The organism is Acidovorax sp. 22279, assembly GCF_052045435.1.
Lineage (GTDB): Bacteria > Pseudomonadota > Gammaproteobacteria > Burkholderiales > Burkholderiaceae_C > Acidovorax > Acidovorax delafieldii.
On record NZ_JBQEOV010000007.1, the window covers coordinates 1 to 113048 of the forward strand.

The window sequence follows — 113048 nt, forward strand, 5'->3', positions numbered from 1 at the left end:
GGCCTTCCAAACAGATACCCCTGGAACCCCTCGCACCCATGCAGCCTCAGGAACGACAGCTGCCCCGTCGTCTCCACCCCCTCCGCCACCACCTCCAGGTCCAGGCTCTTGGCCAGCGCCAGGATGGTCCGCACGATCGCCGCGTCGTTCGGGTCCGTCAGCACGTCCCGCACGAAGCTCTGGTCGATCTTCACCTGGTCCAGTGGCAGGCGCTTGAGGTAGGACAGGGACGAGTAGCCGGTGCCAAAGTCATCGAGCGCAAACCCCACGCCTTCGCTTTTGAGCTGCACCATGCGCGCGATGGTGTCTTCGATGTCTCCCAGCAGCAGGCTTTCGGTGAGTTCGAGCTTGAGTTGCCGGGGGTCTGCGTTGTGGTTCTTCAAGGTTTGCAGCACTTCGGCCACGAAGCCGGGTTGGCGGAACTGGCGGGCGCTGACGTTGACGGAGATGGACAGGTGAGCGGTGTCTGGGTGCTGGCTCCAGCGCTGCAGTTGTTCGCAGGCGGTCTGGAGCACGTATTGGCCCAGCGGGAGGATGAGGCCGGTCTGTTCTGCCAGGGGGATGAAGTCGCCGGGGCTGATCATGCCGCGCTGGGGGTGGCGCCAGCGCACGAGGGCTTCTGCGCCCAGCAGGCGGGCGTGGTGGTCCACGACGGGCTGGTAGTGCACGAGCAATTCGCCCCGGGCCAGGCCCTGGCGCAGGTCGGCTTCGAGGTTGGAGCGGGCGTTGACGGCCGCCTGCATGTCGGGGTCGAAGAAGCGCTGGGTGTTGCGTCCTGCGGCTTTGGCCTGGTACATGGCCAGGTCGGCGCGCTTGAGGAGTTCGTCCACGGTGAGGCGTTCGTCGCCAAAGAGGGTGATGCCGATGCTGGGGGTGCTGTAGTGCTGGGCGCCGTCCAGGTCAAAGGGCTGGTTCAGGCTGGCCAGGAGTTTTTCGGCGACGGTTTCTGCCTGGGTGGCGGCGTTTTGCAGGTCAGGGGCCAGGGCTTCGAGCATGACGACGAATTCGTCGCCGCCGAAGCGGGCCACGGTGTCGGCTTCGCGCACGCTGCCCACCAGGCGGGCGGCGACCTGGGCCAGGAGCTGGTCGCCCATGTCGTGGCCCAGGGTGTCGTTGAGGTCTTTGAAGTTATCGAGGTCGATGAACAGCAGGGCCCCGAGGTTCCTGGTGCGCTGGCAGGCGGCGATGGAGCGTTGCAGGCGGTCCAGCAGCAGGCGGCGGTTGGGCAGGCCCGTGAGCGCGTCGTAGAACGCCAGGCGTTCGATCTCCTGTTCGGCGCGTTTGCGGTCAGTGATGTCGCGGCACACGCCCAGAATGCCCGTCACGCGGCCATGCAGATCGCGGATGGGCGTCTTGATGGTCTCGAACTGGCCCTGGTAGCCGTCTTCGGCGAAGGTGAGCGTTTCCTCATACACCAGCGGCTGCCAGGCCTGCATGGCGCGCTGGTCGTACTTGCGAAAGCGCTCGGCCTCGGCCGCGTTGGTCAGGTCGTAGTCGTTTCGGCCCACCACATCGCGTTCGGGCCGGCCCGCAAAACGCTCGAATACCGGGTTGACCGACAAGTACACCCCGTTGGTGTCCTTCATGAACACCATGTCCGGCATGGCATTGACCACGCTGGCCAGATGCGCCTTCTGCTGGGCCAATTCTTGTTCGATGCGCTTGAGCGCCGTCAAGTCGTAGGCAAACAGCACCACGGCTGCCACCCCTTGCGCCGTCACGCTCTCTGGGGCGATGGTGGTGTGGCGAAACTGTGTGCCGTCAGGGCCGTCAATGCGGTTTTCGAACACCGCGGTCTCGCCCGCAAAGGCTTTTTCAAGATGCGGGTGGATGCGCGCGAACACTTCGGGCGGGATCACATCCTGCAGCCGCTGCCCTTCCAGCGCCTGGGGCGTGGTGTAGAGCCAGCGTGCCTGCTGTTCATTGACGTACAGCACGCGCAAGTCCCGATCAATCCGCGACACACCACCCGGCACATGGCGCAGCGTGTTGGCCATGAGCGCCTGCTGGGCGTGCGCGGCCTCTTCGGCTTGGTGGTGGGCGGTGATGTCGGTCTGCACGCCATCCCACAGCACCCGGCCATCCTGCAGCCGGCGCGGCGACGAACTCAGGTGCATCCAGCGCACCTGGCCGTCGGTGCGGCGCACCCGAAACACCGCCTCCAGACTGGTCATGGACAGGTAGGACTGGCGCTCTGCCTGCCGCAGGCGATCTATGTCTTCCGGGAGGATCTGCCGGTAAAGCACGCGTGGGTCCTGCAACACGTCTTCGACGCGTACCCCGTTCAGCCGTTCGATGGCGTCGCCCATGTGCACAAAATGCACCCGGCCATCCAGCTCGCGCACGATCTGGAACAACACGCTGTGCGGCAGGTTGCGCCCCAGCAATGACAGACGCCCCTCGCTCTCGCGCAACCGGCTCTCAGCCTCCTGGATGCGCGCAAACGGGCGGCGGATGCCTGCATCAAACACCGCCTGGTACAGCAGCGCATACGCCACCACCCGAAAGCCATGGGACAGCACTCCACCCAGCATCGAATGCCCGCCCAGCGCGCCCACCGTGACCTCGCCGCACACGAACGCTCCGGCCGCCCAGGCAAACAGGCGTTCACGCGGTGCATCTTCGCTGCGGCTGCGGCGATGCAGCACCACCGCGCTGGCGGCCAAGGCCAGGGCGAGCCCCACGGCCACCACCTGGCGCAGGGCACCTTCTGCAGCATGGGCAAACCACTGGGGCAGCGGCCCCAGCGACGACCCTGCCAGCACCAGCGTGACACCCCCCGCCGCTGCCAGCCAGGCGCGGGCCGGCCCGGGGGCCGACAAGCGCGTGGCGGTGAGCCCCAAGGTCAGGGCCTCGGCCACACGCGCCCAACTGCTCAGCCACAACGACATGTCGGCACTGCCCGGCGGCATGTGCACAGGGCCGGAGTGCACCAGCACCCCGTGCAGAAAATTGCAGGCCGCCGCTACGCCAAAACCCACCACCAGGACATTGGCGCGCGCCTGCTCCTGCGCCTCCAGGGCGTGCAGGGACACCGACACCACCAGCAGTCCCAGCAGCACCGCCACCAGCTCCAGCAACGGTTCCAGCCCGTGCTGGGCGCCCGCCCCATCCCCCAGCATCTGCGCCAGCGGCACCACGACCAGCGCCAGCACTGCCACCACCAGCACCACGGTGATGGCGGGCGCATCCGACCAGGGCATGCGCGCTGTCGGAGAGCTGTTGGGAGGTGGCATGGACGAAGGGGTGAATGGCAGTGCCAGCGAAATGGCCGCACAACGTCACAAGTGTATCTACGCGTAAGGAAATGACCAGAGCGCTCGCACCATGAAAAACGGGGCCAAAGCCCCGTCCAAGACAACCCGGGACGGCGCTGCGCCCAGGCGTTGCGTGCACGCATCAGCGCAGGGCGCGATGCGGCAAGGAAGAAGGATGCAGCGGGCCCTCAACCCTCCAGCAGCTGGCGCAGCACAAACGGCAAGATGCCGCCGGCCTGGTAGTAGTCCACCTCGATGGGGGTGTCGATGCGCAGGGTCACCGTCACTTCCTGGCGCGTGCCGTCGGCACGGTGGATGACCAGCCTCGCATCGCTCTGTGGCGTGAGTGCGGCATCAGGCACCACATCAATCACCTCATTGCCCGTCAGGCCCAGCGTTTCCCAAGAATCGCCCGCCTTGAACTGCAGCGGCAACACGCCCATGCCCACGAGGTTGGAGCGGTGAATGCGCTCAAAGCTGCGCGCCACCACCGCCTTGATGCCGAGCAGTTGCGTGCCCTTGGCGGCCCAGTCGCGGCTGGAGCCGGTGCCGTACTCTTCGCCCGCAAAAATCACGGTGGGCGTGCCCTGCGCCATGTACTGCATGGCGGCATCAAAGATGAACATCTTCTCGCCCTGCAGCGGACCATCGTTCTGGAACAACGTGACGCCGCCCTCTTCACGCGAGCCATCGGCGGTGGGCGGAATCATCAGGTTCTTGATGCGCACGTTGGCAAAGGTGCCGCGCATCATCACGTCATGGTTGCCCCGGCGGGCGCCGTAGCTGTTGAAGTCTGCCTTTTGCACGCCATGCTGCAGCAGCCACTGGCCTGCGGGTGAGCTTTCCTTGATGGAGCCTGCGGGCGAGATGTGGTCGGTGGTGATGGAGTCGCCGAACAGCGCCATGATGCGCGCGCCGTGCACCGCCGACGCGGCCGCAGCGCCTTTGTCCAGTGCGAACTGGGCAAAAAACGGCGGCTCTGCAATGTATGTGCTGGCGGGCCAGGTGTAGGCCGTGCCACTGACTCCCTTGATCTTCTCCCACAGCTTTCCAGGGTCGGTCGCCACCTTGGCGTAGTTTTCGCGGAAGGCCTTGCCGTTCATGGCGAACTTGAGCAGGGCATGGACTTCATCGCTGGTGGGCCAGATGTCGCCCAGGTAGATGTCCTTGCCACCCTTGCCCTTACCCACGGGTTCGGTCATCAGGTCTTTGAGCACCGTGCCCGCGATGGCATACGCCACCACCAGTGGCGGGCTGGCCAGAAAGTTGGCCTTGAGGTTGGGGTGGATGCGCGCCTCGAAGTTGCGGTTGCCCGACAGCACGGCTGCGCAGACCAGATCGTTGCTGGTGATGACCTCGTTCAATTCGGGGGTGAGGTCGCCCGCGTTGCCGATGCAGGTGGTGCAGCCATAGCCCGCCAGCGCAAAGCCCAGCTTTTCCAGGTACGGCAGCAGCCCGGTCTGCGTGAGGTATTCGGTGACGATGCGCGAGCCGGGGGCCAGCGAGGTCTTGATGTGCGGCTGCACCTTGAGGCCTGCCTCCACCGCTTTCTTGGCCAAGAGGCCTGCAGCCAGCAGCACGCTGGGGTTGCTGGTGTTGGTGCAGCTGGTGATGGCGGCAATCAGCACGTCGCCATTGCCCACTGTGGGGTCAGCCCCCTTGGCGGGCAGCGTGGCTGCGCGGGCCTCGCCGTGCGCAGTGGCCAGTGCAGGTTTGTTGGCCTCCATCTCGACCACCGAGCGCGGTGCGCCGGCCGGCGTGGGCTTGCCGTCTGGCGTAGCCTCTTCGCCGACAGCTTCGCCATGGCGGTGGATGTGATGGCGCGTGTGCAGCAGCTCTGCCGGGCGGTTGAAGCCGTTTTGCGCGTTGGGCTTGCTGAACAGCTCAGCGAACTGGCTGCTGACCTTGCCCAGCTCGATGCGGTCTTGCGGGCGCTTGGGGCCCGCCAGGCTGGGGGTGACGCTGCCAAGGTCGAGCTTGACGACCTGCGAATAGTCGACCTCGCCGGCCAGCGGCACACCAAACAGCCCCTGGGCCTTGAAGTAGGCCTCGAAGGCTTCGATCTCGCCCTTGGTACGGCCCGTGCCCTTGAAGTAGTCGATGGTCTTTTCGTCCACCGGGAAGAAGCCCATGGTGGCGCCGTACTCCGGCGCCATGTTGCCGATGGTGGCGCGGTCGGGCAGCGCCAGGGTGCGCGTGCCTTCGCCAAAGAACTCCACGAACTTGCCCACCACCTTGTGCTGGCGCAGCAGCTCGGTCACCGTGAGCACCAGGTCGGTGGCGGTCACGCCCTCGCGCAGCTGGCCGGTCATCTCAAAGCCCACCACATCGGGCGTGAGGAAGTACACCGGCTGGCCCAGCATGGCGGCCTCGGCCTCGATGCCGCCCACGCCCCAACCCACCACGCCGATGCCGTTGATCATGGTGGTGTGGCTGTCGGTGCCCACCAGGGTGTCGGGGTAGTACACGCCATCCTTGCGCTTGTGCACGCCGCGCGCCAGGTATTCGAGGTTGACCTGGTGCACGATGCCAAAGCCCGGGGGCACCACACCAAAGGTGTCAAAGGCCTGCATGCCCCACTTCATGAACTCATAGCGCTCTTTGTTGCGCTGGAATTCGAGCTTCATGTTCAGGTCGAGCGAATTCTTCTTGCCGTAGTGGTCGACCATGATCGAGTGGTCCACCACCAGGTCCACCGGCACCAGGGGCTCGATCTTCTTGGGGTTCTTGCCCAGCTTGGCGGCCACGCTGCGCATGGCGGCCAGATCGGCCAGCAAAGGCACACCGGTGAAGTCCTGCAGCACCACGCGCGAGACGACAAAAGGGATCTCGTCGGTGCGCGCGGCATTGGGCGCCCAGTGCGCAAGCTGTTGCACATGCTCGGCCGTCACCTTGCGGCCGTCGCAATTGCGCAGCACCGACTCGAGCACGATGCGGATCGACACCGGCAGACGCTGGATCTGCGGAAACTGCTTGGCCAGCGCGGGCAGAGAGTAGAACTTGCCCTCCTTGCCCGACGCCGTTTTGAAGCCCTTGAGCGTGTTGGCAAAGGCGTGGCGTGCGGGTCGGGACGACGGTTTGGCTAGCGGCTTGGACGATGAGGCCATGGCGAACTCCTTGATAAGGCAACAGCGTCTATTCTGGCAGTCCCCCATGACGGCGCAATCGTTGGGGGTATGCCGCTGTGCCACGCCGCCCTGGCGCAGAGGCTCATACGACGCTCTTTTCACCATTTTTGCGGAGAAAATCGGCCAAGCGCTACATCCTTATGGCTCAATAGCTATCAAATATATAGCAAAACAGAGCTAAGCAGCGGCCCATGCAGGCAGGCGGCGCACACCCATCCACTGCAGCTCAGCAATGAGCGCCACCGAGACCACGTGCACCACCAGGTACGCCTGGCCCAGCAACGTGGGTGCCACGGCGTTACCGAGCAGCAGCACCAGGCTGGCCAACGCCCATCCAAAGTTGGCGGCGATCAGCGCCCACAGCCCTCCGCGCGGCATGGTGCGCGCGCGGGCAATGCGGGTGGCCAGTGCTGCGTAGCCCAGCAGCAAAACGCCGGACACCACCAGCAGTCCGTGCGGCAGCCCCAGCCATTCGGCCAGCGACGCCGTCAGCAGCAGATGCAAGGCGCCCAACAGCAGCCCGGTGGACGCATCGAACCAGACCACGGCACGCAAAAGGGAGGGGGAAGACAACAGGTTCAACATGGCAAGCTCCTTGGGGGGTTGAAGAAGGCTGCATCGTTGCCGCTGCGGTGCATGGCGTCGATGACATGGCAGGTAATGGCCTGCGGCCTGGTTGGGCCTAGGATGCGAGGCATGACGTCCGCACCCTCCACCCCCTCTCGCCGCACCCCGCGCCATCCGCTGCCGCACCGCAGCACAGCGGCGGGGCCTGCCAGTTTTGGCGACCACCTGCGCACCTGGCGCCAGCAGCGGCACCTGAGTCAGCTGGAGCTGGCCGACGAGGCAGACATCTCCACGCGGCACGTGAGCTTCATGGAAACCGGCCGCACCAATCCCAGCCGCGACATGGTGCTGCGCCTGTGCGAGCGCCTGGCCATCCCGCTGCGCGAACGCAATGCACTGCTGGTGGCAGCCGGCTACGCCCCCATGTACCGAGAACGCGCGCTGGACGACCCGGCACTGACCGCAGCGCGCCAAGCCGTCGAGCTGGTGCTCAAGGGCCATGAGCCCTGCCCCGCCATCGCACTCGACCGCTGCTGGAACGTGGTGGCAGCCAACCGCGCAGCGCAGGCCTTGTTGGCCGCGCATGTGAGCCCTGAACTGCTCGCGCCCCCCATCAACGTGTTCCGCCTGAGCCTGCACCCCGACGGCCTGGCGTCACGCATCGCCAATCTGGCGCAATGGCGCCACCACCTCTTTGAGCGCCTGCGCCAGCAAATTCATGCCACGGGGGACCCGGCATTGCTGGCCCTGCAGGCCGAACTGCTGGAATACCCCGCGCCCGATGAATCCACACCACTCGTCATGGCGGGAGAAATGCTGGGTGTGGTGATGCCGTTTTGTTTCAATAGCATGCACGGCATGCTGTCGCTCATCAGCACCACGACGATATTCGGCACGCCAGTGGATGTGACGCTGCAGGAGCTGGCGGTGGAATCGTTTTTCCCGGCCGACGCATTTACTGCCCAGGTACTGCGGGAGATGGCGCAGCAATATGCTGCGGACTGATCGCCTGGGGTGGTTTGAACCACAACACGCAGACCGAATTTTTGGGTTCCGTGGGCAGTGGCTGGTTGGGATAGCGTGATTTTGCGGTATCCACCCAGTGAATGCAGGGCGCAGATTTTGTGCCGCCAGCGAGGTATGAAGGCTCCAGATGCTGGGCCAGGCTGGGTAGTTCGGCGCCCCATGCCAGGCCACCCAAAAAAATAGCCCGCAGTTGCGGGCTATTTTTTTGAGTGCAGCGAATGCCGGTTCTCAGATGGCGAACTTTTCGCGGTTTTCGTTCTGAATCCACTTGGGCGCCTTGCCACGGCCGGTCCATGTCTGGCCAGTCGCCGGGTCGCGGTATTTGGGGGCCACTTTGGTGCCTGCGGTAGAGCTGCGGCCGGTTTTCCCTGCGGCCTTGCCCGCAGGGAACACATCCTGCGCGGTCAGACCATATTCGGCCACCAAGGCGCGCACTTGGGAAACAGCGTCCGACAATTCTCGGCGACGGGCTTCGCTGATTTGTTGCTCAAGCGCTTCACGCTGCTTCAAAAGTTCTTTGTAGCTGGTCATGGTGTCTGAATAAGAAAATGGGGTTGGTGACAGCACTATTATATGGATAACCGCTGCAAGCACACGCCGGGGTAAAGATTTTGCATTAAGAAACTACAAAAATACTGCCTGGCATATTCAGCACCTGGACAGCAGGTGGTCCAAGAAGCCACAAAGGCTTCAAAGTGCGCCGTCAGGCAGTGCCAATACGCGGTCAATGCGTTTGCCCTCCAGGGCCAGCACCTCGAATATCCAGCCCACGCACACAATCTGTTCGCCTACGGCAGGTAAATGCCCCGTTTCTGCCATCAAAAACCCCGCCAGGGTGTTATACCGCCCACGGTCTTCCTGCGGCAGATCTCGAATATCCAGGCGCGCCTTGAGTTCGGACACAGGCATCAGCCCATCCAGCAGCCATGCGCCATCATCACGCGGGGTAGCCCAGGCATCGGCGGCAGCGCCGGGCTGCAATTCACCGGTAATGGCTTCGAGCAGATCGTGCGGGGTCATGATGCCCTGCACCACGCCATATTCGTCCACCACAAACACCATGCGCCCCGAGCGCGCTCGAAACTGCTCCAGCAGCTCCATGCCGCTCAAGGTCTCGGGCAAAAAGGCGGCGGGCTTCACATACTGTTCCAGCGTGCCGGGCGCACTAGGCCCCAGCTCCAGCAACCGGGCCACGCTCACAATACCCACCACCTCGTCCAGAGAGTTGCGACACACGGGGTACCACGAATGCGCGGCATGCTCACCGCCACGGCCCGCCTGCTGCAAGCCCTGCAATACCGACCACCCTGCATCGAGCCAGCCCACATCACTGCGCGGCACCATCAGCGAAGTCAATGGCCGATCATCCAGGCGAAAGACGTTTTGCACCATCTGGTGCTCATGGTGCTCGATCACACCGGCCTCGCGCCCTTCTTCCAGGCTGGCAACGATTTCTTCTTCCGTGACCGAACGCCCTGCTGTGTTGTCCACCTGCACCAGGCGCAGCACTCCTTGGGTGGAGAGCGACAACAGGCGCACAAAAGGCTTGGCCACCCGGGCCACCCAGGCCATGGGTCGCGCCACCAGGCGGGACACCGCCTCGGGATAGAGCTGTCCGATGCGTTTGGGCACCAGTTCGCCAAACACGATGGTGACGAAGGTGATGACGGTTACCACCAGCGCGGTGGCGGTGATGCTGGCGGCCCGCACAGGCATCCCGAGCTGCTGCAGCCACAGCCCCAGGTCATCGCTGAAAGCAGCCTCTCCGAGGATCCCGTTGAGCATGCCAATGGAGGTGATGCCCACTTGCACCGAGGACAAAAACTGCGTGGGGTTCTCAAGCAGCGCCAGAGCGGCCTGTGCGCCCTTGTCTCCCGCCTCGGCCATGGCGGTCAGGCGCGACCTGCGACTTGACGCCAGCGCCAGCTCGGACATCGCGAACACGCCGTTGAGCAGGGTCAGCAGCGCGATCAGCAGAAAATCCATGCTTCACTCAATCAGGTTTGCAACCGAAGACCATCATGGCACTTTACTGTATCGGCGACATTCAGGGCTGCGACGACGCCCTGGGGCGCCTGCTGGACACCATCGGCTTTTCTGCCAGCCGTGACACGGTGTACCTGCTGGGGGACCTCGTCAACCGTGGCCCCGACTCCGCCGCCGTGCTACGCCGCTGCCTGCAGCAGGGCGAGGCCATCCGCTGCCTGCTGGGCAACCACGACCTGCACTTGCTCGCTGCCGCACACGGCGCGCGCAAACCCTCACGCCGCGACACCCTGGCCTCGGTGCTCGACGCCCCGGACCGCAGCGCTTTGCTCGAGTGGCTGCGCCACCAGCCATTGGCGCGGGCCCACGAGCATGCCGGCCAGACCCTGCTGATGGTGCATGCGGGCGTGGTACCTGCCTGGACCCCCACGGACACCCTGGAACGCGCGCAGGAGGTCCATGCCGTGCTGGGTAGTCCGGACCTGCCCGCCTTCTTGCACAGCATGTATGGCAACACGCCGGACCACTGGAGCGATACCCTCACAGGCACCGACCGGCTGCGTGTGATCGTGAACGCGCTGACGCGCATGCGCTTTTGCTCATCCGACGGTGTGATGGATTTTGAAAGCACCGAAAGCGCCAGCGCTGCCCCAGAGGGCCTGATGCCCTGGTTTGATGTGCCGGGCCGGCGCACCGCTGGCACGCTGATGGCCTTTGGCCACTGGTCCACCTTGGGGTGGCTCAACCGCAGCGACCTGCTGGGCCTGGACACTGGCTGTGTATGGGGGGGGTGCCTGAGCGCCGTGCGTTTTGGCGCGACGCTGGCAGAGCGGGAGCTGCTGCAGGTGCACTGCGAACAGGCGCAGCAGCCGGGCTAGAGCTGGGGAACTGGGGATTGACCCGGGCAGTCAACGCGCCCGGGACGCACACCACGGCAGCCAGCGCAACGAGCGGCAGCCGTTACTGCGTGGAGGTCTCGGGTTGAACCGCCTTGAACAAGGCTGCCACCTTGCGCTTGGGCTTGATGTTGGCCGAAATGCTGCTGCGCGCAGGCGATTTGGCGGCGGCCTCCCAGGCGGGGGCGGTATCCGCACTGCTGGGTTCGTAAGGCTTTTCGAAGAAGGGATCGCGCGAGGCCACGGCAGGGCGGAAACCCCGGTGGTGTTCACGCGGCTCGCGGGGTTCACGGCGCTCGTTGCGCTCACGCACGGCAGCTGGAATCACATCGCGCGGATCACCGGTCTCGCCTGCTTCACGCCATGCGCGGCGGCCGTCGTTGATGCGGCCGCGGGGGCGGTCTTCTTCGTATTCGATGGCTTCGAGATCGATCTTTTTCTTGATCAGCTTCTCAATGTCGGCCACCAGGCGGGCATCGCTGCCCGACACCAGTGTGACGGCCAGACCGGACGCGCCCGCACGGCCCGTGCGGCCAATGCGGTGCACATAGTCTTCCGCATTGAAAGGCACGTCGAAGTTGAACACCGCAGGCACGTCCTTGATGTCCAGGCCGCGCGCAGCCACATCGGTACACACCAGCAGATCAACCTCGCCGCTCTTGAAGGCTTCCAGCGCCTTCAGTCGCTCGTCCTGGCTCTTGTCGCCGTGCAAGGCTGCGGTCTTGAGGCCCTCACGCTCCAGGCTGCGCGCCAAACGGGCGCATCCGAGCTTGCTGTTCACGAAGATAAAAGCCTGCTTGATGCCGCGCGTCTTGAGCACCTGGTGGATGGCTCGGCGCTTGTCGTCATCATTGGCGCTGTAAAAGCGCTGCTCCACCGTGGAGGCCGTTTCGTTCGGGCGGGCCACCTCAATGGTGATGGGGTTCTGCAGGTAGCTGCTGGCCAGGCGCTTGATCTCGGGCGAGAAGGTGGCGCTGAACAGAAGCGTGGTGCGCTGCTTGGGCAGGTAACTCAGGATGCGCTGCAGGTCGGGCAGAAAACCGATGTCGAGCATGCGGTCGGCCTCGTCGAGCACCACGTACTCCACCTGGTTGAGCACCGCATTCTTGGCCTCGATATGGTCGAGCAGGCGGCCCGGCGTAGCCACCAGCACTTCGACGCCTTTTTTCAGCTCGATGGTCTGGGGCTTCATGTCCATGCCGCCAAACACCACCGTGCTGCGCAGTTTGGTGTACTTGGCGTACAGCGCAATCTGCTGGGCCACCTGGTCGGCCAGCTCACGGGTGGGCAACAGCACCAGAGCGCGCACAGGGTGACGAGCGGGGGATGTGGAACTGCTCTCGTGCTTGAGCAGGCGCTGCAGCAAAGGCAGCGAGAACGCGGCGGTTTTGCCGGTGCCGGTCTGGGCCGCGCCCATCACGTCCTGGCCGGTGAGCACCACCGGGATGGCCTGCGCCTGGATGGGCGTCATGGACTCGTAGCCCATTTCGGCTACGGCGCGCGCCAGCGGCTCAGCCAGCGATAGATTGGAAAAGGAACTTGTCATTTAGCCCTCTATTGTCGCACCGGTGGCCCAAAAAGCGATTTTTCGGGCCCGGAGCAGCAAAAATGCAGTAAGCGCAGCCAGCGCATTGGCGAGTATTTACTATCTATTTGATAGCTATCAGCGCATATGAATTCGGCGCTATCGTCTGTTTTTATTCAAACTCTGGCCCGGCGAGGCCAATGGCCGCAACACCTTGCGCCGCGTGCGGTCGTTGCATCGCGGGGCGAGCAATGTCCCGCAGCTGCCACGACAACCCCCCTCGGAAAGCGCTCGGCACCGGCCAAAGGCAGAGGACGCTCATGCGGACTCTCACCCTTTCCGGACGCAGTGCAGTGCGCCTGCTGCTGTCCCGTTACTCGGCAGACCGCCTGAGCGTGTCCACCACCGGGCGCAGCAGCACCTCGCGCAGCCCCCACCAGCCTGCGGCCAGCGCCAGCACCGCGCCCGCGAGCGCACCGGCCAGCGGCACCCAGGGGGCGGCGGTCCAGGTGAAATCAAACACATAACGCGCCAATGCCCAGCCCACGCCCACCGCCACCGCGCTGGCCAGAAAGCCCGCCAGCAGGCCCACCCCCACCAGCTCGGCCCGCTGCACCTGGCGCAGCAGGCTGGCACGGGCCCCCACGGCACGCATGATGGCGTACTCGCGTGCGCGCTCTTCGCGGGTGGCCGTGACGGCGGCAAACAGCACCACCAGCCCAGCTGCGAGCGTGAAGGCAAACAAGAACTCAACCGCCCGGATCACCTGCTCCAGCACCCGCTGCACCTGGGCAATGGTGGCGCCCATGTCCACGTTGGTGATGTTGGGAAACTGGCGCACCAGCGCGTTGTCGAAACCGTGGGTTTCTGGAGCGCGGTAGGCGGCCAGGTAGGTGACCGGGACATCCTTGACCTCCGCCACCGGGTACATCACAAAGAAGTTGGCGCGCATGGAGCCCCAGTCCACCTTGCGCAGGCTGGTGATGCGGGCCTCGTCCTGCACGCCGCCCATATCGAACTGCAAACGGTCACCCAGCTGCAGGCCCAGCGTCTGGGCGATACCTTCTTCCACGCTGATGGCGCCCTCCTCGCCGGGCGTCCAGCGTCCTGCTACCACCTGGTTGTGGGGCGGTGCCTCCACAGCGTTGGACAGGTTGAATTCTCGGTCCACCAGGCGCTTGGCGCGGTCGTCGGTGTAATTGTCGGGGCCCACTGGTTTGCCGTTCACGGCCACCAGCCGGCCGCGGATCATGGGGTACCAGTCGTAGCGACCCACTCCGCTGTCCTTGAGCGTCTGCTGAAAGGCCTCCGACTGGTCAGGCATCACGTTGATGACAAAACGGTTGGGGGCATCGGGCGGGGTCGCCTTGCGCCAGCTGCTGATGAGGTCGGTGCGCAGCAGCACCAGCAGCACCAGGGCCAGCAGACCCACCGCCAGACTGCTGACCTGCACCACGGCATAGGCCGGGCGCGCAGAAATCTGCCGCGTGGCCAGTACAAGCCAGCGCGGGGCCGTGCTTTCGTTCACGCTCTTGCGCAGAAGCTTGACCGCCACCCATGACAGGCCTGCAAACAGCGCCACGGCGCCGGCAAAACCGCCCACGGCAATCAGACCCAGCTTGATGTCACTGCTGACGGCCAGCAACAGCGCAGCGAAGCCCGCAATGCCGATACCCAGCACTGCCAGCGATGCGGGCTTGAGCCCCCCCACATCACGCCGGATCACCCGCAATGGCGGCACCTGCGCCAGCTGCAGCACCGGCGGCAAGCCAAACGCAAACAGCAGCGTGAGCCCCATGCCCAGGCCAAACACCACCGGCCACAGACTGGGCGAAGGCAAGGCCGATTCCACCAATCCCGCCAGCAGCAGCACAAACGCGTAGTGCACCACATAGCCCAGCGCCACACCCAAGGAGCTGGCAAACAGGCCGATCAACGCGAACTCCGTGGTGTAGGCCCCAGCAATGGTGCGCTGGCTCTGCCCCAGCACACGCAGCATGGCCGAAGCGTCGAGGTGCTCCGCCGCAAACCCGCGCGCGGCCAGCGCCACGGCCACGGCTGACAACAGCGCAGCCAGCAGCGCTACCAGGCTCAGGAATTTCTGCGCACGGTCCAGCGTCTGGCGCATCTCGGGGCGGCCGCTTTCCAGCGACTCCACGCGCACGCCATGCACTTCGGGCTTCTTGGCCTCGACCACCGCCCAATCGTTGAACGCCTTGATGGCCGACGCCGGGCCGACCACGGCAAAGCGGTAGGTCAGGCGGCTGGCAGGCTGCACGAGCCCCGTGGCAGGCAGGTCGCGTTCGTTCACCATCACACGTGGTGCAAAGCTCATGAAGCCCGCCCCCCGGTCAGGCTCGATGACGATGATGCGCGCGATGCGCAGTTGCGCATCGCCCAGCAACAGCTTGTCGCCCATGGCGAGGTTGAGCGATTCGAGCAGTGGCGCGTCCACCCACACCTCGCCGGGCGCCGGGATGTCACGCGTCGGCTGCTCCAGCGCGCCGGGGGCATCTGCCACCGTGAGGCTACCGCGCAGCGGGTAACCCTGCTGCACGCTCTTGAGTGCCACCAGCTTGCTGGCGCCGCCCTGCGCATCGTTCGCGCGGCCCATGGTCGGAAAGCCCAGCGTGGTCACCGATTGCAACCCCAGCGCCTTGGCGCGCTCCACGAATGCAGCGGGCGTTGGGTTGTCGCTGGCCACGACTGCATCCCCCCCCAGCAGCTGCAGAGCGTCGCGCTGCAGTCCGCCTTGCAGGCGATCGGCAAAAAAACCCACAGATGTGAGCGCGGCCACTGCCAGGGTGACCGCCACAATCAACAGGCGCAACTCGCCCGCGCGCAGGTCCCGGGCCAGGGTGCGCCAGCCAAGGCGCAGGAAAGACAGGTTCATGGGCAGACCTTAGCGCAAAGCGAACGGGCTGGCGGGCCGTGGGGTGTTAGAACGTGTTCAACGCATCAGGGCCGCGGGGATGGCGCTGTGGCGGTGTCGGTCGCCGCAGCTGTCGCCGGCACCGGACTCGGCGCTTCGGCCGCCGGCGCCGGGGCTGCGCTGGAGGCATTTGGTGCCTCCGTCTGCAGCCGCTGTTCCAGCGCCTGCAACACCGGGGCGATCTGTTGGCCCACGCGGATCTGCGGGTTCGAAAATCCGTCGGCCTTGCCGGCCTCGACCTCACGCTGCTGAATCAGCGGCACAGCCTTGGCAAAGGCCTCGGTGAAGGAATGGGTCTGGCGCAGTTGTTCATGAAACACCGCGCGGCCGAAGAAGGTCAGCTCAGACAGCCTGCCGCAGCCATACGAGGTGTGGGTGGCGTCGGCCGCCGTCATGATCAGGGTGCTGTCGGTGGCCAGCGGTTCGATCCAGCCTCCCGAAAAGCAGGCAGACACTGCGATCACGCGGTTGCGGATGCCCGATTCGTCCAGCGCTGCGCGCAGCATCTCCGGCGTCACCGGGGGCACCTGCAGCGGCCAGTGTGCGGCGGCCAGTTCATGGTTGCGTGCGCCATGCGAGGTCATGTAAATCACCAGCACATCATGCTCGCGATCCATGCGCGCGGCCAGCGCGGCAATGGCGCGTTGCAGATTCTCGGACGTCGCCCAGGGGTGGGTCTCGGCAGTTTCAGCATGGTTAAGCAGGTGCAGAACCCGGCCCTGGGCGTCAAACCGCTCCTGCAGCAGGGTGTTGACCATCGTGCTTTCGCGGCGGAACACGTTTTCATCCGCATAGGGCGCGAACACCAACCCATAGACATCCACAACGCCGGGACGCTGAGGCAACAAAGCATCCACCTGCTGTTGCCACAGCAGCTGCTGGTTCTCAAAAAGGCCTTGCGATAGCGCCAGTTGCGCAGGCTCGGGACGCTGTGCTCCGTCGGCGGAATCGGCAGATGCATCGGCCACCGCCAGGGCGTCTTCCTCCCAGGGCTGGTCCTGAAACTGCCACATGCCCACCCCGACCACCACAGCCATCGCCACGCCAAAGACCGCAGTGCGCACCCGCGATCGGATGAAGCGGGCACTCACCACCACCAACGTGGCCAGCACCCATACCGTGAGCACGCCGTACGCCACCCAGAAAAGGATGCTTGCCACCGTCCCATTCCACAGTGCAGGCTGGTGAACCGCCCATCCCATCAGGACATAGAGCACCAGCAAAGGGGCCAAGGGCGCCCACGCCGACAGCACATACCAAGCGGCCAGCCCGCCCGAGGGGCCGGGCACACCCAGCTCGGGCGCAGGGGTAGGAGCACGCTGTGCTGGCGCCATGGCCCACCAAGCCAGCCACAGCAGCACCAGGCTGCTCCACATGGGGGTGAGCCAGCCACGCATGCTGAACTGGGCCGGGCCCACGACCTGTAACCGTGCAGCGCCCAACAGCAACGCGCCGCTGATCAACGACAACACCAGCAACTGCCAGGGCGTGGGTGCCGCAGCCCCTGTACGCGGTGCCAGAAACAGTGCAGCGCGCAGTCCTTCGCGCATCCAGCCCCACAGTGAAAGGCGCTCCGTGGCGGAAACGGCCCTGATGGCAGACGATGTGGGCAGGTCTTGCGGCGACCGGATCAAAGGAACTTCAATTTCTGTGTGGGCCAGTTCTGGTCCCCACTGGCTGGGCAACGTGTCGGCCCAGGTGCTGCTGCTGGCGTTCAGGTCTTTCATGCGCGCATCATGCCATCGTGGGGTGACGCCTTCTGAGGCCATGGAATCCTTCGAAGGTAGGACGCAAGAGGCTGCGGGAACGGGCCAAAAGACGATGGAGAGCGATGGTCGAGCTCCCCATTGCGCCAGCGCCCATCGGCCTTCGCAGGAGGAAATCGAGGCACGGGCGCCGTCTTTTTAAAACCAAAAATGATATTAAATAAAAATTAAATAACAAATCACATATACTTCACTTCGTTGCAGTCACGGCTCTTGACGCCAGCAGTCACCGCAACGCCTGCCTCCCAGCGGTCTAACGCGCCGCGGCAGGCCGCCTTTTGCGACCTTGTCGCCCAGTGGGTCTGAAGAGCTGCAGCCCACCGAGTCCCTCGATGCTCACGCAGGTCGATGACGGCCTGCGGTCCCGAATGCACCAGATTTCAAATAACGCCATTTCCATGGGCCAGTACGTCGTTTCGCCCGCGACACACCCGACCGACTGCGGCCGCTTCCGCGCCTCCTTCTCGGTCCATCGTTCAAGTGGCAACGGCAGCTACTGCCGAGTGTTCCGTTTTGACAAAGCCTTTGCCTCGCGCGAAGCTGCCAGGCTGTTTGCCGTCACCCAGGGCTGGCTCCAAGCGTGCATGTCCCATCCCCCTGTGTGCTGAAGCTCTGCTGACCGCAGGCTCCATGTCCTCATCCCAGTTGCCGTGGGCTCCCGCCCACAGTGCTGTACCCCAACGGTGCGCCCTTCGTTGCGTGCCATCCTTCAGAAAGGCTCTTCCATGAGCACCAAGATCTACGTGGGCAACCTGCCCTATTCCGTGACCGATTCCAGCCTGCAAAGCAACTTTGCCGAGTTCGGCAATGTGTCCTCCGCCAAGGTCATGATGGACCGCGAAACCGGTCGCTCCAAGGGCTTCGGCTTTGTCGAAATGGCGTCGGCCGAAGTGGCCCAAGCCGCCATCAGCGCGCTGCACGGCATGTCCGTCGATGGGCGCTCGATTGTGGTGAATCTGGCCCGCCCCCGTGAAGAAGGTGGCGGCGCAGGGGGCTACAGCGCCAATGGCTACAGTGCGAGCAAACGCTCGGACGTTGGCTATGGCACGGGCGGCTACGGCGGCGGCCGCTATTGAGCCCTGTGGCTCATGAAAAAAGCCGGCTTGCTGTAGCCGGCTTTTTTTTCGTGTCGCCCCATGCCTTTGCATGGGTCGCAGGCCAAGGCGGGCCGAAGGTGCTCGACGCCGCTGCGGTGGCCGACTCAAGGACTATTGAGCGGCAACGGCCCCAGCACCACCCTGTCTGCACGGACGCTAACTATGGAGCGCTGACGCCTCACACTTCATCAGCAGCCCGGGCGGGGGGTACCACCGGTGCCTGGGCCAGTATAGGCTGCAATACCAAGCGGTGCGTAGCGCTGTAGCACACAAACCGGCGGTTGGTGGCGCGCCCGATGGCGCACAGGCCCAGCTGCTGGGCCACGGCATGGCCCATTTGCGTCATGCCGCTGCGAGACACCACAATGGGCACCCCCATCTGCGCGGACTTGATGACCATCTCGCTGGTGAGGCGGCCGGTGGTGTAGAACACCTTGTCTGCCCCCGACATGGGAGAGGTTGCGGGGTCTCCTGCACAGTCGCTGGATGAGCACGACTCAGGATTCATCCACATCCAACCTGCGATGGTGTCGATCGCATTGTGGCGGCCGACGTCTTCCACAAAAATCAGCAAGTCCTCCCCCTTGAACAGGGCACAGCCGTGCACCGAACCGGACGACTTGTAGGTGGTCTCTTTGAGGCGAATCGCGTTGACGATGCCGTACAGCTGGCCCTGGGTCAGGCGGGCGTCGGGCAACTGGATGCGGTCCACCTCGTCCATGAGCCCGCCAAACACGCTGCCCTGTCCGCAGCCCGTGGTGACGACCTTGCTGGCCATGCGCTCTTCGATCCGTGCAATGCCATGGCGCGTGCGCACAGCGGCGGCGTGGACCTCCCAATCGACCGTGATCGATTCGATGTCGAGCACCGATTCGACCAGCCGCTGGTTGCGCAGATAACCCAGCACCAGCAGCTCTGGTTGCGCGCCCAATGTCATCAGCGTCACGAGCTCGCGCTTGTCCACATAAATCGTGAGCGGACGCTCGGCGGGGATCTGTACCTGCTCCCGTGCGCCCAGTTCGTTGACGACCTCCACTGCATGGGTCAGCGGGGCGTGGGCCTGCGTCAGGCGCGGCAGAGAGGGCGAAGACAAAACTGAAGGAGTGGACAAAGAACTGGAACTCATGGGGCAAATATACGCAGTGTGGTGCTACAGCGGTTAGCGCAGGGGAATGAACCGCTGTGTGGCCCGGTCCACTGCACCAAGGGGGCAGGCTGGTGCCGTATCGCTCTGCGAGTGCTGGCTCGGCGATGCACCTGGCACATCGCGCCCAGAAAAAAAGCCGCGCCCCACCAGGGAACGCGGCTTCGAGCCCGGCGCGGCAGGGCGCGTGTCAGGACTTGGAGGCCGGTGCAGCTGCAGCGGCAGGTACCTGCGTGCTGGGAGGGCTGCTGGCTGTGCCAGGTGGCGAGTGTGCACCAGCAGCCTCTGCAGGCTTGGCCGCTGGCGGCGTATAGGCGAAGGGACCAGGGTCCGTGCAAGCAGCACCAGTAGCAGCCGCGGGCTTGGCCGAAGGCGTGGTCTTGCGGTAGTGCGCGGCCACCTTGTCTTGCGACAGGCACAACTTGTAGTTGTCCACCTTGCCAGCCCATGCAGCCTTGGCTGCCGCTTCGGCGGCCTTGGCGGCCGCCTCGGGGGACGGGGCCGGCAGCTTGGCGGATGCCACAGTGCATGCGGCTGCCGCGCACAGCGCCAGCAAAGAGGTGCGGATGCTTGATCTCGTCATGGAGTGGACCCTCATACCTGGGCGGGCTGCTGGCCCGCAGATGCTGTTACGTCGGTCGCTGACTGGCTGGCGCTGCGCTGGCGCGGGATCTTGCCGGCCTGCACATCGTCGTACCACAGCTCATGGTGTTCCTTGGCCCAGCCATCGCTCACATAGCCGGTGCGCATGGCCTTGTAGGCACCCTTCATGCCCACTGTGCCCATGTAGATATGACCACAGATCAGCGCCATCATCCAGATGGCCAGAGTGGCATGGATCATGTGGGCGATCTGCATGTCGCCACGCACGTCGCCAAAGCCGGGGATGAGTTTGTCGAGCACCAGGCCAGTGGCCACCACAAAGATGCCGGGGATGGTGATGCCCCACCAGAACAGGCCCTTCTCGCCCGCATTGAAGCGGTGTGAGGGCACCTCGTGATTGCCCTTGCCCAGCATGCCGCCGCCCTTGGCCAACCAGACAAAGTCAGCGCGGTTGGCGATGTTGTCCTTGATGAACGTAAGAATGATCACCAGCAGCGACACGGCAAACAACGGACCCACAAAGTTGTGCACGTTCTTGAGCGCATAGGTCAACCAGCCAAAAAGCGTGGTCCCCAGGATGGGCAACAGGAAGAACTTGCCAAACGCCATCACGATGCCGGAGATGGCCAGCGCGATGAATGCAAACGCATTGGCCCAGTGGGCCGCGCGCTCGAACGGGGTGAAACGCTCGATACGGCGGGGGCCGGTGCCGTCGGGATGCTCATGCCCCAGCGGGCCTTTCACAAAGTAGAAGATGCCCAAAGCCAGCAACACGATGGCAAACAGCGCCGCACCGTAGGGGATGATCCAGTGGTTGCGCACTTGCCGCCACGCCTCGCCCGCATTGGTGTAGCGCGAGCCGGGGTACTGCACAAAGCGCTGGATCAGGTTGCCCGCCTCGGGCGCCTGGGTCACAGGCAAGCTGCTGTAGCCTGTCACGCCCTGCCCCACCTGGCGCCACATGGGCGCGTTGTTGCCGGGCTGCACCTTCATGCGCTCGCCATTGGTCTGTTCCGAGTATTTGGGATCAGCGCTGGCGTCGGGTTTGACCTGAAAGATATTCTGGCTTTGTACGCCCCCCACCGCAGCCGGTGCAGCCGTGGCTGCAGGAGCTGCCGCCGATGCGTCGGGCGCAGCAGGCGGCGTCTGGGCGCCAGCCAGCCCACAGGCCAGGCTGGCCGCCAAGGCCATGGACCACACGATGTATTTCATGGTGGACCTCACTTCGCCTGGGTGCGGGTGTATTCGTTCTGGCCGTACTGCTGGCGCGCTTTCAACTGCGCTTCCCAGCTGGTTTTGTCGCCGGCTTTCCAGCCAGGCTGCGTGAAGTTGCTGCCGGTGCCGGCGTAAGACGGGGCATCGCTGCGGATGCCCGCGCCGGTCTGCGGTTTCTCGCCGCAGCCCGTCAATGCCAGGGCGGCCACCGCAGCGACCAAGGTCATGTGTATGGTGCGCTGCATCATGACTTGCCTCCTGCAGGCTGACCTGCCTGTTGTGAGCCGTAGGCCGTGCCCCAGCCCCACACTTCGGCGCCCTTGCCACGCTGCACCACGCGGTTGCGGAAGATATCCGCCACCACATCGCCGTCACCGGCCAGCAGGGCTTTGGTAGAACACATTTCTGCGCAGGCGGGCAGCTTGCCTTCGGCCAGGCGATTGCGGCCGTATTTTTCAAACTCGGCCTGGCTGCCATGGGTTTCAGGACCACCGGCGCAGAAGGTGCACTTGTCCATCTTGCCGCGCACACCAAAGGTGCCGGACGATGGGAACTGCGGCGCGCCAAACGGGCAGGCATAACTGCAGTAGCCGCAGCCAATGCACACGTCCTTGTCGTGCAACACCACACCCTCTTCGGTGCGGTAGAAGCAGTTGACGGGGCAGACCGCCATGCAAGGTGCGTCGCTGCAGTGCATGCAGGCCACCGAGATGGACTTTTCACCCGGCACACCGTCGTTCAGGGTGACCACGCGGCGGCGGTTCACGCCCCACGGTACTTCGTGTTCGTTCTTGCAGGCGGTCACGCAGCCGTTGCATTCGATGCAGCGCTCTGCGTCACAGATGAATTTCATTCGTGCCATGTGTGTCTCCTTGCGTGGCGCGATCAGGCGCGTTCCACGTTGCAGATCGTGGTCTTGGTTTCTTGCATCATGGTCACGCTGTCGTAGCCATAGGTGGTGGCCGTGTTGACGGCTTCACCGCGCACCACAGGTGCCGCACCCTTGGGGTAGTACGCCAGCATGTCCGCCCCTTGCCAGCGGCCCGAGAAGTGGAACGGCATCCACACAGTATCGGGTGCCACGCGCTCGGTAACGAGTGCTTGCACGTTGATGCGGGCACCGGTGGGAGAACTGAGCCATACGCGCTCGCCGTTGCGGATGCCCCGGTCGGCGGCCGTCTTGGGGTTGATCTCGACGAACGACTCCTGCTGCAGCTCCGCCAGCCAGGGGTTGGAGCGGGTTTCCTCGCCGCCGCCTTCGTACTCCACGAGACGACCCGAGCTCATGATGAGCGGGAATTTCTCGTGCACCTTGTCGGCCACGTTTTTCTCCTGCACGCTCTTGTACAGGGTAGGCAGGCGCCAGAAGGCCTTCTTGTCGTCGTGGGTCGGATACTTGGCCATGAGGTCAGGACGCGTGCCATACAGAGGCTCACGGTGCTGCGGAATGGCGTCCGGGAAGTTCCACACCACAGCGCGCGCCTTGGCATTGCCGAATGGATGGCAACCGTGCTTGAGGGCCACCCGAATGATCGCGCCCGTGGGGTCGGTCTTCCAGTTCTTGCCCTCGGCCTTGGCCTTTTCGGCATCGCTCAGATCGTCCCACCAGCCCAGCTTCTTGAGCAGCACGTGGTCGAACTCGGGGTAGCCCGTGGTGATCTCGCTGCCCACCGAATGGGAGCCGTCCTCTGCCAGCAGGTTGACGCCATCCTTTTCCACGCCGAAGTTGGCGCGGAAGTTGCCGCCGCCTTCCATCACATGCTTGGAGGTGTCGTACAGATTGGGCGAGCCTGGGTGCTTGAGCTCCGGCGTGCCATAGCAGGGCCATGGCAGGCCAAAATAGTCGCCGCCAAAGTCGTAACCAGTCTCCTTGTCCTTGCCCCCCTTGGCCTTCAGGGTCTTCACATCGAACAGGTGCATGTTCTTCATGTGGGCCTTCAGGCGCTCAGGGCTCTGGCCGGTGTAGCCAATGGTCCAGACCGACTTGTTGATCTCGCGCAGGATGTCCTCGGGCACGGGCTCGTCCATGCCCTTGACCTTCTGCATCTTGTAGTTCTTGGAGAGCTCGGCGGCAAAGCCCAGCTTTTCGGCGAACTGGTGCATGATCATGTGATCGGAGCGGCTCTCCCACAGCGGCTCGATCACTTTTTCGCGCCACTGCAGCGACCGGTTGGATGCCGTGCACGAACCACTGGTCTCGAACTGCGTGGCGGCGGGCAGCAGATACACCGCACGGTTGGGATTCAAATCTTCGGCCTTGCCTGGCATGGCAGCCATCGCGGCGGTGGCGGACGGATAAGGATCCACCACCACCAGCAGGTCCAGCTTGTCCATGGCGCGCTTCATCTCCAGACCACGGGTCTGCGAGTTGGGCGCATGGCCCCAGAAGAACACGCCGCGCAAATTGGAGTCCTGGTCGATCAGCTCGTTGTTCTCTAGCACACCATCAATCCAGCGCGACACGGTGATGCCGTTCTTGGTCATCATCGCGGGCGACGCATACTGCTTCTTGATCCACTCGAAGTCCACTCCCCACACAGCGGCGAAGTGCTTCCACGAGCCTTCGGCCAGGCCGTAGTAGCCAGGCAGCGAGTCTGGGTTGGGACCCACGTCGGTTGCGCCCTGCACGTTGTCGTGGCCGCGGAAGATGTTGGTGCCGCCACCGCTCTTGCCCACGTTGCCCAAAGCCAGCTGCAAGATGCACGATGCACGCACGATGGCATTGCCGATGGTGTGCTGCGTCTGGCCCATGCACCACACGATGGTGCCAGGGTTGTTCTCGTGCAGCATCTTGGCGACCTTGAAAACCTGGTCTTCCTTGACGCCACAAGCCTCTTCCACCTTGTCGGGCGTCCACTTGGCCAGCACTTCGTCGCGCACCTTGTCCATGCCATAGACACGGTCGTTGATGTACTTCTTGTCTTCCCAGCCGTTCTTGAAGATGTGGTACAGCACACCAAACAGGAAGGGAATGTCGGTACCGGAGCGGATGCGCACGTATTCGTCCGCCTTGGCGGCCGTGCGGGTGAAGCGCGGATCCACCACGATCATCTTGCAGCCGGTTTCCTTGGCGTGCAGCATGTGCAGCATGGACACCGGATGCGCTTCGGCCGCGTTGGAGCCGATGTACAGAGCGACCTTGCTGTTTTGCATGTCGTTGTACGAATTGGTCATGGCGCCATAGCCCCATGTATTGGCCACACCCGCCACCGTGGTGGAGTGGCAGATACGCGCCTGGTGGTCACAGTTGTTGGTACCCCAGAAGCTCACGAACTTGCGCAGCAGATAGGCCTGCTCGTTGTTGTGCTTAGACGAACCCACAAAGTACACGCTGTCAGGACCGCTGGCCTTGCGCAGCTCCTGCATCTTGGCCGTGATTTCGTTCAGGGCCGTGTCCCAGCTGATGCGCTCGTATTTGCCGTTGACCAGCTTCATGGGATAACGCAGGCGGTACTCGCCATGGCCGTGCTCGCGCAGGGCTGCGCCCTTGGCACAGTGGGCACCCAGGTTGATGGGCGAGTCGAACACCGCCTCCTGGCGCACCCACACGCCGTTCTCGACCACCGCATCGACCGCGCAGCCCACTGAGCAGTGGGTGCACACCGTGCGGCGCACTTCGATCTTGCTGTCGCCGATGCCGACCTTGGCACCTTCGGCAGCGTTGGATTTCTTGACCAGCGTGAGCTGCGAGGCCGCGATGCCCACGCCCACTCCCAGGCCAGAGCGGCGCAGGAACGAGCGACGGTCCATGGTGGGCAGGGCCTGCGACAGGCCACGGCGCAGGCTGTGCACAAAAGGCGATGCAGAGCCGTTGCCCTGCACAGAATGGGAAGACTTCTTGGTTAGCAACATGGCGTGCCCCGATGTCAAAGTTGGGTGGTCTTGTAGTACTGCTTCACGCGGGCAGACAGGTGGTAGCCACCGCCCTTTTCGGGTGCGACGCGCGCGGGCTCGGACACCACGGCATCGGACGGCGCGACATGGGGGAGTGCCACCACGGCTGCTGCGGCAGCCCCTACAGTGGCGGCGCCGGAAAAGAAGCTCCGGCGGGAGGAATTTGGCTGGCTGTTCTGCATGCTTGTCTCCAGAAAGGCTGGCAGCTATGAAACGGAATTCATACAGTCTATGTCAGTGTGTAAAAACCCGCCATCGGGCTTTACAACTCCCAGTAACACACTCATCTTTTGTAGCGGCATATCGAGGGTTTACGAGCATCTGGAGGGATCAATCCAACATGTCGAAGCCCTGGGTCTCCACCGACACAAAGGCCCGCGTGAAGTGCGCCACAGCCGCATAAAACCGTGCTTGCGGCTGTGCGGCCAAGGCATCGCAGAGCTGAAGAACCCAGGGCTGCAGATGCGTTGAAAAAAATTCACGCTGCGATGTCAGGTTGCAGACAGCTACATCGTCTCCGGCGATCAGGTAGCGCATGACCTCCAGCAGGTAGGCCACATGGTCCTCGGTCTCGGGCATGGTCTCGTCCCGCGCCAGGCCCAGCTGCTGCAGATCGGTACGCAGACGCGCCAGCGGCTTCTCGTTGAGAAACCCGCTGAGGTAGTGCGAGCCATACAAAAACACCTCGGGCTTGCCCACACCACCAAAGAGCCGGTCAAACTCCTGCGCAATGGCAGCATCGCTGAGCGCACGCGACGCCGCCACCAGTTGCTGCCAGGGCTCCTGCAAAAAGCCGCCATCGGCAGGCGCCTCCGTCACTGCCACCCGCAAGGCCGACAGCAGCTCCGGGTCGGGCGCTGCGTAGTACAGCTGCGACAACAAGCCATACAGCTCGGCGCGGGCGGTTTCTTCATCGAGCGCAGAGCTGCCGCCCAGGGGGGTCAAGGTGGATGGGGCACTCACAGGTCGGTCACTTTCGTCTCGTTTTGTGCGGAATACAGGTCAATCACGCGGCAGTCACTGCACATCTTCAGCCGCTCCAGCGCCTCGCCCTGGAACATGGGGTGGCCCGACAGTTTGCCCAGCATGGCCTCGATGGCTTTCACCGTGCCAAAGGGTTTGCTGCAGCGCACACAGGCCCAGGGCTTGGCCTCGTTGAGCACACGCAGCTGTGCACGCTCGGGCGTGAGCAGCAGGCGCGGCTGCAGGGTGATGGCGTCTTCGGGGCAGGTGGTGGCGCACAGGCCACACTGCACGCAGTTCTTTTCGATGAAGCGCAGCTGCGGCATCTGCGGGTTGTCCTGCAGCGCACTGGCGGGGCAGGCGCTCACGCAGCTCAGGCACAGGGTGCAGCGATCTTTGTTGACTTCGATCGTGCCCAGCGGCGACCCCACGGCAGGCAGAGCAATGGCCGCAAGCCGCTCGTCTACGGGCATCGGGGCCTGCTCGATCAGGTGGTCGAGTGCCATCTCCAGCGTGCTGCGCTTCTCTTGGGCCACCGCAAAGCGTGCAGCCACGGCCGGGGTCTTCTGGCGCGTCTGGCCCAGGGTCTGCAGTGCAGCATCCAGCGCGGTGGGGTGGTTGGCACGCAGCAACTGCACATGGGTGCCGGTGTAGCCCAGGCCGCGCAGGATGGCCTGCGCCACGTCCATTTGCGCCTGCAGGCCTTCGAGGTACTGCGGGGCTTCTTCATCGGTACTCAAAACCACCACCTGCGACGCACCATAGGCCATGGCACTCAGCCACAGGTCCACCCCCGTGCTCGCCGTGTGCCACAGCGCCACCGGGATCACGTTGGCAGGCACGCCATGCGCCAGCTTCAGCTGAGCAGCACGGCCCAGTTCTTCCACCAGCGCCTGGCCGCGCTCCTGGCTGTGCAGCAGCAATACCGCGTCCTTGCCGCCGGCGGCGGTGTAGGTGGACAGCAGCGTCTTGAGCTTGGTGCCCTGCTCCGTCGCACTGGGGTAGGCATAGGTCAGTGCGCCCGTGGGGCACACGGTGGTGCAGGCGCCACAGCCCACACACAGGTTGGGGTTCACCTTGATTTGCTGGCGGCCCTTGTCGCTGCTGATGGCCTCGGCCGAGCAAATGTCCACGCAGGCATTGCAGCCCACGGTTTCGTTGCGGCTGTGGGCGCAGAGCTTTTGTTTGTAGACAAAAAACTTGGGTTTCTCGAACTCGCCCACCAGCTCGCGCAGCTTGAGCAGCGTGCCCAGGTCCCGCCCGTCCCAGCGCAGGTAACCCTGCGGCAGCGCGTGCTGCAGGAAGGTGGGCGTGGCAGTGGATGAACGCAGGTCCAGCACCAGGTCAAAACGCTCGGTCTGCGCCGTGGCATCTCGGGTGAAGTCGATGGCGCCCGCCACCTGGCACACCTTCACGCAGGCGCGGTGCGACTGGCAGGCGGTCAGGTCGATCTGGTAATCCAGACCAATGGCGTTTTCAGGACAGGCCGCCACGCAAGCGTTGCAGCGCGTGCACAGGTCCAGGTCGATGGGGTTGTCGGCCGCCCATTGCAGCTCAAACGCACCCAGCCAGCCGGTGAGGCCCGTGATGCGGCCACCCAGCACCGGATAGCGCCGCGCCTGCGCGCCACCGGCATTGCCAGGGCCTTGGGTGAACAGCGTCACATCCAGCACATCCGACACCAGGGCGGCCGCCTGCTCGGCCTGGTCGAGCGGTCCGATGATCAGCAAGCGGCCCGTGCTCTTGTAGGTGACCGTGGGTACGGGCGGAGGGTCGGGCAAACGCGCTGCTGCCAGCAGCGCGGCGATCTTGGGGCTGGCCTTGGCAGCATCGCGGCTCCAGCCCCCGGTTTCGCGGATGTTCACAAACCGGATGGGCGACACCGCGCCCTCGGTCTGCTGGCCCAGGTCGCCAAACAGGCGCTGCTCCTGCGTGCAGGCCACCACCACGTCCTGCCCGGACTGGATGGCCTTTTGGAACGCCCCCGCGTCGCGCCGGCACAGGGTGGAGTGAAGGGTCAGGTCTTCATGCAGTGCCTCGCCCAACGCCTTGGCGTTGAGGGGCATCGTCTGGTTGCAGTCGCAGATGAGCGTCGTGGTCATTGTGGGTATGGCTGGCTGGCGTGACCACCGCATCCTGGGCAGAGCGTGGGGCCACCTCAGGCTCGCTAGAGGGAACGCTAGGAACAGCGTTGCATACCTGGGACTGTGCCACGTCTGCGGGGCTTTGCGCCTCCGCATCATCCCGAGGCTGACTGCCCGGCGGGGATATTGCGGCCGCAGGGGCCGCGTCCGGCGCAGCATCACCTGGCAAACCCTGCGCAGCGGTCGCGGCCTTTTTCTCGTGGTCAAAAAAGCCCAGTGCATGCGCACTGACCATCTTGCGCAGCATGCCTGCAGGCAGCGGGTCGGGCTGGGTGTAGTCGCCGATGTAGATGTCCAGGCCATCCATCACATTGAAGTGCGGGTCGGCAAACAGCTTTTTCATGGCCAGATTGCGCACCTCAGGCGACACGGCACGGGCCACAAACGGCTTGAAGTCGGACGCTGGCGTGAGTGCCTCAGCATCCGCCAACGTGGGCGGCGGTGGCACCTCCGGGGCCGGGGCAGCAGGGGCAGCAGGTGCGACGGGCGCTGCCACAGCGGCCACCGGCGCGGGGGTTGCCACCTGGGGGGCAGGCGGCGGCGGGTCCTGCACGGGCTTGCCTGCCAGCACATCCTGCTTGCGCCGCGACCAGCGGCCGAGGAATCCGTCAGCCATGGTCGCCACCTCCTCGCGCGCCACCCGCATGGCCACCGCCACCACCGCCGCCACGCGGCTTGTCGGTGGACACGGACGCGGGGTTGCCAAAGCGGTCCTGCAGCGTGCGAAAGCTCTCGGGGCGCTTGCGGCGCTTGGGCTCGGGCTGGTAATGCTCGGCCACAAAGGCGCGCAGTGCCTCCACCACCTCGGCATCGGCGGGCACTTGCTCCACGGTTTCCTGTGCGTCCAGCCAGCGGCCAGCGTCGTGGTAGCTCAGGCTCACCGCCACCGGGCGGGCCATGGGGACCTCGCCCGCGCCCGTGTCTTCATCCTGGCGCCACATCACAAACCAGCAGGGCGCGGGCGAAGTGAGGTTCAGGTGATAACCCTCGGCGTCGTCGCGGAACAGCTCCACGCGAAAGCCCGGGAACAGCCAGCGCTGCTCGCGCTCGTCCTGGATCAGCGGGCGGAGTTCGGTCCCAAAGGCGGGCTCGTGGATCACCACCTCGGCCAGCGACCACCGCCAGGGCTGCCAGCGGTTGTCGATGTGCTCGCGCCGCATGATCACGGCAACGTCGGTATAGGGGCGCTCTGTCATGGGCTGCGACTGTACCCCGGAGTAACCCCTTGCCCGCAGCGCGCGGCGCAAAGCCCCACAGCCAGCGTACGGATCGCGCGGTGTCAGCCCGGCACGCCAGTGGCCTGCATGACCTCCACCGCCACTGCGCAATATTTGAATTCGGGGATCTTGCCGAACGGGTCCAGCGCCGCGTTGGTGAGCAGATTGGCCGCCGCCTCCACATAGGCAAATGGCATGAACACCGTGCCGCGCGGCGTGCCGTCGTCGCGGCGCACGCGCACCTGCACCATGCCGCGCCGCGAGCGGATGCCCACCAGCGCGCCGGGCGCCACGCCCAGCCGCGCCAGTTCGTCGCCATGCAGCGACGCGGTGGCCATGGGCTCGATCGCGTCCAGCACGGTGCTGCGCCGCGTCATGCTACCGGTGTGCCAGTGCTCCAGCTGGCGACCGGTGATGAGTACCAGGGGGTAGTCGGCATCGGGCTTCTCTGCCGCCGGGATCACGCTGGCGGGCACCAACTGCAGGCGGCCCGTGGGCGTTGGGAATTTTTCGGTGAAGACGATGGGCTGGCCCGGGCCGTCAGGCGTGAGGCAGGGGTAGGTCACACTGGAATCGCGTGCGAGGCGGTCCCAGGTGATGCCCTCGATGCTGGCGTGCATGGCCTGGCGCATTTCGTCGTAGACAGCGGCCACGCCAGACTCCTCGCCTTCGTAGTTCCAGCCAAGCCCCATGCGCGCGGCGATCTGCTGGATGATCCACAGGTCCGGCTGCGCATCGCCCGGCGGATTGAGCGCGCGGCGGCCCATCTGCACCATGCGGTCGGTGTTGCTGGCGGTGCCGGTCTTTTCGGGCCAGGCGCTGGCGGGCAGCACCACGTCGGCCAGCCAGGCGGTCTCGGTCAGGAAGATGTCCTGCACCACCAGGTGCGAGAGGCTGGCCAGTGCGTGGCGCGCGTGGTTCAGGTCGGGGTCGCTCATGGCCGGGTTCTCGCCCATGATGTACATGCCGCGCACCTTGTGCGGGTCGCTGTCAGGCGCCAGGGCCTTGTGCATGATCTCGACCACGGTATAGCCGGGGGTCTCGTCCAGCGGAGTGCCCCAGAACTGTTCAAACCACGCATGCGCCCCGGCGTTGTCCACGCGCTGGTAGTTGGGGAACATCATGGGAATCAGCCCCGCATCGCTCGCGCCCTGCACATTGTTCTGGCCGCGCAGCGGGTGCAGGCCCGAGCCGGGCTTGCCGATCTGGCCCGTGACGGCGCAGAGCGCGATGAGGCAGCGCGCGTTGTCGGTGCCGTGCACATGCTGGCTCACGCCCATGCCCCAGAGAATCATCGACGCCTTCGCCGTGGCAAACGCCCGCGCCACCTCGCGCAGCGTCTCGGCCGGGATGCCGCACACGGGCGCCATGGCCTCGGGGCTGCAACCCATCACGTTGGCCTTGAGTGCCTCGAAGTTGTTGGCGCGATCTTTGATAAAGGCCTCATCCACCAGCCCTTCGTCGATCACCGTGTGGATCAGCGCGTTGAGCATGGCCACATCGGTGTCGGCCTTGAACTGTAGGGTGCGCCAGGCGTGGCGGCCGATGTCCGTGATGCGCGGGTCGGCCAGCACGATCTTCGCGCCACGCTGGGCGGCATTCTTCATCCACGTGGCGGCCACGGGGTGGTTGGCCGTGGGGTTGGAGCCGATCACGAAGATCAGCTCGGCATGTTCCACGTCGTGCACCGGGTTGCTCACCGCGCCGGAGCCCACGCCTTCGAGCAGCGCGGCCACGCTGGAGGCGTGGCACAGCCGCGTGCAGTGGTCCACGTTGTTGCTGCCAAAGCCGGTGCGCACCAGCTTCTGGAACAGGTAGGCCTCTTCGTTGCTGCCCTTGGCCGAGCCGAAGCCCGCCAACGCCTTGGGGCCGTGCGTGTCGCGCAGCGACCTGAGCGTGCCGGCGGCCAGGCCCAGCGCCTCGTCCCAGGTCGCTTCGCGGAAGGTGTCGCGCCAGTCGGCACCGTAGGGGCGCACCTCCTTGGGCACACCGGGTTTGCGGATCAGCGGCACCGTCAGGCGGTCGGGGTGGTGGGCGTAGTCGAAACCAAAGCGCCCTTTCACGCACAGGCGGCCGTGGTTGGCCGGGCCGTCGCGGCCTTCGACGCTGATGATCTTTTCATCGCGTACGTTGTAGGTGATGAGGCAGCCCACGCCGCAGAACGGGCAGACCGAATCGACCTTGCGGTCCACCGCCTGCGGGCCGATGTGCGTCTTGGGGCTGAGCGCGCCCGTGGGGCAGGCCTGCACGCATTCGCCGCAGGCCACGCAGGTGCTCTCTGCCATGGGGTCATCCAGGTCGAAGACGATCTTGCTGTCGGCACCGCGCAGCGCGTAGCCGATCACATCGTTCACCTGTTCCTCGCGGCAGGCGCGCACGCAGCGGTTGCACTGGATGCAGGCATCCAGATTCACGGCCATGGCCGGATGGCTCAGATCGGGCGCGGGTTGCTCGCGGCGCAGGGCTTGGAGCGCGGGGCGCACGGTGACGCCCAGGCGGCTGGCCCAAGCACTCAATTCGCCATGCTGACCTACCGCTGGGGCAGTTTTTGAATCCAATGGGCCTGTAGCGCTAGAAGAATATGCTTCACCAGCTATCAATTCAGGAGTATCTGGTTGATCATCATTCCATTGGTAGCCAACATCCGGCATATCGGACAGCAGCATCTCCACCACCATCTGCTGGCTCTTGCGGGCGCGGGGGCTGGCGGCCTGCACCTTCATGCCTTGCGTCGGTGCGCGGCAGCAGCTGGGGGCCAGCGTGCGCTCGCCCGCGATCTCCACCACACAGGCGCGGCAGTTGCCGTCGGGGCGCAGGCCGTCGCTGTAGCACAGGTGCGGAATCTCCACGCCGTGGCGCTGCGCAGCCTTCAGGATGGTTTCGCCAGGATGGGCGGTGACGGGCTGTCCGTCCAGCTCGAAAGCCACGCCGGGCTGCGCTGCGGCAGAAGTCAACACGGCGCTCATGGCTTCACCCCGGTAGGCAGTTGTTCGGTCAGCGGGCTGTTACGCGGCTTGGGCAAATCGCCCGGCCAGGGCCCCTCGCCCACTTCGTGCGCAAAGTATTTGTGGATGCAGCGGATGGGGTTGGGTGCAGCCTGGCCCAGGCCGCAGATAGAGGCGTCGGCCATTACCTGTGCCAGGTCGTCGAGCAGTTCTTCATCCCACTTCGGCGCTTGCATCAGCGTGGCCGCCTTGGCCGTGCCCACACGGCAGGGCGTGCACTGGCCGCAGCTTTCGTGTTCAAAAAAGCGCATCACGTTCAGCGCCGCGTCGCGCGCGCGGTCGTGTTGGCTGAGCACGATGACGGCGGCCGAGCCGATAAAGCAGCCGTAGGGCTGCAACGTGTCGAAGTCCAGGGGAATCTGGTTGAGGCTGGCGGGCAGGATGCCGCCTGAGGCGCCGCCGGGCAGGTAGGCGTACAGCTCATGGCCATCCAGCATGCCGCCGCAGTATTCGTCGATGAGTTCCTGCACCGTGATGCCCGCAGGCGCGAGCTTGACGCCGGGGTGCTTCACCCGGCCGCTCACGCTGAAACTGCGCAGGCCCTTGCGGCCGTGGCGGCCAAAGCTGGCAAACCACTGCGGCCCGCGCTCCACGATGTCGCGCACCCAGTACAGCGTCTCGAAGTTGTGCTCCAGCGTGGGCCGGCCGAACAGCCCCACCTGCGCGATGTAGGGCGGGCGCATGCGGGGTTCGCCACGCTTGCCTTCGATGCTCTCGATCATGGCCGACTCTTCGCCGCAGATGTAGGCGCCCGCGCCGCGCCGCAGTTCGATGTGGGGCAGCGGGCATGGCGGATCGGCACGCAGACCGTCCAAAGCCCGCTGCAGCAGCGCACGGCAGCCGTGGTATTCGTCGCGCAGGTAGATATAGATGGCCTCGGTGCCCACCACCTGGGCGGCGATGAGCACCCCTTCCAGAAAGCGGTGCGGGTCGCGCTCCAGGTAGGTGCGGTCCTTGAAGGTGCCGGGCTCGCCCTCGTCGATGTTGACGGCCATCACGGCCGTGCCCTCACGCTCCCCCGCTTCGCGTGGTCCGCTGCCCCCCGAGGGGCCCGTCGCCTCGCTTGGGGCGGCCCGGCGCTCGGCGAGCGCGGCCTGCTCGCGCACGATGCGCCACTTGCGCCCGGCCGGAAAGCCTGCGCCCCCCAATCCGCGCAGGCCGGAGTCTTCCATGGCGGCCAGCACCGCCTCGGCGTCCATCTCGCCATTGACCAGCGCAGCGGCGGTCTGGTAGCCACCATGCGCACGGTAGGTGGCCAGGTCGGTGTGCCCGGGGCTGACTCCATCCGGCTGCGCAGGCACGCTCGCCTCCACACACTCAGCAATATCAAAATTGATAGCACCTTGGGCGTATGGATGTAGCGCTACCGACCGATCGGGCTTCAAATCAACGGCTTCCAGCACCCCATCGACCGTGGCGTGGGGCACCGGGCACTGGTGCACCACCGCCACGGGCGCCTGCTCGCACCGGCCCACGCAGGGCACGGCCAACACCTGCACATCGCCCTGCCCGGCCGCGCGCAGGCGCTCGGGCAGCGCGGCCAGCAGGTCGCGGGCGCCCGCCATGCTGCAGCTCAGGCTGTCGCACACCCGCACCACCAGGCGGGGCGCCTGGGCCTCTTCACCACGCACGATCTCGAAGTGGTGGTAGAAGCTCGCCACCTCATACACCTCGGCCATCGGCAGGTTCATCTGCTTGGCGAGTGCCACCAGGTGCCGGTCGTGCAGCACGCCAAAGTAGTCGTTCAGGCGGTGCAGGTATTCGATGAGCAGGTCACGCCGAAAGCCGGTGGCCGGGCGCGGGCCCAGCAGTTGCGCCACCTCGGCCATGGCCGCTTCTTCGGGCTGGCGGCCCTTGAGGCGGCTTTTGCGGCGGATGCGTTCGCGCATGTCGTTGACGGACACGGCGGCGACGGTGGGGGCTTCGGGGGCAAGGTGCATGGACCGGGGGCGTGGGGCGTTGATCTGGTTGTATGCAGGCACCTGCATAGGGTGCCCGGGCCGCCGCAGTGTCGGCCACGGGCGCCTGCGGCGTCAAATTGCCGATGCACATGGGTCGATCACAAAAACAAATGAAACGGCCGTTTTTGCAACTGCCCATGAATCACCCGCCGCAACCCATGCGGTCAGCGCTCAATCGGCGACCAGAAGCCCACTGTGTGCTGCAGCGTGCTGCAGCCAGTCGGGGTCCTGCGCCAGTGCCAGCGCTGCATCGAGGGCGCGGGTGGGCTGCACCTGCCGGTGCGACATGAATCCGATGGGGGTGGTCAGCACCGGGCCCTTGAGCGGCAGGGCCTCCAGCCCCTCATGGCCGCGCACGGCATCGACAAGCGCCCCGGGCAGGACGCTGCACAACTGGCCCGCCACCACGCTCAGCGCCAGGGTCAGCACCGAATCGGTTTCCATGGCGGGCATGACCGTGGCGCCTGCCGCGCGGAAGGCGCCATCGACCAGGCTGCGGTTGTGCATCTCCGGGGTGAGCAGGCACAGCGGCAAGGCCGCTGCATCGGCCCAGGCCATGGACGGGCGGATCTGCAGCCCACGCTCCGGGCCCTGGAGCGGGCGCGGTGCGCGGCGCAGCAGAAAGTAGTGCTCGACATACTGCGGCCAGGCCCGCAGCGGGCCGCCGCGTGCGGGCATGCGCTCGGTGTAGCCCAGCGCCAGATCCAGCGAAATGTTTTCCAGCCCGGCCTCGAGCGCCTGCGAGCTCATCGACAGTGCCACCGGCACGATGCCCGGGTGCCGCGCCTGCAGCTGCGCCGCAAACCGCGCGAGGATGGGCATGGCCGTGGGCACCGCGCCCAGGCGCAGCGTGCCGCGCGGGTGGGCGGCGTCGCCGCTCAGGTCCTGCTGCAGCACTTGGTGCTCGTGCAGCATGCGCTGGGCGGATGCCAGTACACGCTCACCCTCGGGCGTGAAGCCCTCGAAGCTGCGCCCCCGGCGCACCACCACCACGCCAAACTCCTTTTCCAGCGCGCGCAGCGCATTGGAGAGCGCCGGCTGCGTGATGTGGCAAGCCTGCGCCGCCCGGCCAAAGTGCCGGTGCTCGTGCAGCGCCACCAGGTAGCGCAGGGACGCGAGCAGGTTCATGGCGCGGTGGGGTGGCTCAGGAGGATCAGGTGTTCTTGCTGATCGAGATGGTGGGGAACTTGTTCGAGAAGTCCTTGGCCTGCTGGGCGATCTTCACCGCCACATCGCGCGCCACCTTCTTGTAGATCTGTGCGACTTCGCCATCCGGGTCGGCCACCACGGTGGGCTTGCCGCTGTCGGCCTGCAGGCGAATGCTCATGTTCAAAGGCAGCGCACCCAGGTAGTCCATGCCGTAATCGGCCGCCATCTTCTTGCCGCCATCGGCGCCAAAGATGTGCTCCACATGGCCGCAGTTGCTGCAGACGTGGGCGGCCATGTTCTCGACGATGCCCAGGATGGGCACGCCCACCTTCTCGAACATCTTGATGCCCTTCTTGGCGTCCAGCAGGGCGATGTCCTGAGGGGTGGTGACGATGACCGCGCCGGTCATGGGCACACGCTGGCTCAGGGTGAGCTGGATGTCGCCAGTGCCGGGCGGCATGTCGATGATGAGGTAGTCCAGGTCTTTCCAGTTGGTCTGGCGCAAGAGCTGCTCCAGCGCCTGGGTGGCCATGGGGCCGCGCCAGATCATGGCTTCGTCCTGGTCCACCAGGAAGCCGATGGACATGACCTGCACGCCGTAGTTCTCCAGCGGCTCCATGGTCTTGCCGTCTTCACTCTCAGGGCGACGGTTGATGCCCAGCATCATGGGCTGGCTGGGGCCGTAGATGTCGGCATCCAGAACGCCCACGCTGGCACCCTCGGCAGCCAGCGCCAAGGCCAGATTGGCGGCCGTGGTGCTCTTGCCCACGCCGCCCTTGCCAGAGGCCACGGCGATGATGTTCTTGACCTGGGGCAAGAGCTGCACACCGCGCTGCACGGCATGGGCGATGACCTTGGTGGTGATGTTGACCGACACGTTGTCCACGCCCGCCACGCCCTTGGCGGCGGCCACCAGGCTGCGGCGCAGCTCGGGCACCAGGCTTTTGGCGGGGTAGCCCAGTTCCACGTCAAACGCCACGTCGCCACCGGTGATCTGCAGGTTGCGCAGGGCGCGGCTGCTGACAAAATCCTTGCCCGTATGGGGGTCCAGCACGCTGGAAAGTGCGGCCAAAAGGCCCTGTTCGGTGACTGCCATTCAAATAACTCCTGTGGGGCCGGTAGTCTATTCCCAAGCTCCCGCCCCCTGCCGCTGAAGGACAATGCGCACCGCATTGCATCGTCGCTCTCTCCAAAAAGGCCTCCCGTGAAATTCAAGATGTCTGAAAACTCCCTGTTTGCCGTCCTGCTGCGCTCGCCGTGGTGGATCAGCTTTGTGGTGGTGGGCCTCATCACGCTGGCGGCCGGGGCGTTGTTGCCCAAGGAGTACTTTGTCGTGGGCGCGCTGGCAGGGTTCCCCATCTTTGTGGTGGGCTGCATCGCAGCCTGGAAGCAACTGCGCGCGCCCAACCCCGCCAAGGTGGTGGAGATGCTGGAGGCCGTGGGCAGCATGCCCTGGCGCAGCTTCGCCGACACCCTGGCCACCGCCTGGGAACGCGCGGGCTACAGCGTGGAGCGCATGACAGGCAGCAACGCCACCGGGGCCGACATGCGCCTGAGCCAGGGCGGCAAGACCACGCTGGTCAGCGCCAAGCGCTGGAAGGCCGCTACCCACGGTGTGGAGCCCCTGCGGGAGCTGCGCACGGCCATGACCGCTGCCGATGCGTCGGAGGGCGTTTACGTGGCCGCCCTGGGCCAGGTCAGCGAGAACGCCCAGGCGTTTGCCCGGGAGCACGGCATCGTGGTGCTGCAAGGTGACGCGGTGGCGCAACTGCTGCTCAAGCAGCGTTAAGAACCTGTTCACAGTCTTTTTGGAGTTGCACAAGTGCCTTGCCGGGATGGGATGCAAGGCGCGGTGCGCTGCCAATAGCCCGTGCTATTGGCAAGCGCCGCAACGCCGCAGACCGCCCGGCAAGGCACTTGCCCGAAGGGTTGGAGTGAAATCGGGCGATTGGACGCCCCGGCTGCTTGCATGGGCATGAGCCCATGCGGCGCACCCGAAGCATCCACTCCTCCCGATTGCACTCCAATGTAATCTCCAAAAAGACTGTGAACAGGTTCTAAGACCACCTCCTGTGGGGTGGCCCGCACATGCGGGTTTTCCCACATGAGCTGCGCCCGGGCGCCCCTCCACACTGGGAGCCTTACACAGCCCCACCGTCCATGCCCCCCACAACCTCTACCGCAGCCCCTGGCAACGTTCCCGCCACACCCGCCACGGGCCTGCTGCTGACCGGCGGCGGTGCCCGCGCTGCCTACCAGGTGGGCGTGCTGGAAGCCATTGCCGACCTGCGCCAGGCCTGTGGCGAAGGCGGCGGCCCCAACCCCTTTCCCATCATCACCGGCACCTCGGCGGGGGCCATCAACGCAGCCGCCCTGGCCTGCGGAGCCGACCACTTTGACCGTGCGGTACGCCGCATTGCACGCGTGTGGCGGCAGTTCCATGCCAGCCAGGTGTATGGCGCCGACTCGCTCAGCGTGATGCGCAGCGGCGCGCGCTGGCTCACGCTGGTGTCGCTGGGCTGGGCGCTGGCGCGCTGGCGGCGCATGCGGCCCAAGTCGCTGCTGGACAACACCCCGCTCGAAAAACTGCTGGTCAAGATGGTGCCGCTGGTGCGCCTGCCCCGGCTGATCCGCAAAGGGCATCTCACAGCGCTTGCCGTCACAGCGTCGAGCTACAGCTCGGGCGAACACGTCACCTTTTTTGAAGCCGCCGCACCCGTCAAGCCCTGGGTGCGCTCGCAGCGCAAAGCGGCCAGCGACCGCATCACGCACGAGCATCTGCTGGCATCCTCGGCCATTCCGTTCATCTTTCCGGCCAAGGGCATCGAGGTGGATGACCACGTCGAATATTTCGGCGACGGCTCCATGCGCCAGTCGGCGCCCATTGCTCCGGCCATTCACCTGGGGGCCGAGCGCATCCTGGTGATCGGCGCGGGCCGCATGCACGAGCCCAAGGGAGATGCCGCTGCCAACCCCACGGCCACCTACCCCACGCTGGCGCAGATTGCGGGGCATGCGCTGTCCAACATCTTTCTGGATGCGCTGGCCGTGGATGTGGAGCGCGTGCAGCGCATCAACCAGACCCTGTCCCTCATCCCCGAAGAAAAGCGCCTGCACAGCGCACTGCGCCCCATCGAGCTGCTGGTGATTGCGCCATCCCAGCGCCTGGATGCCGTGGCTGCGCGCCACGTGGGCGACCTGCCCACGCCCGTGCGCACCATGCTGGGCGCCCTGGGCGTCACGTCCAACATGGCCGATGTGCGCGGCGCGGCGCTGGCCAGCTACCTGCTGTTCGAGTCCGGCTACACGCAGGAGCTGATGGCCCTGGGCCGGACCGACACCCTGGCCATGCGGGCCGAGGTGTGCCAATTTTTTGGATGGACGGATACCGGTGCCGAGGTGCAGATGCGGCACCACACCTGAGAGGTGCCCGCCGAAGCAACCGCTTACCGGCGGCGAAACCTGCTCGCCCCGCGCCACACGGCCGCCAGCGCCAGCAACGCCGCCAGGACTCCAACACCCTCACCCGACAGTCCGGGCACCGGAGAGGGCGCAGAGGGTGGAGCCGTCACCCGAAACACTTTCAGTTCATCAATGCTGGCAGGGCTGCGGCTATAAAACGCAATACGCTGGAATGCTGGTGACAAACCGGCATAAGACGCCGAGGGAGCTGGCGGATTCAAGTAATCGAATCCCGACAAGCTGGACAGCACCCACATTTGGGTCAGATTGGCTGTGTAGTCAATGCGCAGCACCACGGCGCTGAGGGTATTGAGCGCCACTGCGCTGCACGCGCCGGCCACTGGCTGCAAAGTGTTGTCAAGAATGGCATATACGGGGCTGCCACATGCACCGTTGTTGCCCACTGCACCCGTAGTTACACCTGCATTGATGAAACGAAGGTTCGGCGTGCCGCCGCCAGACTGGGTGCCAAACTGCGAGACGAACTGCACGAAAAGAACACCGGAGTTTTGCAACGGCAAGTCTCGCGCAGCATCATTCAGCTGCGACCCGGCCCGGTACACCACCTTACCCCCTGCGCCTGCCAAACCCGGCACCGACAGCCCCACAGAGTTCGTAAAAAAATCGGTGAACGAAATACTGTCAGAAACCCAGGCTCCAGTCCATCCAGTGCCCCCGTTTTGCCCTACCAGCGATATGTTGTTGGCGTAGGAAAAAGAATCCTCGGCGACGGTGGTAATGACGGGCGCCGCAAGCGACGGCACAGCGCTGAATGACAAGCTCAACAGCCACGTGTACAACGACTTTCGCAAACTCACTCGCGAGACGACCCAACCAGCACACGGACACGACATGTTGAAGACCTGAAAAACCGCAAAGACTGCGCAAGAGTTGGGGAAAGACGCCGCTGGATTTTTCCAGGGCCAGGGGGCGACTCGCGTGCCGCTTGAAATTTTGCCATTGGCGGGGTGGTATCCGTCGCTTGCCCCAAAGCCTCACGCGGCCAGACATACCACAACCCCCTAAAATCGCGGGTTCCGCCTGAGAAAGCCGCATCCCATGACGACCTCCGCCCGCAAACTCTTCGTTACCACCGCCCTGCCGTATGCCAACGGCAACTTCCACATCGGCCACATCATGGAATACATCCAGGCCGACATCTGGGTGCGGTTCCAGCGCATGCAGGGCAACGCGGTCAACTTTGTGGGTGCCGACGACACCCACGGCGCGCCCATCATGATCGCCGCCGAAAAGGCCGGCAAGACGCCCCAGCAGTTCGTGGCCGACATCGCTGCCGGCCGCAAGCAGTACCTGGACGGCTTTCACATCAGTTTTGACAACTGGCACAGCACCGACGCGCCCGAAAACCACGAGCTGGCCCGACAGATCTACCGCGACCTGCGCGACCGCGCCGACGGTGGTCTGATCGAGGTGCGCACCATCGAGCAGTTCTTCGACCCCGAGAAGAACATGTTCCTGCCCGACCGCTACATCAAGGGCGAATGCCCCAAGTGCCACGCCAAGGACCAGTATGGCGACAACTGCGAAGTGTGCGGCACGGTGTACGCCCCCACCGACCTGATCAACCCCTTCTCAGCCCTGTCGGGTGCCAAGCCCGAGCTGAAGAATTCAGAGCACTTCTTCTTCAAGCTGTCGGACCCACGCTGCGTGGAGTTCCTGGAGAACTGGACGCAGGATGGCAAGCTCCAGCCCGAGGTGGCCAACAAGATCAAGGAATGGTTCACCGTCCGCACCAACCCCGACGGCACCACCAGTGAAGGCCTGGGCGACTGGGACATCAGCCGCGACGCGCCCTACTTCGGCATCGAGATCCCCGACGCGCCCGGCAAATACTTCTACGTGTGGCTGGATGCCCCCGTGGGCTACCTCGCGTCACTGAAGAACCTGCTGGAAAAGCGTGGCGAAAGCTACGACGCCTACATGGCCGACCCAGCCATGGAGCAGTACCACTTCATTGGCAAGGACATCGTCACCTTCCACACGCTGTTCTGGCCCGCCATGCTGCACTTCAGCGGCCGCAAGACGCCCAACAACGTGTTCGTGCACGGCTTTTTGACCGTGAACAACGGCGAGAAGATGAGCAAGAGCCGGGGCACGGGCCTGGACCCGCTCAAGTACTTGAGCCTGAACATGAATGCCGAATGGCTGCGTTACTACCTGGCCGCCAAGCTATCGGCCCGCAATGAAGACATCGACTTCAATGCGGAAGACTTCATGCTGCGGGTGAACAGCGACTTGATCGGCAAGTACGTGAACATTGCCAGCCGCGCGGCGGGCTTCTTGACCAAGCGCTTTGACGGCAAGCTGACCGACCAATTTGGCACCACGGGCACAGCCCTGCTGGCCGAGGTGCGCGGCGCCAGTGACGCCATCGCGCAGATGTACGAAACGCGGGAATACAGCAAGGCCACGCGCGAGATCATGCTGCTGGCCGACAAGGTCAACGCCTATGTGGACCAGAACAAGCCCTGGGATCTGGCCAAGGACGCTGCCAACAACGAGGCCCTGCACCAGGTGTGCTCGGTGCTCGTCAACGCCTTTGCCGCGCTCACCCGCTACCTGGCACCTGTGCTCCCGGGCCTGGCCCAGGCCGTGCAAGGCTTTGTGGGCGTAAACATGCAGCAGTGGAACGTGGCGGGCGACGTGCAAGCCATCCAGCCCTACCAGCACCTGATGCAGCGCGTGACCCCCGAACAGCTTGAAGCACTGTTTGAGGCCCCAGCGCAAGCAGAACAAGCGCCAGCAGCTACTGAAACCGTAGCAGCCAACTCCCATCCTGGTGGCGAAGAACTCGCCCCCACCATCACCATCGACGACTTCACCAAGATCGACCTGCGCATTGCGCTGATCGTGAACTGTGAGCCGGTCGAAGGCTCCACCAAGCTGCTGCGCCTGACGCTGGACGTGGGCGAAGGCCGCATGCGCAACGTGTTCAGCGGCATTGCCAGCGCCTACAAGCCCGAAGACCTGGTGGGCAAGCACACCGTGATGGTGGCCAACCTCGCCCCGCGCAAGATGAAGTTTGGCGTGAGCGAAGGCATGGTGCTGGCCGCCAGCCATGGTGACGAAAAGGCCAACCCCGGCATCTACGTGCTCAACCCCTGGCCGGGCGCCACGCCAGGCATGCGGGTGCGGTAAGGCGTGCAACGCTCATAGACAAAGCAACCGACAAGGATACCGAGGGGTGCTGAGCCCCTCGCCATCCGCCGATAGAGGAAGGGGCGGCATGTTGACTGCCTCCCATCATCCAGTTTTCAGTACAGGTACACCGCGCCCGCGTTGGTGCTGCTTTCGTCGGCCTGGTTGCCCCCAACGCCAGTCGATCCACTGTCTTCAGTGGATGCCCCCACGGCCAGGGTAGTGCCGTCACCCGATATCGCCACACGGCCACCAAACCGGTCCCCAGCGCCCGTATTGGGTGCCTTCAGGTAGGCTTGCTGCGCCCAGGCGCCCGCGCTGCGGCGAAACACCAGCACAGCGCCCGCATCCGCAGCGGCGGTGTTAGCCTGGTCGCCATTGAATCCGCGCGCATTGCTGTCGTCCCGGTACGACGGCACCACCAGCGTGTTGCCGTCGCTGGACATGGCCAAGTTGTTGCCAAACCGGTGGGGGGTACGGGTGTTGGAAGCTTTCAAGTACGCCTGCGACTGCCAGACGCCACCTGCGCGAATGAACACAAACACCGCGCCAGAGTTGAGTGCCAGGGTGTTGCGCGGTGGCGGCACGACGAAGGTGCCTGTGTAGTTGCTGCTGTCTCCATCCATGCCAACCGCCAGCGTGTTGCCGTCGCCTGACAGGATGACCGACACACCGAAGCGGTCCTGCGCTTGGGGACTGGGGGCCTTCAGATAGGCCTGCTGCGACCATGCCCCTGCATTGCGCTGGAACACGTAAGCCGCACCGGCATTGGTCAAGGTGTCATCCGCGGGATCACTTGCCAAAGCGCTGCGCTCAAAGAACGCGCCCACCGCCAGGGTGTCGCCCGCGCCAGACAGGCTGAGGTAGATGCCGAAGAAATCTCCCGCGCCTGCGTTGGAGGCCTTGAGGTAACTTTGCTGTGCCCAGCTGGTGCCCGTGCGGGCAAAGACGTAGGCAGCCCCGGACGCAGCATAGGCTGCATTGCCGTGTGTTCCAGTCAGGTCACCATCCTCGTTGTAGGCCCCCACAGCCAGGGTGTTGCCGTCGTTCGAGAGGGCTACGAATGAACCGAAAAGATCGTCGGCATCCGCGTTGTTCGCCTTGATGAAGGCCTGCTGCGACCAGGCTGCACCTGTGCGGGAATAGACATAGACGGCGCCGGAGTTGCTGGCCAGGTTGTTGGTGGCGGGCATCGTCGCAAACGTGCCCTTCTGGTCGCTGCTCTCGCCGTCCGCGCCGATGGCCAGCGTGTTGCCGTCGGCAGACAGCGCCACGGCATTGCCAAAATAATCGTTGGCCTCGCCGTTGGGGGCGGCAATGCGCGCATGCTGCGACCACGTGGCGCCACTCTTCGTGAAGACGTACACCGCTCCGGTGTTGCCACCCTCGCCATAGGCCCCCACGGCCAAGGTGGTGCCGTTGCTGGACAAGGCCACACGGTTGCCAAAGCGGCCTTCGACGGTGGTCGCCGACGCCTTGAAGTACCCAATGGCACGCACCAAGTCGGCCGCTACAGACGTCGACGGGGCGCTGCACCCACCCGCATTGCAGGCCTGCACGGTGTAGGTGGCATTCAGCCGCAGGTGCAGCAGCACCGGTACTGCATAGGTCAGCCCTGTGGTGGCGGTGGACCCGATCTGCACGGGTGTCAGCGGGCCTGCGCCATCCGGGTCCTCGTACACCGTGTAGCTGGTTGCACCCGGCGCCGAAGTCCACGAAAAGATCAGCGCCTTCGTCCCGTAGCCAATGCCCAGGCCACCCGGCGCCGGAGGAGCTGGCGGCGGTGGGGGCGGTGGCGGAGGCGGCGTATAGATCGTGCTGCAAAGCACCCTCACCTGGGTGACCGGCGCCACAGCGACTCCGGTGCCAGCTTCGACCGTACAGGCCTGATCCACAGGCTGCGCATACACCGTGACCGCATAGGCGCTGCCGTGAGAAACCGGCGATGCAAACCGGAAAGCGCCGTTCTCAGTCAACAGCAAATCTGCAGCGCCGTTCAGCCGCAGCCTCAGCCCCCCCGCCAGGCCCGTAATGGTCCCACCCACGGCGTAGGTGTTGGTGGTGCAGGTCACCAGGATGTTGGTGACCGGGCCCGTCACCACGCCCGAGCCGTTTTCCACCACGCAGGTCTGCCCCACCGGCTGGGTGCGCACAACAATGTTGTAAGCCTGCCCCTGCGCAACATTGGTGACGTAACTGCCGCTGGCCGTGATGCTCACTTCCGCACCCGTTCCGTTGGCGAGTACCAGCGTTCCCGTCAGCCCCGTCACCGTGCCCCCCACCGGATGCTGCACCGCGGAGGGCGGTGGTGGGGGAGGCGGTGGCTCGGCAGAGTCCCCACCACCGCCTCCGCAAGCTGCCAGGACGCCTGCCATGACCAGAGGCAACGCCCATGCCGCACCGGCAAGCCTCACACGCAGGGCCTCAGCCATGGCAGAAAAATTTCGATACATCAAGGGTTCTCCGGGTCTGTGAACTGCATGGACACTTCAACCCCTCGGGAGGCACGAACAGGTCCGGCTCCCTCGTGCGCGTGCAGGCGGGGTGCCTGGAACTCTATGGCGGGAGAACGCGCAAGCGCACCCCCCTGAAGCAGGGTTGACGCAGAGAATGGAATGGCCCCATAGCGTTTGGCGGGACTCAGAACCCCGGGGTCGCGCTCAACCGACGGGACTGTCAGCCACCGCGCTGGCGGCTGTCTCGCTCAATGGCCCACGTAGCGCCCTGGCCGGTGGCTGATCCACAAAAACCCGCTCATCACCAGCACCGCCAGCACCGAATACGCCACACGGTCTACCGGCACCACCCACAGTGCGAGCAGCACGACGGTGCCATCGATCATCATCTGCACCTTGCCCGCACGCATGCCGTAGCGGCCTTGCAGGTACAGCGACACCACGGTGGCCCCGCCCAGGCTGGAGCGGTGGCGTGCCAGGAACAGGCAGCCCGTGCCCAGCAGCAGCCCGCCCAGCAACGAGGCGAACAGCGGGTTCAGGTAGTCCACATGCATCACGTGCGGGAACAGCTCGGTCAGCAGCGACAGCAGGCCCACGCAGACAAAGGTCTTGATCGTGAACTCGCGCCCCATGCGCGTCCAGGCAAACCAGTAGAACGGCAGGTTGACCACAAAGAACAGCTTGCCGAACGAGATGCCGGTGACGTAGTGCAGCAAGAACGCCGCGCCCGCCGTGCCGCCCACCAGCAGCCCCGCCTGGTTGAACAGCATGAGCGCCATGGCCACAAACAGGGTGCCCGCAAACAGGGCCTGGGCGTCTTCAAAGGTGCCATGGCGCAGGGCGGATAGCGGCGGTGCGGCGTCGTGGGCGGGGGGCTGGGTATCGGGCATGGGCGTTCAGCGTTGGGGTGCGTGGCAAAGGCGCGGGGGCTTTCCGCCGGTGGAGTGCTGGGCACTTGGGGACAGCCCGGCGCGCGTCCAGCGTTCAGTCTGCAAGATGAGAAGCAAGCAACGCGCCAGTGTGCGCAGGTGCGCGCAGGCGCCGCTACTTGCCGCCCTTGAACTCGGGCGCGTCCGTGTCCGCACCCGTCTGCGTGCGCAGCACAAACTGGTCGGGCCCATAGACCACCGTGAAGACCTTGGACTGGTTGGGAGCCTCCAGGTAGCGCCAGTCGGCCCAGGTCTCCTTTTTCAGCTCGTAGGGCGTGACCTTGGCGGGCTTGCCCAGCAGGCGGCGCACCTCGTCCATGCGCATGCCGGGCGACACACGCGCAAAGGTCTCGGGCGTAAGCACCTGGCGCAGCGCGGTCATGCGGCCGTCGGGGCCGATGGTGATCATGTAGTTGACCTGGCCGGCAGGCTGGCGGTTGTACTCGAAGGTGCGCGCGCCACCGGGCTCGTCCCACACGTTCTCGGGGGCGCCGAAGCGGTCTCGCACGTCGGCTTCGGTCGAAACGCCCTCCTTGAGTTCGCTGATGCGTTGCGGGTCGCAGGCGGCAAGCACCAGCAGGGAAAGGGTGGCGGCCGCCAGGGCAGCGGAGCGATATATCAAGCGCATAAATTCGTCCCGGTAAAATCTTGGACCTTCGGTGCATCACTGTGCCTGACGCGTTCCAAGAAAGAGTTCACAGTCCATGTCTATTTTCCGCCGCCCCGACTACCAATCCGACGCCACCCAGTTCATCAACCAGCTCAAGGCGAGCCGTCCCGAACTGGACCAGCAGCAACAAGCCGGCCGTGCCCTGCTGTGGGACAAGCAGGTGGACCGCAAGATCTGGGGCGAGTACCGCGACGCCCAGGTGGCCCAGAAGCCCTACGTGTACCAGACCAACGCCGATTGAGCATCTTTTGAGCCGCAAGCGCAGGTATTTATTGCGCTGATAGCTCCTGACTCAATAGCAAACCATGACCACCGCGAACGCAGCCGAAGCGGCAGACTCCCCCGGCGCGCCCTCGCTGGACGCGGCGGGCATGCCCGTGGTGGTGGACCAGGTGGCCTTGGCCCGCCTGTACGGCGAACCGCTGTTTGCGCTGCCGCAGGACCTGTACATCCCGCCCGACGCGCTCGAAGTCTTCCTCGAAGCCTTTGAAGGCCCGCTGGATTTGCTGCTGTACCTGATCCGCAAGCAGAATTTCAACATCCTCGACATCCCCATGGTGGGGGTGACCAAGCAGTACCTGGCGTATGTGGACGAGATCCGCAGCCGCAACCTGGAACTGGCGGCCGAGTATTTGCTGATGGCCGCCATGCTGATCGAGATCAAGTCACGCATGCTGCTGCCGCCCAAGAAGCAGGCAGAAGGCGAAGAACCCGAAGACCCACGCGCCGAGCTGGTGCGCCGCCTGCTCGAATACGAGCAGATGAAGATGGCTGCCGCCCGCCTGGGGCAGATGCCGCAATATGGCCGCGACTTCCTCAAAGCCCAGGTCTACATCGAGCAAAGCCTGCAGCCGCGTTTTCCCGACGTGCATGTGGTGGAGCTGCAGGAGGCCTGGCGCGACATCCTGAAGCGCGCCAAGCTGGTACAGCACCACCGGATCACGCGCGAGGAACTGAGCGTGCGCGAATACATGAGCATGGTGCTCAAGACCCTGCAGGGCCGCCGTTTTGTGGAGTTTGAAGAACTCTTCGAGCCCGAAAAAGGCAGCACCGTGCTGGTGGTGACCTTCATTGCGCTGCTGGAGCTGGCCAAAGAGACGCTGATCGAGATCACGCAGGCCGAAGCGTTTGCGCCCATCTACGTGCGCCTGGCCTACACGCCGGCCTAGGGCCGCCTTCCACTGTTCACCGCCCTGGCCGGTGGCCGTGGCACTACCCCCTTCACACGCAAGCCATGGCATCCCACGACTTCGACGTTCTCATCGTAGGCAGCGGCCTCGCCGGCCTCTCGGCCGCCCTGCACCTGGCGCCCACGCACCGCGTGGCCGTCATCACCAAGCGCACGCTGCAAGATGGATCGAGCGGCTGGGCCCAGGGCGGCATTGCCGCAGTGCTGGCCGACGACGACAGCTTTGCCGCGCACATCGAAGACACGCTGGTGGCCGGCGCAGGCCTGTGCGACTTGGCCACCACACGCTTTGTGGTGGAAAACGCACCCGCATCAATCGCCTGGCTGCGCCAGCTGGGCGTGCCCTTCACGCTCGAAGGCGACCAGTTGCACCTCACGCGCGAAGGCGGCCACAGCGCGCGCCGCATTGCCCACGTGACCGACGCCACCGGCGCGGCCGTGCAGCGCACGCTGATCGACGTGGTGCGCGCCACGCCCGGCATCACGCTGTTCGAGCAGCACACGCTGGTGGACCTGATCACCACGCGCAAGCTGGGCTTGCCGGGTAACCGCTGCCTGGGGCTGTATGCGCTGGACAGCGACACCGACGAGGTCGTCACCTTCCGCGCACCGCAGACCATTCTGGCCACGGGCGGCGCAGGCAAGGTGTACCTGTACACCACAAACCCCGACACCGCCACGGGCGACGGCATTGCCGCAGCCTGGCGCGCGGGCTGCCGCGTGGCGAACATGGAATTCATCCAGTTCCACCCCACGGGCCTGTACCACCCGCACGAAAAATCCTTCCTCATCAGCGAGGCGGTGCGCGGTGAAGGTGGACAACTCAAGCTGCCCCCCTCTGCCGGCGGCACGCGCTTCATGCTCGACCACGACCCACGCGCCGAACTGGCCCCGCGCGACGTGGTGGCCCGCGCCATCGACTTCGAGATGAAGAAACACGGCCTCGATTGTGTGCACCTCGACATCTCGCACCAGAGCCCCGCGTTTTTGCAGGAACATTTCCCCAACATCCTGGCCCACTGCGCGTCGCTGGGCATCGACATCACGAAGGAGCCGATCCCCGTGGTGCCCACCGCCCACTTCACCTGTGGCGGCGTGCTGACCGACCTGGCGGGCCGCACTGACCTGCCCGGCCTGTACGCCGTGGGCGAAGTGGCCTGCACCGGCCTGCACGGCGCCAACCGCCTGGCCAGCAACTCGCTGCTCGAATGCATGGTGTTTGCACGCGCCGCCGCGCAGGCCATCGCCGCAGCGCCGACCACAGAACTGCCCACCGTGCCCGCCTGGGACGACAGCCGCGTGACCGATGCGGATGAATCCGTCGTCATCTCCCACAACTGGGACGAGCTGCGCCGCTTCATGTGGGACTATGTGGGCATCGTGCGCACCAACAAGCGGCTGGAGCGCGCCGCGCACCGCATTGCGATGCTGCAGGGCGAGATCCAGGAGTTCTACGCACACTTCCACGTCACGCGCGACCTGCTGGAGCTGCGCAACCTGGTGCAGGTGGCCGACCTCATCGTGAAAAGCGCCCAGCTGCGCCGCGAAAGCCGGGGCCTACATTTCAGCCGCGACTACCCCGAGGTGGCAGCGCCTGCCGCCCCCACCATCCTTGTTCCGCCGGTGCCGCGATGACCTACAGCGTCAAAGAAATTTTCTACACCCTGCAAGGCGAAGGCGGCCAGGCGGGCACGCCCGCCGTGTTCTGCCGCTTTGCAGGCTGCAACCTCTGGACGGGCCGCGAGCAAGACCGTGCGCAGGCCATCTGCCAATTCTGCGACACCGACTTTGTGGGCACGGACGGCACACTGGGCGGCAAATTCGAGACGGCCACCGCACTGGCCGAATTGATCGCCGCCCAATGGCCTGCGGGCGCGGGCCACCGCCTGGTGGTGCTGACGGGTGGCGAGCCCTTGCTGCAGGTGGATGCGGCGCTGATCGACGCGCTGCACGCCCAGCAGTTCCGCATTGCCGTCGAGAGCAACGGCACCGTGGCCGCTCCCGAAGGCATCGACTGGTTGTGCATCAGCCCCAAGGCGGGTGCACCGTGGGTGCAGCGCAGCGGGCAGGAGCTGAAACTCGTCTGGCCCCAGCCCGGCTTTGACCTGTTGGCGCTGGAGCAGGACACGCAGTTCACCCTCCGCTTTCTGCAGCCCATGGACGGCCTGCTGCAGCGCCAGAACACTGCCGCCTGCATTGACGCCTGCCTGGCCCACCCTGCATGGCGATTGAGCCTGCAAACCCACAAGCTCACCGGCATCCGGTGACGCGGTTTTCTTTTCTGGTTCCCGTATGTTGTTCACCATCTCCCAGCGCTTTTTCTTCGACGCCGCCCACACCCTGCGCCGCGAGATCGAGGCCGAAGGCAGCCGTCGCGTACACGGCCACACCTACCACGCCGAAGTGTTCCTGACCGGCCTGCGCGACCCTGCCACCGGCATGGTGCTGGACCTGGGCCTGCTGCGCCAGGGCCTGGCCGTGGTGCGCGAGCAGCTGGACCACCACATGCTCGACGAAGTGCCCGGCCTGGGCACACCCACGCTGGAGAACCTGTGCCTGTTCATCGCCCAGGCACTGCCCGCCGACCTGCTCGCCAGCCTGAGCCGCGTGCGCGTGTGGCGCGAGGCACTGGGCGACAGCTGCGCGCTGGACTTTCCACAGCCCTGACCGGCCATGGCCCTGCCACCGGCAGGCCACCCCCCAAAAGTTCACAGACTTCACCCAAGGAAGCCCGATGTTCCGCACCCTGCTCAAATCCAAGATCCACCGCGTGGCCGTGACCCAGTGCGAGCTGCACTACGAAGGCTCCTGCGCCATCGACGAAGACCTGCTGGACGCCGCCAACATCGCAGAGAACGAGCAGATCCACATCTGGAACATCAACAACGGCGAGCGCTTTGTCACCTACGCCATCAGGGGCCAGCGCGGCAGCGGCATGATCTCGGTGAACGGCTCAGCCGCACGCCGTGCTGCAGTGGACGATCTCATCATCATTGCGGCCTTCGCCCAGGTGCACGAAGACCAGGTGGCCGCGCACCAGCCGCAACTGGTGTTTGTGGACGACCACAACCGCCAGACGGAACTGCACCACGCAGTGCCCACGCAGGCCCTGTAACGATGGCGCCGAACCATGACGCTCTGGTGGCCCGCAGCCTGGCTGCCGTCTGGCACCCGTGCACCCAGATGAAGCGGCACGAGGCCCAGCCGCCCGTGGCGATTGCCCGCGCGCAGGGCCCGTGGCTCTACGGCACCAATGGCCAGCGTTATCTGGACGGCATCAGCTCCTGGTGGGTCAACCTGTTCGGCCACAGCCACCCACACATCCAGGCCGCGCTGGTGGACCAGCTTGGCCAGCTGGACCATGTGATGCTGGCGGGCTTCACTCACGCGCCCGTGGTGGAGCTGTCCGAGCGACTGGCCGCCCTCACCGGCCTGGGCCATGCGTTCTACGGCAGCGACGGCGCAGCCGCCACCGAGATCGCCCTGAAGATGAGCGCACACTACTGGCGCAACACCGGTCGCCCCGCCAAGAGCCGCTTTGTGGGTCTGGCCGGTGGCTACCACGGCGAAACCGTGGGCGCGCTGGCCGTGACCGACATTGCGATCTTTCGCGAAGCCTATGCCCCGCTGGTGCGCCTGGCCGACACCGTGCCCAGCCCTGACGCACGCGGTGCGGCACCGGGGGAGACCGCACAGGACGTGGCCCGACGTGCCGCTGCGGCGCTGGNTGCAGGAGCACCACGCCACCACCGCCGCGCTGATCGTGGAGCCCCTGGTGCAATGCGCAGCGGGCATGGCGATGCACGACCCCGAATACCTGCGCCTGGCGCGTGCGCTGTGCAGCCGCTACGAAGTGCACTTGGTGGTAGACGAAATCGCCGTGGGCTTTGGCCGCACGGGCACCATGTTCGCCCACCAGCAGGCCGGAATCCGGCCGGATTTCATTTGCCTGTCCAAAGGCCTCACGGGCGGCACACTGCCGCTGTCGGCCGTGCTCACCACCGATGCGGTGTACGCCGCGTTCTACGACGACGATGTGGCGCGGGGCTTTCTGCATTCGCACTCCTACACCGGCAACCCGCTGGCCTGCCGCGCGGCGCTGGCCACGCTGGAGTTGTTTGAACAGTTGGATGCGCTGAAAACCAACCAGACGCTGGCGCAGCGCATCGATGCGGCGTGCGCACCCTTGGCACAGCACCCGCGTGTGCGGCATGCACGCCGCATCGGAATGATCTGGGCCTGGGATGTGAACACCCCGCTGCCCGACTTTGCGCGCCGCTACCACCAGCACGCCATGGCACGCGGATTGGTACTGCGACCCATTGGCAAAACGCTGTACGCCATGCCGCCCTATGCACTCGACGACGAGGCCGTGCAGAGCCTCGCCAGCGGCGCGCTTGATGCGCTGAACGCCACCCTGCAGGAGGAAAGTTGATGATGGGATGTTTTGTGACCGGCACCGACACCGGTGTCGGCAAGACGCTGGTGTCCGCCGGACTGCTACACGCTCTGGCGCGCCACCACCGCCGCGTGGTGGGCATGAAGCCCGTGGCGGCTGGCCTGGTGCCCTGGGGGGACGACTGGGCCAGTGAAGACGCGATTGCGCTGCGCTCGGCCTCTACCCTGGCCGTGCCGCCAGCGCTGGACAACCCCGTGCTGCTGCCCGACCCGCTCTCGCCCCACATCGCCGCAGCGCGGGCGGGTGTGCAGATCGACATCGCTGCCATCGTCGCCAGCTACCAAACGCTGGCCGCACAGGCCGACGCCGTGGTGGTGGAGGGGGCAGGCGGTTTTCATGTGCCGCTCACCGATACGCTGACTGGCGCAGACCTTGCCCAGGCCTTGGCCTTGCCGGTGGTGCTGGTGGTGGGTTTGCGGCTGGGCTGCCTGAACCATGCGTTGCTGACCGCCGAGGCCATCCGTGCGCGGGGCCTCACGCTGGCGGGCTGGGTGGCCAACCGGGTGGACCCCGACATGGAGGCGGTGGAGGACAACATTGCCTACCTGCGTACCCGGCTGGGTGCACCGCTGCTGGCCGATGTGCCGCACCAGGAGCTACCCGAACCCGGCAGCCTGGTGTTTGATTTGCCCAAGGACTGGCGATGACAAGCGCCACGGCACCACAAACGTCGTGGCTCGACGAGATCCCCGCGCGCCTGGCCGACATCGAGCGCGCGCACCTGCTGCGCCGCCGCCGCGTGGTGGTGCCCGCCGAGGGTGCCCGCCTGTTGGTGGACGGCCAGCCCATGCTGGCCTTTTGCAGCAACGACTACCTGGGCTTGGCCAGCCACCCAGCGCTGGCCGAGGCTGCCCGCGACGCCACGCACACCTTTGGCGTGGGCTCCGGCGGCTCGCCCCTGGTGAGCGGGCACAGCGCCGCCAACGATGCGCTCGAGCACGACCTGGCCGCCTTCGTGCAACTGCCCCGTGCGCTGTACTTCTACGCGGGCTATGCCACCAACACCGGCATCATCCCCGCGCTGGTGGGTGACGGCGATGCGCTGTTCTCCGATGCACTCAACCACGCCTGCCTGATCGACGGTGCCCGCCTGTCGCGCGCCACCATCCACCGCTATCCCCACGCCGACCTGGCAGCGCTGGAAGCGCAGCTTGCCGCCAGCCCCGCAAGGCGCAAACTGGTGATCAGCGACGCGGTGTTCAGCATGGACGGCGATCTCATCGACATCCCAGCCCTGCTCGCGCTGTGTGAGCGCTACGACGCACTGTTGTTGCTGGACGATGCCCACGGCTTTGGCGTGCTGGGCCCCCAAGGGCGCGGCAGCCTGGCACGGGCGGGGCTGACGGGCCCCCACGCCTCGCGCCGCGTGCTGTACATGGCCACGCTGGGCAAGGCAGCGGGCGTGGCGGGCGCTTTTGTGGCCGGCGATGCAGCCCTCATCGAATGGCTGCTGCAAAAAACGCGCACCTACATCTTTGCCACCGCCGCGCCACCGCTGCTGGCGAGCGCACTGCGCCAAAGCCTGCAGCTCATGGAGGAAGCCGACGACCGGCGCGCGCACCTGGACGGACTCATCGCGCAACTGCGCCAAGGCCTGTCCACGCTGCCAGCATCGCTGGGCTGGCACCTGCTGCCGTCGCACACCCCCGTGCAGGCCCTGATCATCGGCAGCAACGAAGCGGCGCTGGCGGTGATGGAAGGCCTGCGCGCCAAAGGACTGTGGGTGCCTGCCATCCGCCCGCCCACCGTGCCAGCGGGCACGGCGCGGCTGCGCATTGCACTGTCCGCCGCGCACACCACCGACGATGTGGCGCAACTGCTGGCCGCGCTGCATGCGCTGGCGACACCGTTGGTGAGTCGCTGACAAGCCGCAGTACCATGCACAGCCCAGGCGCCCTGCCAGTGCAGGCCCTCCCCTATCCTTCCAGCGAGACGATTCCATGCCCCACCTGACCATCGAATACTCGGCCAACCTGCCCCACTACCCCGAAGCCGAAACGTTGACGGCCCTGAACGCCGCCCTGTGCGCACATCCCCAGGTGCAGGACGAGGCCGACCTGAAGACGCGCTTCATCGTGGCCGATAGCTTCGAGATCGGCATCGCGCCCGCCAACCGCGCCTTTGTGCACGCACAGCTGCGCCTGCTGTCAGGCCGCACGCCCGAGGCCAAGAAGGAGCTGTCCGACCTCATTGCCGCGGTGCTGCGCGAGCGCACCCCCAAGCCACAGGGCGTGATGGTGCAATTGAGCGTGGAGATCGTCGATATGGACCGGGGCTCGTACGCCAAAGAGCGGCTCTGACGCTGCGCTCCTGCCCCCGTCTCAGGCCCCGTCGCCTGCGTTGCCGGTGATGGGCTGCACGATGCCCGTGATGTAGCTGGAGCAACACGGGGCCGCCAGGAACACGTCGGCGGGCGAGATCTCCTCGGGTTGCGCCGGGCGGTCCAGACGCGTGGTGACGCCAACCTTTTCCAACTCCTCGGCCGGGCGGTCCGCCGGGATCAGCGGTGTCCACACTGGCCCTAGCGCCACCGCTCTCACGCGGATTCCCCGGTCGGCCAGTTGTGCGCCAGCACCTGGGTAAAGGCATGGATCGCGCCCTCAGTGGCCGGGAGCGAAGGGGACGGATGCGGTCATGGGGGAATGTCTTTCTGCCGACAGGGGCTCTATAGGTCAACCGGAGCCAAAAAAGGGGCGCCTGGGCTTCAAGGCCAGTGCGCCCACGGTGGTACGGACGGCGAGTTCAACGACCGGGCCGGGCCAGGCCAGTACACACTGCCCCGGTCCGGCCGCGTCAGTCGCAGCAACGGTCAGCTGGCATCCTTGGACTTGCCGGTGTTGCCCTGGTTGCCGCCAGACGCAGTGCTGGATGCGCTCTGGGAGCCCGCGCCTTTCTGGTTCTGCTGGCCGGGCTGCTGCTGACCCGAACTGCCGCTGGTGCGGCTGGAGCGCCACTGGCTGAAGTCATCCGAGAACTTCTGGTAGCGCTCCTTGCGCCAGCTGTCGTAGTCGTCATCCAGCATGCGCAGTTGCTCGTCGCGCCACTGCTGGTAGTCGGGATCGCGGTGGCCCCGGCTCTGCTGGGCGGGCGGTGCATTGCGGGTGAAGCCATAGACGTTGCCATAGCCAACCTGGCCGCGTGCATCGTCGCGATAGGGCGAGGCAAAGCGCCCTTCGTCATCGCGAAAACCCTGACTCTCGTACGGGGCGCCCCAGGCCTGGTGCTGACGGCCGGGGCCGTTGTCATAGCCCGAGCGGCCCTGAGGCCCATACGCGCCAAAACCTTCGCGCCCCGAGCGCGGGTAGCCCTGCGATTCGCCGCGGCTGCGGTTCAGGCCGTACTGGCCATAACGTTCGTGGCCATAGCGTTCTTGCTCATAGCGGTCGCTGCGGTCATTGCGGTTCTCGAACTCCTGGCGGTAACCGCCAGGGCTGCTGCCGCGATGGTCTTCGCTGCCGTAGCCCTGGTGGTCACCGCGCTCGGTAAAGCGCATGTCGTCGGCATCGCGGCCCATGCCATGGCGGGAAAAGTTGCTGTCGTCGCTGTCTCTGTAGCCCATGGTGTTCTCCTTGCGGTCAATGGGAATATCAAAAGTTGAAAGTGAATAGGAATGGAAGGGTGCGGCTGGCCACATGCTGTTGTGGCCCGCCCGGTCTCAGGGCTGGCTCTTGTGCGAATCGCGGCTGCCTTGCTGCTTCTGGTCGCGGCCCTGCGCGTGTGTGTCGGCGTCGTTGCGGGCACCTTGCTGGCGGTGGGTGGTGCCGCCCGTGCTCTGCTCGGCCTGCTGCTGCCCGGCGGGCGACTGGCGCTGAGACGAAGGGGTGTTGGGCTGGTTCTGCGGGTTGTTTTGAGACATGGTGGCTCCTGTCGAAGTGGTTGAACAAAGGTGGCACACAAAGCCTTCAAAGGCGTCTTGTGTGGGTTCATGTTCGAGGGGCACCGCAGCGCTTTTTGTAGGCCGTGTCCTATAGGCCTGTGGGCCAGGTGCGATGCGGTGTAAGCAAGCGCACAGCAGGTAGCGGGATGCAAAAGGGGGCATTTGCCAGACCGCAGCAACCGGCCTTGCCAGGCCGGTGCGGTCAGGCTGGGTGGGCGCCATGCACGCGCCTACAGCCCGGGCAAGCAGCGTCACATCCTGATGCACAGGATGCGCGTTGGAACGCTCGGCCCGCTGCCTGAACGACCACCGAAGGCAACACACCCATGGCCTGATCCATTGCGCTGAACGGCTCCTGCGGCGGCCGCCAAACACCTGGGGCGGCACGCCAACAGGGAGGTTGCGGGAAAAGGGTTGGCTACGCGTCCAGCGTGGCGTCCAGCCAGCCGCGCAGGCTGTTGATGAACGCCCAGCCTTGCACGCGGGGGATGTCGGCCACGCGCAGCACGGCCTCCACCACGTGGCCGTCCTGCAGTGCCACGGCGCGGCCCACGCCGGGCAGCAGGCCGCAGGACAGGGGCGGCGTCACCCAGCGCCCATCGACGAGCGCGGCGATGTTGCCGAAGGTACCTTCGGTGATCTCGCCCGCCTCGTTCCACAGCACCGTGTCGAACACGCCGGGGGTAGTGGGTGCAAACGGCGCGTAGTGCGCGCGCCGCGTGGTCTTGTAGCGCACAAACTCGCTGTGCGCGGCCGCAAAGGGGCGCGGCGCCAGTTGCAGGCGCACGGGCACCGCCGTGGTCTGCAGCGCAAAGGCCTCGGCGCGGGCGCTGCCATCCGCCGCCAGCAGCAGGCGCACCCGCCAGTCGCCATCGCGGTGTTGCAGGGCGGCAATCTGCAGCTCCTGGCGCACCGCATGTGCGTTGAACACAAAGCCGAAATGCGCGGCCGCCTCGCCCATGCGGCGCACATGCTGGTCGGCGTGCACGAATTTGCCGTGGTGCAGGCCCAGGGTTTCGAGCACCTCGAACGGAGCGCTGGCCCGCTCGACAAAGGCGCGCTTGTGGTGCCACTCGGCCCATTCGGCGCCCGCCTCGGCACCCGAGGTGATGCCGCTGCCAATGCCGCAGGTGGCTTTGGCAACGCCGGCGGAGGCCTCCGCACCCGCACCCGTACACACGCCACGCAGCACCACGGTGCGGATGGGCACATTGAACGTGGCCGCCACCGGGTGCAGGCCGTCCGGCCCCGCCGCCCCGCCAGGCCGCACCACACCCACCGCGCCGCAATACACGCCGCGCGGCGCGGGCTCCAGCGCGCGGATCATCTGCATGGCGCGCACCTTGGGCGCCCCCGTGACGGAGCCACAAGGGAACAGCGCCGCGAACACATCCGTCAGCGTGGTGCCGGGCCGCGTGCGCGCCGTCACGTCCGAGGTCATCTGCCACACCGTGGGCAAGGCCTGCGTGGCAAACAGCGCAGGCACCTGCACGCTGTGCGGCAGCGCAATGCGCGACATGTCGTTGCGCAGCAGGTCCACGATCATCACGTTCTCGGCACGCTCCTTGGGCGCCGTGCGCAGGTGCTCGGCCTGCTGCGCGTCCTGCTCGGGGGTGGCGCCACGCGGGGCCGTGCCCTTCATCGGGCGGGCCAGCAGGGTGCCGCCTTCCGGCGCGTCCAGCCAGTCAAAAAACAGCTCGGGCGACACCGACAGCACCTGCTCGTCACCCGCCTGCAGGTAGGCGGCATAGCCCCCGGGCTGCGCGCGCAACAGTGCAGCAAACAGGGCCTGCGGCGAGCCCTGCAGCGTGCCGCGAAAGGGCGCGGTGTAGTTGACCTGGTACAGCTCGCCCGCCGCAATCGCCTGCTGGATCTGCGCCAGTGCGGCGTCAAAGGCCTCGCGCTCGGGGCTGTCGTCCCACACCACCTGCGCTGGGGTTGCCGCTGCGGCCGCATCCGCCGCGTCGTCGGTCCCGGGCTGGGGCGCGTCGTACACGGCGAACCAGGCCAGCGGGCCGTCGGCCGCATGGGTCTGCAATGCGGCATCGAAGGCCGGGGCGGCCTCGTAGCGCACATGGCCCACGCACCAGCGTCCTTGCTGTGCGGCGGCAAACACGGCGTCGAGCACACCGCGCACCTCGTGCAGTGCCTGGGCCACCAGCACCTCGCGCGGGACCTCGAAACGGTGGCGCAGGCGCGCGGCGCCTGCGCTCAGCGGCTGGGTGAAGTCAATGTGGCAACTAGAAGTCAAAGCAGGCGGAGGCGCTAGTGGATCATGCGCCTGTAGCTATCAAAACATGAGCAAACATCAACACGTCGTGCGCACTCAGGCAGCGCCCAGGTGGGGCAACAGTGCGCCGGTGGGCTGACCGTTCTTGAGCGCCGCCGTGAAGGCCAGCATGCGGTCAATCGGCTGGCGCGCACGCGGGATGAGTGCAGAGTCCACGTGCACAGCGTTCGCACCGGTCTCCAGCACGCGGGCCACATCGGCCAGGCCGTTCATCGCCATCCAGGGGCAGTGCGCGCAGCTCTTGCAGGTGGCGCTGTTGCCCGCCGTGGGGGCTTCGTAAAACATCTTGCCGGGGTTGAGCGTGCGCAGCTTGTGCATCATGCCGTTGTCGGTGGCCACGATGAACTCGGTGGCGTCCATCTCGCGCGCGGCCTTGAGGATGGCGCTGGTGGAGCCCACGGCGTCGGCCAGGGCCACCACGTCGGCGGGGCTCTCGGGGTGGACCAGCACCTTGGCATGCGGGTGCTGCTGCTTGAGCAGCTCCAGCTCCAGCGCCTTGAACTCGTCATGCACGATGCAGGCACCGTTCCAGAACACCATGTCGGCGCCCGTCTCACGCTGGATGTAGGCGCCCAGGTGGCGGTCGGGCGCCCACAGGATCTTCTGGCCTGCGGCCTTGAGCGCGCTCACGATGTCGAGCGCACAGCTCGATGTGACCAGCCAGTCCGCACGCGCCTTCACGGCCGCGCTGGTGTTGGCGTAGACCACCACGGTGCGGTCGGGGTGCTGGTCGCAGAACGCGCTGAATTCGTCGATGGGGCAGCCCAGGTCCAGCGAGCAGGTGGCGTCCAGGTCGGGCATGAGCACGGTCTTTTCCGGGCTCAGGATCTTGGCCGTCTCGCCCATGAACCGCACGCCACTCACCACCAGGGTCTGCGCCGCGTGGTCGCGGCCAAAGCGGGCCATCTCCAGCGAATCGCTCACCAGGCCGCCGGTTTCCTCGGCCAGGTCTTGCAGGTCCGGGTGCACGTAGTAGTGCGAGACCATGACCGCGTTCTTTTCCTTGAGCAGGCGCCGGATCTTGTCCTTGAGCGCGACACGCTCAGCCTGGGTGGGCTCGGGCGGCACGCGGGCCCAGGCGTGTTTGGTGGAGCAGACGGCGCCTTCCTCGGTATCGAGCGGCTGCTCGTACTCCACGTCGATGCGGTTCAGTACAGCGGTGGTCATGACAGCTCCTGCAGGCGCATCGAAAAGTCCGTGGCCTTCACGTCCTTGGTCAGCGTGCCGATGGAGATGCGGTCCACGCCGGTCTCGGCCAGTTCGCGCAGACCATCGAGCGTGACGCCGCCGGAAATTTCGAGGATGGCGCGGCCGGCATTGATGCGCACGGCCTCGCGCAGTTGGGCCAAGGGCATGTTGTCCAGCAGCACCATCCTGGCGCCCGCATCCAAGGCCTCGGTCAGTTGCTCCAGGGTTTCGACTTCGATCTCGATGAACTTTGCCTGTGACGCCACCTTGTCGGCGGCGCGCAGCACCGCCGTCACGCCTCCCGCAGCGGCAATGTGGTTCTCTTTGATCAGCACCGCATCGTGCAGGCCAATGCGGTGGTTGGTGCCGCCGCCCACGCGCACGGCGTATTTCTGCGCCAGGCGCAGGCCGGGAATGGTCTTGCGCGTATCCACGATCTGGGCGCGGGTGCCGGCCACCACATCCACATAGGTACGGGTTTTGGTGGCCACCGCCGACAGCAGTTGCAGGAAGTTGAGTGCCGTGCGCTCGGCGCTCAGCAGCGCGCGGGCATTGCCTTCAATCTCCAGCACCACCTGGTCGGGCGCGCAGCGCTGGCCCTCGGCCACATGCCAGGTGATCTGCACCGTGGGGTCGAGTGCGCGCAGCGCGGCATCGGCCCAGGGGGCGCCGCAGATCACGGCAGCTTCGCGCGCCAGGATGCGCGCGCGGGCGCGGCGGGCGGGGTCGATCAGGCCGGCGGTGAGGTCGCCGGTGCCCACGTCTTCGGCCAGGGCGCGGGCCACATCGGCCTGGGCCAGGGCCTTCACTTCGTCGTTGTCTCTCATGGTGCTTTTCGCGGGGGGTAACGCTGCTGTCATGGGCCGCGAGCATACCGGGAACGCAAAGGCCACTGCGCCGACACGGGCCGCTGACCTGGGGGCCGGAAACCAATAAGTACACCCAGTATTGGTCGCATAGACTCGCGGCAATTTTTTGGCCTCACCACGCTACATGACCGCCACCAGCCCTGTTTCTGCCACGCCCTACGGCACGCTGCCGCCCGCATCACCCCTGCCCCAGCGCAAGCCCGTGAGCCTGCCGCGCCTGGCGCAGATGCGTGCCGCAGGCGAGAAGATCACCATGCTCACCGCCTACGACGCCACCTTTGCGGCCATGGCCGATGCGGCGGGGGTGGAATGCATCCTGGTGGGCGACTCGCTGGGCATGGTGTGTCAGGGCCTGCCCAGCACGGTGGGTGTGCTGCTCGACACCATGGCCTACCACACGGCCAGCGTGGCGCGGGGCCTGCACCGCGTGCAGGGCACGGCCTGGCTCGTGGCCGACCTGCCCTATGGCACCTACGCCGAAAGCCGCGAGCAGGCGCTGCGCAGCGCCTGCTTGCTGATGCAGGCGGGTGCACACATGGTCAAGCTCGAAGGCGGCGGCTGGACGGCGCCCACGGTGGAGTTTTTGGTGCAGCGCGGCGTGCCGGTGTGCGCCCACCTGGGCCTCACGCCGCAAACGGTGCACGCGCTAGGTGGCTACCGCGTGCAGGGCAAAACCGACGACGCGGCCCGCACGCTGCGCAAGGAGGCCCATGAGCTGCAGGACGCAGGCGCCGCCATGCTGGTGCTGGAGATGGTGCCCGCCGCGCTGGCCGCCGACATCACGGCCGAGCTGCCGCACTGCCACACCATCGGCATCGGCGCGGGCAACGGCACGGCCGGCCAGGTGCTGGTGTTGCACGACATGCTGGGCATGAACCTCGGGAAGATGCCGAAGTTCGTCCACAACTTCATGCAGGACGCGGGCAGCGTGCGCGGCGCCATGGAGGCGTATGTGCAGTCCGTGAAGCAAGGCCGTTTCCCGGACAACGCTGTGCACGCCTGGTGAGCCCTTTTCCTCTCTCCTTCTGACCCCTCCGACCCCATGCTGATTGCCCGCTCCGTTGCCGACCTGCGCCAGGCCCTGGCCCCCTACCGCCGCCCTGCGTTTGTGCCCACCATGGGCAACCTGCATGAGGGGCACATTGCCCTGGTGCGCCAGGCCAAGCCTCTGGGCGATGTGACCGTGGCCAGCATCTTCGTGAACCGCCTGCAGTTTCTGCCGCACGAGGACTTTGACAGCTACCCGCGCACCTGGGAGGCCGACTGCGCCCAGTTGCAGGCCGCCGGTTGCGATGTGCTGTTTGCCCCGCGCGAGACGGACCTGTACCCCGAGCCCCAGACCTTCAAGGTGCACCCTGACCCGGTGCTGGCCGACATGCTGGAAGGGCACTTTCGCCCCGGCTTTTTTGTGGGCGTGAGCACGGTGGTGATGAAGCTGTTTGCCAGCGTGCTGGGCCAGACCGGCGGCACGGCCGTGTTTGGCAAGAAGGACTACCAGCAGCTCATGGTGATCCGCCACATGGTGCGGCAGTTTGCGCTGCCCATTGACGTCGTGGCGGGCGAAACCTGCCGCGCAGCGGACGGGCTGGCGCTGAGCTCGCGCAATGGCTACCTGGGACTGGAAGAACGGCAGGAGGCCGTGGCCCTGTCGCAGGCCCTGAAGCGACTGGCGCAGCAGTGGCTGGACGCCAGCGACCGCAGCACGCTGGAGGCCCAGGCGCAAGATGCCTTGCGCGCGCGGGGCTGGGCGCCCGACTACCTCACGGTGCGCCGCCGTGCCGACCTGCTGCCCGCCACGGCCGCCGATGCCGCGGGCACGCTGGTGGCGCTGGGTGCAGCGCGGCTGGGCAGCACGCGGCTGATTGACAACCTGGAGTTCTGATTAGCTACTATTTTCATAGCTTCTCAGGCAAATTCCACTGGCGCTTGCAGCCAAAAACTCTTCAATTTATTCAAATCCACCCGTTGCGGGCCAGCCACTGCACCAGCAAGCGGGTCACCACCTCGGGCTGCTCCATGGTCAGCATGTGGCCGCTGTCGGGCAGCAGGTGGTGTTCGGCGCCGGGCACCAGCGCCGCAATCTCTGCCGAGCATTCCGGCGGCGTGAGCTGGTCGGCCGCGCCACACACCACCAGCACGGGGCAGGCCACCTGCGGCAGATGCACCCGCGCATCGGGCCGATGGATCACGGCGCGGTTCTGGCGCACCAGGTGGTCGGGGCCCGCATCCAGCACAAAGTCCAGGTAGGCCTGCACCAGGTCCGCTTTGGCGGCGTTCACGGGGTGGAAGGCCAGGGCCACGTTGGGCTCGATGACTTCGCGCATGCGGCCCTGTTCAAACAGCGCGATGGCGCCTTCGCGCAGGGCGCGCATGTCGGGCGTCTCGGGCCGCGCGGTGGTACCCAGCAGCGCCAGCCCTGCCACACGCTGCGGCGCCTGGCGCGCGGCCTCCATGGCGATCATGCCGCCCATCGACGCACCCGCCAGCACCAGCGGCCCCGCGTGCTGTGCCAGCAGGCGTGCGGCAAAGTCTTCGATGCGGTGCAGGTTCACATCCTGGTGGGCGGTGGCGACCTCGGGGCGCAGCGCGGCGGGCAGCAGCGGCAGCACGCCGCGCCACATGCGTTCATCGGCCGCGAGGCCGGGCAGGAGCAGAAGTTGGGGGGAATGGGACATGGGTGAATCAGGGCATCACCAAGTTGGTGCGCGATAAGCTAAAGAGAGACAGCCCCAGCAGCGGGGCACGGACCGCACATTGTGAACAGCCGATGACCGCTTGTCACCGCCCCCGGAATAGTTGCCCGCGATGGCTCGGGACTTGCTAGCATGGCCTGCATATGCCTATCCACGCCGCGCTCCACCACGTCACGCATTACCAATACGACCGGCTGGTAGGCCTCGGGCCACAGACCATCCGATTGCGGCCCGCGCCCCACTGCCGCAGCAACGTCATTTCGTATTCGCTCAAGGTCGAGCCTGCGCAGCACTTCATCAACTGGCAGCAGGACCCGTTTGCCAACTACCAGGCGCGGCTGGTCTTCCCCGAGAAGACGCGCGAGTTCAAGGTCACGGTGGACCTGGTGGTGGAAATGGCGGTGTACAACCCCTTCGACTTCTTCCTGGAGCCCGAGGCCGAGAACATCCCTTTCAAGTACAGCAGCGATGTGCAGCAGGAGCTGGCGCCCTACCTGGCCACCGACCCGATGACACCGCTGGTGCAGGCCTATCTGGACAAGGTGGACCGCAGCAAGCAGCGCACCATCGATTTCCTGGTCAAGCTCAACCAGCAGGTATCGCAGGACATCCGCTACCTGATCCGCCTGGAGCCCGGCGTGCAGACACCCGAGGAGACGCTGCAAAAAGCCAGCGGCTCGTGCCGCGACTCCGGCTGGCTGCTGGTGCAGCTGCTGCGCCACCTGGGGCTGGCGGCGCGGTTTGTGTCGGGCTACCTGATCCAGCTCACGCCCGATGTGAAGGCGCTCGATGGCCCCAGCGGCACCGACCACGACTTCACCGACCTGCACGCCTGGTGCGAGGTCTACCTGCCCGGCGCAGGCTGGATCGGCCTCGATGCCACCAGCGGCCTGATGGCGGGCGAGGGCCACATCCCGCTCGCTTGCACACCCCAGCCCTCGGGCGCCGCGCCGATTGAAGGCGGCGTGGACAAAGCCGAGGTGGAGTTCAGCCATGAGATGCGCGTGACGCGCATTTTTGAATCGCCCCGCGTGACCAAGCCCTACACCGAAGACCAGTGGCAGGCTGTGCTGGCGCTGGGCGAGCAGGTGGACGCAGACCTGGTGGCGGGCGACGTGCGGCTGACGATGGGCGGCGAGCCCACCTTTGTGGCCGTGGGCGACCGCGACGCGCCCGAGTGGAACACCGACGCGCTGGGCCCCACCAAACGCGGCTTTGCCACCGAACTCACGCACAAGCTGCGTGCCGAATATGGACAGGGCGGCTTTCTGCACTTTGGCCAGGGCAAGTGGTACCCGGGCGAACAGCTGCCGCGCTGGGCGCTGTCGATCTGCTGGCGCGCCGACGGCCAGCCCGCGTGGCAGAACCCCGCGCTGTTTGCCGACGAGCGCAACCCCTCGCACTACACCAGCGCCGACGCCGAGCGTTTTGTGCGCCACCTCACGCGCAAGCTGGGCGTGACGGACCGCTACATCCAGCCCGGTTATGAAGACACCTTCTACTACCTGTGGCGCGAGCGGCGCCTGCCGGTCAACGTGGACCCGTTTGACGCGCGCCTGGACGATGAGCTGGAGCGCGCGCGCCTGCGCCGCGTGTTCGAGCAAAAACTCGACAGCGTGGTGGGCTACGTGCTGCCGCTGCAGGCAGGCGAAGGCGCTGGCACGCTGGCGGGCAGCGTGTGGAGCACGGGGCCGTGGTTCTTCCGCGACGACCGCATGCTGCTCATCCCCGGCGATTCGCCCATGGGCTACCGCCTGCCGCTGGACGCCCTGCCCTGGGTGAAGGCATCAGACACCGAGCACCTGATCCCGCAAGACCCGACCGCGCCCCAGAGCCCGCTGGCCGCTGCCAGCACGCTGCGGGCGCGGTATTCCGTGCCATCCGGCCCGGTCACCGGCGACCGCGACCTGCCCTACCTGGCAGGCGCCACCGCCCCGGGCGAGGCACGGCGCGTAACGCAGAGCACTGCGGGTGGTGATAACGCGCGCCTGTCCGGTCAGCCCGACCCGCATGCGGGCGTGCAGCCCCCGGGCAAGTTCCAGTCGGCCGCAGGCCTGTCGCGCACGGCGCTGTGTGTGGAAGTGCGCGACCCGCGCCGCTCCAGCGGCCCCAAGGCCGAGAAGGTGGGCGAAAAGTACGGCGTGCTCTATGTCTTCATGCCGCCGCTGTCGCGCCTCCATGATTACCTGGACCTGCTGGCCGCCATCGAAGCCACGGCCGAAGAGCTGGGCATGAAGATCGTGCTGGAAGGCTACCCGCCGCCGCGCGATGCGCGCCTGAAGGTGCTGGCAGTCACGCCCGACCCGGGCGTGATCGAAGTGAACATCCACCCCGCCAGCCACTGGAAGGAGCTGGTGCAGCACACCGAATTTCTGTACCAGGCCGCGTGGGAGACGCGCCTGTCGGCCGAGAAGTTCATGACCGATGGCCGCCACACCGGCACCGGTGGCGGCAACCACTTTGTGATGGGCGGCGCCACACCGGCCGACTCGCCGTTCTTGCGCAAGCCCGAGCTGCTGGCCAGCCTGCTGCTGTACTGGCACAACCACCCCAGCCTGAGCTATCTGTTCAGCGGCCTGTTCATCGGCCCCACCAGCCAGTCGCCGCGCGTGGACGAGGCGCGCAACGACCAGCTGTATGAGCTGGAGATTGCGCTGCGCGAGATCGAGGCCAACCGCGCAACCTATGGCCAGGACATGCCGCCCTGGCTGGTGGACCGCACACTGCGCAACATCCTGGTGGACGTGACGGGCAACACGCACCGTAGCGAGTTTTCCATCGACAAGATGTTCTCGCCCGACAGCAGCACCGGCCGCCTGGGCCTTCTGGAGCTGCGCGCTTTCGAGATGCCGCCCCACGCCCACATGAGCGTGGTGCAGCAGCTGCTGCTGCGCGCCCTGATCGCCCGCTTCTGGAAGACGCCCTACCGCGCGCCCGCCGCCCGCTGGGGCACCGAGCTGCACGACCGCTGGATGCTGCCCACGTTCATCCAGCAGGACATGCACGACGTGGTGGCAGAGATGAACGCCGCAGGCTACGCGTTTGACGCGGCCTGGTTTGCACCGCAGTTCGAGTTCCGCTTCCCCATGGTCGGCACCGTCCAATCGATGGGTGTGGAGCTGACCCTGCGCAACGCGCTGGAGCCCTGGCATGTGATGGGCGAAGAAGGCTCCGCCGGGGGCACCGTGCGCTATGTGGACTCGTCGCTGGAGCGCATCGAGGTGCGCGTGACGGGCATGAACGAAAGCCGCCATGTGGTCACAGTCAACGGCCAGCCGCTGCCGCTGCAAAGCACCGGCACCACCGGCGAGTTTGTGGCCGGTGTGCGCTACAAGGCCTGGAACCCGCCCTCGGCCCTGCACCCGACCATTGGCGCCCACGCACCGCTCACGTTCGACATCGTGGACACCTGGATGAACCGCTCGCTCGGCGGCTGCCAGTACCACGTGGCGCACCCGGGCGGGCGCAACTACGACACCTTCCCGGTCAACGCGTATGAGGCCGAAAGTCGCCGCCTGGCGCGCTTCTCGCGCATGGGCCACACGCCGGGCAGGCTGGCGGTGCCGCCTGCGACCATTGAACTGCCGGGCAGCCGGGAGTTTCCGTTCACGCTGGATCTGCGGCGCAAGATGCGGAGGTAGAGAAGCCCCCCTGAGTCGCTGCGCGCCTTCCCCCCAGGGGGACGACGCCCTTGCTGCGGGGCGGCCCTTGCTTGGCGTCTCTGGCATCGGCCCCGCCAGTTTCGACGGTGCGGGTTACCCGCAGAGTGTTGTCGACCAAATGCCCGAAAATTGAGCGCAGTGAACCACCTCAACGACAGCCTCCCCACCCCCGCCCCCTCTGACAGCGCAGCACAGTTGGCGGCTGCACTGGCGCCTGCTGCGGCGGCCGGGCATTTTGACGAGCTGCGGGGTGCCAGCGTGGCGGACGCCCCCGGCGCTGCCACTGCATCAGCCACTCCCAAATCAATAGCAAACAAGCCAGATATCACTAGCGCCTGGGGCCAATTCTTTGATCAATTGGGGCCCGAGGGCTTCCAGGACCTGGACCGGCGCATGCAGAGCCTGCAGCGCCAGGTGCGCGACAACGGCATCACCTACAACGTCTATGCCGACGCCGACGGCCCGCAGCGGCCCTGGTCGGTGGACCTGTTCCCGCTGATCCTTTCGCAGGGGGACTGGGCACACATCGAGCGCGGCGTGCTGCAACGCGCACGCCTGCTCAACCGCGTGATGGCCGACGTGTATGGCCCGCAGGAGCTGCTGCGCAAAGGCCTGCTGCCCAGCGCGCTGGTGCAGGGCCACCCGGGCTACCTGCGCGCCATGCATGGCGTGCAGCCCGTGGGCGGCACCCATTTGCACATCGCGGCGTTCGACATGGCGCGCGATGCGCAGGGCGACTGGTGGGTGGTGACGCAGCGCACGCAGGCGCCCTCAGGCCTGGGGTATTTGCTGGAGAACCGGCTGCTCATCTCGCGCCTGTTCCCCGAGGCGTTCAGCCAGATGCATGTGCAGCGCCTGGCCGCCACCTACCGCGCACTGCTCGACGGGCTGCGGCAGATGAGCCCAGCGGGGGCAGATGCGCGCATCGTGCTGCTCACGCCCGGCCCGTACAACGAGACCTACTTTGAGCACGCGTACCTGGCGCGCTACCTGGGTCTGACGCTGGTGGAGGGCAACGACCTCACGGTGCGCGACGCGCGCCTGTACCTCAAGACGCTGCACGGCCTGCAGCCGGTGCACGGCATCCTCAAGCGCCTGGACGACGAGTTTCTGGACCCACTGGAGCTGCGCAGCGACTCGCGCCTGGGCGTGCCAGGCCTGCTGCAGGCCATCCGCGCGGGCAATGTGCTCGTGGCCAATGCGCCGGGCTCGGCGTTTCTCGAATCGTCGGCGCTGCTGGGCTTCATGCCCGCGCTGTCGCGCCACCTGCTGGGCGAAGAGCTGGCCCTGCCGTCTCTGCCCACCTGGTGGTGTGGCGAGCGCTCGGCCATGCAGGCGGTGCTGCCGCAGCTCGCGCACAGCGTGATCCGCCCCACCTGGCCCATGGCGCAGCGCGTGCCCGTGCTGGGCGGTGCGCTGTCGGCGCAAGACCTGGCGCAGTGGTCCGCACGCATCGAAGCCCAGGGCGACGAATACACCGTGCAGGCCCACCTGCCGCTGTCGCAAATGCCCACCTGGCGCAGTGACGCCGCAGAGGGTGCGGGCCAGGACAGTGGCCCCATCGCCCCCCGCTCGGTGATGCTGCGCGTGTTTGCGGTGTGCCACGGCCCAGGCTCGTGGCGCGTGCTGCCGGGCGGGCTGGCCCGCCTGGCCCAGGGCGACAGCGGCATCACGTCGATGCAGCGCGGCGGCAGCAGCGCCGATGTGTGGGTGCAGACCGATGGCCCCGTGGACACCACCACGCTGCTGGCCCACAACCAGGCCGCGCCCGCCGTGGTGCACCGCAGCCGCCAGGTGACCAGCCGCGCGGCCGAAAACCTGTTCTGGCTGGGCCGCTACACCGAACGCACTGAGAACGTCACGCGCCTGGCGCGCATCACGCTGCAATGCCTCAATGGCGAGGACCAGACCTCGCAGCCGCTGCTGACCTGGCTGAGCGCCATGGGCGTGAGCCAGGGGCTGGTGCTGCCGACCGTGCCTGCGGCCGGGCAGGCACGGCGCGTGTTCGAGCGCTCGCTGATCGCCGGGCTGACGCAGCCCGCGCAGGTGACCAGCGTGGGCTACAACCTGCGCGGCATCCTGGGTGCGGCCTCGGCCGTGCGCGACCGTTTGTCGCAGGAACACTGGAACCTCATCGTGCGCGCCGAGGCGGAGTTTTTTGCGCCTCGCACAGGGGCCGAAGACGACGGTGACTACTCGCCACTGGACGCGCTGCGCCAGCTGGAAGGGCTGAGCGGCCACACCGCCGCCATGACGGGCCAGCAGACCGACCGCATGACCCGCGACGACGGCTGGCGCCTGCTGTCCATCGGGCGCCATCTGGAGCGCCTGGGCTTTCTGGCCTCGGCGCTGGAAAGTGGCCTGCAGACCGGCGCCGTGCACGATGAAGGCGGCTTCGAGGCCATGGTGGCGCTGTTTGACAGCACCATCACCTTCCACGCGCAGTACCAGCAGCGGCGCGACATGCCCGCCCTGCTGGACCTGCTGGTGATCGACCGAGACAACCCCCGCTCGCTGGCCTGGGTCGCGCAGACGCTGCGCGGGCGCATTGCCAAGATCGAAGCGGCCGCGGGTACGCCCTGCGAATCCGCCGCCACGGGCATCCCCGAAGCGTCCGACCTATCGCTGGTGGCCCTGTGCGCACAGGACGCCGAAGGCCGCCATGCCACTCTGGAGGAATATCTGGGCCGGTGTGTGCGGGGCGTGATGGGCTTGTCGGATGTGCTGGCCACGCGCTACTTCACCCACTCCATCGATGCGTTGCGGCACAGCGTAGGAGCTTGATATGGGACACCCCCCTGAGGCGCTGCGCGCCTTCCCCCCGCTCTCGCATCGCTGCGCGATGCGGGCAGGGGAACGCAGCCTTTGCTGCGGGGCGGCCCATGCTCGGCCGCCCTCGCCTCTGGCGTGCCAGTTTCGCACACTGCGTCCGACTTCAAGGCCTGGATTTTTATGAAGCTGCGCGTCATCCACGAAACGGTGTACCACTACAGCCCGGCGGTGCAAAACGCCCAGCACATGGCCCATCTGCGTCCGCGCACCGGCGTGGTGCAGCGCGTGCTGACCCACAGCCTGCAGGTGGACCCCGCCCCAACACAGTGCAACATGGTGCAGGACGTGTTTGGCAACACCCGCGCGTTCTTCAGCCTGCCGTTCACCCACGAGCAACTGCGGGTGCGCGCCGAAAGCCTGCTGGAGACCCTGCCCGTGCCCGCCGCACCGCCCGGCGAGCCCTGGGAGGCCGTGCGCGAGCGCCTGGGTTATCGGCGCGGCCAGCCCTACCACGCGGCCACCGAGTTCAGCTTTGCGTCGCCCTATATTCCCCGGCATGCCGACTTTGTGGCTTATGCCGCCGAGAGCTTTGTACCCGGCCGACCGCTGATGCAGGCCGCCCGCCACCTGATGTCGCGCATCCATGCCGACTTTGCCTACACATCCAACGCCACCGACGCGGGCACGCCCGCGCTCGAATCGCTGCGGCTGCGCCGGGGCGTGTGCCAGGACTTTGCCCACGTGATGATCGGCTGCCTGCGCAGCCTGGGCCTGGCGGCGCGGTATGTGAGCGGCTACCTGCTGACCGAGCCCCCGCCCGGGCAACCCCGGCTGGTGGGGGCCGATGCCTCGCACGCCTGGGTGTCGGTGTGGTCACCGGCAGCCGAGGAAAGTGATGGCGCATCAGACGACAACACCTGGTTTGACCTGGACCCCACCAACGACCGCGCGGCGGGCGAGGACTATGTGACCCTGGCCATCGGCCGCGATTTTTCGGATGTGTCGCCGCTGCGCGGCGTGATCCACGGCGGCGACCACCATGTGCTGCAGGTGGGCGTGACGGTGGAGCCGGTGCCCGCCGCTACGGCCGCTACGGCCGCTATGGCCGCTGCGCCAGACGCGCCAGCTACACCCCTCACACCGCCGCAGGCACCAGAAAATCCCGGCTGATCCGCGCACCCAGGTCGTTCACCCGCTCCAGGAACTGGGTGAGGTAGGCGTGCAGTCCATGGGTCAGGATTTCATCGATGCGTGCGAACTTGAGGTGCGCCAGCAGCCGCCCCGCGTGCCGCTGGGTCTCGGCCGACTGGCCGCTGCCCAGCATGTCGAGGTTGCCCAGCACCTCTTTCATGCAAGCGTGCAGTGAGCGGGGCATGTCGGCCCGCAGGATCAGCAGCTCGGCCACACGTTCGGGCGTGATCACGTCGCGGTACACCTTGCGGTAGGTCTCGAAGCCCGACACGCTGAGCAGGATGGCGCTCCAGTGGTAGAAGTCGTAGTCCTGGTCCTGCGCCGTGGCCGCGCCCATGAAGTCGCTCTGCACCGCGTGAAACTTCACATCCAGCAGCCGCGCCGTGTTGTCGGCCCGCTCCAGAAAGGTGCCCAGGCGCATGAAGTGCAGCGCCTCGTCCTGCAGCATGGTGCCCACCGTCACACCCCGCGAGAGGTGCGAGCGGAACTTCACCCATTCGAAGAATCGCGCCGGGTCCTGCTCCAGAGCACCGCTGGCGATCAGGCGGTTCACTTCGAGCCAGGTCTGGTTCTGGATCTCCCAGGCCTCGGTGTTGAGCGCACCGCGCACGGCCCGCGCGTTCTCGCGTGCAGCCTGCAGGCAGGCCACGATGGACGACGGGTTGGACGGGTTCTTGACCATGAAGTCGAGCACCTTGGCGGGCGTCACCTCGCCATGCTGGGCGATGTAGGCAGGCAGCAGCTCGCTGATGGACAGCAAGCCCTGCCAGCCCAGGGTAGCCACCTCGGTCGATTGGGGTAGCAACGCACTCTGGTAGTTGACGTCGAGCATGCGTGCGGTGTTCTCTGCCCTTTCGGTGTACCGGGCCATCCAGAACAAATGATCGGCGGTGCGGCTCAGCATGTGATCTCCTTCTTGGACGAGGGCAGAAAACCCCGAGCGTGTTGCACACGCTTGCGGTATTTTTTCGAAAGCCCCGCTGCACAGGGCTTTTCTGCCCGTTCGGTGTAACGGGCCATCCAGAACAAATGATCGGCGGTACGGCTCAGCATGGTCATTCCCTCCCTTGGCGTTGTGTTTGCATTGGTGATGACGGTATGTGTGCTGCAGCGGGCTGATCGCCCAGCACCCAGGTGTCCTTGGTGCCCCCGCCCTGCGACGAATTGACCACCAGCGACCCCTCCTTGAGCGCCACGCGCGTGAGGCCGCCCGCCACCATCTGCACCTTCTGGCCGCTGAGCACAAAGGGCCGCAGGTCGATGTGGCGGGGCGCAATGCCGCTGTCCACATAGGTGGGGCAGCTGGAGAGGCTCAGCGTGGGCTGGGCGATGTAGCCGTCGGGCTTGGCGATGACTGCGGCGCGGAAGGCCTCGATCTCGGCCCGGGTGGCCGCAGGGCCAATCAGCATGCCGTAGCCACCCGCGCCATGCACCTCCTTCACCACCAGTTCATGCAGGTGGTCCAGCACGTACCGCAGGTCGTCCGGCTTGCGGCACATCCAGGTGGGCACGTTCTGCAGGATGGGCTCCTCACCTAGGTAGAAGCGGATCATGTCCGGCACATAGGGGTAGATGGACTTGTCGTCCGCCACGCCTGTGCCCACGGCGTTGCAGATGGCGACATTGCCGGCCCGGTAGGCGGACATGAGCCCCGCACAACCCAGGGTGGAGGTGGGGCGGAAGACATCGGGATCGAGGAAGTCGTCATCCACCCGGCGGTAAATCACGTCCACCCGCTGCAGCCCGCGCGTGGTGCGCATGTACACAAACTGGTCCTTGACCACGAGGTCCTGCCCCTCGACCAGCTCCACGCCCATCTGCTGCGCGAGGAAGGCGTGCTCGAAATAGGCGCTGTTGTACATGCCGGGGGTCAGCACCACCACGGTCGGGTCGGCCGCGCTGGCCGGGGCGCTGGCGCGCAGGGTGTCCAGCAGCAAGTCCGGGTAATGCGCCACCGGTGCCACCTGGTGCTGAGCGAACAGTTCGGGGAACAGCCGCATCATCATCTTGCGGTCTTCGAGCATGTAGCTCACGCCGCTGGGCACGCGCAGGTTGTCTTCCAGCACGTAGTACACGCCCTCGCCTGCCGCATCCGGTGCCCGCACGATGTCGATGCCGCTGATGTGGGAGTAGATATCGAGCGGCACATGAACGCCGACCATCTCCGGCCGGAACTGGGCGTTGCGCAGGATCTGCTCGGCAGGCACGATGCCTGCGCGCAGGATGTCCTGGCCGTGGTACACGTCGTGGATGAAGCGATTGAGCGCCGTGACCCGCTGCACCAGGCCCCGCTGCATGTGCGCCCATTCCTGCTGCGGAATGATGCGGGGGATCAGGTCGAAGGGGATGAGCCGCTCGGTGCCCGCGCCGTCCTCGTCCTTGGCGCCGTAGACGGCGAAGGTGATGCCCACGCGCCGGAAGATGACCTCGGCCTCGGCGCGCCGCGCCTGCATGGATTCGGCACTCTGGCGCGCCAGCCACTGGGCAAACCGCGCATAGTGGGGCCGTACATCACTGCCCGCCCAGCCTGCCGCACCGCCCAGGCCGGCCAGGGGCAGCCGGGTAACCATCTCGTCGAACTTCTGCATGAGAGCCAATCTCCTGCAAGCCCTCAAGCAAGTTCCAGGCCGTTTTCATGCCCGGCCGACAGCCACCGTCAATATTTCGGCCGAATCGCTCTCTAGCGCCGGTCTTTATTGGCTGTTTTGCTATTCTTTTTGATACCTTGATTCGCAGCCGGCGAGGGTGGCGGCATGGGTGCCATGGTGGCCACAGGGGCAGGACGCGCGGCCGCTGCACGCACCATGTCGTGCACAAAGCGCAGCTTGGCCAGCACCTCACCCGCCAGCGCGAACGGGTAGGCATCAGGTTGACCCAGGCTGCGCGTAAGGCTGTTGAGCAGCAGCGTCAGCGGCACCAAGTGTTGCACCATGGACTGAAAGTCGGGCGCCGGGCTGGCAAACGGATCGATGGCGCTGCTGCGCTGCGCGCCATAGATACCGGGAATGGTGACCTCGGTGGCATAGCTGGCCGAGGTTTCCAGCAGGTCGATCATGTGCAGGTAATGGGCCCAGGTTTCAGCCCAGTCTTCCCAGGGGTGGGCGGCGGCATAGGCACTCACATGGTGGTTGGCCCAGTCACTGCCTTCGTTGCCCTTGGCGTAGTGCGCCTCCAGCGCCGCTGCGTAGTCCTGGCGCTCGTCACCAAACATCTGTCTGAAGTCGTCCAGCCGCCCGCCGTCGCGCACCAGCTGGTCCCAATAGAAGTGGCCGGACTCATGGCGCAGGTGACCGATCAGAGTGCGGTAGGGCTCACCCAGCGCGATGCGGCGGCGCGCGCGTTCGTCGTCGTCCGCCTCGGCCACGTTGAGCGTGATGGTCCCACTGTGGTGGCCCGTCAGCACAGGCGGTCCGCCCGGCACCTCGGCCAAAAACTCGAACACCGGACCGGTACGCCCGGGCGCCGGCTCCAGGCCCAGGCGGGCCAGGCTGTAGAACAGCCGCCGCTTGGCCGCTTCGATCTGCATCCAGCGCCCCATGTTGGCAGGCTCGGACAGGTCGGGCATCACCCGGGTCTGGCGGCACGACACACACAGCTCCGCAAAGTCGTTGGCGGGTATCGCGAAGTTGCAGGCTTGATGGTCCGTGTGGTTGCGGCACATGCGGTACAGGCGCCCGCTGTAGTGCGCACTGCCCTGCCCCCCTTGGCGGCGCCACAGGTCGGCACCGTCCTGCGGTGCAGGGGCCAGGGCAGCCATGGTCAGCACATCGGGCAAGAAGGCCAGCGCACTGCCGCAATGCAGGCACTGCACGCTATCGAAAAACACCAGATGACCGCAATGGTCGCAATTGAATACCCGCATGGTGTGGAGCTTATACCCCGTGGAACGGAGCAGTGAGGAGAAACAACGCACGGCCCCCTTTTGCAGCGCCAGGGTGGGCCCATGAAAAAAGCAGGCCCCGGGACATGCCCGGAGCCTGCTTCAGGATCGAAGCCACTGCGCCAGGGGCGTGGGGCCTCGGGTGCAGGGCGTCAGCCCTACCGGTCAGGGCCGCACAACGATGCTGTTGCGCACTTCGCGCACATGCTTGGTGTTGCGCGCAATATTTTCGGCCTGGTTCTTTTCAGCCTGCGACTTGGCAAAGCCCGACAGCTGCACCGTGCCATTGAGCGTTTCCACGCTGATGGAGGTGGCAGACACGTTCTTGTCTTCGGCCATCTTGGCCTTCACGGCGGTGGTGATGCCGGCGTCATCCACATAGGAGCCAACTGTTTGCTGTTCGCGGGCCACCGAGCAACCGGTGGCTGTGACGATGGTGATACCGGCAACTGCGGCAAAAGCGAGGGCACGTGCGTATTTCATGGTGTTTTCCTTGTTCAAGAATGGTTGGGAACGCGGGTGCTGGGACATGTTCAGTCCACCGGTCTGTTGCACCCTCCGCGACCGGCGGACTGTGGGAAAAAGGACAGCGCTGGCGCATAGCCAGGCGCTGTGGGCAAGGCACCAGCGTGTAAACACCGGTGTGCTAGCCCTCAGTATGCATTGCGCCGGCGGGACATCCACATCGCCACGGTGGCCAGCAAAGCCCCCGATGCGGCGGCGATGACCAGCGACTTGCCGGGCTGCTCGGCCACATACTTGCCGGTGACTTCGGCTGCCTGCTGGATCTGACGGCGTGCACGCGCGCTGGTCTCGGCGCAGTAGTCAATGCTGCGAGCAGCCAGGTCCTGTGCACGGGCGGCCAGGTCATCAATCGCCGGGTCGGTCTGGCGGCGCAGGGCGCGCACGCTTTCTTCGGCCTTGTCCAGCGACTGGTCGGCGGCAGCCCGAGTGGTCTGCACTGCGTCCTGCGCGCTTTGCAGCACGTCGTCGGCCAGGTTGCGAACACCGTGGGTCACTTTGTCGGTAGCGGTCTGAAGGCTCATGGGGAAACTCCTTGGGGTATGGGGTACAGGGGATGCGGGAGGGGGTGAAGGGCAGCAGTCCAGGCATTGCGGCCTGACTCACCCCTTTTTCAGGAGCCCCAGCACAAAGGTGACGACAGCCATGATCACGAACACAAAGAACAGAATCTTCGCAATGCCCACGGCACCGGCAGCAATACCGCCAAAACCGAAGAGGGCTGCAATCAGCGCGATCACCAGAAAAACAACTGCGTAGTGCAACATTTCCATCTCCTTATGGGTGGCCGGCTTGCCGGCAGATCGGGTGGCGCCAAAACCTCAACGCCTGGGACCAACTGTAGGTATCTACTTGTGCCCTGGATGCCGGTGCGCGGCGCGCGCCCATGTCGGCGGCGCAGTGGGGGTCATGTAGGACGGCGCGCACTGGCCGGACCGGGCGCACGGTAGCGCGCACAAGCGGCTGCAGCGCAGGCACGCCACAAAGGAACGCTGGCCCCGGGCATGGCGTGCCCACAGCCCGCAGGTGCCGCACGTGGGCCTGCATGCGCTGCGCCACGCAATGCAGGGAATGAGGGAGACGCGGGAAGAAGGCGGCGTATGCCTCAGGCGTCGTGCGCAGCGGCGTTGCGGCGCGGCTCCGACGAGGTGCGCGGCAGCGGCAGCACGGCCGACAACAAGGTGCCATTGCCAGGCCGCGAAGTGAGCGTGAGGCGCCCGCCCGCTGCCTCGACCCGGTGGCGCATGCCAGCCAAGCCGTGCGAAGTGGGGCGCACGGTGCCAGGGTCGAAACCCACACCATCGTCGCGCACCTGCACCGCCACATGCGTGGGGTAGCCGTGCACCGACACCAGCACCTTGCTGGCCTTGGCGTACTTGCCGATGTTGGTCAGCGCCTCTTGCACCATGCGATACACCGTAAGCTGCGCTGCGTCGGGCAGTTGGACGGCCTCCAGACTGGTCTCAACCTCAATGCCTGCGCGCTCGGCGTATTCACGTGTCAGGATCTCCAGTGCGGCGGTGAGCCCCAGGTTCGACAGCGACGACGGTCGCAGGTCTTCGATGATGCGACGCTTGAGCGCAATGCCGCTGTTGAGCGTTTCGGTGAGGTGCTTGAGGCGCTCGGCAATGTCGGGCGCAGTGGCATCGATCTTGGATTTGAGGCGCGCCACATCCAGCTTGGCAGCCGTCAGCAGCGCGCCCAGCTCGTCGTGCAGTTCCCGCGCCAGATGACCCCGTTCTTCTTCGCGCACCTGCTGCAAGTGGTTAGCCAATTCGGACAGCGTGGCCGTGCGGTCGCGCACCAGCCCTTCCAGGCGGTCGCGCTCACGCTCCAGCACCTCTTGCTCGCGCAGGTTGACGGTCTGAACCGCCTGCGTCTGGCGCAGGTACATGTAGAACGCCAGCAGGCCAATGGCAGTGACCGTGGCAATGCCGATGCGCGACAGCATCAGCGACTGCTCGATCTGCTCGCGCCCCTGTTGCAGGCGCTGGTCGCTGCGGGCAATCAGCTCTTGCGCGTGCTGCCGGATCGCCTCCATGTGCTCCTTGCCCACATCCGTGTTCAGAATGAACTTCCATGCGTCTTCGTTGCCCTGGCGGCGCAGGCGCAGGCTCAGCTCCATCTCAGCCAGCTTGCGCGAGATCTGCCGCGACAGCAACGCAAACTCCTGCATGTCCTCGGGCGACGCCATGAACTGGTTGCGCAGGCGATCCAGGTTGGTCTGCACGGTCGCTACGGCCTTGTCATACGGTTCCAGGTAGGTCTCGTTGCCCGTAAGCAGATAACCCCGCTGGCCGGTTTCGGCATCCAGCATGCTTTGCAGCAGCTTGTTCACATCGGCCCGCGTGGTCAGCCCCTGGGCCAGTTGTTCCACCGCGTCCTGCGAACGCATGTGCCCCGTTTCATTGATGCCCACCAGCACCATGGCCGCCAACAGCGCCATGGGCAGGCTCAAGGCCATCTGTCGGACTTTTGGTAACCAACGCCGGGTGTTTTCTTGGAGATTCATACGCTTATTCTGGATAATGACCCGTTACCTGCCAGGTGCGCCAGCCATGCAACCACATGCCGAGCGCCTGGACTTCAATACACACCGGCAGCACCTTTGCTGCCGCCTCGAAAGAAGCATCAATGATCAAGATTGGCATTGTGGATGACCACGCGATTGTTCGTTCCGGGCTGCGGCAGTTCTTGTCCGAGCACGTGGACTTGCGGGTGGAGGGCGAGGCGGCCAACGGCCGCGAGGCCATCGACCTGGTGCGCAACAAGGAAATCGATGTGCTGCTGATGGACCTGTCGATGCCTGGCCAAAGCGGGCTGGACGCGCTGGCCATGCTGCGCGCCAAGGCGCCCGACATGGGCATCCTGATCCTGAGTGGCTACCCTGAAGAACACTACGCGATCAACCTGATCCGCCAGGGTGCCAGTGGTTACCTGAACAAGGAGTGCGAGCCGTCGGAGATCGTGGAGGCCATTCGCACCATCGCTCTGGGCCGCCGCTACCTGACGCCTGCCGTGGCCGAATTGCTTGCACAGCAACTCAACCGCAAGGACGATGCGCCACCGCACGAGCAGCTGTCTGAGCGAGAGTTCCAGGTGTTCCTGAAGCTGGCCAAGGGAGAGACGGCGGGCGATATCGCCAAGTCGTTGTCGCTGAGCGTGAAAACGGTGAGCACGTACCGCACACGCCTGATGGAAAAGATGAGCCTCTCGTCCAACAGCGACCTGACCTACTACGCACTCAAAAATCGCCTGATCGACTGACATCCAGGATCTGGCCAGAGCCCGGCGCTGCCGGGCGTAGGCAGGTCTTGCTTTTGCGCTGAAAAAGAAGGAAAAAGAAGCACCCCGACTGCCGCATGCACCCACGCACGCGGCGGCGGGTTGTGTCACTGGGATGCGCCCGATGAGGCGGCTGACACACCGCCGCCGCTACCGGCCTCCAGCCCGTGGGCCGGGCTGCTGTGCTGTACGCAGTAGTCCACCAACGCGTCGATCTCGTTGGATTTGTCAAACACTGCATCCACACCCAGCTGCGCACAGCGCATGCGCACATCCGGCGTGGCGTAATTGCTGAGCACCACCATTTTTTGGCCGGGCCGCCGCGTGCGGCAGGCAGCCAGCACACCCAATCCGCTGCCCTGGCGCAAGAACAGATCCACGATGGCCAAGTCCCACTCCTCAGGGTGCGAGGACAACCAGTTCGTACCGTCGTCTTCGGTTTCTGCCACGCCCACCGCTTCTACAGACGCCAACTCCTCCAGAGTTCCGATCAAGTTCTCGCGGATGGTCGCGTTGTCTTCAACAATGTAGGTGCGCAGTTTCACGGGCGGGTCCATGTGTACGGACAGTGCGGGTCACGCTGTCCTAGCCTTGAATTTAAGGCTTCCATGCGCCGGATTCTGCCAGCCACAACACGCTGGCCATGTAGGAAAAATCCTACCGCGCAACACACACCTTGCAATGGGCGTGGCGCTGAACGCGCATGGTGCTCCACTCCATGGCCCGGCCATCGAGCATCAACAGCCGACCCGCCAGCGACTGACCCACGCCCGCTATGAGCTTGAGCGCCTCGGCTGCCTGCATCGCACCCACCACACCCACCAGCGGAGCAAATACACCCATCGTGGAGCAGCGGACTTCTTCAAACTCCGCATCCGGCGGGAAGATGCAGGCATAACAAGGCGACTGCGCATCGCGCGGGTCCACCACCGTGATCTGCCCATCGAACTGGATCACAGCCCCCGCCACCAAGGGTTTGTTGTGACGCACACACGCGGCATTGACCGCCTGGCGGGTCGCATAGTTGTCGCTGCAGTCGAGTACCACTGTGGCATCGCGCACCAGACTGTCGAGAGCCGCCGCATCCACCCGGGCCTGCAGCGCGGTGACCTGCACCTCGGGGTTGATGTCGGCCATGGCCTGCGCCGCCGACTGGACCTTGGGACTGCCCACGCGCGCGGTGGTGTGCGCAATCTGGCGCTGCAGGTTGGTCAGGTCCACCACATCGTCATCGACGAGTGTGATGTGGCCCACACCGGCGGACGCCAAGTACAGCGCAGCGGGCGACCCCAACCCGCCAGCGCCGATGATGAGAGCATGGGCTTCCAACACCCGCTCCTGTCCCTCAATGCCCACCTCGTCGAGCAGGATGTGGCGGGAATAGCGCAGGAGCTGGTCATCGGTCATGGGAAGGCTGGCCTGCAGCGGCCAAAAAATCAACGGTGAAACAGGCGGACATGAAAAAGGCTGGATTCCTCGCGAAATCCAGCCCGGGGTCAGAGCGCGAAAGGCTCAATTCTCTTTCTTTTCTTCCTTGCGCTCTGTCAGCGTCTTGCTGACCAGCACAGGGCGACCCTTGAGCTGGTTGAGGGCCTGCACCAGCTGGAAGTCTTTGTCCGAACCGAATTCGGGCACCTTGCGGTCGGCCGCAGGCTTCTTGGCTTCTTCTTCCATGCGCTTGCGGGCTTCCTCACGGGCCTTTTCACGGGCTTCGTCCTTCTTCTCTTCACCCTGGCCGCTGTTTAAATGCTTGTCCAGATCTGCCTCGCGCATGCGCAAGGCGGCAAAGATGTTGCCCTCTTCCGACTCGTCAATCATCACGTCGGGCACGATGCCCTTGGCCTGGATCGACTTGCCACTCGGCGTGTAATAGCGGGCGGTGGTCAGCTTGATGCCCGTGTCAGGCCCCAGCGGACGCACGGTCTGCACCGAGCCCTTGCCAAAGGTCTGGCTGCCCATGATGGTGGCGCGCTTGTGGTCCTGCAGCGCGCCAGCCACGATCTCGCTGGCGGAGGCAGAGCCTTCGTTGACCAGCACCACCAGCGGCACCGCCTTGAGGGACGCGGGAAGGCGTTTGAGCGGATCACCGCCGCCGCGGCGCTGGTAGTAGTCGGGGGCAGCCTTGTAGGTGGCCTTGCTGTCGGCCAGCTGGCCATTGGTGGTGACCACCGTCACGTTCTCGGGCAGGAAAGCCGCAGAAATTGCCACGGCTGCATCCAGCAGGCCGCCCGGGTCGTTGCGCAGGTCCAGCACCAGGCCCTTGAGGTTGGGCTCCTGCTTGTAGACCTCTTCCACCTTGCGCACAAAGTCATCCACCGTGCGCTCCTGGAATTGCGACAGGCGGATCCAAGCGTAACCGGGCTCGATCACCTTGCCCTTGACGGACTGGGTCTTGATCTCTTCGCGCGTGATGGTGACGGGGAACGTGCGGTTCTCGTCCTTGCGGAAGATGGTGAGGGTGACCTTGGTACTGGGCTCGCCGCGCATGCGCTTGACGGCGTCATTCAGCGCCAGGCCCTTGACGGCGGTTTCGTCGATCTTGGTGATCAGGTCGTTGGTCTTGAGGCCGGCGCGGAAGGCAGGCGAGCCTTCGATGGGCGACACGATCTTGATCAGGCCGTCTTCCTGCGTGATCTCGATGCCCACGCCCACGAAGCGGCCCGAAGTGCCTTCGCGGAATTCCTTGAAGGACTTCTTGTCGAAGTACTGCGAGTGCGGATCCAGGCTGGAGACCATGCCGGAGATGGCGTCGGTGATGAGCTTCTTGTCATCGACCGGCTCGACGTAATCGGTCTTGACCAGGCCGAACACGGCGGACAACTGCTGGATTTCTTCGAGCGGCAACGGCGTCATGGCGCCACGCGCCACCGTTTGCAGTGACACCGTGGTGAGCGCACCCGCCACCACGCCTACCGATACCCATCCTGCAATCTTGAGTTTGTGGCCCATACAACACCTTTTACCGCTTCGAAACCAATATACACCTTGGAAGGGCCAAACCCGCCGCAGTTCCGCATGGATGCTCACTTTGGCGGGGATAAGCGGGGTTTTCCCCGCTCTTTACCTGCGATTTACGCTTTGCCCTGCGATGCCACGGCGGCTGCGGCCTTGGCCGCCGCTTCGGCATCGCCCAGATAGTAGTGACGGATGGGCTTGAGGTCGGCGTCGAGCTCGTATACCAGTGGAATCCCGTTGGGAATGTTCAGACCCACGATGTCGGTCTCGGAGATGTTGTCCAGGTACTTCACCAGCGCGCGGATGGAGTTGCCATGCGCAGCCACCACCACCCGCTTGCCCGAGCGAATGGCGGGCGCCATGGCCTCGTTCCAGAACGGCAGCACGCGGGCCACGGTGTCTTTCAGGCACTCGGTCAGGGGCACATTCTCGGCAGCCACCCCAGCGTAGCGGCGGTCACCACGCTCGCTGCGGGGGTCGGTGGCTTCCAGCGCTGGCGGGGGCGTGTCATAGCTGCGGCGCCATACGAGCACCTGCTCGTCGCCGTACTGTTTGGCCATGTCGGCCTTGTTCAGGCCCTGCAGGGCGCCGTAGTGGCGCTCGTTCAGGCGCCAGTCCTTGACCACGGGCAGCCAGGTGCAGTCCATTTCGTCCAGCGTGTACCAGAGGGTGTGAATGGCGCGCTTGAGCACGCTGGTGAACGCCAGATCGAACTCGTAGCCCTCGGCCTTGAGCAGCTTGCCGGCCGACATGGCCTGGGAGACACCGGTGGGCGTGAGGTCCACATCGGTCCAGCCGGTAAAGCGGTTTTCAAGGTTCCAGGTGGATTCGCCGTGGCGGATCAGAACGAGCTTGTACATGGTTTCCCCAGGAAAGGCAGGTCAAAAAAATGCGGGCCAAAACCCAGCATTCTAGAATTACGCTGTTCGCCAACCCAAGGAAGCTTCGTGAAATTCATTATTGATAACTGGTATCTGTTCCTCGTTGCACTGGCTTCGGGCAGCATGTTGCTGTGGCCGGTCCTCAAGAACGCCAGTGACGGTTCGCTGACGCCCGCACGCGCCGTGCAGCTCATCAACCGCGAAAAAGCGGTGGTCATCGACGTGTGCGAAGTCGAGGAATTCGCCACCGGCCACGTAACTGGCGCCAAGAACGTGCCCGTGTCCCAGCTCGAAGAGCGCCTGCCCACCGTGGTCAAGAACAAGGCCCTGCCCGTGGTGCTGGTGTGCGCCAGCGGCGCACGCGCCAACCGCGCCGTCGCCATTGCCAAAAAACTGGGCTACGACAACGCCCAGGCACTCGCTGGTGGCATGAAGGCCTGGCGCGAAGCCAGCCTGCCTGTGGAAAAAGCCTGATCCGCCCCCAGTTATTCGGTCAGCGCTAGTCTTGCGACTGGTTTTTCAGTCCCACAGGAAGAAAGAGGAAGGTTCGCCATGCAACCCGTGAAGATGTACACCACCGCCGTCTGCCCCTATTGCATCCGGGCCAAGCAGATCCTCAAGTCCAAGGGCGTGGAGCAGATCGAGGAGATCCGCATCGACACCGACCCCGCCGCGCGCAGCCACATGATGGAAATCACCGGCCGCCGCACGGTGCCGCAGATCTACATCGGCGACACCCATGTGGGTGGCCACGACGATCTGGTGGCGCTGGACAGCCGTGGCGAGCTGATGCCCTTGCTCGGCGCCTGACCCCCTGTCTGGGCGCTGCATAATGCAGCCCCATGTGCCCGCTGCGGGAGCTGCTCCCCGGCGGGTTTTGTTTTGCTAGCAATTTCGTAAGAGCAAAGAGACTTCACCATGGCCGACCAAGAAAACCCCGTGTTCCAGATCCAGCGCGTCTACCTCAAGGACCTGTCGCTGGAGCAGCCCAACTCCCCCGCCATCCTGCTCGAACAAGAGCAACCCAGCGTGGACATCCAGCTGGGCGTGGAAGCCACCCCCGTGGCCGAAGGCATCTTTGAAGTGGCTGTGACCGCCACCGTGCAGACCAAGATCAAGGACAAGACTGTGTTCCTGGTCGAAGCCAAGCAAGCCGGCATCTTCGAAATCCGCAACGTGCCCGAAGACCAGATGGGCCCCATCATGGGCATCGCCTGCCCGCAGATCGTGTACCCCTACCTGCGCGGCAATGTGGCCGACGTGATCAACCGCGCTGGCTTCCCGCCCGTGCACCTGGCCGAAATCAACTTCCAGGCCATGTACGAGCAACAGCAAGCCCAGGCCGCAGGCCAGGCCTCGCCCATCATCACGCAGTAAGCATTTACAGGCATTTTTGCCTGTAGTGCTGGATGAATAAGCGCATACAGCTATGAAAATCATAGTATTGGGCGCTGGAGCCTGGGGGACAGCGGTGGCCATGAGTGCCGCCCAGCACCCCGCAGGCCATGCCGTCACCTTGTGGGCGCGCGATGCCGCCCAGGCGGCCCAGATGCAGACGCAGCGGCAGAACGCGCGTTACCTGCCCGGCATCACCCTCCCCCCCTCCCTCACTCTGGCCCATGGCGACTTTGCTGCGCTGTGGACCGGGGCCGACCTCGTCATCGTGGCCACGCCCATGGCGGCTTTGCGCGGCATGCTGCAGGCCTTGCATGGCTGCGCTGCCCCTGTGGCCTGGCTGTGCAAGGGCTTTGAGGCTGCAACCGCTGGCAATTCCACATCTTTTGGGCTGCTGGCGCATGAAGTACAAGCCCTGGTAGCTCCTGAACTGATAGCAGGCGTGTTTAGCGGCCCCAGCTTTGCGCAAGAAGTGGCGCTGGGCCAGCCGACCGCGCTGGTGGCAGCCAGCCCCCATGCGCAGGTGCGCGATGCGCTGGTCAACGCCTTTCACAGCCCGAGCGTGCGCGTGTATGCCAACGAAGACATCGTGGGCGTGGAGGTGGGTGGCGCGGTGAAAAACGTGCTGGCCATTGCCACCGGCCTGTGCGATGGACTGGCGCTGGGATTGAACGCCCGCGCCGCACTCATCACGCGCGGCCTGGCCGAGATGACGCGGCTGGGCTTGGCGCTCGGCGCGCGGCCCGACACCTTCATGGGCCTGTCGGGCCTGGGCGACCTGGTGCTGACCGCCACGGGCGACCTGTCGCGCAACCGGCGCGTGGGCATGTTGCTGGCCGAGGGCAAAACCTTGCCGCAAGCCGTCGAGTCGCTGGGCCATGTGGCCGAGGGCGTTTACAGCGCCCGCACCGTGGCGCAGCGGGCGGCCCAGCTGGGGGTGGACATGCCCATCACCCGCGCGGTGGTGGCGCTGCTCGATGGCCAGCTCACCCCGGCAGATGCGGTCGTCACCCTGATGGGGCGCGGGCCCGCGTCCGAGCTGATGTAACCCCATAGTCCCCACGAAAACAAAAGGCCCCTGCGGAATCCACAGGGGCCTTTTGTTTGGTGGCGCTGATGCCATGCGCGCCGGGGGTGGAGTCAAAACACCCCAAACAGCATCAGCAGCAGCACAACCGACAGCGGTACGCCAAGTAGCCAGGCAATGAGAGGCATGGGGATCTCCTTGAAAGGGTGAGAAGTTCAGGTGGTTTCACTGTATTTCTCACCCCGGTTGGCGCTTGTCCGGCTTTGCACCCCAAACCCGTAGGCCCTCACCTACCCCACCTCGTAGCGCGGGCCATGCCCACAGCGCAGGGGGCCAGCGCGGCAGCCGGGCTTACAGCCCCAGTTCCAGCGCCAGCAGCTCGTCCACCGTCTGGCGGCGGCGGATCAGGCGGGCCTGGCCGCCATCCACGAGCACCTCGGCAATCAAAGGCCGCGTGTTGTAGTTGGAGGACATGCTGGCGCCGTACGCCCCGGTGTCGTGGATCACCAGCAGATCACCCACCTGCGCGGCGGGCAGGTCGCGCGGCAGCACCACGCCGCCGTCGCCCTGGGTGAACACGTCGCCCGACTCGCACAGCGGGCCCGCCACCACCGTGGGCTGCTCGGCTGCGGTGGAACCATCACGGCGCAGCACGCTCATGGCGTGGTAGCTGCCGTACATGGACGGGCGCATGAGTTCGTTGAAGCCGGTATCAACCAGCACAAAGTGGTTGTTGCCCGCGTTCTTGGTGGCGCGCACCTGGCCCAGCAGCACGCCGGATTCGGCCACCAGGAAGCGGCCGGGCTCGATCTCCAGGCCGAGCTTGTGGCCCACGATGGCCTCGGCCTGCTGGCGCGCGGCGTCCCACAGGCCGTTGTAATGCTGCGTGTCGACCACGGGGTCGCCGCTGCGGTAGGGGATGGACAGACCACCACCGGCCGAGATGGCGTGCAGGTCATGCCCCGCCGCATGCGCCGTGCGCACCAGGTTGACCATGGCACCGCACACTTCCTGCAGGTGGCTGTAATCCACACCCGAGCCGATGTGCATGTGCAGGCCCACCAGCTTCAGGCCATGCTGCTTGATCGCATCCAGTGCCGCAGGCAGGTCGGTGTACCAGATGCCGTGCTTGCTGTGCTCGCCACCCGTGTTGGTCTTGTTGCTGTGACCGTGGCCAAAGCCGGGGTTGATGCGCAGCCACACCGCGTGGCCCGGCGAACGCGCGCCCAGCTGGTGCAGCATGTCGATGGAGCCTGCGTTGACCGGCACACCGTGCTCCACCACGCAGTCGAGCGTAGCGGCGTCGAACAGGTCGGCGGTGAAGACGATCTCCGACGGCTCTCCACCCGCCACATAGCCCGCCGCCAGCGCGCGCAGAATCTCGCCACGCGAGACGGCATCCACCTTCACGCCCTGCTCGCGCATCAGCTTCAGGATATGGATGTTGGAGCAGGCCTTTTGCGCAAAACGGATGGTCTCGAAATTGGACACCTGCGCAATGCGCTGGCGTATGGTGGCCGCGTCATACACCCACAGCGGGGTGCCAAACTGGTCAGCCAGGGCCCATAGCTGGGCGGGGGAGAAAGGGTTGGACATGGGCGGCTCCAAAGGCAGAAGGCGTGAACGATGCGCGGATGATGCCGCCATCCATGTATTCAGTCGAATGCTTTGATTTACGCCATCCATTCAATATGGATATGCTCTGCACATGACTGGCATGACCGAGCCCCCCCTGGCCCACCGTATCACCCACCGCCACATCGAGGTCTTCCGCGCCGTGATGACCGCAGGTAGCGCCACCGGGGCAGCCGACCTGCTGCACAGCTCGCAACCCACCGTGAGCCGCGAGCTGGCGCGGCTCGAATCGCTGCTGGGCTATGCCCTGTTCGAGCGCGTGCAAGGCCGACTGCGCCCCAACGCCCGGGCGCTGGCGCTGTGGGACGAGGTGCAGCGCTCGTGGCAGGGGCTGGAGCGTGTGGTGGACCGGGCCGTGGCCCTGGGCCGGTCGGGGGCTGTGCAACTGTCGGTGCTTTGCCTGCCCGCGCTGGCCCATGCACTGCTGCCGCGTGCGGCGGCACGAATGATGCAGGCGCACACCGAGGCACGCTTGTCCGTCACACCGCAGGAATCGCCCCTGCTCGAAGAATGGATGAGTGCCCAGCGGTTTGATCTGGGCCTGTGCGAACAGACCACCGCCCCGCCGGGCACACGGGCCGAGGTGCTGCTGACCCTGGACGAGGTAGCCGTGCTGCCCGCCCAGCACGCTTTGGCACACCAGCCGGTGCTGCAACTTGGCGACTTTGCCGGTGAATTCTTTGTAAGCCTCTCGGCCGACGACCCCTACCGCCGCCTGATCGACGCCCGGTTTTCCGAGGCGGGCGTAGAGCGCACGCTGCGCGTGGAAACCCATAGCGCCGCCGCGGTGTGCGCCATGGTCGAGCAGGGCCTGGGCATCGCCATCGTCAACCCGGTCACCGCCCTGGCCGCCGCCAGCGAGCGGCTGGTGCTGCGGCGGCTGGCGTTTTCTATCCCGTTCAGCGTGACGGCGCTGCTGCCGCTGTACCGCCCGCCCCTGCCCGAGGTGGTGCCCATGCTGGAGGCCCTGCGCGCGCAGGCCCAGGCCATTGCAACGCAGCTGCCGCCCGCCATGGACTGATGTAACAGAATCTGCAAACTATGATTTTGATAGCAGCCAAGGCATATTGCACTAGCGCTATCGGCACAAAGGAGCCACAACCGGGGCTCCTTGTGCGTTCCGGACAGTTTCCTCAGCCGCCCGGCGCCGCCAGGCTGCGCACCTTAACCGCCAGCCGCTCTTCGACGGAGGGCGACACGAACTTGGTCACCTCACCACCCAGCACCGCAATCTCGCGCACAAAGGTGCTGCTGATGAACTGGTACTTGTCGCTGGGGGTCAGGAACACGGTCTCCACCTGCGGCATCAGGCTGCGGTTCATGCCCGCCAGCTGGAACTCGTAGTCAAAATCGGTCACGGCGCGCAGGCCACGCACCATGGCCTTGCCGCCGCGCGACACCACAAAGTCGCGCAGCAGGCCCGAGAAGGGCTCGACCTGCACCTGGGGATACATCTTCACGGCCTCGCGCACCATCTCGATGCGTTCTTCCAGTGAGAACAGGGTCTTCTTGTGGTGGCCCGCCGCCACGGCCACGATCACACGTTCAAACAACTGGGTGGCCCTGCGCACCACGTCTTCATGGCCCAGCGTGATGGGGTCAAAGGTTCCGGGGTACACGGCGAGCACGTTCTGGGCCATGGCTGGTTGTCTCCTGTCTGGCGATTGACGTTGGCCCCGGCCCCCGGGGCGCTCCCCGCAGGGCCCGCCGGGCCGCGTGCGCGCATTATGCAGTGCAGTGCAACATGAACCGGCGTTGGCTCATTCTGTGGTGGCTGCCACGGGGCGCAGCAGGTGCGCATGCACGGCGCCAGCCTTCAGATGCCGGTACACGGCCAGGCCGCTCCCGGCCAGCTCCCCGTCCGTCCAGGCGCGAGGCGCTTCGAGGTAGATAAAGCCCTGGGTGGCCACGGCCTTGGCCGCGGCCTGCAGAGCAGGTGCAAACAGCTCGCCGTCAAAGGGCGGATCGAGCAGCACCAGGTCCACACTGGCGGGCGCGGCCTGCTTGAGGGCGGCCACGCCGTCGCCGCGCTGCACGCGCACGGCGCTGGCTTGCAGCTTCGCCTGCAGCACCTGCAGCTGGGCCACCAGCGCAGCGTCACTCTCCACCAGTTGTACCGACGCGGCGCCGCGCGAAGCGGCCTCGAGCCCCAGCGCACCGGTGCCCGCAAAAGCGTCCAGGCAGCGCCAGCCAGAGAGGTCCTGGCCCAGCCAGTTGAAGAGCGTTTCGCGCACGCGGTCGGGCGTGGGACGCAGGCCGGGGCGCTGGGCCACGGGCAGGCGGGTGCGCTTCCATTGCCCGCCGATGATGCGGATTTCGCCCGCGCCCTTGGGGGTGGCAGCCGCCGCAGCTTTGTCCTTGGCGTTTTTCTTGGTGGCCTTGGGGTCCACAGGGGCCGCAGCGGCTGCGGCCTGGGCCTTGCGGATTTCGGCGGTGATGGCGCTGCCGCGCAGGGTCGATCGGCTCATGGCTGCTTGCCTCCCACCACCACGGTCACCATGCGGCCGGGTTGCAGCTTTTGGGCCATGGCAGTGCGCACATCGGCCACCGTCAGGGCCTCGACCTTTTTGGCCCACTGGTCCAGGTAGTCCAGGGGCAGGTCGTTCCAGGCGATGTTGGCCACGTTGCCCAGCAGCTTCTTGTTGCTGTCGATGCGCAGCGCAAAGCCGCCGATGAGGTTGTCCTTGGCGGCGCGCAGCTCGGCCTCGGTGGGGCCTTCGGCCACAAAGCGGGCGATCACGTCGCGCGAGACCTGCACTGCCTGGGCGGCCTGGTCGGGGCGCGTCTGCAAGCCCACGGTGAAGGCCCCGGCGTGCAGGCCGGGGGCGAAGTAGCTGTAGACGCTGTAGGAGAGGCCGCGCTTTTCGCGCACCTCGTGGGTCAGTCGCGAGACAAAGCCACCGCCGCCAAGGATGTGGTTGCCCACCAGCAGCGCGAGGAAGTCCGGGTCGCGGCGCTGAAAGCCCGGCTGGCCGATAAGCACGTGGGCCTGTGCCGAGGCAAACGGAATGGTCTTCTCGGCAGGTGCCGTCAGCGCCGCCACTTCGCTCACGGGCGGCAGCGGTGCGCAGCCCGCACTGGCAGGCAGGCGCGACAGCAGCGTGGCCACCAGCGTCTGCGCCTGGGCGCGCGATACGGCTCCCACGATGCTGACCTTGGCGCGGCAGGCGGCCACGTACTGTGCGTGAAAGGCCTGCATGTCGGCCACGCTGATGCGGGCCAGCGTCTCTTCGGTGGTACGCACGCCGTAGGGGTGGCTGCCATACACCGCAGCGGCAAACGCATGGTTGGCCACGGTGGCGGGGCGCGTGTTGGCTTCTTTCAGGCTGGCGCTCCAGCGGGCGCGGTCGCGTTGCCAAACGTCGTCAGTCGTCGTGGGCTCGGCAATCTGGCGGGCTGCCAGCCGTGCAGCGCGCTCCAGCAGCGGCGGGTCGGTCAGCGAGCGCAGCACATAGTGCAGCGTGTCGTTGTCGGCATTGGCTTCAAAGCTGGCGCCCAGATCGGCCCAGGCCTCGCCCAGGCCGTTTTCGTCCAGCGCGGGCTCGGCGCTGGCGTCGCGCCCGGCCTTCACGCCCTTGCTGGCCATGGCGGCGACGGCATTGGCCAGGCCGGACTGGCCTGCCGGGTCGCGGCGCGTGCCAGCGTCAAAGTCGATTTGCACGTCCACCATGGGGATGACCGGGCTTTCGACCAGATAGACCTTGGCGCCGCCCGGCTCCGTCCAGTGCTGAATGGGCAGCAGCGCCCAGGCCGAATTGGAGGAAAAAAGGGCGATAGCGCTAGTGCATAAAGCACGGACAGCTATGTTTTTGATAGTAATCATGGGCAGTTTCCGCAGGGCGGGTTCAGCGGATGGCAGCGCCCGGGGGCAGCTGGGGACGGGCGCGGGGGGCGTCCAGGGGCTGGGGCAGCAGCGTGGCCACGGTGAGCTGGTCGTCGCCAAAATACCTGGCAGCCACGGCCTGCACCTGCGCCGGGGTCACGGTGCGCAGCAGGGCCAGCAGGCGCTCGTTGGCGTCCAGCGGAAAGCCCTGCACCCAGTTGCCCCCCAGCTCCTGCGCCTGGCTCATCACCGAGTCGCGCTCGTACACCGTGGAGGCGATCCATTGCGTCTTCACGCGGTTCAGCTCGGCCTCACTCACCCCATCCTTGGCCACACGGGTCACCTCGGCGCGCAGCGCGTCTTCGACCTGCTGGGCGGTCTTGCCCGCAGCGGGCACGCCGCTGAGCATGAACAGGCTGGGGCCGCGCCCGGTAACCATGGCGGAGCTGCTGGCGCTGTCGGCCACGCGGTTGGGCCCCTGGGTCAGTGCGCGATCCAGCCGGGCACCGTCATAGCCATTGAACACGGCCGACAGCACCATCAGCGCGAGGGCGTCGCGGTCTTCGTCGGTGAGGTTGTCCACGCGGTCCAGGCTGGGCGCGCGGAAGGCCAGGGCCACATAGGCCTGCTCTGCCGGGGCCTTGACGGCAATGCGGCGCAGGCCCTTTTGCTCGGGCTCGGTGCGCGGTTTGCGCGCGGGCAGCGCGTGCACGGGCAGGCTGCCGTAATACTTTTCGGCCAGCGCACGCACCTGGGCCACATCCACATCGCCCGCCACCACGACGGCGGCGTTGGTGGGGGTGTACCACTGGCGGTGGAAGGCGCGCACGTCATCGGGCGTCATCGCATCCAGGTCGCTCATCCAGCCCACGATGGGGCGGCGGTAGGGCGACGCATTGAAGGTGGCGGCAAACAATTGTTCGGCCAGCACGGCCCGGGGCTGGTCTTCGGTGCGCAGCCGTCGCTCTTCCTTGACGACCTCGATCTCTTTCTTGAACTCCTCGTCGGGCCAGTGGTTATTGGCAAACCGGTCCGATTCGAGCTTCATCACGTCCTCCAGCCGGTTGGACGGGATCTGCTGGTAGTAGCCCGTGTAGTCGCGGCTGGTGAACGCGTTCTCCCGGCCTCCCAGCGCCGCCACGCGGCGCGAGAACTCGCCTGGCGGCAGGGACTTGGTGCCCTTGAACATCATGTGCTCCAGCGCATGGGCCACGCCCGAGGTGCCGTCCACCTCATCTATCGAGCCCACACGCACCCAGACCATGTGCACCGCCGTCGGGGCGCGGCGGTCGGGCTGCACGATGAGCTGCATGCCGTTTTTGAGCGTGAACTGCTGCGCGCCAGAGGCCGTGGCAGACGGCGTGGTGGAGGGTTGAGACACCGGGGTGGTGGCCGCAAAGGCAGCCCCGGACGAGAGGCAGGCCAGCAGGCCCAGTAGGGTGAAAGCGCGTTTCATAGAATGGGGTGATTCTAAGAACCCGCCAATGTTCAGTTTTTTCAAGAAAAAGCCCGCTCCTTCGCCCGCCCCCACCGATGTGCCCGCCCCGGCCCAGCCGGTAGGCGCACCGGCGCCCACCGTGGTTGCGCCCATAGCGCCCCCCCCCCTGCCCGCCACGCCGCCCGTGGCTACCCTCAACCCGCCAGCGCCCGCTACACCGGCTCCCGTGGCGGCGCCCGCCCCGGCAAGCTTTGGCTGGCTGCGCAACCCGTTTGGCAACAAAGCCCCTGAGCCCGCTGCGCCGCCCCCCGCAGCACCAGCGCCCCTCACTGTGACCCCGCCAGCGCCCGTGGCGATGCCTCCAGTGGCACCGGCCGTCGCACCGACGCCCCCTGCAGCACCGGCAGCACCGGCAGCCACGGCGCCCGCCGCTGCTCCGGTGGTTACAAGCCCTGCATTGCCCCCCGTGGCGCCCCCGATTTCCGTTGCTGCACCTGCGCCGGTTGCACCACCCACACCCGTCACACCACCGCCTGCGCCAGTGGCAGCATCTGCAACCTCGGCTGCGCCCACTGCCCCGGCGCCTGAACGCAAAGGCTGGCTGGACCGCCTCAAGACGGGCCTGCGCAAGACCGGCAGCAGCATTGCCACGGTCTTCACCGGCACCCAGATTGACGACGCGCTGTATGAGGAGCTGGAAGAGGCCCTGCTGATGGCCGACACCGGCGTGAAAGCCACCACACACCTGCTGACGGACCTCAAGCGCCGCGTGAAGGACAGCAAGACCACCGACCCTGCGGCAGTCAAGGGCCTGCTGGCCGACGCGCTGGCCGACCTGCTGCGCCCGCTCGAAAAAGCCCTGGTGATTGGCGAGCACACCCCCACCGTGATCATGGTGGCCGGCGTGAACGGCGCGGGCAAGACCACCTCCATCGGCAAGCTCACCAAGCACCTGGCCGGTGAAGGCGCCGCCGTGCTGCTGGCCGCCGCCGACACCTTCCGCGCCGCTGCCCGCGAGCAGCTGGGCGTGTGGGCCGACCGCAACACGGTCGAGATCGTGAGCCAGGAAGGTGGCGACCCCGCCGCCGTGAGCTTTGATGCCGTGACCGCCGGCAAGGCGCGCGGCAAGGACGTGGTGCTGGTGGACACCGCCGGCCGCCTGCCCACGCAGCTGCACCTGATGGAAGAGCTGAAAAAGATCCGCCGCGTGGTCACCAAGGCCGACGCCACGGCCCCGCACGAGGTGCTGCTGGTGATCGACGGCAACACCGGCCAGAACGCGCTGGCCCAGGTGCGCGCGTTTGACGATGCGCTGCAGCTCACAGGCCTGATCGTCACCAAACTGGACGGCACGGCCAAGGGCGGTGTGCTGGCCGCCATCGCGCAGGAACGCCCCATCCCGGTGTATTTCATCGGTGTGGGCGAAAAGCTCGAAGACCTGGAAACCTTCAACGCCCGCGAATTTGCCCAGGCTTTGCTGAGCTGAGCCTCGCGATCTCCCCTCAACCTTGCGAGCAATGGCCCCATCCGGGGCCATTTACACGTTTACGGATCGCAACGTTTCCTCCATCATGGGCTTTCCCCTCGGAAAGCACGGAGGCCCATGTTCATTGAGCTGGTCAAAGGCGTTGCGCTGCTGCTGGCGCTGTGCTTTCTGCATGGGTTCAACATCCGCGTCTGGCGCCAGCACCCGTGGGTGGGCCAGGCCTTTTCGGGGCTGATCTTCGGCGGGATCTGCGTGGTGGGCATGCTCACCCCGGTGGTGCTGATGCCCGGCGTGATCTTTGACGCACGCTCGGTGGTGCTGAGCATGGCCGGCCTGTTTGGCGGCCCACTGGTAGCGGGCATTGCGGCGCTGATGGCGGCCACCGGGCGCCTGTGGCTGGGGGGCGCGGGTGCCGAGGTGGGGCTGATGGTGATCGTGCTGTGCACGGCCATGGGGCTGGTGTACCGCGAGGGCCGCGCCCGGGGGCGCCTGGGGGTGGAGCCCGTCCCCCTCGCACTGTTCGGGCTGCTGCTGCACACGGCGGTGATCGCGCTGTTTCAGCTGCTGCCCGCCGAGGCCGTGCAGCGCATCAACCAGACGCTGGCCCTGCCCTATCTGCTGACCTTCACCCCCGCCACGGTGGCGCTGGGCCTGCTGCTGCACGATGTGGAGCAACGCATGGCCACCGAGCGTGCGCTCACTGGCACGGCAGCCCGCCTGCATGCCATCACGCAGGCCATCCCCGATGTGCTGCTGGTGCTGGATGCCCAGGGCCGGTATGTGGAGGTGCTGTCCCCCAACGACGCCACCCTGGTCGCCAGCGCCCCCGAGCTGGTAGGTAAACGGCTGCACGATGTGCTGCCCGCCGAGCAGGCAGAACGGTTCATGGGGCTCATCCGGGACACGCTGCAGTCCGGCCAGACCCACAGCGTGGAATACGAGCTGCAGACCCTGTCAGGGCTGCGCCAGTTTGAAGGGCGCACCCAGCCCCTGGGCGTGCAGGTGGGTGGCCAGGCGGCTGTGGTGTTCCTCGCCCGCGACATCACGAAGCGCAAGCAGGCTGAAAGTGCGCTGCGCGAGTCCGAACTGCGCTTTCGCTCGCTGCTGCGCAATATTCCGTCCATCTCGGTGCAAGGCTACCTGCAGGACGGCACCACCAGCTACTGGAACCAGGCGTCCGAGCAGCTGTACGGCTACACGGCCGAAGAAGCCCTGGGCGGCAACCTGCTCGACCTCATCATCCCGCCGCCCATGCGCGACGGCGTGCGGGCACACATGCAGCACATGTTCGCCACCGGCGAGGTGATCCCGGCGGGCGAGCTGCAACTGCAGCGCAAGGACGGCACGCCGGTGCATGTGTTCTCCAGCCATGCCTACATCCAGGTGCCGGGGCACCCGCCCGAGATGTTCTGCATCGACATCGACATCTCGGGCCGCAAGGCCGCCGAGGACGAGGCACGCTACCTGGCGTTCTACGACGCACTCACGCAACTGCCCAACCGCCGCCTGCTGGTGGACCGGCTGCAGCAGGTGCTGGTCAACGGTGCGCGCTCGGGCCTGACCACGGCGGTGCTGTTTGTGGACCTGGACAACTTCAAGACCCTGAACGACACCCGGGGCCATGAGGTGGGCGACCTGCTGCTCAAGGACGTGGCCCAGCGCCTGCGCAGCTGCGTGCGCGAGCAGGACACCGTGGCCCGCCTGGGGGGAGACGAGTTTGTGGTGGTGCTGCAGAACCTGAGCAGCGACGCCCCCGAGGCCGCCGCCCAGGCGCGCACGCTGGGCGAGCTGATCCTGGCGCAGTTGCGCCAGCCGTACGAGCTGGCGGGGCACGAACACCACTTCACCGCCAGCATCGGCGTGACCCTGCTCAATCACCAGCGCGACTCGGTGGACGAGGTGCTCAAGCAGGCCGACATGGCCATGTACCGCGCCAAGGACGCCGGGCGCAACACACTGCGCTTTTTTGACCCCGACATGCAGCAGGCCGTGAACCGCCGCGCCCTGCTGGAAACCGAGCTGCACAACGGCCTGCGGCGCGCGCAATTCCTGCTGCTGTACCAGCCGCAGGTGGACAGCCAGGGGCGCGTGACCGGCGCAGAGGCCCTGGTGCGCTGGCAGCATCCGGTCCAGGGCATGGTGCCGCCGTCGGAGTTCATCCCGCTGGCGGAAGAATCGGGCCTCATCCTGCCACTGGGCCACTGGGTCATGGAAACCGCACTGCGCCAGCAGGCCCGCTGGCAACAAGACCCGCAGTTTGCGCAGCTGAGCCTTGCCATCAACGTGAGCGCGCGCCAGTTCCTGCAAGACGACTTTGTGGCCCAGGTGCTGGCGCTGGTGCAGCAGACCGGCGCCAACCCCGCGCAGATCAAACTGGAGCTGACCGAAAGCCTGCTGCTGGACAACGTGGACAGCGTGATCGCCACCATGCGCGCCCTCAAGGCCCATGGCCTGGGGTTTTCGCTGGACGACTTTGGCACGGGCTACTCGTCGCTCAGCTACCTCAAGCGCCTGCCACTGGACCAGATCAAGATCGACCAGGGCTTTGTGCGCGACGTGCTGCTGGACGCCAGCGACGCGGCCATCGCCCGCTCCATCATCGCGCTGGCAGGCAGCCTGGGCCTGTCCGTGATCGCCGAGGGGGTGGAGACCACCGCCCACTACCAATTTCTTTTGGCCCATGGCTGCCAGGCTTTCCAGGGCTACCTGTTTGGCCGCCCGCTGACGCTCGAAGACTTTGAAAGCCGGGTGCGGCAAGAGGTGTAGCTGGGGGGCGGAGACTGCCACCACGCCAGCCATCGGGTACCCGGTGAAAGGAAACAAGAAAAAGGGCAAGGCAACATTCAAGTTCTCTTTCCGTGGCGTCGATATCTCTGTGTGGAAGCCCTGGAGGTGTCCCATGAAGATTGAATCGTCCGCCCTGCAGATGCAGGCCCAGCACGTTGCCAGCCGCGTGCACACCCAAAGCAGCCGCTTTGAAGCCTGGGTCGGCGAGCGCCGCCCCACCAGCGCCCCTGGCCTTACCCGAGCAAGCCCGGCCGTACAAATTTCCAGCGCTGCACGCGTGGCCAGCGCCGCCCAGGAGGCCATCGACCCCACCAATGCTGCAGATGCCGCGCCCGGCAGCAGCCCCAGCGACGGCCTGACACCCCAGCTGGCCATGATCCGCGACCTGATTGCCCGCATGACGGGCGTGCAGGTGCGGGTGTACACCGGCCAGACGGAACCCGCACCCTCCCCACCCGCCACACCCACCAGCCGCCTCGACACGACGCCGACCGCCGATGCAGGCCGTCCCCGTGCCGGGTGGGGCCTGCTGGTGGAGCAGCGCGAAGTGGTCGTAGAAACCGAAAGCACCCAGTTCGCCGCCCAGGGCACCGTGCGCACCGCCGACGGGCAGGAAATCCGCTTCAGCCTGCAGCTGGATATGCAGCGCAGCTACCGCCAGGAATCATCGTTCAGCCTGCGCCTGGGCGACGCTGTGGCGGTAGACCCGCTGGTCATCAACTTCGACGGCTCGGCCGCGCAGTTGCAGGACCTGCGCTTTGCGTTCGACCTGGACAGCGACGGCCAGACCGACAACGTGCCCCTGCTCTCAGGCAACCGAGGCTACCTGGCCCTGGACCTGAACCACAACAGCCGCATCGACAACGGCCGGGAGCTGTTCGGCCCCGGCACCGGCAACGGCTTTGCCGAACTGGCCGCCTATGACAGCGACGGCAACGGCTGGATTGACGAGGCGGACCCGGTCTTTCAGCAGCTGCAGGTATGGACCCCGTCGGCGGATGGCGCCGAGGGCGCCGGCAGCCTGCGCACCTTGGCCGACGTGGGCGTGGGCGTGGGCGCACTCTCCACCAACGCCATCGCCACCCCTTTTGCCCTGCGCACCGCCGACAACGCCAGCCTGGGCACCGTGCGCTCCACCAGCGTCTACCTGCGAGAAAACGGCAGCGTGGGCACAGTGCAGCAGGTGGATCTGACCGTCTGACGGTATTGCAGCGCCAGCCCGTTACTATAATTTTTATAGCTTCACAGGCATGAAACACTGGCGCTTGATGGCAATTTAACTTAAAAAAAGTCCAACGGTATCAATGAGCAACCCGACGGGAACTCCGGGCTTAGCACTCAATCAGAGAGAGTGCTAATATCATGGCTTAGAGGAAAGGATTCCCGGAATGAACATTCAATCTGGAACCGCGACGATGTCTCTGGCGCCCGCCAATCCCTGGGCGCTGGTGCCCCCCTTGGGCAATCTGGACGCCTACATTTCGGCCGTCAACCGCCTGCCGCTGCTCACGCACGAAGAAGAGCAGACCTACGCACGCCAGCTCAAGGACAACAACGATCTGGACGCCGCCGGCCGGCTGGTGATGTCGCACCTGCGCCTCGTGGTTTCGATTGCACGCCAGTACCTGGGCTACGGACTGCCCCATGGCGACCTGATCCAGGAAGGCAATGTGGGCCTGATGAAGGCCGTCAAGCGCTTCGACCCCGACCAGGGCGTACGCCTGGTGAGCTACGCCATGCACTGGATCAAGGCCGAGATCCACGAATACATCCTGAAGAACTGGCGCATGGTCAAGGTGGCGACCACCAAAGCGCAGCGCAAGCTGTTCTTCAACCTGCGCTCCATGAAGCAGGGCTTCAAGGCCGATGCCTCAGCCGCCGATGCCGCCACGCACCGCGACACCCTGTCGGACCATGAGATCGACGCCGTGGCCGCGCAGCTCAATGTGAAGCGCGAAGAAGTCATCGAAATGGAAACCCGCATGGCGGGTGGCGACGTATTGCTGGACCCGGCCCCCGCCGACGATGGCGAGCAGGCGTTTGGCCCCATTGCCTACCTGGCCGATGCATCGCACGAACCCACGGCCATGATCGAGTCGCGCCAACGCGACGCCCTGGCTACCGACGGCATTGCCAACGCACTGGCCAGCCTGGACGACCGCAGCCGCCGCATCGTGGAAGAGCGCTGGCTCAAAGTCAATGACGACGGCAGCGGCGGCATGACGCTGCACGACCTGGCGGCGGTGTACGGCGTGAGCGCCGAGCGCATTCGCCAGATCGAAGTGGCTGCCATGAAGAAGATGAAAAAGGCCCTGGCCGAATACGCCTGACCGGTCCGGGCAGCGGGGTTAATATCCCCGGCTGCAGAAGTTGCCTCGCGGGGCCCCAGTTCTGGGGCCCCGCGTCGTTTAGGCCCCCGAATATTCTTCAAGGAGATTGCACCCCATGCCCTCACGTCCCGCCTTTCCTGGCCGTGTTTCCCGCCGTGCTTCGCTGTTGATCGCGCTGGCCGCCGCATCCCCCTGGGCCCTGGCGCAAAGCGCCGGCAAGGCTGCTGCCACTGCGCCCGCGCCGCTGGCCTGGCCCACCAAGCCGCTGAAGATCATCGTGGGCTTTCCAGCGGGATCGTCGCCAGACCTGACGGCACGCACGTTCTCGGAACCTCTGTCCAAGGCCCTGGGCCAGCCCGTGATTGTGGACAACAAGGTGGGCGCAGGCGGCAACATTGGCGCCGACGCAGTGGCCAAGGCCCGTGACGATCACACCATCGGGCTGATGATCAACGGCAACATGACGATTGCCAAGCTGCTGAACCCGGCGGTTCCGTATGACCCGATCAAGGACCTGGCACCGCTGAGCCTGATCGGCACCTCACCGCTGATTCTGACTGCACCCGTCAACCAGCCCGGCGTGGCCGCCAACAGCAGTGCCCGCGACTTCTTCGTGGCAGCACGCAATGGTGGTGACAAGTGGAGCTACGGCACGCCGGGCGTGGGCACGGTGGGCCACATCGGCACCGAGCTGCTCAAGGCGCGCAGCAACATCAACCCCGTGCATGTGCCCTACCCTGGCTATCCGCAGGTGGCCAACGCGATGCTGGGCGGCCAGCTGCAGATGGCGCTGCTGCCCCCGGCGCTGGCGCAAGCCCAGGTGCGTGCGGGCAAGCTGCGCGCAATCGGCGTGACCTCCTCCGGGCGCAGCCCGCTGGCACCCGAGGTGCCGAGCCTGGCCGAGGCAGGCATCAGCAACTTTAACCTGGAGATCTGGAACGCCTTCGCAGCGCCTTCCACCATGCCCAAGCCCATCCAGGCCAAGCTGGCCGCGCTGATCAGCGAGATCGCCCGCAGCGAAGACGTGCGCAGCAAGCTATTTCAGCAAGGGTGGCAGACCGTGGGTTCGTCGCCCGAAGGCCTGGCCAACCGCATCAAGGCCGACACCAATCTGCTGGGCGGCGTGATTGCGATGCGGGGCATCAAGGCCGAATAAGGCCCAAGAGCATCAACTCATGCGGGGCTGCACAGTGCCTCGCATAACGGCGACCTGGCACAGGCCCCGGGTCACTCAGGGGCTGGGGGGGCTCAGCCCCCGGCCTCGGCCAACAACACCTTCACATCGGCCGCCAGGGCCTGTGCGCCGCTGCCATAGCGGTTGTAGACCCGCAGGCGCCCTGCGGGGTCGTACACGTAGCTACCTGCAGAGTGGTCCATGGTGTAGCTGGTGGGCGTCTTGCCATCGACTTTCTTGTAATAGATCTTGAAGTCCTTGGCGACGGCGGCCAGCTGCTCGGGTGTGCCATGCAGCGCCAAGAAGCTCGGGTCGAAATTGGCCATGTAGGCCTTGAGCACTTCGGGCGTGTCGCGCTCCGGGTCCACCGTCACAAAAATGCCCTGCAGACGGCCTGCGTCCTTGCCCAGCATCTGCTTGACCTCGGCCAGCTCCTGCATCGACGTGGGACACACGTCGGGGCACTGGGTGTAGCCGAAGAACACCACCACCACCTTGCCGGCAAAGTCCTTGATGTGGCGTGGCTGGCCATTGTGGTCGGTCAGCGGAATGTCGCGGGCGTACTCAGCGCCGGTGACGTCCACGCCCCGGAATTCGGCCTTTTTCTCGGAACATGCACCCAGGAGGCCTGTAGCGCATATGGATATTGCACCAGCCGCTATCAATTGAAGAGCGTTTCGTTTCTGCATGGAGATCATCACAGCACATAGTGGTCCACCAGCAGTGCAGCAAACAGCACGCTCAGGTGGATAAGGGAGAAGCGGAAGGTCTTGCGGGCCAGAGCGTCCGAATAATTGCGCCACAGCGCGAACGCGTACCCGCAGAAACCCAGACTGAGGAGCACGGCGGCAATCAGATAGATCCAGGAACTCATGCCGTAGATGAAGGGCATCATGCACCCGGCCAGCAGGATCAGCGTGTACAAGAAAACTTGCAACCGCGTGAACTCGTTGCCGTGCGTGACCGGCAGCATGGGCAGGCCAGACTTGCGGTAGTCCTCCACCCGGTACAGGGCCAACGCCCAGAAATGCGGTGGCGTCCACAAAAAGATGATGAGGAAGAGGATAAGTGCCTCGGGCCCCACATCGTTGGTCATGGCCGCCCAACCCAGCACCGGCGGCATGGCCCCCGAGGCGCCGCCAATGACGATGTTCTGGGGCGTCAAGGGCTTGAGGATCACGGTGTAGACCACCGCGTAACCCACAAAGGTGGCAAAGGTGAGCCACATGGTCAGCGGGTTGATCCAGACGTACAGCAGCACGGAGCCTGCGGCACAGAGTACAGCCGAGAACAGCAGGGTCTGCGCGTTGGACAGCTCGCCCTTGGCCGTGGGCCGCCAGGCGGTACGCTTCATCTTGGCGTCAATGCCTTGCTCGACGATGCAATTGAACGCGGCTGCAGCACCCGCCACCAGCCACACGCCCAGGCAGGCCAGCGCCATGTGGCCCAGTTGTGCAGCGTTGGGCAGGCCGGGCACGGCCAGCACCATGCCGATCAGTGCACAAAAGACGATGAGCTGTACCACGCGGGGCTTGGTCAGCGCATAAAACTGCTGGAACCGCGAGGGCGGCGCAGCAACGGCGGAGGGGGCAACACTCATGCAGATACTCTCGATGCGCCCGTGGGCGCGGAAAACTCTCGGGGCGCGGGCGCTGCGCGGCTGGACACCAGGGCCCAGGTCAATACCACCACCAAAGCTGCGGCACCGCCGGTATGCAGCACCGCCGCCACCAGGGGCCAGTCCAGCACCACGTTGGACAAACCCGTCACCAGTTGCAGCAAGGCCAGCCCGCCGATCCACCGCGCCTGCGTGGGCAACACGCCACTGCGGTGAAAGCGCCAGGCCACCAGGCCCAGCGCCAGCAGCACCACATAGGCCATCAGGCGGTGCACGTAGTGAATGGCGGTGAGCGCTGCAAAGCTGATGTGACTGCCGTCTTGCAACAGGCCCAGCTTGCGCCAGATCTGGAAGCCTTGCGCAAAGTCCATGGCGGGCCACCAGCTGCCCTGGCAGGTGGGGAAGGTAGTGCATGCCAGCACCGCGTAGTTGGTGCTGACCCAGCCCCCCAGCACCACCTGCAGGGCCAGCAGCAGCGCGGTCACCGCCAGCCCCCAGCGCAGCGCGGGGGACAGGGCCACCGGTGAGCGCCCCTGGGCACTGTGGGTGTGTCGTACCGCCTGCACACACAACAGGGCCAGCAGCACCAGGCCACCGATCAGGTGCAGGGTGACGATGGCGGGAAAGAGCTTCATGGTCACCGTGAGCGCGCCAAACGCACCCTGCAGGCACACCCACAACAAGGTCACTGTAGGCCACCAGGGACTGAGCGGAGGCGCCTGCCCGCCATCGCGCTGGGCGCGCCGCAGCTGCACCCACGAGGAGACAGTGATGACAATGATCAGCACCCCCACCCCCGTGGCGAGATACCGGTGGATCATCTCGATCCAGGCCTTGCCGTGGGTCACCGGGCCGGTGGGCATGGCCTGCTGGGCGGCTGAAATCTCAGCGCGGGCGCCCACCGGGCTGGCACTGCCATAGCAGCCGGGCCAGTCGGGACAACCGAGGCCCGAGTCGGTCAGGCGCGTGAAAGCGCCAAACAGCACCAGATCAAACGTGAGAAACAGCGTGAGCACCGTGAGCGCCTGCAGGCGCCGCATGGGAGAGCTGCGGCGGTTACGCGCCCACACCCAGACCAGCGGCCCCAGGGCGATCACCAGGCCGAGCAGCATCAGCTCGAGCGCTGGAGCCAGGTCGTACAGCGGTTGGGTATCGGTCATGGCTTGACCGGCCGCCCCGGCTCGTCCCACGAAGAAGAAGCGCGCAGCAGACGCTCCAGGTCACGCTTGGCCTTGGCGGCGCCACCGGTGTCCATGGCGGCCGGAAAACGCATCATCCAGTTGCCCATCGGGTCCACCACGTAGAGGTGGTCCGCCAGCTGCTGGCCCGGGGCAGGCTCCAGCCAGGCCTTGAGCGCGCCCGGGTCCACCCGCAACACGGTGGCCTGTTGCAGGGCGGGCGTGAGGGCGACCGGAGGCAAAGCGTTGTCGTTGATCAGCCAGACCCAGTCCACACGGTCCTTTTCCTTGCCCAGGCTCTCGCGCAGCTGGCGCTGCAGGTACAGGTGCTTCTGGCAGGCCGGATCACAGTCGCCCCCCGCCACGCTCACCAGCAACCATTGGCCTTTGAGGGACTCCAGCCGGGCAGGTCCCCCATCGAGCGTGGAGGCTGTGAGCTCAGGCACCGTGCGCTGGGGATTGATCAACTCGCCGTAATTGCGCCGCCCCTCCGGGCGGATCACGTAGTAAGTGAAGTACGAGGCAACCACCGGCGCCGCGCAGATCAGCAGCACGCCCAGCATCTTCCAGCGCCCATGGCGCGCACGCTGCACGGTGGCGACCGCGTCCCCCGCCTCAGGCAAGGTGTGCACGGTCAGCCCCAGCGGGTGCTCCGCGCGGGCACCCGCCTGTGAATCAGGCGGCAGGCTGGCTGCGCGGGCGAATGAACCGTCGGACGATTTGGAACCAGACATAAAGGAGTGCTATCAGGCCGCAGAGCCCGAACCATTGAAATGCGTAACCGTAGTGTTTTTCGACGCCTGCGCCGACCACAGGCCAGTCGCGTTGCAGGCCATCACCCGCGTCGCCTGCCGGGCCTGTCTGCAACACCGTAAGGGGGGCGAGCGCCAGACCGGTTTCGGTACGGAACGCTGCCAAGTCGAGATTTTGCCGGATGCGGGAAGACCCCTGTGCGCTATTGCCCCCTTGGAACTCATACAGCCGCGAGGGCGCCAGGGCCACGCGGCCTTGAACGCGCACCTCGGTATCAGCCGGCGTGGTCACGGAAGGCAGCTGGGTGCGGTCCTGAAAATTGCGCCCCACCCATCCGCGCTGCACCAGCACCACCCCAGCACCCCCGCCAGAAAGCTGCAGTGGCGTGAGCACAAAAAACCCAGGGCGCCCCTGCATCTGCCGATTGTCCAGATATACCGTGTGCTCAGGCCACCAGCGCCCCTGCAGCACCACAGCACGGTGTACGAGGGCCTGTTGCGCCTCGGGTGTCTGGTTAGTCAGGTCTGTCAGCGTGCGTCCATCAATGGCCGGCAAGGTGGCGCGCGCATCCAGCATCGCCTGCAGCGATTCTTTCTGGGCGGCTCGCGACAATTGCCAGCGCCCCAAAGAGGCGGTGACCAGCATGCCCACCACGGCAGCCAGGGTAATGAGCCAAAAACGCAGGTCCACAGGACGGCGAAGGGGGGTCACAGGATAATGCGCTCCATGAAATACCTCGTAGTGCTGGCGTTCCTCGCCATTTTGGCCAGCCTGGCATCGGCCCTGTTCTTCATGATGCGCAATGGGCGCGACGACAAGAGCAAGGGCAACCACATGGCCAAAGCGCTGGCGGTGCGTGTCGGGCTGTCCATCGTTCTGTTTTTGTGCATTCTGGTGGCCTGGCAGCTGGGATATATCCAGCCCACCGGCCTGCCCGCCACCCGTTGACCTGAGGGCTTGGTCCGCAGCCTGGGAGGCTTGGGCCCATCACAGTCCACCACTGGCCAGCACGCAGAGGGTGGAACAAAAAAAGCGCCGCGAGGCGCTTTTTTTGATGGCGTCCGGGTCTGACTTACATCCAGTAGACCAGCACGTACAGGCCCAGCCACACCACGTCCACAAAGTGCCAGTACCAGGCAGCCCCTTCAAAGCCAAAGTGCTTGTCGGCCGTGAAGTGGCCCTTTTGCAGGCGCAGCGTAATCACCAGCAGCATCAGCATGCCCAGGAACACGTGGAAGCCGTGGAACCCGGTAAGCATGAAGAACGTGGAGCCGAACACACCCGAGCTGAGCTTGAGGTTCAGGTCGGTGTACAGGTGGTAGTACTCGTATCCTTGCACCAGCAGGAACACGAAACCCAGCAGCACCGTGGCCCACATGAAGCCGATGGTCTTGCCACGCTGGTTTTCACGCAGGGCGTGGTGGGCAATGGTCAGCGTCACGCCGGAGGTCAGCAGCAGCGCTGTGTTGATCGTGGGCAGCCAGAAGGGGCCCACCGTCTGGAAGGGCTCGATGATGCCGGCCGGCGAAGCGGTGGCGCCAGCGGCGAGGCTGGGCCAGACGGCCTTGAAATCGGGCCAGAGCAGCGCATTATCCAGGCTGCCCAATGCAGGCACCGAGTGCGAGCGTGCCCACCACAGGGCTGTGAAGAACGCGCCGAAGAACATCACCTCGGAGAAGATGAACCAGCTCATGCTCCAGCGGTACGACAGATCGATCTTGTGACCATACAGGCCACCTTCGCTCTCACGCACCGCGTCGCCGAACCACTGGTACAGCGTGAACAGCCACCACACCAGCCCCACGGCCAGAGAATATTTACCCCAGTCGTGGCCATTGATCCACTGGCCTGCGCCGAGGATCACAAAGAACAGACCGGCCGCAGCCATCACCGGGTGGCGGGACTCGGCGGGCACATAGTAGTACGGGGTTCCGCCGTGGGTTGATGCACTCATTTCAGCTCCTGATTCTCAAAATCTTTGTTTTCAGTATTTGTTCGCACGAACCAGCCAACACACACTCACACAATCCAGTTCACTAGCCCGATCAGACCAATGACGAGCAAGAAAACCGCGATCAATCCCACCACGATGATGTGAATCGGATTGAGCTTTTCGACATCTTGCTGGTACTCGCTGCCTTTGCGCAAGCCAATCAGCGACCATGCCACTGCACGCACTGTGCGCAGCAACGAGCCCTTGCGTTGCGAGGGCTTGACGTCTGCCGATGGCTCCAGGGGCGCACTCATGACCCGGCTCCTTGCATGCCTACAGAGCTGGGCGCGGGCAGCACCACCGCCGCCGTCGATTCGGGAGCTGCCGGTGTCTTGCCGCCCACCTCGAAGAAGGTGTACGACAGCGTGATCGTGGTGACGTCTTTGGACAATTTCGGATCAATCACGAACGCCACGGGCCAGGTTTTCTTTTCACCCGGCTCCAGGGTGTACTGGTTGAAGCAAAAACATTCCAGCTTGTTGAAATGCGCAGCGGCCTGCCGGGGCGCGTAACTGGGAATGGCCTGAGCGGCCATGCGACGGTTCTGCACGTTCTGGAACTCGTACATCACCGTCGTCAGTTCACCAGGGTGCACCTGCACAGAACGCTGCGCTGGCTTGAAGTCCCAGGGACCGCGCGAGTTCGCGTCGAACTCCACGGTGATGGTGCGCGACTTGTCCACCTGGGTGTTGGCGGGTACGCGTACATCCTTGCCAGCCACACCGTTGCCAGGCACCTGCCGCTCGGACAGCGACAGGATGTTGATGCCCGTCATCTCACAGATGTGCTTGTAGATCGGGATCAGCACGTAGCCGAAGGCGAACATGCCAGCCGCAATCACGACCAGCTTGCCGACCATCTTGGCGTTTTCGCGGTGCAGGCTCATGGGGTGGGCCAGTGGCTTCAGCGGGACAGCAACACCACCTTGACCATGAACCCGACAAAGAACACCACCGCCACGGACGCCAGAATCAGCGCCAGCCGCAGGTTGCTCTTTTTTTGCTCGGGGGTCATGGACATGGTGTTCAGCCAATCACGCGGGTTGCAGTGGCGTCCAGTTTGGGAGGATTCTCAAACGTGTGGAAAGGCGCGGGGGAAGGAACTTCCCACTCCAGGCCCTCGGCACCGTCCCATGGCTTGGCGGGGGCCTTGGCGCCGTTGCCACGCATGGCAGGCACAACGACCGCTAGGAAGAAGTACACCTGCATCAGACCGAAGCCAAACGCACCCACCGAGGCAATCGCGTTGAAGTCAGCAAACTGCATGGGGTAGTCGGCATAACGACGGGGCATGCCAGCCAGGCCCAGGAAGTGCATCGGGAAGAAGGTGATGTTGAAGGTGATCAGCGAACCCCAGAAATGGATCTGGCCGCGGGTTTCGGAATACATCACGCCGGTCCACTTGGGCAACCAGTAGTACACGCCAGCAAACATGGAGAACAACGAACCTGCCACCAGCACGTAGTGGAAGTGGGCCACCACGTAGTAGGTATCCTGCAGCTGGATGTCGATGGGCGCCATGGCCAGGATCAGGCCGGTGAAACCGCCCATGGTGAACACGAAGATGAAGCCCACAGCAAACAGCATGGGGGTTTCAAACGTCATGGAGCCGCGCCACATCGTGGCGATCCAGTTGAAGATCTTCACGGCCGTGGGCACGGAGATCAGCATCGTGGCGTACATGAAGAACAGCTGGCCGGTCACGGGCATGCCGGTCGTGAACATGTGGTGGGCCCACACGATGAACGACAGGATCGCGATGGACGAGGTGGCGTACACCATGGAGGCATAGCCAAACAGCTTCTTGCGGCTGAACGCGGGCACGATCTGACTGATGATGCCGAAGGCCGGCAAGATCATGATGTACACCTCGGGGTGCCCGAAGAACCAGAAGATGTGCTGGTACATCACCGGGTCACCGCCACCGGCGGGGTTGAAGAAGCTGGTGCCGAAGTGACGGTCCGTCAGCGTCATGGTGATGGCACCGGCCAGCACAGGCATCACAGCGATCAGCAGGTAGGCGGTGATGAGCCAGGTCCAGGCGAACATGGGCATCTTCATCAGCGTCATGCCGGGGGCACGCATGTTCAGGATGGTCACGATGATGTTGATCGAGCCCATGATGGACGAGGCACCCAGGATGTGCATCGCGAAGATGCCAGCGTCCATGGAAGGGCCCATCTGCAGCGTCAGCGGTGCGTACAGTGTCCAGCCCGCAGCGGGAGCGCCACCGGGCATGAAGAACGAGCTGACCAGCATCAGCGCGGCAGGAATCATCAGCCAGAAGCTGAAGTTGTTCATGCGCGCAAAGGCCATATCGGAGGCGCCGATCTGCAGCGGGATCATCCAGTTCGCAAAGCCCACGAAGGCCGGCATGATCGCGCCGAACACCATGATGAGGCCGTGCATGGTGGTGAGCTGGTTGAACAACTCGGGGTTCACCAGTTGCAGGCCGGGCTGGAACAGCTCGGCGCGGATCAGCAGGGCCAGGATGCCGCCGACCATCAGCATGGTGAAGGAGAACAGCAGGTACAGCGTACCGATGTCTTTGTGGTTGGTGGCAAACACCCAGCGGCGCCAGCCGGTGGGGCCATGGTGGTCGTGGCCGTCGTGTGCGTGGTCGCCAGCGTGCCCGTGGTTGTCGAGTACTGCGCTCATGGTGAATTCCTCAATACGATGGGGCGATGATTACTTGCCACGCTGGGCCACAACTTCAGCTGGCTGCACCAGCTGGCCGGTCTTGTTGGACCAGTTGTTCTTGGTATAGGTGACCACGGCGGCGATGTCGGTGTCGCTCAGCTGTGCCCATGCAGGCATGGCGCCGTTGTTCTGCCCCTTGAGCAGCACCTGGATCTGCTTTGCATGATCGGCATCCAGGACCACGGCGGCGCCGTCGAGGGGCTTGATGGGGCCAGCGCCCTTGCCGTTGGCCTGGTGGCAGGCGGCGCAGTTGGCCGCATACACTTTCTCGCCGCGCTTGAGAATGTCGTCCAGCGCCCACACCTTCGTGGGGTCGTCCAGCTTGGCTGCGGCCTTCTTCTTTTGTTCGGCCACCCAGGCGGTGTAGTCCTCGGCGGACACCACCTTCACGTGGATGGGCATGTAGGCGTGTTCCTTGCCGCACAGCTCGGCGCACTGGCCGTAGTAGTCGCCGATCTTCTCGGCGCGGAACCAGGTGTCACGCACGAAACCGGGGATCGCGTCCTGCTTGATGCCGAAGGCAGGCACCATGAAGGCGTGGATCACGTCGTTGGCCGTAGTGATGATGCGGATCTTCTTGTTGACCGGCACCACCATGGGGTTGTCCACCTTGAGCAGGTAGTTGGCGGGAGCGTCCTTGACGTTGCCGCTGTCGGACATCACGCGGTGGCTGCTGTCCAGCGTGGAGATGAACGCCAGGCCTTCGCCTTCGCCCGTGATGTAGTCATAGCCCCACTTCCACTGGTAGCCCGTGGTCTTGATCGTGAGGTCGGCGTTGGTGGTGTCCTTCTGGGCCACCAGCACTTTGGTGGCGGGCAAGGCCATCAGGATCACGATGATGAACGGAACAATGGTCCACACCACTTCAACCGTCACCGACTCGTGGAAGTTGGCAGCCTTCGCGCCTTTGGAGCGGCGATGCTTCCAGATCGAGTAGAACATCACGGAGAACACTGCAACAAAGATCACCGTGCAGATGATCAGCATCATCCAGTGCAGAAAGTGCTGCTCTTCTGCGATCTTGGTGACGGGCGGCGCCAGGTTCAGCTGGTTGACTGCAGGGCCGCCAGGCAGGTCCTGAACGGCATGGGCTGCGGAGCCCACCCATGCACCGGCAATCAGCAGCAGAGAAGCCAGCTTGTTGGAAATGCTCTTCATAGTTCTCACTTACTTCTAAGCCTCAATTTAACCAATCCCTTTCGCGCGCCTGCGTGGGGTCAGGCAGCGCGCAAGGCCATGCGGATCTCCGATGCCAAGGCCGGTCGGAGCTCTGGGCGCACATAGCGCCCCACCTCCACCGAACGGCCCTGCGCAGACAGCGTGATCAGCGAATGGTCTCCCGTCTTGGGCTCTACGCGAACCCGGCTCCGGTCAAACTCCGCGCGCTCCAGCCTGCCTGCTGTCTCCAGCTCCACCACAAGGCGCGAGCCCTGCAATGAAATCCTCTCGCCATCCGCCGCATGGCGACCGTACATGGCGAATGCAATCCCTACTGCCACGATTTCGAGCCAGGCGAAGGGCATCACCAGGTGGGCGCCGAGCATCCAGAAGAATGTCGCGATCCCCAGGGACACCACACACAGCGACAGGTACATCCAGCCCAATTGCGCCGGCGTGACCGAACAATTGCGAACCAGACGCCAGTCAATGCGCTGACCCGACACCGTGGCAAAACGAAAAACCAAGCCCGTCACCGTGAGTGCTCACAAGACTGCCGGCTGCAGCACACGTTGCGCCTTGGGCACAACAGGCACAGCCTGCCAAATTGCGCGGGAAGATGCCCGAAATCTCAATAGCCAAGAATTGTAGCGTGCCTTGTTCCAAGTCATTGACACGCCGTTACAGGTTAGTTCTCAGTGCCGCCCTTGCGCAACATGGCGCGCATGTCCTGCAGCGACACCGCACTGCTGGAACTGACGCGCACCCGGGGTGCAGGCTTGAAGGCATGGCCATAGATGATTTCAAAAGTCAGTGCCAACTGACCATCCTGGCCCGAATCGGCCAGACGCTCAGACAGCACTTCGTAGAGCTTGTCGCGCCAGCGCCGTCCGCGCAATGAGGGAAAGCGATCAGGGTGCAAATTGACACCCAGCTCGCGCAGCTCCTGAACCAGCCGCTCGGGAGTGGCAAATGTGAGCGCGATGCGCTCCATGTCCATCACCGGCTCTGCAAAACCTGCGTGCACCAGCATGTCGCCCCAGTCGTGCATGTCGGTAAAGGCATGGCCCGCAGGCGGCCAGCCCAAGGCGGCGTACGCGCCATGCAGTTCGCGCAGCGTGTCCGGTCCGAGACACGAGAACATCAGATAACCGTCCACCGCCAGGGCGCGGTGCCAGCGGCCAATCAGGTCTTGCGGGTCGGCCGCCATGTGCAGCGCCATGTTAGACCACAACATCTTCACACTGGCATCGGCAGGCGGCCCCATTTGCAGGGCCCCAGCACCCCAGCGGGCGGGGTTCCACCAGGGCTTGGCCAATGCCTGCCGCGCAACGGGTTCGCAATGCGCGCTGGTCTCGTACACCTGGCAGCGCGCCTGCGGGTAGCGAGCACTCACCAGGGCATGCGCCTGCAGACCGCCACGCACTGGGTCCCAGTGGCACCAGGACTCTGGGGCCTGGCGAATCCACTGCAGTCGGTCCTCCATGCGGCGTGCCACTTCTTCGTGCAGCCAGGGGGACGCAGCCGGGGCTGCGGCATGCCAGCGGGCGGCGGCAACAGGATCAATGGTGGGGGGACGCTCGGAGGACATGGGCGGTGCAGAAGGACGCGCGAGTATATTGATTCATGCTCTTTTTGGGTTTGCCAGGGATTTCACGCCGCCTCCACGCCTGGGTGGACAAAGTGCCCAGCCAGTGCGCCGTGTGCCACGCATGGCCATCGCAGCGTGTCTGCAACGCCTGCGTGATGCGGTTCGCCCAGCCCGCCACGCGTTGCCGGCGATGTGCACTTCGGGTGCCCACAGGGGTTGACGTTTGCGGCGCCTGCCTGCAGAACCCGCCCAGCTTCGACGCCTGCATTGCCGCGGTGGACTACGCCTACCCCTGGGCCGACGCCCTGGCGCAGTTCAAGTTTCGCGGCGATCCAGGGTGGGCCAGGGCCTTAGCCACCCTCATGCGCAGCACGCCCTGGATGGAGCCGGCACTGGATGCGGCCGACCGGGTACTGGCGGTGCCCCTGTCCAGCGAGCGCCTGCGCGAGCGGGGCTTCAACCAGGCGGCCCTGCTGGCGAGGCAGCTGGCTGGTGCCAAGGCAGACTGCCACACGCTGTTGCGCCTGCACGCCACCGAGGCACAAAGCGGCCTACCCCGGGCGCAGCGGCTGCGCAACCTGCGTGGCGCCTTCGCCATTGAACCCGCCCAAGCAGCCAGCCTGCGCGGCCAGCGGGTGGTACTGATCGACGACGTGATGACCACGGGCGCCACCCTGCATGCTGCTACGTTGGCACTGCGCGAGGCGGGTGTCGCGCACGTCACAGCCGCTGTGCTGGCGCGCACGGAGCTGGACTGAAAAGCACCAGACAGGTAGCGAACAGGAACCGAGGAGGTAGTGCACACCTACCAAAGGGATACTTTTGATTACGAGCGGTTGCTCAACTCACAGGTCCAACGATGACAATGGCGGTCATGTTCCATATCGTCCTCGTCGAACCCGAGATCCCGCCCAACACCGGTAACGTGATTCGCCTGGCGGCCAACACCGGGTGTTCGCTGCACTTGATCGAGCCCCTGGGGTTCTCGATGGAAGACCGCCAGATGCGGCGGGCAGGGCTGGATTACCACGAATACGCCAGCGTGCAGGTCCATGCGGGCTGGACAGCTTTTCTGCGAGACACCCAGCCGGACCCGACCCGCATGTTTGCGATGACCACGCACGGCTCACAACCCGTGCACTCCACGTGCTTCCTGCCCGGCGACTGGATGGTGTTTGGCGCTGAAACGCGGGGACTCCCCCCCGAGTTGCGCGAAAGCTTCCCCCCGGCGCAGCGCCTGCGCCTGCCCATGGTGCCGGGTCAGCGCAGCCTCAATTTGTCCAACGCGGTGGCGGTGACCGTGTTCGAGGCCTGGCGCCAGAACAGCTTTGCCATGCCCGACGGGCAGGTCATGGTCGAGCCCGAGGGCACGATCATCAGCGGGTTCGCACAGCTCAACTGAGCCGGCCGGACTTTTCCGCCATGGCGCGGGGCACGTGTTCGGTCAGGAAGTCCAGAAACACCCGCGTGCGCGCGGGCAGCATGCGGCCCGAGGGCAGCGCCGCATAAATCGTGTAGCGCGAAAAGATCCAGCCGGGCAGGATGTGCACCAGTTCGCCGCGGGCCAGGTGCTCCTCGGCCAGCAGGCGCGACGTGACAGCCACGCCCGCCCCGTCCACAGCGGCACGCATCAGCAGCTCGGTGCTGACGGACTGCAACACCGCCGGTGCGTCCACTTCTTCATCCGGCACGTCTGCCCGCAGCGACTGCAGGCGCAGCTTGCGGCCGGGCCCTGACTGCAGGCGCACAGGCGCGCTCGAGTCGCGCAGATAGTCGTGGTGCACCAGGTCTTGCGGCTCACGCGGAATGCCCCGGCGCTCCAGGTAGTCGGGGGACGCCACCACAATCGCCTCCCCCTGCACCAGGGGGCGCGCGACGATGTTGGCGTCAAAGTCCTCGCCCGCCACCATGATGGTCACATCGAACTCATCCACACGGCTGGAGGCATAGGCGTCCATGCTGATGTCCAGCATGAGCTTGGGGTAGTAGGCATGCCACACCGCCACCATGGGTGCCAGAAAGTTGGTGGCGAGCACTGGTGCCGCCACGATGCGGATGGTGCCGCGCAGATCGCGCGTGCTGGCAGCGGCAGCGGCCTCGGCATCATCGATCTCGTGCAGGATGGCGCGCACCCGCTGCAGGTACGACTCTCCCGCGTCGGTCAGCGCCAGCTTGCGGGTGGTGCGTTGCAGCAGGCGCGTGCCCAGGTGCTGCTCCAGCTCGGCCACCATGCGGGTGACCACGGGGGGCGACATGTCCATGGCGCGGGCGGCGGCGGCAAAGCCGCCCTCTTCCACCACGCGCTCGAAAATTTTCATGGCTTGCAGGCGGTCCATGGTTCAGACCTCCTGCCCGGTGGCGAACCGGCTCAGGCCGGGGCGCCGAAGTTGCGTGCGAGCGATTCGGCCACGCACACCGGCTTGTCGCTGCCCTCGCGCTCCACGGTCACCAGCCAGGTCATCTGCATGCCATCGGGCGCCACGGGCTCGGCAGCCTGCAGCGTGAGGCGCGCCCGCAAGCGGCTGCCCACCGGCACCGGCGCCGTAAAGCGGACCTTGTTCAGCCCGTAGTTGACGCCCATGCGCGCACCCTCGATGGTCAGGCCCGTCTCGAAGAACTGCGGAATCAGCGACAGCGTGAGAAACCCATGCGCAATGGGCGCGCCAAACGGCCCGGCCTTGGCACGCTCGGGGTCGACATGGATCCACTGGTGGTCGCCCGTGGCCTGGGCAAACAGGTTGACCTGTTCCTGCGTGATGGTGATCCAGTCGGTCACGGCGACCTCCTGGCCCACGCAGGCGCTGACTTCGGAATAAGAGCGGAAGATTTTCATCGTTGCAATGTAGCCCTGCGCTCCGGCGCGCCTTGTCTGCCGGGTGACAGGTGTTTTCCCGAGGGATTGGATGTACGTCGTGCTTCACGCTGTCCTTCAAGAATTGAGCCACGTGCAGATCCCTTGCCACTGCTCCAGGTCGCGTGCCACGCGGCCAGGGGCCACGTCAAACAGCGTGAGGCCGTGTGCTGCCAGGTGGATGTAGTTCTGCGTGTCACGCAGATAGCCCAGCACCGGAAACCCCAGGCTGTCCACAAAATGATGCA

At 65.6% G+C, this 113048-nt stretch carries 102 protein-coding genes and 2 pseudogenes (1 of these 104 running past the window's edge); 36 read left to right on the forward strand and 68 right to left on the reverse strand.

Annotation, left to right across the window (positions count from 1 at the left end):
- The 3 genes from ACTJKQ_RS10625 to ACTJKQ_RS10635 form a co-directional block, all read right to left on the reverse strand.
- Positions 1-3236, reverse strand: a 3236-nt coding sequence (locus tag ACTJKQ_RS10625) for an EAL domain-containing protein (RefSeq protein WP_440596807.1), incomplete at its 3' end; no start/stop codon positions are given.
- A gap of 209 nt (positions 3237-3445) precedes the next feature.
- Entirely contained in the window at positions 3446-6364 is a 2919-nt protein-coding gene (locus ACTJKQ_RS10630) for an aconitate hydratase (protein ID WP_440596808.1), read from the reverse strand.
- A 198-nt stretch (positions 6365-6562) separates the two neighbouring features.
- Positions 6563-6970 (reverse strand): hypothetical protein, encoded by a 408-nt coding sequence (locus tag ACTJKQ_RS10635; protein WP_260668265.1) that lies wholly within the window; start codon positions 6968-6970, stop codon positions 6563-6565.
- 111 nt (positions 6971-7081) lie between these two features.
- On the opposite strand from ACTJKQ_RS10635, the gene ACTJKQ_RS10640 reads away from it, so the two are divergent.
- Positions 7082-7957, forward strand: a complete 876-nt coding sequence (locus ACTJKQ_RS10640) for a helix-turn-helix domain-containing protein (protein ID WP_440596809.1) — start codon at positions 7082-7084, stop codon at positions 7955-7957.
- A gap of 249 nt (positions 7958-8206) precedes the next feature.
- Here the strand turns inward: ACTJKQ_RS10640 and ACTJKQ_RS10645 are convergent, their stop codons facing one another.
- Positions 8207-8509, reverse strand: coding sequence for an H-NS histone family protein (locus ACTJKQ_RS10645; protein WP_056058651.1), 303 nt, complete (start codon positions 8507-8509; stop codon positions 8207-8209).
- 159 nt (positions 8510-8668) lie between these two features.
- The gene (locus tag ACTJKQ_RS10650; protein ID WP_121942207.1) at positions 8669-9964 is read right to left on the reverse strand and encodes a hemolysin family protein; all 1296 of its coding nucleotides are present in this window, start codon (positions 9962-9964) and stop codon (positions 8669-8671) included.
- A 35-nt stretch (positions 9965-9999) separates the two neighbouring features.
- Between ACTJKQ_RS10650 and ACTJKQ_RS10655 the strand changes: the two genes are divergently transcribed.
- Positions 10000-10842: a symmetrical bis(5'-nucleosyl)-tetraphosphatase gene (locus ACTJKQ_RS10655; protein ID WP_440596810.1), complete on the forward strand. Its 843-nt coding sequence runs from the start codon at positions 10000-10002 to the stop codon at positions 10840-10842.
- A gap of 82 nt (positions 10843-10924) precedes the next feature.
- On the opposite strand, the gene ACTJKQ_RS10660 is transcribed toward ACTJKQ_RS10655, so the two are convergent.
- From ACTJKQ_RS10660 to ACTJKQ_RS10670, 3 genes are all read right to left on the reverse strand, one after another.
- Entirely contained in the window at positions 10925-12406 is a 1482-nt protein-coding gene (locus ACTJKQ_RS10660; RefSeq protein WP_056058643.1) for a DEAD/DEAH box helicase, read from the reverse strand.
- Between the two features lie 352 nt (positions 12407-12758).
- The gene (locus ACTJKQ_RS10665) at positions 12759-15278 is read right to left on the reverse strand and encodes an ABC transporter permease (RefSeq protein WP_440596811.1); all 2520 of its coding nucleotides are present in this window, start codon (positions 15276-15278) and stop codon (positions 12759-12761) included.
- 65 nt (positions 15279-15343) lie between these two features.
- Entirely contained in the window at positions 15344-17044 is a 1701-nt protein-coding gene (locus tag ACTJKQ_RS10670) for a C13 family peptidase (protein ID WP_440596812.1), read from the reverse strand.
- Between the two features lie 407 nt (positions 17045-17451).
- Here ACTJKQ_RS10670 and ACTJKQ_RS10675 point away from each other — a divergent pair, with 407 nt between their 5' ends.
- Both ACTJKQ_RS10675 and ACTJKQ_RS10680 read left to right on the forward strand, forming a co-directional pair.
- Complete coding sequence (locus ACTJKQ_RS10675; RefSeq protein ID WP_192420591.1) at positions 17452-17691, forward strand: hypothetical protein; 240 nt, start codon at positions 17452-17454, stop codon at positions 17689-17691.
- Positions 17692-17808: 117 nt separating this feature from the next.
- The gene (locus ACTJKQ_RS10680) at positions 17809-18159 is read left to right on the forward strand and encodes an RNA recognition motif domain-containing protein (RefSeq protein ID WP_056058635.1); all 351 of its coding nucleotides are present in this window, start codon (positions 17809-17811) and stop codon (positions 18157-18159) included.
- Between the two features lie 199 nt (positions 18160-18358).
- Here the strand turns inward: ACTJKQ_RS10680 and ACTJKQ_RS10685 are convergent, their stop codons facing one another.
- From ACTJKQ_RS10685 to apbC, 15 genes are all read right to left on the reverse strand, one after another.
- Positions 18359-19306 (reverse strand): formate dehydrogenase accessory sulfurtransferase FdhD, encoded by a 948-nt coding sequence (locus ACTJKQ_RS10685; protein WP_440596813.1) that lies wholly within the window; start codon positions 19304-19306, stop codon positions 18359-18361.
- A gap of 208 nt (positions 19307-19514) precedes the next feature.
- A complete protein-coding gene (locus ACTJKQ_RS10690) occupies positions 19515-19907 on the reverse strand; it encodes a hypothetical protein (RefSeq protein WP_121942194.1) in 393 nt (130 codons plus the stop codon).
- An 11-nt stretch (positions 19908-19918) separates the two neighbouring features.
- The gene (locus ACTJKQ_RS10695) at positions 19919-21139 is read right to left on the reverse strand and encodes a formate dehydrogenase subunit gamma (RefSeq protein ID WP_440596814.1); all 1221 of its coding nucleotides are present in this window, start codon (positions 21137-21139) and stop codon (positions 19919-19921) included.
- Between the two features lie 8 nt (positions 21140-21147).
- On the reverse strand, positions 21148-21390 hold the full coding sequence (locus tag ACTJKQ_RS10700) for a hypothetical protein (RefSeq protein ID WP_436077743.1): 243 nt from the start codon (positions 21388-21390) through the stop codon (positions 21148-21150).
- Positions 21387-22004, reverse strand: coding sequence for a formate dehydrogenase FDH3 subunit beta (gene fdh3B, locus ACTJKQ_RS10705; protein WP_055402827.1), 618 nt, complete (start codon positions 22002-22004; stop codon positions 21387-21389). The genes ACTJKQ_RS10700 and fdh3B overlap by 4 nt, the downstream gene beginning before the upstream one ends.
- 23 nt (positions 22005-22027) lie before the next feature.
- Positions 22028-24994: a formate dehydrogenase subunit alpha gene (locus ACTJKQ_RS10710; RefSeq protein ID WP_056746763.1), complete on the reverse strand. Its 2967-nt coding sequence runs from the start codon at positions 24992-24994 to the stop codon at positions 22028-22030.
- 14 nt (positions 24995-25008) lie between these two features.
- The gene (locus ACTJKQ_RS10715) at positions 25009-25218 is read right to left on the reverse strand and encodes a hypothetical protein (protein ID WP_056058615.1); all 210 of its coding nucleotides are present in this window, start codon (positions 25216-25218) and stop codon (positions 25009-25011) included.
- 148 nt (positions 25219-25366) lie between these two features.
- Positions 25367-25999, reverse strand: a complete 633-nt coding sequence (locus ACTJKQ_RS10720; protein ID WP_260668279.1) for a TorD/DmsD family molecular chaperone — start codon at positions 25997-25999, stop codon at positions 25367-25369.
- Positions 25996-28065, reverse strand: coding sequence for a 4Fe-4S binding protein (locus tag ACTJKQ_RS10725; RefSeq protein ID WP_440596915.1), 2070 nt, complete (start codon positions 28063-28065; stop codon positions 25996-25998). The genes ACTJKQ_RS10720 and ACTJKQ_RS10725 overlap by 4 nt, the downstream gene beginning before the upstream one ends.
- The gene (locus ACTJKQ_RS10730; RefSeq protein ID WP_440596815.1) at positions 28025-28759 is read right to left on the reverse strand and encodes a DUF3306 domain-containing protein; all 735 of its coding nucleotides are present in this window, start codon (positions 28757-28759) and stop codon (positions 28025-28027) included. Before ACTJKQ_RS10730 ends, ACTJKQ_RS10725 begins: the two co-directional genes overlap by 41 nt.
- Positions 28752-29339, reverse strand: coding sequence for a DUF3305 domain-containing protein (locus ACTJKQ_RS10735; protein WP_440596816.1), 588 nt, complete (start codon positions 29337-29339; stop codon positions 28752-28754). The genes ACTJKQ_RS10730 and ACTJKQ_RS10735 overlap by 8 nt, the downstream gene beginning before the upstream one ends.
- Before the next feature lie 83 nt (positions 29340-29422).
- Positions 29423-32326, reverse strand: a complete 2904-nt coding sequence (gene fdhF, locus ACTJKQ_RS10740) for a formate dehydrogenase subunit alpha (RefSeq protein ID WP_440596817.1) — start codon at positions 32324-32326, stop codon at positions 29423-29425.
- Positions 32323-34305, reverse strand: a complete 1983-nt coding sequence (locus tag ACTJKQ_RS10745) for an NAD(P)H-dependent oxidoreductase subunit E (protein WP_440596818.1) — start codon at positions 34303-34305, stop codon at positions 32323-32325. Before ACTJKQ_RS10745 ends, fdhF begins: the two co-directional genes overlap by 4 nt.
- 192 nt (positions 34306-34497) lie before the next feature.
- Positions 34498-35454, reverse strand: coding sequence for a LysR substrate-binding domain-containing protein (locus ACTJKQ_RS10750; RefSeq protein ID WP_440596819.1), 957 nt, complete (start codon positions 35452-35454; stop codon positions 34498-34500).
- A gap of 25 nt (positions 35455-35479) precedes the next feature.
- A complete protein-coding gene (gene apbC, locus ACTJKQ_RS10755; RefSeq protein WP_260668285.1) occupies positions 35480-36571 on the reverse strand; it encodes an iron-sulfur cluster carrier protein ApbC in 1092 nt (363 codons plus the stop codon).
- A gap of 120 nt (positions 36572-36691) precedes the next feature.
- Here apbC and ACTJKQ_RS10760 point away from each other — a divergent pair, with 120 nt between their 5' ends.
- Positions 36692-37264 (forward strand): restriction endonuclease, encoded by a 573-nt coding sequence (locus ACTJKQ_RS10760; protein WP_260668286.1) that lies wholly within the window; start codon positions 36692-36694, stop codon positions 37262-37264.
- A 371-nt stretch (positions 37265-37635) separates the two neighbouring features.
- Positions 37636-38898 (forward strand): patatin-like phospholipase family protein, encoded by a 1263-nt coding sequence (locus ACTJKQ_RS10765; RefSeq protein WP_260668287.1) that lies wholly within the window; start codon positions 37636-37638, stop codon positions 38896-38898.
- Between the two features lie 23 nt (positions 38899-38921).
- On the opposite strand, the gene ACTJKQ_RS10770 is transcribed toward ACTJKQ_RS10765, so the two are convergent.
- Positions 38922-39737 (reverse strand): hypothetical protein, encoded by an 816-nt coding sequence (locus ACTJKQ_RS10770; protein WP_440596820.1) that lies wholly within the window; start codon positions 39735-39737, stop codon positions 38922-38924.
- Between the two features lie 259 nt (positions 39738-39996).
- Here ACTJKQ_RS10770 and metG point away from each other — a divergent pair, with 259 nt between their 5' ends.
- On the forward strand, positions 39997-42096 hold the full coding sequence (gene metG / locus ACTJKQ_RS10775; protein WP_440596821.1) for a methionine--tRNA ligase: 2100 nt from the start codon (positions 39997-39999) through the stop codon (positions 42094-42096).
- 116 nt (positions 42097-42212) lie between these two features.
- Here the strand turns inward: metG and ACTJKQ_RS10780 are convergent, their stop codons facing one another.
- The 3 genes from ACTJKQ_RS10780 to ACTJKQ_RS10790 all read right to left on the reverse strand — a co-directional run bounded on the left by ACTJKQ_RS10780 (position 42213) and on the right by ACTJKQ_RS10790 (position 46109).
- Positions 42213-44528, reverse strand: a complete 2316-nt coding sequence (locus ACTJKQ_RS10780; protein ID WP_440596822.1) for an FG-GAP repeat protein — start codon at positions 44526-44528, stop codon at positions 42213-42215.
- Between the two features lie 272 nt (positions 44529-44800).
- A complete protein-coding gene (locus tag ACTJKQ_RS10785) occupies positions 44801-45442 on the reverse strand; it encodes a YitT family protein (RefSeq protein ID WP_056058586.1) in 642 nt (213 codons plus the stop codon).
- A gap of 154 nt (positions 45443-45596) precedes the next feature.
- On the reverse strand, positions 45597-46109 hold the full coding sequence (locus ACTJKQ_RS10790; RefSeq protein ID WP_056058583.1) for a hypothetical protein: 513 nt from the start codon (positions 46107-46109) through the stop codon (positions 45597-45599).
- Between the two features lie 76 nt (positions 46110-46185).
- On the opposite strand from ACTJKQ_RS10790, the gene ACTJKQ_RS10795 reads away from it, so the two are divergent.
- From ACTJKQ_RS10795 to ACTJKQ_RS10840, 10 genes and pseudogenes are all read left to right on the forward strand, one after another.
- On the forward strand, positions 46186-46392 hold the full coding sequence (locus tag ACTJKQ_RS10795) for a DUF3460 family protein (RefSeq protein WP_056058580.1): 207 nt from the start codon (positions 46186-46188) through the stop codon (positions 46390-46392).
- Positions 46393-46456: 64 nt separating this feature from the next.
- Positions 46457-47320 carry a segregation and condensation protein A gene (locus tag ACTJKQ_RS10800; RefSeq protein WP_056058577.1) on the forward strand — a complete coding sequence of 288 codons (864 nt, stop codon included), beginning with the start codon at positions 46457-46459 and terminating at the stop codon, positions 47318-47320.
- 65 nt (positions 47321-47385) lie between these two features.
- A complete protein-coding gene (nadB, locus tag ACTJKQ_RS10805) occupies positions 47386-48975 on the forward strand; it encodes an L-aspartate oxidase (RefSeq protein ID WP_440596823.1) in 1590 nt (529 codons plus the stop codon).
- Positions 48972-49607: a 7-carboxy-7-deazaguanine synthase gene (gene queE, locus ACTJKQ_RS10810; protein WP_440596824.1), complete on the forward strand. Its 636-nt coding sequence runs from the start codon at positions 48972-48974 to the stop codon at positions 49605-49607. The genes nadB and queE overlap by 4 nt, the downstream gene beginning before the upstream one ends.
- A gap of 25 nt (positions 49608-49632) precedes the next feature.
- Positions 49633-50007 carry a 6-carboxytetrahydropterin synthase gene (locus ACTJKQ_RS10815; RefSeq protein ID WP_440596825.1) on the forward strand — a complete coding sequence of 125 codons (375 nt, stop codon included), beginning with the start codon at positions 49633-49635 and terminating at the stop codon, positions 50005-50007.
- Positions 50008-50074: 67 nt separating this feature from the next.
- Entirely contained in the window at positions 50075-50455 is a 381-nt protein-coding gene (gene panD / locus ACTJKQ_RS10820; RefSeq protein WP_440596826.1) for an aspartate 1-decarboxylase, read from the forward strand.
- 2 nt (positions 50456-50457) lie between these two features.
- Positions 50458-51775: pseudogene (gene bioA / locus ACTJKQ_RS10825) on the forward strand (adenosylmethionine--8-amino-7-oxononanoate transaminase).
- Positions 51775-52446, forward strand: coding sequence for a dethiobiotin synthase (bioD, locus tag ACTJKQ_RS10830; RefSeq protein ID WP_116747799.1), 672 nt, complete (start codon positions 51775-51777; stop codon positions 52444-52446). The pseudogene bioA and the gene bioD overlap by 1 nt, the downstream one beginning before the upstream one ends.
- Complete coding sequence (gene bioF / locus ACTJKQ_RS10835) at positions 52443-53663, forward strand: 8-amino-7-oxononanoate synthase (protein ID WP_116747800.1); 1221 nt, start codon at positions 52443-52445, stop codon at positions 53661-53663. Before bioD ends, bioF begins: the two co-directional genes overlap by 4 nt.
- Positions 53664-53739: 76 nt before the next feature.
- Complete coding sequence (locus ACTJKQ_RS10840) at positions 53740-54099, forward strand: 5-carboxymethyl-2-hydroxymuconate Delta-isomerase (protein ID WP_110960097.1); 360 nt, start codon at positions 53740-53742, stop codon at positions 54097-54099.
- A 21-nt stretch (positions 54100-54120) separates the two neighbouring features.
- On the opposite strand, the pseudogene ACTJKQ_RS10845 reads toward ACTJKQ_RS10840, so the two are convergent.
- From ACTJKQ_RS10845 to nadC, 6 genes and pseudogenes are all read right to left on the reverse strand, one after another.
- A pseudogene (locus tag ACTJKQ_RS10845) lies at positions 54121-54407 on the reverse strand (SDR family oxidoreductase); the annotation flags it as partial.
- A 201-nt stretch (positions 54408-54608) separates the two neighbouring features.
- Positions 54609-55358: a hypothetical protein gene (locus tag ACTJKQ_RS10850; RefSeq protein ID WP_440596827.1), complete on the reverse strand. Its 750-nt coding sequence runs from the start codon at positions 55356-55358 to the stop codon at positions 54609-54611.
- A 96-nt stretch (positions 55359-55454) separates the two neighbouring features.
- On the reverse strand, positions 55455-55655 hold the full coding sequence (locus tag ACTJKQ_RS10855) for a hypothetical protein (RefSeq protein ID WP_440596828.1): 201 nt from the start codon (positions 55653-55655) through the stop codon (positions 55455-55457).
- A gap of 439 nt (positions 55656-56094) precedes the next feature.
- On the reverse strand, positions 56095-57927 hold the full coding sequence (locus ACTJKQ_RS10860; protein WP_440596829.1) for a chorismate-binding protein: 1833 nt from the start codon (positions 57925-57927) through the stop codon (positions 56095-56097).
- 75 nt (positions 57928-58002) lie between these two features.
- Entirely contained in the window at positions 58003-59133 is a 1131-nt protein-coding gene (nadA, locus tag ACTJKQ_RS10865) for a quinolinate synthase NadA (protein WP_440596830.1), read from the reverse strand.
- Complete coding sequence (nadC, locus tag ACTJKQ_RS10870) at positions 59130-59981, reverse strand: carboxylating nicotinate-nucleotide diphosphorylase (protein ID WP_440596831.1); 852 nt, start codon at positions 59979-59981, stop codon at positions 59130-59132. The genes nadA and nadC overlap by 4 nt, the downstream gene beginning before the upstream one ends.
- A gap of 166 nt (positions 59982-60147) precedes the next feature.
- On the opposite strand from nadC, the gene panB reads away from it, so the two are divergent.
- Both panB and panC read left to right on the forward strand, forming a co-directional pair.
- Positions 60148-61029 (forward strand): 3-methyl-2-oxobutanoate hydroxymethyltransferase, encoded by an 882-nt coding sequence (panB, locus tag ACTJKQ_RS10875; protein WP_440596832.1) that lies wholly within the window; start codon positions 60148-60150, stop codon positions 61027-61029.
- Positions 61030-61065: 36 nt separating this feature from the next.
- Positions 61066-61905 (forward strand): pantoate--beta-alanine ligase, encoded by an 840-nt coding sequence (gene panC / locus ACTJKQ_RS10880; protein ID WP_440596833.1) that lies wholly within the window; start codon positions 61066-61068, stop codon positions 61903-61905.
- A gap of 70 nt (positions 61906-61975) precedes the next feature.
- Here the strand turns inward: panC and ACTJKQ_RS10885 are convergent, their stop codons facing one another.
- On the reverse strand, positions 61976-62698 hold the full coding sequence (locus ACTJKQ_RS10885; protein ID WP_440596834.1) for an alpha/beta fold hydrolase: 723 nt from the start codon (positions 62696-62698) through the stop codon (positions 61976-61978).
- A 161-nt stretch (positions 62699-62859) separates the two neighbouring features.
- Here ACTJKQ_RS10885 and ACTJKQ_RS10890 point away from each other — a divergent pair, with 161 nt between their 5' ends.
- The 3 genes from ACTJKQ_RS10890 to ACTJKQ_RS10900 all read left to right on the forward strand — a co-directional run bounded on the left by ACTJKQ_RS10890 (position 62860) and on the right by ACTJKQ_RS10900 (position 70320).
- Entirely contained in the window at positions 62860-66357 is a 3498-nt protein-coding gene (locus ACTJKQ_RS10890) for a DUF2126 domain-containing protein (RefSeq protein WP_440596835.1), read from the forward strand.
- Positions 66358-66516: 159 nt separating this feature from the next.
- Positions 66517-69162 carry a circularly permuted type 2 ATP-grasp protein gene (locus ACTJKQ_RS10895; RefSeq protein ID WP_440596836.1) on the forward strand — a complete coding sequence of 882 codons (2646 nt, stop codon included), beginning with the start codon at positions 66517-66519 and terminating at the stop codon, positions 69160-69162.
- 168 nt (positions 69163-69330) lie between these two features.
- Complete coding sequence (locus ACTJKQ_RS10900; protein WP_440596837.1) at positions 69331-70320, forward strand: transglutaminase family protein; 990 nt, start codon at positions 69331-69333, stop codon at positions 70318-70320.
- On the opposite strand, the gene ACTJKQ_RS10905 is transcribed toward ACTJKQ_RS10900, so the two are convergent.
- The 9 genes from ACTJKQ_RS10905 to ACTJKQ_RS10945 form a co-directional block, all read right to left on the reverse strand.
- Positions 70286-71245 carry an alpha-E domain-containing protein gene (locus tag ACTJKQ_RS10905; RefSeq protein WP_440596838.1) on the reverse strand — a complete coding sequence of 320 codons (960 nt, stop codon included), beginning with the start codon at positions 71243-71245 and terminating at the stop codon, positions 70286-70288. The genes ACTJKQ_RS10900 and ACTJKQ_RS10905 overlap by 35 nt on opposite strands.
- On the reverse strand, positions 71239-71394 hold the full coding sequence (locus tag ACTJKQ_RS10910) for an alpha-E domain-containing protein (RefSeq protein ID WP_440596839.1): 156 nt from the start codon (positions 71392-71394) through the stop codon (positions 71239-71241). Before ACTJKQ_RS10910 ends, ACTJKQ_RS10905 begins: the two co-directional genes overlap by 7 nt.
- A gap of 2 nt (positions 71395-71396) precedes the next feature.
- A complete protein-coding gene (locus ACTJKQ_RS10915; RefSeq protein WP_440596840.1) occupies positions 71397-72929 on the reverse strand; it encodes a circularly permuted type 2 ATP-grasp protein in 1533 nt (510 codons plus the stop codon).
- 92 nt (positions 72930-73021) lie between these two features.
- On the reverse strand, positions 73022-74203 hold the full coding sequence (locus ACTJKQ_RS10920) for a zinc-binding metallopeptidase family protein (RefSeq protein WP_146871748.1): 1182 nt from the start codon (positions 74201-74203) through the stop codon (positions 73022-73024).
- A 183-nt stretch (positions 74204-74386) separates the two neighbouring features.
- Positions 74387-74704: a BON domain-containing protein gene (locus ACTJKQ_RS10925; protein ID WP_056066545.1), complete on the reverse strand. Its 318-nt coding sequence runs from the start codon at positions 74702-74704 to the stop codon at positions 74387-74389.
- A 170-nt stretch (positions 74705-74874) separates the two neighbouring features.
- The gene (locus tag ACTJKQ_RS10930; RefSeq protein WP_056065917.1) at positions 74875-75267 is read right to left on the reverse strand and encodes a hypothetical protein; all 393 of its coding nucleotides are present in this window, start codon (positions 75265-75267) and stop codon (positions 74875-74877) included.
- Positions 75268-75345: 78 nt separating this feature from the next.
- Positions 75346-75510, reverse strand: coding sequence for a DUF1328 domain-containing protein (locus tag ACTJKQ_RS10935; RefSeq protein WP_010463174.1), 165 nt, complete (start codon positions 75508-75510; stop codon positions 75346-75348).
- A 338-nt stretch (positions 75511-75848) separates the two neighbouring features.
- Complete coding sequence (locus ACTJKQ_RS10940; RefSeq protein WP_056065921.1) at positions 75849-77255, reverse strand: sensor histidine kinase; 1407 nt, start codon at positions 77253-77255, stop codon at positions 75849-75851.
- Between the two features lie 4 nt (positions 77256-77259).
- Complete coding sequence (locus ACTJKQ_RS10945; protein WP_255356923.1) at positions 77260-77385, reverse strand: hypothetical protein; 126 nt, start codon at positions 77383-77385, stop codon at positions 77260-77262.
- On the opposite strand from ACTJKQ_RS10945, the gene ACTJKQ_RS10950 reads away from it, so the two are divergent.
- The gene (locus ACTJKQ_RS10950) at positions 77378-78010 is read left to right on the forward strand and encodes a response regulator (protein WP_056065924.1); all 633 of its coding nucleotides are present in this window, start codon (positions 77378-77380) and stop codon (positions 78008-78010) included. The two genes, ACTJKQ_RS10945 and ACTJKQ_RS10950, sit on opposite strands and share 8 nt — an antisense overlap.
- Positions 78011-78135: 125 nt before the next feature.
- Here ACTJKQ_RS10950 and ACTJKQ_RS10955 read toward each other — a convergent pair whose 3' ends face one another.
- The 4 genes from ACTJKQ_RS10955 to gpmA form a co-directional block, all read right to left on the reverse strand.
- On the reverse strand, positions 78136-78573 hold the full coding sequence (locus ACTJKQ_RS10955) for a response regulator (RefSeq protein ID WP_099732203.1): 438 nt from the start codon (positions 78571-78573) through the stop codon (positions 78136-78138).
- Between the two features lie 112 nt (positions 78574-78685).
- Entirely contained in the window at positions 78686-79435 is a 750-nt protein-coding gene (locus ACTJKQ_RS10960) for a HesA/MoeB/ThiF family protein (RefSeq protein ID WP_056066553.1), read from the reverse strand.
- A 105-nt stretch (positions 79436-79540) separates the two neighbouring features.
- Positions 79541-80977: a S41 family peptidase gene (locus ACTJKQ_RS10965; protein ID WP_056065928.1), complete on the reverse strand. Its 1437-nt coding sequence runs from the start codon at positions 80975-80977 to the stop codon at positions 79541-79543.
- A 122-nt stretch (positions 80978-81099) separates the two neighbouring features.
- Positions 81100-81843: a 2,3-diphosphoglycerate-dependent phosphoglycerate mutase gene (gpmA, locus tag ACTJKQ_RS10970; RefSeq protein WP_015015479.1), complete on the reverse strand. Its 744-nt coding sequence runs from the start codon at positions 81841-81843 to the stop codon at positions 81100-81102.
- A gap of 87 nt (positions 81844-81930) precedes the next feature.
- Between gpmA and ACTJKQ_RS10975 the strand changes: the two genes are divergently transcribed.
- From ACTJKQ_RS10975 to ACTJKQ_RS10990, 4 genes are all read left to right on the forward strand, one after another.
- Positions 81931-82338 (forward strand): rhodanese-like domain-containing protein, encoded by a 408-nt coding sequence (locus ACTJKQ_RS10975; RefSeq protein ID WP_440596841.1) that lies wholly within the window; start codon positions 81931-81933, stop codon positions 82336-82338.
- A 78-nt stretch (positions 82339-82416) separates the two neighbouring features.
- The gene (grxC, locus tag ACTJKQ_RS10980; RefSeq protein WP_015015481.1) at positions 82417-82674 is read left to right on the forward strand and encodes a glutaredoxin 3; all 258 of its coding nucleotides are present in this window, start codon (positions 82417-82419) and stop codon (positions 82672-82674) included.
- A gap of 108 nt (positions 82675-82782) precedes the next feature.
- The gene (gene secB / locus ACTJKQ_RS10985) at positions 82783-83241 is read left to right on the forward strand and encodes a protein-export chaperone SecB (RefSeq protein WP_056746795.1); all 459 of its coding nucleotides are present in this window, start codon (positions 82783-82785) and stop codon (positions 83239-83241) included.
- Between the two features lie 52 nt (positions 83242-83293).
- Positions 83294-84307, forward strand: a complete 1014-nt coding sequence (locus ACTJKQ_RS10990; protein WP_056746796.1) for an NAD(P)H-dependent glycerol-3-phosphate dehydrogenase — start codon at positions 83294-83296, stop codon at positions 84305-84307.
- 330 nt (positions 84308-84637) lie between these two features.
- On the opposite strand, the gene lysA is transcribed toward ACTJKQ_RS10990, so the two are convergent.
- Complete coding sequence (gene lysA / locus ACTJKQ_RS10995) at positions 84638-85882, reverse strand: diaminopimelate decarboxylase (protein WP_440596842.1); 1245 nt, start codon at positions 85880-85882, stop codon at positions 84638-84640.
- Positions 85883-86003: 121 nt separating this feature from the next.
- Here lysA and ACTJKQ_RS11000 point away from each other — a divergent pair, with 121 nt between their 5' ends.
- The gene (locus tag ACTJKQ_RS11000) at positions 86004-86942 is read left to right on the forward strand and encodes a LysR family transcriptional regulator (RefSeq protein ID WP_440596843.1); all 939 of its coding nucleotides are present in this window, start codon (positions 86004-86006) and stop codon (positions 86940-86942) included.
- Positions 86943-87054: 112 nt separating this feature from the next.
- On the opposite strand, the gene coaD is transcribed toward ACTJKQ_RS11000, so the two are convergent.
- The 4 genes from coaD to ACTJKQ_RS11020 all read right to left on the reverse strand — a co-directional run bounded on the left by coaD (position 87055) and on the right by ACTJKQ_RS11020 (position 91200).
- Positions 87055-87561 carry a pantetheine-phosphate adenylyltransferase gene (gene coaD / locus ACTJKQ_RS11005; protein WP_056065946.1) on the reverse strand — a complete coding sequence of 169 codons (507 nt, stop codon included), beginning with the start codon at positions 87559-87561 and terminating at the stop codon, positions 87055-87057.
- A gap of 120 nt (positions 87562-87681) precedes the next feature.
- Entirely contained in the window at positions 87682-88389 is a 708-nt protein-coding gene (gene rsmD, locus ACTJKQ_RS11010; protein ID WP_440596844.1) for a 16S rRNA (guanine(966)-N(2))-methyltransferase RsmD, read from the reverse strand.
- On the reverse strand, positions 88386-89744 hold the full coding sequence (locus ACTJKQ_RS11015) for a M16 family metallopeptidase (RefSeq protein WP_440596845.1): 1359 nt from the start codon (positions 89742-89744) through the stop codon (positions 88386-88388). Before ACTJKQ_RS11015 ends, rsmD begins: the two co-directional genes overlap by 4 nt.
- Positions 89745-89766: 22 nt before the next feature.
- On the reverse strand, positions 89767-91200 hold the full coding sequence (locus ACTJKQ_RS11020; RefSeq protein ID WP_440596846.1) for a M16 family metallopeptidase: 1434 nt from the start codon (positions 91198-91200) through the stop codon (positions 89767-89769).
- Between the two features lie 28 nt (positions 91201-91228).
- Between ACTJKQ_RS11020 and ftsY the strand changes: the two genes are divergently transcribed.
- From ftsY to ACTJKQ_RS11045, 5 genes are all read left to right on the forward strand, one after another.
- Positions 91229-92668: a signal recognition particle-docking protein FtsY gene (ftsY, locus tag ACTJKQ_RS11025; protein WP_440596847.1), complete on the forward strand. Its 1440-nt coding sequence runs from the start codon at positions 91229-91231 to the stop codon at positions 92666-92668.
- Positions 92669-92785: 117 nt separating this feature from the next.
- Positions 92786-95434: an EAL domain-containing protein gene (locus tag ACTJKQ_RS11030; RefSeq protein ID WP_440596848.1), complete on the forward strand. Its 2649-nt coding sequence runs from the start codon at positions 92786-92788 to the stop codon at positions 95432-95434.
- Between the two features lie 133 nt (positions 95435-95567).
- Positions 95568-96656: a hypothetical protein gene (locus tag ACTJKQ_RS11035; protein ID WP_440596849.1), complete on the forward strand. Its 1089-nt coding sequence runs from the start codon at positions 95568-95570 to the stop codon at positions 96654-96656.
- Between the two features lie 187 nt (positions 96657-96843).
- On the forward strand, positions 96844-97785 hold the full coding sequence (gene rpoH / locus ACTJKQ_RS11040; RefSeq protein ID WP_056065967.1) for an RNA polymerase sigma factor RpoH: 942 nt from the start codon (positions 96844-96846) through the stop codon (positions 97783-97785).
- A 115-nt stretch (positions 97786-97900) separates the two neighbouring features.
- Positions 97901-98941, forward strand: coding sequence for a Bug family tripartite tricarboxylate transporter substrate binding protein (locus ACTJKQ_RS11045; protein ID WP_108498682.1), 1041 nt, complete (start codon positions 97901-97903; stop codon positions 98939-98941).
- 92 nt (positions 98942-99033) lie between these two features.
- On the opposite strand, the gene ACTJKQ_RS11050 is transcribed toward ACTJKQ_RS11045, so the two are convergent.
- Genes ACTJKQ_RS11050 through ACTJKQ_RS11070 form a run of 5 tightly spaced genes read right to left on the reverse strand, consistent with a single transcriptional unit; the run spans position 99034 to position 103219 of the window.
- Positions 99034-99648, reverse strand: a complete 615-nt coding sequence (locus ACTJKQ_RS11050; RefSeq protein ID WP_288851589.1) for an SCO family protein — start codon at positions 99646-99648, stop codon at positions 99034-99036.
- An 8-nt stretch (positions 99649-99656) separates the two neighbouring features.
- Positions 99657-100559 carry a heme o synthase gene (cyoE, locus tag ACTJKQ_RS11055; RefSeq protein ID WP_116747833.1) on the reverse strand — a complete coding sequence of 301 codons (903 nt, stop codon included), beginning with the start codon at positions 100557-100559 and terminating at the stop codon, positions 99657-99659.
- Complete coding sequence (locus tag ACTJKQ_RS11060) at positions 100556-101737, reverse strand: COX15/CtaA family protein (RefSeq protein ID WP_440596850.1); 1182 nt, start codon at positions 101735-101737, stop codon at positions 100556-100558. Before ACTJKQ_RS11060 ends, cyoE begins: the two co-directional genes overlap by 4 nt.
- Positions 101734-102489 (reverse strand): SCO family protein, encoded by a 756-nt coding sequence (locus ACTJKQ_RS11065; RefSeq protein ID WP_440596851.1) that lies wholly within the window; start codon positions 102487-102489, stop codon positions 101734-101736. Before ACTJKQ_RS11065 ends, ACTJKQ_RS11060 begins: the two co-directional genes overlap by 4 nt.
- The gene (locus tag ACTJKQ_RS11070) at positions 102431-103219 is read right to left on the reverse strand and encodes an SURF1 family protein (RefSeq protein ID WP_440596852.1); all 789 of its coding nucleotides are present in this window, start codon (positions 103217-103219) and stop codon (positions 102431-102433) included. Before ACTJKQ_RS11070 ends, ACTJKQ_RS11065 begins: the two co-directional genes overlap by 59 nt.
- A gap of 15 nt (positions 103220-103234) precedes the next feature.
- Here ACTJKQ_RS11070 and ACTJKQ_RS11075 point away from each other — a divergent pair, with 15 nt between their 5' ends.
- Complete coding sequence (locus ACTJKQ_RS11075) at positions 103235-103456, forward strand: twin transmembrane helix small protein (RefSeq protein WP_056065987.1); 222 nt, start codon at positions 103235-103237, stop codon at positions 103454-103456.
- A gap of 124 nt (positions 103457-103580) precedes the next feature.
- Here ACTJKQ_RS11075 and ACTJKQ_RS11080 read toward each other — a convergent pair whose 3' ends face one another.
- From ACTJKQ_RS11080 to ACTJKQ_RS11115, 8 genes are all read right to left on the reverse strand, one after another.
- On the reverse strand, positions 103581-104462 hold the full coding sequence (locus tag ACTJKQ_RS11080) for a cytochrome c oxidase subunit 3 (protein WP_056065990.1): 882 nt from the start codon (positions 104460-104462) through the stop codon (positions 103581-103583).
- Positions 104463-104527: 65 nt separating this feature from the next.
- Positions 104528-104755 (reverse strand): DUF2970 domain-containing protein, encoded by a 228-nt coding sequence (locus tag ACTJKQ_RS11085; protein ID WP_056065993.1) that lies wholly within the window; start codon positions 104753-104755, stop codon positions 104528-104530.
- Positions 104752-105387 carry a cytochrome c oxidase assembly protein gene (locus ACTJKQ_RS11090; protein WP_436074628.1) on the reverse strand — a complete coding sequence of 212 codons (636 nt, stop codon included), beginning with the start codon at positions 105385-105387 and terminating at the stop codon, positions 104752-104754. Before ACTJKQ_RS11090 ends, ACTJKQ_RS11085 begins: the two co-directional genes overlap by 4 nt.
- Before the next feature lie 17 nt (positions 105388-105404).
- Entirely contained in the window at positions 105405-105515 is a 111-nt protein-coding gene (locus tag ACTJKQ_RS11095; protein WP_225581085.1) for a cytochrome oxidase small assembly protein, read from the reverse strand.
- 11 nt (positions 105516-105526) lie between these two features.
- Positions 105527-107158, reverse strand: coding sequence for a cytochrome c oxidase subunit I (gene ctaD / locus ACTJKQ_RS11100; RefSeq protein WP_056066001.1), 1632 nt, complete (start codon positions 107156-107158; stop codon positions 105527-105529).
- 30 nt (positions 107159-107188) lie between these two features.
- Positions 107189-108358, reverse strand: a complete 1170-nt coding sequence (coxB, locus tag ACTJKQ_RS11105) for a cytochrome c oxidase subunit II (protein WP_056746812.1) — start codon at positions 108356-108358, stop codon at positions 107189-107191.
- 59 nt (positions 108359-108417) lie between these two features.
- The gene (locus ACTJKQ_RS11110) at positions 108418-108894 is read right to left on the reverse strand and encodes a DUF2244 domain-containing protein (protein ID WP_440596853.1); all 477 of its coding nucleotides are present in this window, start codon (positions 108892-108894) and stop codon (positions 108418-108420) included.
- A 152-nt stretch (positions 108895-109046) separates the two neighbouring features.
- Entirely contained in the window at positions 109047-109949 is a 903-nt protein-coding gene (locus ACTJKQ_RS11115; protein WP_440596854.1) for a methyltransferase domain-containing protein, read from the reverse strand.
- 35 nt (positions 109950-109984) lie between these two features.
- On the opposite strand from ACTJKQ_RS11115, the gene ACTJKQ_RS11120 reads away from it, so the two are divergent.
- Together ACTJKQ_RS11120 and ACTJKQ_RS11125 are read left to right on the forward strand one after the other, a co-directional pair.
- Positions 109985-110707 (forward strand): ComF family protein, encoded by a 723-nt coding sequence (locus tag ACTJKQ_RS11120; RefSeq protein WP_440596855.1) that lies wholly within the window; start codon positions 109985-109987, stop codon positions 110705-110707.
- 116 nt (positions 110708-110823) lie between these two features.
- The gene (locus tag ACTJKQ_RS11125) at positions 110824-111351 is read left to right on the forward strand and encodes a tRNA (cytidine(34)-2'-O)-methyltransferase (protein ID WP_056066014.1); all 528 of its coding nucleotides are present in this window, start codon (positions 110824-110826) and stop codon (positions 111349-111351) included.
- Here ACTJKQ_RS11125 and ACTJKQ_RS11130 read toward each other — a convergent pair.
- From ACTJKQ_RS11130 to ACTJKQ_RS11140, 3 genes are all read right to left on the reverse strand, one after another.
- Entirely contained in the window at positions 111344-112285 is a 942-nt protein-coding gene (locus ACTJKQ_RS11130; protein WP_440596856.1) for a LysR family transcriptional regulator, read from the reverse strand. The genes ACTJKQ_RS11125 and ACTJKQ_RS11130 overlap by 8 nt on opposite strands.
- A gap of 32 nt (positions 112286-112317) precedes the next feature.
- On the reverse strand, positions 112318-112782 hold the full coding sequence (locus tag ACTJKQ_RS11135; protein ID WP_056066019.1) for a MaoC family dehydratase: 465 nt from the start codon (positions 112780-112782) through the stop codon (positions 112318-112320).
- A gap of 96 nt (positions 112783-112878) precedes the next feature.
- Positions 112879-113048 carry the 3' end of a ParA family protein gene (locus ACTJKQ_RS11140; protein WP_056066024.1) on the reverse strand. The gene runs 448 nt beyond the window's last position, so only the last 170 of its 618 coding nucleotides appear in the window; its start codon lies off the right edge, out of view — the gene reads right to left on this strand; the stop codon is at positions 112879-112881.

Excerpts from the sequence above, each read along its gene's own strand:
- ACTJKQ_RS11060 (WP_440596850.1), bottom strand. The coding sequence starts at position 101,737 with ATGACCGATACCCAACCGCTGTACGACCTGGCTCCAGCGCTCGAGCTG.
- ACTJKQ_RS10800 (WP_056058577.1), top strand. The coding sequence starts at position 46,457 with ATGACCACCGCGAACGCAGCCGAAGCGGCAGACTCCCCCGGCGCGCCC.
- ACTJKQ_RS10780 (WP_440596822.1), bottom strand. The coding sequence starts at position 44,528 with ATGGCTGAGGCCCTGCGTGTGAGGCTTGCCGGTGCGGCATGGGCGTTG.
- ACTJKQ_RS11095 (WP_225581085.1), bottom strand. The coding sequence starts at position 105,515 with ATGACCCCCGAGCAAAAAAAGAGCAACCTGCGGCTGGCGCTGATTCTG.
- panC (WP_440596833.1), top strand. The coding sequence starts at position 61,066 with ATGCTGATTGCCCGCTCCGTTGCCGACCTGCGCCAGGCCCTGGCCCCC.
- ACTJKQ_RS10850 (WP_440596827.1), bottom strand. The coding sequence starts at position 55,358 with ATGGGCTACAGAGACAGCGACGACAGCAACTTTTCCCGCCATGGCATG.
- lysA (WP_440596842.1), bottom strand. The coding sequence starts at position 85,882 with ATGTCCAACCCTTTCTCCCCCGCCCAGCTATGGGCCCTGGCTGACCAG.
- ACTJKQ_RS10685 (WP_440596813.1), bottom strand. The coding sequence starts at position 19,306 with ATGAGTTCCAGTTCTTTGTCCACTCCTTCAGTTTTGTCTTCGCCCTCT.
- ACTJKQ_RS10645 (WP_056058651.1), bottom strand. The coding sequence starts at position 8,509 with ATGACCAGCTACAAAGAACTTTTGAAGCAGCGTGAAGCGCTTGAGCAA.
- ACTJKQ_RS10925 (WP_056066545.1), bottom strand. The coding sequence starts at position 74,704 with ATGAAATACGCACGTGCCCTCGCTTTTGCCGCAGTTGCCGGTATCACC.
- ACTJKQ_RS10950 (WP_056065924.1), top strand. The coding sequence starts at position 77,378 with ATGATCAAGATTGGCATTGTGGATGACCACGCGATTGTTCGTTCCGGG.
- ACTJKQ_RS10785 (WP_056058586.1), bottom strand. The coding sequence starts at position 45,442 with ATGCCCGATACCCAGCCCCCCGCCCACGACGCCGCACCGCCGCTATCC.
- ACTJKQ_RS11035 (WP_440596849.1), top strand. The coding sequence starts at position 95,568 with ATGAAGATTGAATCGTCCGCCCTGCAGATGCAGGCCCAGCACGTTGCC.
- ACTJKQ_RS10990 (WP_056746796.1), top strand. The coding sequence starts at position 83,294 with ATGAAAATCATAGTATTGGGCGCTGGAGCCTGGGGGACAGCGGTGGCC.
- ACTJKQ_RS10655 (WP_440596810.1), top strand. The coding sequence starts at position 10,000 with ATGGCACTTTACTGTATCGGCGACATTCAGGGCTGCGACGACGCCCTG.
- ctaD (WP_056066001.1), bottom strand. The coding sequence starts at position 107,158 with ATGAGCGCAGTACTCGACAACCACGGGCACGCTGGCGACCACGCACAC.
- ACTJKQ_RS11065 (WP_440596851.1), bottom strand. The coding sequence starts at position 102,489 with ATGTCTGGTTCCAAATCGTCCGACGGTTCATTCGCCCGCGCAGCCAGC.
- ACTJKQ_RS11120 (WP_440596855.1), top strand. The coding sequence starts at position 109,985 with ATGCTCTTTTTGGGTTTGCCAGGGATTTCACGCCGCCTCCACGCCTGG.
- apbC (WP_260668285.1), bottom strand. The coding sequence starts at position 36,571 with ATGGCAGTCACCGAACAGGGCCTTTTGGCCGCACTTTCCAGCGTGCTG.
- ACTJKQ_RS10935 (WP_010463174.1), bottom strand. The coding sequence starts at position 75,510 with ATGTTGCACTACGCAGTTGTTTTTCTGGTGATCGCGCTGATTGCAGCC.
- bioD (WP_116747799.1), top strand. The coding sequence starts at position 51,775 with ATGATGGGATGTTTTGTGACCGGCACCGACACCGGTGTCGGCAAGACG.
- ACTJKQ_RS10840 (WP_110960097.1), top strand. The coding sequence starts at position 53,740 with ATGCCCCACCTGACCATCGAATACTCGGCCAACCTGCCCCACTACCCC.
- ftsY (WP_440596847.1), top strand. The coding sequence starts at position 91,229 with ATGTTCAGTTTTTTCAAGAAAAAGCCCGCTCCTTCGCCCGCCCCCACC.
- ACTJKQ_RS10710 (WP_056746763.1), bottom strand. The coding sequence starts at position 24,994 with ATGTTGCTAACCAAGAAGTCTTCCCATTCTGTGCAGGGCAACGGCTCT.
- ACTJKQ_RS10915 (WP_440596840.1), bottom strand. The coding sequence starts at position 72,929 with ATGCAGAAGTTCGACGAGATGGTTACCCGGCTGCCCCTGGCCGGCCTG.
- ACTJKQ_RS11080 (WP_056065990.1), bottom strand. The coding sequence starts at position 104,462 with ATGAGTGCATCAACCCACGGCGGAACCCCGTACTACTATGTGCCCGCC.
- coaD (WP_056065946.1), bottom strand. The coding sequence starts at position 87,561 with ATGGCCCAGAACGTGCTCGCCGTGTACCCCGGAACCTTTGACCCCATC.
- rsmD (WP_440596844.1), bottom strand. The coding sequence starts at position 88,389 with ATGAGCCGATCGACCCTGCGCGGCAGCGCCATCACCGCCGAAATCCGC.
- ACTJKQ_RS10795 (WP_056058580.1), top strand. The coding sequence starts at position 46,186 with ATGTCTATTTTCCGCCGCCCCGACTACCAATCCGACGCCACCCAGTTC.
- ACTJKQ_RS10730 (WP_440596815.1), bottom strand. The coding sequence starts at position 28,759 with ATGGCTGACGGATTCCTCGGCCGCTGGTCGCGGCGCAAGCAGGATGTG.
- ACTJKQ_RS10665 (WP_440596811.1), bottom strand. The coding sequence starts at position 15,278 with ATGAACCTGTCTTTCCTGCGCCTTGGCTGGCGCACCCTGGCCCGGGAC.
- ACTJKQ_RS10940 (WP_056065921.1), bottom strand. The coding sequence starts at position 77,255 with ATGAATCTCCAAGAAAACACCCGGCGTTGGTTACCAAAAGTCCGACAG.
- coxB (WP_056746812.1), bottom strand. The coding sequence starts at position 108,358 with ATGAAGAGCATTTCCAACAAGCTGGCTTCTCTGCTGCTGATTGCCGGT.
- ACTJKQ_RS10675 (WP_192420591.1), top strand. The coding sequence starts at position 17,452 with ATGCACCAGATTTCAAATAACGCCATTTCCATGGGCCAGTACGTCGTT.
- ACTJKQ_RS10670 (WP_440596812.1), bottom strand. The coding sequence starts at position 17,044 with ATGAAAGACCTGAACGCCAGCAGCAGCACCTGGGCCGACACGTTGCCC.
- ACTJKQ_RS11090 (WP_436074628.1), bottom strand. The coding sequence starts at position 105,387 with ATGAGCCTGCACCGCGAAAACGCCAAGATGGTCGGCAAGCTGGTCGTG.
- ACTJKQ_RS11015 (WP_440596845.1), bottom strand. The coding sequence starts at position 89,744 with ATGATTACTATCAAAAACATAGCTGTCCGTGCTTTATGCACTAGCGCT.
- ACTJKQ_RS10920 (WP_146871748.1), bottom strand. The coding sequence starts at position 74,203 with ATGCGGGTATTCAATTGCGACCATTGCGGTCATCTGGTGTTTTTCGAT.
- ACTJKQ_RS10885 (WP_440596834.1), bottom strand. The coding sequence starts at position 62,698 with ATGTCCCATTCCCCCCAACTTCTGCTCCTGCCCGGCCTCGCGGCCGAT.
- ACTJKQ_RS10725 (WP_440596915.1), bottom strand. The coding sequence starts at position 28,065 with ATGCCCCTCAACGCCAAGGCGTTGGGCGAGGCACTGCATGAAGACCTG.
- panD (WP_440596826.1), top strand. The coding sequence starts at position 50,075 with ATGTTCCGCACCCTGCTCAAATCCAAGATCCACCGCGTGGCCGTGACC.
- ACTJKQ_RS11075 (WP_056065987.1), top strand. The coding sequence starts at position 103,235 with ATGAAATACCTCGTAGTGCTGGCGTTCCTCGCCATTTTGGCCAGCCTG.
- ACTJKQ_RS10735 (WP_440596816.1), bottom strand. The coding sequence starts at position 29,339 with ATGACAGAGCGCCCCTATACCGACGTTGCCGTGATCATGCGGCGCGAG.
- ACTJKQ_RS10930 (WP_056065917.1), bottom strand. The coding sequence starts at position 75,267 with ATGAGCCTTCAGACCGCTACCGACAAAGTGACCCACGGTGTTCGCAAC.
- bioF (WP_116747800.1), top strand. The coding sequence starts at position 52,443 with ATGACAAGCGCCACGGCACCACAAACGTCGTGGCTCGACGAGATCCCC.
- nadA (WP_440596830.1), bottom strand. The coding sequence starts at position 59,133 with ATGACCACCGCTGTACTGAACCGCATCGACGTGGAGTACGAGCAGCCG.
- ACTJKQ_RS10640 (WP_440596809.1), top strand. The coding sequence starts at position 7,082 with ATGACGTCCGCACCCTCCACCCCCTCTCGCCGCACCCCGCGCCATCCG.
- grxC (WP_015015481.1), top strand. The coding sequence starts at position 82,417 with ATGCAACCCGTGAAGATGTACACCACCGCCGTCTGCCCCTATTGCATC.
- ACTJKQ_RS10900 (WP_440596837.1), top strand. The coding sequence starts at position 69,331 with ATGAAGCTGCGCGTCATCCACGAAACGGTGTACCACTACAGCCCGGCG.
- ACTJKQ_RS10750 (WP_440596819.1), bottom strand. The coding sequence starts at position 35,454 with ATGAACCTGCTCGCGTCCCTGCGCTACCTGGTGGCGCTGCACGAGCAC.
- panB (WP_440596832.1), top strand. The coding sequence starts at position 60,148 with ATGACCGCCACCAGCCCTGTTTCTGCCACGCCCTACGGCACGCTGCCG.
- ACTJKQ_RS10745 (WP_440596818.1), bottom strand. The coding sequence starts at position 34,305 with ATGCACCTTGCCCCCGAAGCCCCCACCGTCGCCGCCGTGTCCGTCAAC.
- fdh3B (WP_055402827.1), bottom strand. The coding sequence starts at position 22,004 with ATGGCACGAATGAAATTCATCTGTGACGCAGAGCGCTGCATCGAATGC.
- ACTJKQ_RS11135 (WP_056066019.1), bottom strand. The coding sequence starts at position 112,782 with ATGAAAATCTTCCGCTCTTATTCCGAAGTCAGCGCCTGCGTGGGCCAG.
- ACTJKQ_RS10635 (WP_260668265.1), bottom strand. The coding sequence starts at position 6,970 with ATGTTGAACCTGTTGTCTTCCCCCTCCCTTTTGCGTGCCGTGGTCTGG.
- rpoH (WP_056065967.1), top strand. The coding sequence starts at position 96,844 with ATGAACATTCAATCTGGAACCGCGACGATGTCTCTGGCGCCCGCCAAT.
- ACTJKQ_RS10855 (WP_440596828.1), bottom strand. The coding sequence starts at position 55,655 with ATGTCTCAAAACAACCCGCAGAACCAGCCCAACACCCCTTCGTCTCAG.
- nadB (WP_440596823.1), top strand. The coding sequence starts at position 47,386 with ATGGCATCCCACGACTTCGACGTTCTCATCGTAGGCAGCGGCCTCGCC.
- ACTJKQ_RS10960 (WP_056066553.1), bottom strand. The coding sequence starts at position 79,435 with ATGACCGATGACCAGCTCCTGCGCTATTCCCGCCACATCCTGCTCGAC.
- secB (WP_056746795.1), top strand. The coding sequence starts at position 82,783 with ATGGCCGACCAAGAAAACCCCGTGTTCCAGATCCAGCGCGTCTACCTC.
- ACTJKQ_RS10650 (WP_121942207.1), bottom strand. The coding sequence starts at position 9,964 with ATGGATTTTCTGCTGATCGCGCTGCTGACCCTGCTCAACGGCGTGTTC.
- ACTJKQ_RS10680 (WP_056058635.1), top strand. The coding sequence starts at position 17,809 with ATGAGCACCAAGATCTACGTGGGCAACCTGCCCTATTCCGTGACCGAT.
- ACTJKQ_RS11000 (WP_440596843.1), top strand. The coding sequence starts at position 86,004 with ATGACCGAGCCCCCCCTGGCCCACCGTATCACCCACCGCCACATCGAG.
- fdhF (WP_440596817.1), bottom strand. The coding sequence starts at position 32,326 with ATGAGCGCCGTGTTGACTTCTGCCGCAGCGCAGCCCGGCGTGGCTTTC.
- ACTJKQ_RS10905 (WP_440596838.1), bottom strand. The coding sequence starts at position 71,245 with ATGCTGAGCCGCACCGCCGATCATTTGTTCTGGATGGCCCGGTACACC.
- ACTJKQ_RS11030 (WP_440596848.1), top strand. The coding sequence starts at position 92,786 with ATGTTCATTGAGCTGGTCAAAGGCGTTGCGCTGCTGCTGGCGCTGTGC.
- ACTJKQ_RS10760 (WP_260668286.1), top strand. The coding sequence starts at position 36,692 with ATGTCTGAAAACTCCCTGTTTGCCGTCCTGCTGCGCTCGCCGTGGTGG.
- ACTJKQ_RS11085 (WP_056065993.1), bottom strand. The coding sequence starts at position 104,755 with ATGAGTGCGCCCCTGGAGCCATCGGCAGACGTCAAGCCCTCGCAACGC.
- ACTJKQ_RS11020 (WP_440596846.1), bottom strand. The coding sequence starts at position 91,200 with ATGAAACGCGCTTTCACCCTACTGGGCCTGCTGGCCTGCCTCTCGTCC.
- ACTJKQ_RS10910 (WP_440596839.1), bottom strand. The coding sequence starts at position 71,394 with ATGCTGAGCCGTACCGCCGATCATTTGTTCTGGATGGCCCGTTACACC.
- ACTJKQ_RS10660 (WP_056058643.1), bottom strand. The coding sequence starts at position 12,406 with ATGACAAGTTCCTTTTCCAATCTATCGCTGGCTGAGCCGCTGGCGCGC.
- ACTJKQ_RS10765 (WP_260668287.1), top strand. The coding sequence starts at position 37,636 with ATGCCCCCCACAACCTCTACCGCAGCCCCTGGCAACGTTCCCGCCACA.
- ACTJKQ_RS10815 (WP_440596825.1), top strand. The coding sequence starts at position 49,633 with ATGTTGTTCACCATCTCCCAGCGCTTTTTCTTCGACGCCGCCCACACC.
- ACTJKQ_RS11045 (WP_108498682.1), top strand. The coding sequence starts at position 97,901 with ATGCCCTCACGTCCCGCCTTTCCTGGCCGTGTTTCCCGCCGTGCTTCG.
- ACTJKQ_RS10630 (WP_440596808.1), bottom strand. The coding sequence starts at position 6,364 with ATGGCCTCATCGTCCAAGCCGCTAGCCAAACCGTCGTCCCGACCCGCA.
- cyoE (WP_116747833.1), bottom strand. The coding sequence starts at position 100,559 with ATGAGTGTTGCCCCCTCCGCCGTTGCTGCGCCGCCCTCGCGGTTCCAG.
- ACTJKQ_RS10715 (WP_056058615.1), bottom strand. The coding sequence starts at position 25,218 with ATGCAGAACAGCCAGCCAAATTCCTCCCGCCGGAGCTTCTTTTCCGGC.
- ACTJKQ_RS11125 (WP_056066014.1), top strand. The coding sequence starts at position 110,824 with ATGTTCCATATCGTCCTCGTCGAACCCGAGATCCCGCCCAACACCGGT.
- ACTJKQ_RS10690 (WP_121942194.1), bottom strand. The coding sequence starts at position 19,907 with ATGACGAGATCAAGCATCCGCACCTCTTTGCTGGCGCTGTGCGCGGCA.
- ACTJKQ_RS11115 (WP_440596854.1), bottom strand. The coding sequence starts at position 109,949 with ATGTCCTCCGAGCGTCCCCCCACCATTGATCCTGTTGCCGCCGCCCGC.
- gpmA (WP_015015479.1), bottom strand. The coding sequence starts at position 81,843 with ATGTACAAGCTCGTTCTGATCCGCCACGGCGAATCCACCTGGAACCTT.
- ACTJKQ_RS11050 (WP_288851589.1), bottom strand. The coding sequence starts at position 99,648 with ATGCAGAAACGAAACGCTCTTCAATTGATAGCGGCTGGTGCAATATCC.
- queE (WP_440596824.1), top strand. The coding sequence starts at position 48,972 with ATGACCTACAGCGTCAAAGAAATTTTCTACACCCTGCAAGGCGAAGGC.
- ACTJKQ_RS10700 (WP_436077743.1), bottom strand. The coding sequence starts at position 21,390 with ATGATGCAGCGCACCATACACATGACCTTGGTCGCTGCGGTGGCCGCC.
- ACTJKQ_RS10790 (WP_056058583.1), bottom strand. The coding sequence starts at position 46,109 with ATGCGCTTGATATATCGCTCCGCTGCCCTGGCGGCCGCCACCCTTTCC.
- ACTJKQ_RS10965 (WP_056065928.1), bottom strand. The coding sequence starts at position 80,977 with ATGGGCCACAAACTCAAGATTGCAGGATGGGTATCGGTAGGCGTGGTG.
- ACTJKQ_RS10890 (WP_440596835.1), top strand. The coding sequence starts at position 62,860 with ATGCCTATCCACGCCGCGCTCCACCACGTCACGCATTACCAATACGAC.
- nadC (WP_440596831.1), bottom strand. The coding sequence starts at position 59,981 with ATGAGAGACAACGACGAAGTGAAGGCCCTGGCCCAGGCCGATGTGGCC.
- metG (WP_440596821.1), top strand. The coding sequence starts at position 39,997 with ATGACGACCTCCGCCCGCAAACTCTTCGTTACCACCGCCCTGCCGTAT.
- ACTJKQ_RS11130 (WP_440596856.1), bottom strand. The coding sequence starts at position 112,285 with ATGGACCGCCTGCAAGCCATGAAAATTTTCGAGCGCGTGGTGGAAGAG.
- ACTJKQ_RS10695 (WP_440596814.1), bottom strand. The coding sequence starts at position 21,139 with ATGAAATACATCGTGTGGTCCATGGCCTTGGCGGCCAGCCTGGCCTGT.